This window comes from Bradyrhizobium sp. NBAIM01, from assembly GCF_020194115.1.
GTDB lineage: Bacteria > Pseudomonadota > Alphaproteobacteria > Rhizobiales > Xanthobacteraceae > Bradyrhizobium > Bradyrhizobium yuanmingense.
In genome coordinates, this window is the sequence record NZ_JADYVU010000007.1 from 1 (window position 1) to 112,593 (window position 112,593).

A 112,593-nucleotide genomic window follows, 5' to 3' on the forward strand; every position below is an offset into this window, starting at 1 on the left:
GGGCACGACACGGGGTGGATGAGGCGCCCGTGTCGGACGCGGGATCCACGTGGAGATCGGCCTCAGATAGTCAGATCAGTAGCAGGTGCGAACGCGGCCGACGTACTGGCCGAAGGCGTTGTACTGGGCGACCCAGCCGCAGCGGTGATAGCCGTGGTAATAGGGATCGTTGCTGGCGGCGATCGCGGAGCCGACGACGGCGGCGGTGGCGATGCCGGCACCGACGCCCCAGACCCAGCCGGGCTGCTTGGCTTCGGCCGAGGTGGTGGTGGATGCGATGCTGCCGGCAACAGTGAGAGCAGCGAAAGCTGCGGCGGCAATCTTGGTCTTGATCGACATGTGAAACTCCATCCGGGGTTGAGGCGGTCCGTTGTGGCCCGCGTGCCCAGTTGGACGGAGGCTGCTCGCGTCCGGTTCGAAGACTGCAAATGCGCTCGCGAAGAATAGATCTTTCTTGAATGAATCCAGGAAGATGCCCCCTAGCCGAGGGGACCCTTGGCAAGCCTGTTCACGTCGAAGTTATCGACCTCACCCAGCAGCTCGCAGAACGCCGTCGCGCCCTGATCGAGCAGCTGCTCGCCCTTCTCTGGCTGCGCCAGCGTCGCGTTGCCGACAGCACCGCTGGTGTTGAGATCCTGCGCCTGCCAGGCGAACGGCGCCGGCCGCTGCGTCGACAGCCAGCGATATTGCTGCTCGATGGCGATGCTGCTCGCGGGAAAATCGGCGATCGCATCCTTGCGCACCTGATCCGGATAGCGCGCCAGCATGATCGAGGTCTCGACCGCGCCGCCGTGAATGCCGTGCCGCACTTCATCGGCCGGGAACAATTTGTCCGCGCCCGAGAGCCGCGACCACGACGTCGTCACCACGAACAGCTTGTGATGCGCGCGCAGGTCCTGCGCAACCAGCATCATGGCTGCGCTATTGCCACCATGGCTGGTGACGATGACGAGCTTCCTCACGCCGCGGCGTGCAACGTCCGCGCCGATCGCTGCCCATTTCCTCAGCGCGATTTCAGTCGGCAGCGTCTGCGTGCCCGGATAGTCGATATGTTCGGTCGAAATCCCGACCCGTTCGACCGGGAGGAAGCTCGCCGGAATGCTGGTGGGTAACAGCTGGCGCACACGTGCGAGGTAGGCGTCCGCGATCAGCACGTCCGTCGTCAGCGGCAGATGCGGGCCGTGCTGCTCGGTTGCCGCCAGCGGCAGCACCGCGATCCAGCGCGACGCCTCGTCCGGGCTCGCATCAGCCCAGTCGATGTCGATCCAGTCGCGGGAGGGCGTCATCGAGGTTTCCTTGCCCGAATTTGTCACGTAATTTGCGGTATGAGGGGATGCGGGCCCGGGCGGCTCGCATCCCCTGATGTCATGCGGTTCTATCGCGTTGCCTTCACCCGGACCAGTCGCGATTGGGCCAGCCACGATCGACGGAGTGCCAATATGACCCCCTTTCATCTGCGGCGAGCGTTAGTTGCGGGCTTGTTGGCCGCTCTTGCCTCCTTTGCGCCGGCGCGCGCCCAAACGCTCGACAAGGTCACCTTCGGCACCAACTGGGTCGCCGAGGCCGAGCATGGCGGCTTCTTCCAGGCGGTCGCCGACGGCACCTACAAGAAATACGGCCTCGACGTCACCATCGTCCCTGGCGGCCCGAACGAGAACAACCGGATGCTGCTGATCGCCGGCAAGATCGATTTCTTCATGGCCGCGAACACGCTGATGTCGTTCGATGCCGTCGCCAACAACGTTCCCGTCATCACCATCGCCGCGATTTTCCAGAAGGATCCGCAGGTGATGCTGACGCAGCCCGACGCCAAGGTCGCCAAGATCGAGGACCTCAAGCCGCTGACGCTGTTCGTCTCCAAGGAAGGCATGACCAGCTACTTCCAGTGGCTGAAATCCGAATACGGCTTCAGCGACAAGAACGTCCGCCCCTATAATTTCAATCCGCAGCCCTTCATCGCCAACCCGAAGAGCGCGATGCAGGGTTACGTCACCTCCGAGCCGTTTGCGGTGGAGAAGGCCGCCGGCTTCAAGCCCAATGTGCTGCTGCTCGCTGATTACGGCTTCAACACCTATTCGACGCTGATCGAAACCCGCCGCGAGATCGTCGAGAAGAAGCCTGACCTCGTGCAGCGCTTCGTCGATGCCTCCATGATCGGCTGGTACAATTACCTCTACCGGGACAATTCCGCCGGCAACGCCCTGATCAAGCAGCTCAACCCGGAGATGACCGACGATCTCCTGGCCTATTCCGTCGTCAAGATGAAGGAGCACGGCATCGTCGATTCCGGCGACAGCTTGAAGAACGGCATCGGCGCAATGAGCGACGAGCGCTATGCCTCCTTCTTCAACAAGATGGTCAAGGCTGGGGTCGTGAAGGCGGATCTCGACTACCGCAAATCCTACACGCTGCGCTTCGTCAACAAGGGCGTCGGCGTCGAGCTGCGCCCGAACAAGCCGTAAATGTTGAGATCAGGCACGCCGGTGAGGCTGGCGCCCACCTCTCCCGACGGGAGAGGTCGCATCGCATCGCCAGATGCCGTGCGGGTGAGGGGTAACGCTCCCTCGTTGGACCTGAGGCCCCTCACCCGGCGCTGCGCGCCGACCTCTCCCCGCTGGGGGGAGGTGACGTGCCCCGCCATGTTCAGCGCGTGATGACAGAGAGCAGAACCGCGCCCGCGGTCGAGGCCAGCCTGACGCATCTCGCCGTCAGCCTGCGCGGCGTGACGAAGGTTTACGACAACGGCGTGATGGCGCTCGGTCCGTTCGACCTTGCCGTCCGCAAGGGCGAGTTCATCTCGCTGCTGGGACCCTCCGGCTGCGGCAAGTCGACGGTGTTGCGGCTGATCGCCGAGCTCAGCGCGCCGTCGTCGGGCACGGTGCGAGTGGCACGGCACGAGGGCGTGCCACAGCCAGGTCACGGCATCGGCTTCGTGTTTCAGGAGCCGACCCTGATGCCCTGGGCCAATGTCCGCGAGAACGTGCGCCTGCCGCTGAAGCTCGGCGGCGTGCCGAAGGCGGAGGGGCGCGCGCGTGCCGACGCGGCGCTGGCCAGCGTCGGCCTTGCTGATTTCGCCGATGCCTTTCCGCGCGAGCTCTCCGGCGGCATGAAGATGCGGGTGTCGCTGGCGCGTGCGCTTGTCACCGATCCCGAGATCCTCCTGATGGACGAGCCGTTCGCCGCGCTCGACGAGATCACGCGCTTCCGCCTCAACAACGATCTGCTGGCGCTGTGGCGAGGCTTACGCAAGACCGTCATCTTCGTCACCCATTCGGTGTTCGAATCCGTCTATCTGTCGCAGCGTGTCGTCGTCATGACGGCGCGCCCCGGCAGCATCCAGGCCGACATCCGCATCGAGACGGTCGAGCCGCGGGGCGAGGAGTTTCGCACCTCGACGGCCTATTCCGATTATTGCCGACGCGTGTCGGCCGCGCTGGCGCCGTCCTATTCGGGGCAGTCGACGCTATGAACGCTCAAGCTCCCGTGCCCGCAAAATCGTCCGGCGCGCAACGCGCGATGCGCTTCGTGCTGCCCGTCATCGTATTCGCAGCCGGCCTCTTTGCCTGGGAACTCGTGGTCCGCATCAGGGAGATCCCGCCTTACGTGCTGCCGGCGCCCTCCGTCATCGTGCTGACACTGATCAAGGACTGGGCGGTGCTGTCACAATCGCTGGCGACCACGCTTGTCACCACGCTCGAAGGTTTTGTCGCCGCCAGCATCGGCGGCATCGCACTGGCGCTGCTGTTCAACCAGTCGAAATGGGTGGAATATTCGCTGTTCCCCTATGCCATCGTGCTCCAGGTGACGCCTGTCATCGCGATCGCGCCGCTCTTGCTGATCTATCTGGAGCAGCAGACCGCGGTGGTCGTCTGCGCCTTCATCGTCGCCTTCTTCCCGGTGCTGTCGAACACCACGCTCGGGCTGAACTCGGTGGACCGCAACCTCGCCGGCCTGTTCCAGCTCTATGGCGCATCGAAGCCGCAAACCCTGCGCTTCCTCAAGCTGCCGGCGGCGCTGCCCTACATTCTCGGGGGCCTGCGCATCGCCGGCGGCCTGTCGCTGATCGGCGCGGTCGTGGCCGAGATCGCGGCCGGAACGGCCGGCGCCGGCTCCGGGCTCGCCTACAGGATCGCCGAGTCAGGCTATCGCTTGAACATACCCCGCATGTTTGCCGCGCTGCTTCTGTTGTCGCTGGCCGGGATTGTCATCTATGGGGTGCTGGCGCTAGTTTCCCACCTCGTTTTACGGCGCTGGCATGAGAGCGCGCTTGGAAAGGAAAACTGATGGCTGCCGGTTCGATTTCGTCCGAAAAGATCGACCTTCTGATCTATGGGCCGGTGCGGCCGATCCTCGAGAACGGGTTTTCCGATCATTTCGTCGTGCACAAGGCAGAGACGCGCGGCGATCTCGAGCGGCTGACGCCGGCGGTCCGCGACAAGATCCGCGGCGTCGCGGTGACCTACCACACCGTGCGCGCGGACAAGGACTCGCTGTCGCAGCTGCCGAAGCTGGAGATGGTGGCGAGCTTCGGCGTCGGCTACGACCACATCGATGCCAAATATGCGGCCGAGCACGGCATTATCGTGACCAACACGCCCGACGTCTTGACCGAGGAGGTCGCCGACGTCGCGATGGGCCTTCTGATCTCCACCTTGCGCGAGTTCATCAAGGCCGACCGCTATGTCCGCTCCGGGCTCTGGCAGACCCAGAACTATCCGCTCAGCGTCGGCTCGCTGCGCGACCGCAAGGTCGGCATCGTCGGCATGGGCCGGATCGGCCAGGCCATCGCGCGCCGGTTAGATGCCTCGCTGGTGCCGGTGGTCTACCACTCCCGCAATCCCTCCAAGGACGTCTCGTACAAGCACTATCCTGACCTGATCGAGATGGCGAAAGCGGTCGACACGCTTGTTGTGATCGTGCCCGGCGGTGCCAGCACCAACAAGATGATCAATGAAGAGGTGCTCAAGGCGCTCGGCCCGCGCGGCGTGCTGGTCAACGTCGCCCGCGGCTCGGTGATCGACGAGCCGGCGCTGATCCAGGCGCTGAAATCCGGCACCATTCTCGCCGCCGGGCTCGACGTGTTTGCGGCCGAGCCGAACGTGCCCGACGAGCTCAAGACCATGCAGAACGTCGTGCTGCTGCCGCATATCGGCTCGGCCTCGGTGGTGACGCGCAACGCCATGGACCAGCTCGTGGTCGACAATCTCAAGGCCTGGTTCGCCGGCAAGGCGCCGCTGACGCCGGTTGCGGAAACGCCGGTCAAGGGACGCTGATGATCGCTCGTCGCCTTCTCGCATATGTCGTTGCGGCCTGCCTGAGCGCGATCGGCATCGCGCATGCGCAGGATGCGGCGAGCCTGAAGAAGCAGATGCCCGGACAATGGGAGCTCTCGACCACCGAGCGCAGCAAGACCTGCGTCGTCACGCTGAAGGCTGACGCCGCAGGCCAGGGTTTCAAGCTGGAGCTGGAGCCGTCCTGCAAGACCGCGCTGCCCTTCACCAAGGACATCGTGGCCTGGAGCGTGAGGGGCCTCGACATCGTGCGCCTGCAGGATGCGACCGGCGAAGCCGTGATCGACTTCACCGAGGTCGAGGCCGGCATCTTCGAGGGCCTGCGCCAGGGCGAGGGCGTCTACATCCTGCAGGATCTCGCCGCCGCGCGCTCGATGGCGAAGTCAATGGACCAGATGATCGGCGATTGGTCGATGGTGCGCCGCAACGGCCAGCCGGTGTGCGGGCTGACGCTGACCAACACCGAGGCTGATGCGGACAATTTCCAGGTTTTCCTCAAGCCGAGATGCGACGCCACGATCGCGCAGTTCAACCCGACGCAATGGCGCCTCGAGCGCGGCCAGATCATCCTGATGTCGAAATCCGGCGAAGCCTGGCAGTTCGAGGCCGACGACAACGCGCAGTGGCGCCGCGTCCCCGACACCGCCGATCCCCTGATCATGCTGAGGCAGTAGGGCGTCGGCCGAGACCGCTAAGGCGGTGCGGCGTTTGGTCGTGCCCTGACGGGACGAACTCGGATGGGCCAAAAATCGCCTTGACCCCGGAATATTGCCGGCTCGAACTTTTCTCGCATCTGGAGAGACCAAGACAGGAATCGTTCAAACTCGATCGGGCTTTGACATGAAATTCGTTGCCCTGGCCTTTTCGTGCCTTCTGCTTGTCGCGGCGCCCGCCAGCGCGAATGACACCCGCACCTTCAATGCGATGGTTGCGTTGGCCAATCGCGGAGATGCGGAGGCGCAATATCATGTCGGCATGATGCACAATAACGGCATCGGCACACAGCAGGACCGCAGCCAGGCATTCGAGTGGTTTCAAAAATCGGCTGCGGCCAACGATCCGCTCGGAGCCTACAAGCTCGGCTGTTATTATGACGGGCAAGGCGTGGGCGTCGTCGCAACAAATCCGGATCAGGCATTGAAGTACAAGCTTGTGTCCGCCAAGGCCGGTTACGCGCGTGCCCAGCACGACGTCGCTCTCATGTATGACCGACAAGGGAATTCGGAAGAAGCGCTGAAATGGTGGAAGATGGCGGGCGACCAGGGTCTCCCCAGCGCCCTCTTCAGCCTGTCCCGCGCATATTCCGCAGGAAAGGGCACGCCGAGGGACCTGTCCCTGTCGTATGCCTATTTCAAGCTCTCGAAGGTGGCGCCGGCCAAGAATGTCAACGAGATGGCTTCGATGTTATCGAAGCCTGAGCTCGAGAAGGCCGAGAAACTGGTTGCGGAATGGAAGCCGCAACCGACCGCTCTGACGCTGAAGGCATTCGCCGGCATCACAGCCGCGGAAAACCACTTGAAAGCCGCCAAGAACCAGGCGTTCTGATCGTCTAGATCAACCGCAACCCCCTCAAGCTCGCATGCCCGTTCTTGCCGACGATGATGTGGTCGTGCACGGCAATCCCGAGCGGTTTTGCGATGTCGATGATCGCCCTGGTCATCTGGATGTCGGCCTGCGAGGGCGAGGGATCGCCGCTGGGGTGGTTGTGCACCAGGATCAGCGCGGTCGCGGACAGCTCGAGCGCGCGCTTGATCACCTCGCGCGGGTAGACCGGGGTGTGGTCGACCGTGCCGGTCTGCTGCACCTCGTCGGAGATCAGCTGGTTGCGCTTGTCGAGGAAGAGCAGGCGGAATTGCTCCTTGTCGGCAAACGCCATGCTTGTGCGGCAATAGGCGATCACCTCGTTCCAGGATGACAGCGCGTTGCGGCTGTTGACCTCGCCCTTGGCAACGCGATGCGCGGCCGCGGCGATCAGCTTGAGCTGGTTGATCGCGGACTCGCCGACCCCCTCGACCTCCCGCAAGCGCGCCACTGGCGCATGCACGACCTCGGCGAACGAGCCGAAGGTCTTGATCAGCGTCTTCGCCAGCGGCTTGGTGTCGCGCCGCGGCAGCGCGGCAAACAGCGCCATCTCGAGCAGCTCGTAATCGCTGAGCGCATCCGCGCCCGCGCTATAGAAGCGCTCGCGCAGCCGCTCGCGATGGCCGTGATAGTGCGGCGTGTCGTCAGGTCTGCTCTTGTCGTGGTCCGGCTTGGCGGGCATCGGCCGCCAGCATTGCCGGGGATGGTGGTTTTTGCAACCGTCAATTGCGCGCGCCTTGCATAGGTGCGCTTCCGGCATGAAGCGGATGATGATCAGCCGACCGTTTTTCCCGCCCTTCGTCTCAGCTGGCGATCATGGGCCCTGGTGACGCCAGAAGCTATCGTTGGGCACGACGCCTGCGGGATCGGCAGCCAGGTCCGGCCTGATACGATCGAGGAAGTACATCGGGGTGGGCCCCTTGCCCTTCACCTCGATGCTGCCGCGCGGTTCGCAGGTGAAGCGCGCTTTGACCACGTTCCAGGTCGCCTCGGCAATGTTGATCCGTCCGGGATCGGCGGCCGCCTGCAGACGCGCGGCGACGTTCACCGCGTTGCCCCAGATATCGTAGCTGAACTTGCGCGTTCCGACGACGCCAGCGATGACCGGGCCGGTGTTGATGCCGATTCGCGCCATCCAGAGCGGCAGCCTCAGCCGTTCGCGCTGACGGTTCGCCTTGGCGAGCAGGTCCTGAATCTCGAGCGCCGCCAGCGCGGCATCGACAGCGTGCGTCCGGTTGATCTCGGGCAGGCCGCCGGCACAGAGATAGGCATCGCCGATGGTCTTTATCTTTTCGAGCCGATGGCGCGCAATGATCTCGTCGAACGTGCTGTAGTACTCGTCGAGCTGGTGCACGACCTGCGCCGGCTCGATCGCCTCGACGTGCCGGGTGAAGTCGGCGAAATCGACGAAGAGGATGCTGACCGACTGGTAGAAGCGCGGCCGCACCTTCGCGTTGGCCTTGAGCTCCTCGGCGATCGCAGGGGGGAGGATGTTGAGCAGGAGCGCATCTGATTTGCTCCGCTCCGCCTCCGCCATTGCGCGCGCCTTGTCGAGCTCGGCCAGCATCTCGTCGCGCTCGCGGAGTCTACGTCTGAGCTCGAGCTGAGCCACGGCCTGACGCGAGATCCGCCGCACTGCTTCTTGCTGCTCGAAGCTGAGCTCGCGCGGCTCGAAATCGATGACGCACAGCGTTCCGAGCGCGTATCCCTCCTCGCTGATCAGCGGCATGCCGCAATAGAAGCGCAGCCCGAACTCGCCGGCGACCAACGGCGAATCGCTGAACCTCGGATCCTTCGTGAGGTCAGGCACATACATGAGATCGTCATGGCAGATCGTCGCCTGGCAGATCGAGATCTCCTTGGGCACGTGCGTAAGGTCAGGCGGCAGGCCGCACTTGGCCTTGAGCCATTGTCGCTTGTCGTCGAGGAAGGTCAGCAGCCCGGCGCTGCAGCCGCAGATCTGCGCCGCCAAGTCCGCCAGTTCATCATAGGCGATCTCCGGCGGCGTATCGAGAATGCGATAGGTTTCGAGGGCTTGCTGCCGCGCCTGCTCGTTGTCCGGCAGGTAGATCTTCATGTCGTCCGCCACCGCTCGACAGAACCCGCCATGACCATATCTCCATGCCCAGTCAAGACGCCTGCATTAGAACACCGGAGGCGGATCATGGAAAGGTGCGACTCCCTGCGCAGTCAGCGAAACCGACGTGATTGTGGTCATGCTTTTCCTATCATGCACGTGCTTTCACCTCGACGTCGGCCGGCTGTTGCCCGTCGCGTGCGTCTCAGCGCTGTTGTGGGGGGCCTTCTGGCGAAGGCAAGATCTGGGACGATCAACCGAGACCCGGACTCGGGCCCAGGTCAGTAAGCGCGTCCTCGACGCGTTGGTGCGCAAAGGCAGAATCGCCACCCGCCAAAGGGGGCCGCCGATAGCAATAGCCGACGCACCGGGCTCACCCGATCTGCTTCTCGCCGTGCCGCGCCGATAGCGTGAAGATCTCGACGCCGGTCGCCGTTACGCCGACGGAGTGCTCGAACTGCGCCGACAGCGAGCGGTCGCGGGTCACCGCGGTCCAGCCGTCGGACAGGATCTTCACGTGCGGCTTGCCGAGATTGATCATCGGCTCGATGGTGAAGAACATGCCGGGCTTGAGCTGCACGCCCTCACCGGGCCGGCCGATATGGATGATGTTCGGCTCGTCGTGGAACATGCGCCCCAAACCATGGCCGCAGAAATCGCGCACCACGCTCATGCCCTGCGGCTCGACGAAGCTCTGGATGGCGTGGCCGATGTCGCCGGTGGTGGCGCCGGGCTTCACCGCGGCGATGCCGCGCATCATGGCTTCATAGGTCACCTCGATCAGCCGCTCGGCCTTGCGGGCGATTGGGCCGATCGCATACATCCGGCTGGAATCGCCATACCAGCCGTCGACGATGAAGGTGACGTCGATGTTGACGATGTCACCCTCCTTCAGCGGACGGTCGCCGGGCATGCCGTGGCAGACAACATGGTTGAGCGAGGTGCAGGTCGAGTAGCGGTAGCCGCGATACATCAGCGTCGCCGGATAGGCACCATGGCTGAAGGCGAAGTCGCGGACGAATTCGTCGATTCTGGAGGTCGGCACGCCCGGCCCGACGATGTCGGTGAGCTCGTCCAGGCACCTGGCCACCAGCGCGCCCGCCTTGCGCATGCCGGCAAAGGCGGCCGGCCCGTGCAGCTTGATCTGTCCGGTCTTGCGCAGGGAGGTCTCGGTGGCGTCGACGTAGCTCATGCGTGTCAGGTCTTCTCGGGCTGATCTCGATATCGGCGGAAAGGCTTGATTTCACGCCCCAATTTAATGATTGGCGGCCTTCATGCAAGCCGAGCCAAGCGTTTTCGAGCGAAGTGGCTACCGGTTCGCGTGAAGAAAACGCGTCAAAACAAGAGCCCTACCAGCCTTGGCTTACGAAAACGTCTTAATTCGGGACTTCCACGGCGGTTTCCACCGGCAGGGCGCCGCCGCGGATGCGGATTTCGCGGACGGGATAGGGAACCCGGATGCCCTCGCGCTTGAAGGCGTCCCACAGCTCCAGCATCACGTCGCTCTTGACCTTGTCCATGCCGTCGGGGTCGGCGATCCAGAAGGTCAGCGAGAACTTCATCCCGGCTTCCGCGAACTCGGTCAGGAGACAGGTCGGCGGCTTGCCCTTCTGCGCGCGCGGATGAGCGGCGGCGGTCTCGGCGGCGAGCGTACAAACCAGCTTCGGGTCGGCGTCGTAATTGGTGCCGAAGGCGATCTTCACCAGCGTGTTCTTGTCGGTATAGGTCCAGTTGACGACCTTCTGCGTCACCAGATCCTCGTTCGGGACCAGGAATTCGCGCCCGTCTCCGGCAGCGACGGAAATATAGCGCGTCTTCATCGCGCTGATGCGGCCGGTATTGTCGCCGATGGTGACGAGATCGCCGGGCTTCACCGACTTGTCGGCGAGCAGGATGATGCCCGAGATGAAATTGGCGACGATCTTCTGCAGGCCGATACCGATGCCGACGCCGACCGCGCCCGAGAACACCGCGAGCGCCGACAGGTCGATTCCGACCGCGCCGAGCGCGATCACGATGGCGACCGTGAGCAGCCCGATGCGGATGATCTTGACCAGCAGCACCTGCACCGACGGCGTCAGGTCGGTGGTCGAATTGATCCGGCTCTCGGCGAAATTGCTGGCGATGTTGGTGAGCCAGAGCGCGATCAGCAGCAGCGCGCCGGCCTTCAGCGCCAGGAGGGGGGTCAGCCTGAGGCCGCCGAGCACGATCGCGAAGGAATCCAATAGGTCGACCGTCGCATCGAGCTGGCCGACGATGGAGAGCGCGGCGATGAACCATGCCGTGATCGACACCAGCTTGACGATGAAGGCGTTGCGCAGCACCGAGGTCACGAGCCGGATCACCAGCCAGGCGAAACCCAGCTTGGCTGCGACCATCAGCAGATAGGAACGGCTCGGCCAGGTCGCGTGATACATCACCACGCGCGAGACGATCACGAGCAGCGTGAACACCGCCGTCGAGGCGCTGGCGACCATGACCCGGACGAAATGCCGGAGCGGCAGCGGCCAGCGCATCGCCAGCGAGGTCAGGTCGGCACGGCTGCGAATGGCGGCCTCCGCGGCATAGGCGATGCCGGCGGCGGCCAGGATGAGGCCGAATTGCAGGTAGAACCAGGGTGAGGAGAATTCTGCCCCGACGCTGCGTGCGGTGGTCTGCACGAACTCCATGAAGTCTTTGAGGTCCATGTCCATCGGGTCTCGTCGGCAAGCGGGGAGGAATTGATTCGAGGGCGCCGGACAATCCCACAAAGGACGCGGCCGGGCCATCGATACACCGTGAAGTGAAGCGCGTTAAGGCCGTAAAATGCGGGCAGATTGCCGCGAAGAGCGAAAATGGGTTGGCGCGCGAGTCCACCGACGATAAGGATGAAATTCCAGCGATTTCTTACCCGGAAGGTGGATGGCTTCCCTCGACTCCGTCAGTCTCGCCATATTGCTCGGCGCCGTCCTCGTCATGGCCGGCATCCTCTCCAGCCTGCTTGCGCTGCGCTTCGGCGCGCCCTTGCTGCTCGTCTTCCTCATCATCGGCATGCTCGCCGGCGATTCCGGCCCAGGTCAGCTCCAGTTCGATGACGTCCGCACCACCTATCTGGTCGGCTCCGTCGCGCTCGCTTTGATCCTGTTCGACGGCGGCCTGCGCACGCGCTTTGCCAGCATCCGCACTGTGCTTGCGCCGTCCGTGGTGCTCGCGACCGCAGGCGTGCTGCTGACCGCGCTGGTCACGGCGCCGTTCGCCAAATACGCGCTCGACCTCAACTGGTCGGAGTCGCTGCTGGTAGGCGCGGTGGTGGCCTCGACCGACGCGGCCGCTGTATTCCTCTTGGTGCACACCCAGGGCCTGCGTCTGCGCCCGCGCGTCGGCGCGACGCTGGAGGCCGAATCCGGCACCAACGATCCCTTCGCGATCTTCCTCACCTTGATGCTGGTCGAATACATCTCGGTCGGTACCAGCTCGCCCGGCCATGTGCTGATGGAGTTCATCCAGGAGGCGGTGCTGGGCGCCGTCGTCGGCGTCATCGGCGGCCGCCTCGTCGTCATCGCGCTCAACAAGGTCGCCCTACCGCAGGGCCTGCATGCGCCCTTCGTGACCACGGCCGCGCTCGTCATCTTCGGCGGCTCGCAGATCATGCACGCCTCCGGCTTCCTCGCCGTTTATCTCGCCGGCATCATCATCGGCAACCGGCCGACCCGCGCGCATAATTCGGTGGTGACGTTCCTCGACGCCGCGACCTGGCTGGCGCAGATCGTGATGTTCGTGCTGCTCGGCCTTCTGGTCTCGCCGAGCCGGTTGGGTTCCAGCGTGCTGCCAGCGGTCGCCGTCGCGCTGGTCTTGATGCTGGTGGCGCGCCCGCTCGCGGTGTTCGTGTGCCTGTCGCCGTTCCGCTTCAACTGGCGTGAGAAGATCTTCATCGCCTGGACCGGCCTGCGCGGTGCGGTCGCGATCTTCCTGGCCTCGATCCCGATGCTGGTCGGGCTGCCCAAGGCCTATCTCTATTTCGACGTGGCCTTTGTCGTCGTCATCATCTCGCTTCTGCTGCAAGGCTGGACCTTGGCGCCGGCCGCGCGCAAGCTGCACGTGGCGCTGCCCCGCGCCGACCGCGGCCCCCGCCGCGTCGAGCTCGATCTGCCCGGCCAGCTCGAGCAGCAGCTGGTCGGCTATCCGGTGCGGCCCAAGAGCCTGTATTTCCGTCGCGGCCTGATCCCGTCCTGGTCCAAGCCGACGCTGGTGATCCGCAACGAGCACATCCTGACGCCGGCGGAGGCCGATCCGATCGCACCGGGCGACTACATCTATCTGCTGGCGCCGCCGGAAAAGGCCGAAGCGCTCGACCGTTTCTTCGTCGACATGCAGCCGAGCACCGCGCCCGATCCGCATCTGCTCGGCGACTTCATTGTCTCCGGCGAGCACACGCTCGCCGAGCTCGCCGCGATCTACGGTGTGAAGGTCGGCGAGGACGACGGCAAGCTGACCCTGGCAGATTATTTCGACGTCCATCTCGACCACGCGCCGAAAGAGGGCGCCGAGCTGCCGCTGGACGAGATCGTGCTGGTCGCACGATCAATCTCCGGCGGCCGCGTCAACGTCGTCGGCCTGCGTCTGCCGGAAGAAGACGAAACGCCGCCGCCGCTGACCCGCGCGCAGGCCGTGAGAAAGAAGCTCGCCGATGTCTGGACTTCGGTCGCCGGAGTTTGACTTGCGAAGAGGAACTGCCACCAAATCGCCGCAACCGCCGAAGTTTTGCGCGGCTTCGTGACATCCGGATCCGGAACGCTCCGCATTGCCTCTCGTTCTAAGCTGTATAGAAGTTTGGACTGACAGGAGTACGCCAATGCGAAAGTTCGTCCTTCCGATCGCGACTGTCCTCGTGCTGGGCGCAGCGGCGCCGGCTATGGCCTACGACACCGGCGATCAGATCTCGATGCAGGTTGCGCTTGACGTCGCGACCGATCTTGGCGTTGCGACGGTGTCGCACACGAACTTCCTCGGCGACGAATGGCAGATTGAGGGCCGCGACCGCGCCGGCCGCTGGATCGAGGTCGATGTGGATGCCCGGACCGGCGAAGTGCGAAACGTCGACCGCGGCTGGTAGCGGGGGTTGGCCCGATCACGTCAGCACCTTCACCCCGCCGAACGACGTCACCCGCCCCTGCTTCAGCATCACGATCTGCGTCGCGAGCTGGCGCAGCTCGGCGACGTCGTGGCTGACATAGACCATCGGCACATTGGCCTCGTCGCGCAGCCGCACCAGGTAGGGCAGGATCTCGAGCTTGCGGCCCTCGTCGAGCGCGCCGAGCGGCTCGTCGAGCAGCAGGAGGCGCGGCTTCGACAGCAGCGCGCGGCCGAGCGCGACGCGCTGGCGCTCGCCGCCGGACAGCTTCCCGGGACGGCGATCCCTGAGCGCGCCGATGTCGAGCAGGTCGATGATGCGCTTGTGCTGCGCCGGATCGGGCGCAAGCCCGTTCATTCGCCGTCCGTAATCGAGGTTCTGCGCCACGCTCAGATGCGGAAATAGCCGCGCATCCTGGAACACGTAGCCGATGCGGCGGCGGTAAGTGGGCACGTGAATGCCGGCCGCGGTGTCGTCGACGATCTCGCCGTCGATCGCGATGGTGCCGCGATCAGGCCGCAGCAGGCCGGCGATCATGTTGACCAGCGAGCTCTTGCCGGCGCCCGAGGCGCCGAACAGCCCGATGACGCGCCCCTCGCTGCTGAAGGAAGCGGACAGCGAGAATTCACCGAGCTGTTTTTCGACGTCGACGCGCAGCATGGTCAATTCCCGTGCAGGCGCTGCGTGGCGCGGCGGGCGAACCATTCGGCCGCGATCAGCGCGCCGATCGCGAGCACGATCGAGACGATCACGAGCCGGCCCGCCGCGGCATCGCCGTCCGGCGTCTGGATCAGCGAATAGATCGCGGACGAAATCGTCTGGGTCTCTCCTGGAATGTTGGAGACGAAGGTGATGGTGGCGCCGAACTCGCCGATCGCCTTGGCAAAGCCCAGCACCATGCCAGCGAGCACGCCCGGCAGCGCCAGCGGCAGCGTCACCGTGAAGAACACTTTCCACGGCGCTGCGCCGAGCGTCTCCGCAGCCTGCTCGAGCCGGCGGTCGATCGCCTCGATCGACAGCCGCATCGGCCGCACCAGCAGCGGAAACGCCATCACGCCGCAAGCGAGCGCAGCACCGGTCCAGCGGAACGCGAAGACGATGCCGAGATGGTCGGCGAGAAAGCTGCCAATGAGGCCTTTGCGACCGAAGCTGAGCAGCAGCAGATAACCGGTGACGACGGGCGGTAGCACCAGGGGCAGATGCACGAGTGCGTCGAGCACCGACTTGCCCCAGAAATCACGCCGCGCGAGCAGCCACGCCAGCGCAATGCCGAACGGCGTCGCGACCAGCGTGGCAATGACGGCGACCCTGAGCGAAAGCAGGATCGCCGTCCATTCGGCGGGAGAGATGTCGAACATCAAGCCGTCATATCAGGTCGCAGAAACAGGTTGCAAAATCAGGTTTGCAGGAATCAGGTCGCAACAATCAGGTTGTGGGGCTGATCAGGAACTTGAAGCCGTATTTTTCCAAGATGGCCTTGGCCGCCGCCGAGCGCAGGAAGGCGAGATAGCCGTTCGCCTCCGGCTTGGCGGTGCTGGTCGCCGCGACCGGATAGATGATCGCAGGATGCGAATCCGCCGGGAAGGTGCCGACGATCTTCACGCCCGGCTCGACCTTGGCGTCGGTCGAATACACAATGCCGAGCCCGGCCTCGCCGCGGGCGACCAGTGTCAGCGCCGCGCGCACGCTCTCGGCCATGGCGAATTTCGGCTCCGCGGCCTGCCAGGCCTTGAGCTTTTCCAGCGCTGCCTTGGCGTATTTGCCTGCAGGGACCGACTTGACGTCACCGGTCGCGATCCTGCCGTCGCCGGCGAGCTTGGCGAGGTCGAAACCTGGCGCGATCGTCACGCTGTCAATCTTGGAATCCTTCGGCGCGATCAGCACGATGCTGTTGCCGAGCAGATTCACTCTGGAAGGCTCGTTGATGGTCTTCTTGGCGATCGCGTAGTCCATCCAGTCGGTGTCGGCCGAGACGAACACGTCGGCCGGCGCACCCTGCTCGATCTGCTTGGCCAGCACCGAGCTAGCGGCGTAGCTGACGCTGAACTTGACGCCGGTCCTGGCGGTGTAGGCGGCGTCGATCTCGTCCAGCGCGTTTTTCATCGAAGCCGCGGCGAACACGGTGATGGTCCTGTCCTGTGCAGTGGCCGACGAAAGGCTGGCGCTCGCGAGGATGACGAAGGCGGTGAATAGTCCAGCAATACGAATCATGAACAGCGCTCCGTGCGAGCTTGCGCGGACGATGCACGCGCAAATCTGGCGTTGGTGGTCTGATGCGACGGGCGGACGCGCTGTTCCACGGCGCCACGGTGGCTTACGGCCAGCGTGGGATATCGCAGCTGCGAAGATAGCAGGCCAGGTCGGAAGGTCAAACCTGATGCGTCATCCCGGGGCGCGCAGCGCGAGCCCGGGATCCATAGCCACAGGATTGTGTTTGGTGAAGGCTCGCAGTGGGCACCTCGCGCCATAACCACGTCTTGTGGTTATGGGTCTCGGGCTCGCTTCGCGCCCCGGGACGACGTCCGTGGGCGAGCCCTTACGGCTTCACATCCCCTGCATGCAGCACCGCCTTGCAGGCTGCCGGCATCTGCGCAAGCGTCATCGGCGGCTTCGGCTTGGGCGGCTCGGGCGGCGGCTTGGGGTGCAGCACCGCATCGGAGAACCAGTAGGCGAGATCGGCGGGCTTGCAGCCTTCGTCCTCGGCCTGTGACGGCTGGCCCTCGCATTCGCCGGCCCCGGCCGGGCAGTGCATGCGGATGTGGAAGTGGTAGTCGTGGCCCCACCAGGGGCGGATCTTCGACAGCCAGGCGCGGTCGCCCTTGGCCTCGCGGCACAGCGCCTTCTTGATCGCGGCGTTGACGAAGATGCGCTGCACGGCGGGCTCTCGCGCCGCGGCGCGCAGCACCAGGAGGTGGCCTGGCGTGAACACCTTGGGGTCGATGTCGAGCCGGTCCTGGCGCACCATCATCACCGCCGACATTTCCTCGCGCTCCTCGCGCGAGAGCCGGCGGTCCGGCATCGGCGTCAGCCAGATGTCGGCGTCGAGACCGATCTGGTGGCTGGCATGGCCTGACAGCGCCGGCCCGCCGCGCGGCTGGGCGATGTCGCCGACCAGGATGCCGGGCCAGCCTGCGTCCTTGTGCGCCTTCGCGGCAAGCCGCCTGATCAGCGCGATCATGTCGGGATGACCGTAGCTGCGATTGCGCGACAGCCGCATCACCTGCCAATTGTCGCCGTTGACCGGCATCTGCGCGGCGCCGCCGATGCAGCCCCTGGTGTAGGAGCCGATGACGTGGGCCGGCCCCTTCGATGGCAGCAGCTTGCGCGCGAACAATTCCTTGGCGGCGAGATCGGGGTCGTTGGGATTGGCGAGCGGCGGCAGCGGCTTCGGGTTGATGCTGCCACGGTCCTGGGCCAGCGCGCCACCGGCGCCCAGGCAGACGAACGAGAGCAGGAGGAGGGTGATGCCGCGGCGACTCATGCTGACGCTCTTATAACCCAATGCTGCACCAGGGTTAAGAACGAGGCGACGACGCCGGCTCATCGCAGCGCGCCCCGAATCGCGTCTCGACCCGCCGCTTCTTAAGGGTGTAATAACCGTATCCTGCATTGACCAAAATTCGTGCGCAGCGCGCAGAAAATTTTGCGGTTCGCATGCAATCGCGCGCAATTTCGGAACCGATTCAGGCGCGCGCGCAATTTTGCGCCAGATCGCTCATTGATTGCGGCGCCGCACTCAGTCTGATGGCGCCTGCCGCCGCTCGCCACGCCGCGCAAACAGGCAGTAAGCGCGCCGCGCGCGGCTGGCTAAGATTACTTTTTTTTCAGACACTTGCCTCAAAACTTGCGGCCGCTGGACGCGACTGGGACGAGTGAAGTTGAGTTTGGGGTCTCGAAGAACAAGAAAGCGAAAGCAAAGCATGCTTGCCCGCGCCGGCCAAAAGGCGCGCAAGCCGCGCTTCGCGCGCGCGCACCGTGCCCTTTCCGAACACGACGAAATCCTGCGCAGCCGTGCCGAGGCGGAAGCCGCGATCGCGGAGGCGCGCAAGTCGCATGAGCGCCTGCGCCAGGCCATCGACATCCTGCCGCAGGGCATCGTGTTTCTCGACGCCGAAGGCCGCTACGTCCTCTGGAACAGGAAATACGCCGAGATCTACAGCAAGACCGCCGATCTGTTCGAGGAGGGCGCGCGGCTCGAGGACACGCTGCGCATCGGCGTCGCCCGCGGCGACTATCCCGAGGCCATCGGCAATGAAGAAGCCTGGATCGCAGAGCGCCTGCAAAAACTCTACAAGCCCGGCGCGCGCCACGAGCAGAAGCTGTCGGACGGCCGCGTCATCCTGATCGACGAGCGCTTGACCGATGACGGCGGCGTCGTCGGCCTGCGCGTCGACATCACCGAGCTCAAGCAGCGCGAGGCCTCGTTCCGCCTGCTGTTCGACGGCAATCCCGTGCCCATGATCGTCTGCGCGCTGGACGACGAGCGCATCCTCGGCGTCAACGATGCCGCGGTCGCGCATTATGGCTACAGCCGGGCCGAGTTCGAGCGATTGAAGATCCGGTCCTTGCAGGCATTCGAAAGCGTGCCGCCCTGGACCGTCGATGGGACCGGCGAGGATCAGGCCGGCCGCACCTGGAAGCACGTCAAGGCCGACGGCGCGCTGATCGACCTTGCGATCTATTCCCGCGAATTGACTTATGCCGAGCGGCCCGCGGTGCTGCTCGCGCTGATGGACATCACCGAGCGCAAGCGCGCGGAGGCGCGACTCGCCTTCATGGCCCAGCATGACGGGCTGACCGGTCTGCCCAATCGCAACCTGCTGCGGCAGCAGATGGACGAGATGCTGCTGCACACGCGCCGCGGCTCCGAGAAGGTCGCGCTGCTGATACTAGGGCTCGACAATTTCAAGGCGGTCAACGACACGCTGGGGCATGCGGTCGGCGACAAGCTGCTGCGCGGCGTCGCCAAGCGACTACGCTCCACCTTGCGTGACGAGGATGGGCTGGCCCGCCTCAACTCCGACGAGTTCGCGGTTCTGCAGAGCGGATTGGCTCGGCCGGAAGATGCGGTGGGTCTCGCAAAACGCCTCCTTGCGGCCATTGCCGATCCCTATCTGCTCGACGGTCACTCCGTGGTGATCGGCGCCTCGATCGGCATTGCGATGGCGCCGGGCGACGGCGAGGATTCCGAAAAGCTGCTCAAGAGCGCCGACATGGCGCTGTCGCGCGCCAAGCTGGACGCGCGCGGCAGCTTCGCCTTCTTCGAGGCCGCGCTCGATGCGAAGGCGCAGAGCCGCCGCAAGATCGAGGTCGAGCTGCGCGATGCGATCCAGAATGACGTGCTGCGGCCGTACTACCAGCCGCTGATCGACCTCGCGAGCGGCCGCATCACCGGCTTCGAGGCGCTGGTGCGCTGGCCGCATGCCGAGCGCGGCATGGTGTCGCCGGCCGAGTTCATTCCGGTCGCCGAAGACACCGGCCTGATCAATCCGCTCGGCGGGCTGATGCTGCGCCGGGCCTGCCTCGACGCCGCGGCCTGGCCCGACGACGTCCGCGTCGCCGTCAACCTGTCGCCGCTCCAGTTCCGCAGTGGCAATCTGCTCTCGATGGTCACTGACGCGCTGAAACATTCCGGCCTGCCGCCGCGCCGGCTCGAGCTCGAGATCACCGAGACGCTGCTGCTGGAGAAGAGCGCGCAGGTGCTGGCGACGTTGCATGCGCTGCGCGCGCTCGGCGTGCGCATCTCCATGGACGATTTCGGCACCGGCTATTCCAGCCTCAGCTACCTACGCAGCTTCCCGTTCGACAAGATCAAGATCGATCAGTCCTTCGTGCGCGATCTCGCGGCCAACCGCGAGGCCCAGGCGATCATCCGCTCCATCGTCAGCCTCGGCAAGGGCCTTGGCGTCACCATCACCGCCGAAGGCGTCGAGACCGAAGCCGAGCTCAGCTGCCTCCGCGCCGAAGGCTGCCATGAGGGCCAGGGCTTCCTGTTCAGCAAGGCCCGGCCGAATGCGGAGATCGTCAGCCTGCTGGCCGCACAGCGCGGCATCGACCGCAACGAGGACGCCGCGCTGGTGGCGTGACCGCTCGCCCCCACGATATCTAAGAACGTACCGCTTCGCCCATCGGCCTCTCCCGCCTTGCCCGGCGCCAGCAGCCTTGATCTGCCTCAACAACGAGGCCAAAGGCCGGGGCGCATGACAGCGCGGCGTCGGTCAATTTCCGTTTGGAGGTTCGGACGGATAACGGCCCGGGCGCGCCACCCGTAAATTTCCCAAGTGCGGACCGTCAGCTGCCGTCGTTAAGTCGTGCGGTCGTGGGGTCGCACCATGAAGACACCGAAGCCGAAGCAATGGGCCGAGCAGGAGGTTCGACGGCTGGTCACGCTGGCCCGGCAGGGCATTGGGGTATCGAAGATTGCCGCCGAACTGGGCCGCCACGCCGGATCGGTCAGGCGAATGGCGCGAGCGAAAGGAATATTGTTGAAGAAATAGTCGCCGGTAGGGCAGGCGCTGCCTGATCGACGAGGCGCGTGGACGGCGCCCTACAGCCCGAAGCCTCGGCCGATGTCCCGCACAAGGCTGGGCGCAGCCTCAGTATTGCGACCATGGGAGAGCGCTCGATCGAGCCGAGACAAGATGCCTTTTCCGAAGAGCGCTATAGCGATGCTTCTGAGCATGGTTGTGGATCGGGTTTGAACGATGCTGCGAAAGTTCAAAACGGCCCCAGCCGCAGGATGGGGTAACAGCCGGGGCCGGCATTCCCATTCCAATGTGCCGCATCGGCGGTGGGCGGCACTCTTCAGGTTAGGCACACAGAAGCTAACAAATTATTCTGTTTCGCTCTCACCTCGCGTCGGCCGTGGCCGATTGTATCATAGCGTGCTCACGGTGAAGCGGTGAGCGAACCGAGCAATGGTCGACATGCTCGAGCGGCGCATCATTGGCCAAGTGCTCCCAATATTCAGCTTCCGCGAGTAGTTTCCAACCTCGATCCGGATGACGCGCGGCTGTCTGACGGCACAATAATGCCATCGCGCGCAGGCGACCCGCAGTATCCATCTGCTCCTCCCATTATATTCTTGTTGATTGCACCCTATTTTCTTTTTTTGCGTCGGAGTCATTACGATTATGTCGCAAAACTAATTTCCACTTTTCGAAGCGCGACTCGACTTTCGTTGCGGCTACAAATCGCGCATCGAACACAACTGGCGCAATTCAGCTCGTATCGGTAGATCGAGACCGGACCATCAGGCTTCGTGCTTACTAATCAGAACTGGCAAGAACGGCGAGATACTCGCGCCCGTCCGTCGGCGATGGGTTCCGCAAGAGCTCGAACTACCACCACGCGTCGGGCTTTCCGCGGCGATTGCCATGGTGTGGACCAGGTCTAGGTCCGCTGGATGAGCACCCGCTCCATGATGATCGTGCGTTCGTCCCCATAATAGCTGTCGCGCACGGCATTGAACCCCAGTCGCGCATAGAAGGTCTCTGCAGTGACCGATGAAGGGACCGTCAAGGACGGAATGTTCCGCTCGCGCGCTGTGCGCTCGATCTCGGCCATCAGCAGCTTGCCGATCCCGCGGGCCTGAACGTCCGGAGCAACGAAGACTGTGCGGACGACGCTTCCGTCGAGGCTTGCCGTTCCGACCAGGCGGCCGCCGATCGTGGCGACGAAAACGGTACGCTGCCCGATCAGCCGGCGCACGGCATCCGGGCCGAAGCTGGGCTCGATCCGCGCGATGATCTCCGCCGTATAGTCCTTCGCATTCGTTTCGCGCAGCGCACGCAAGATGACCGCGCTGATGGCCGCGGCGTCATCGTCGAGCGCGGGCCGGATGCTGCATTCCATGAACTGCTCCGCCGAAGCTTCGCGAATGACTGGATTTGAGCCCGCCTCACGGCGCGGCAATCGGCGGATTTTCAACGACCCGTCACTCGATCACGTCGTCCGTCAGCACGAGGATGGTGGGCGGGATCGTCACGCCAAGCGCACGCGCAGTCTTGAGATTGACGGCCAGCTCGAATTTGGTTGGCAGCTGGATTGGCATATTTGCCGGCTTTTGTCCCTTCAGGATCAGATCAACATAGCCCGCGGCGCGACGAAACAGGTCGCCGATGTCGGCGCCATAGCTGATCAGAGCGCCGGCATGGGCGAACTCCTTCTGCTGGCCGATGACGGCGATCTTCATGTCGATGCCGATACGGCAAATTGCGTCCTGCATCGCGGCGGTCATGTAGTCGCGAATGACGATCACGGCGTTGCCGCCAGCGGCCGCGAGCACGTTGAATTGCTCGGCAACCGCCGCCGGCGACGCGCTCGTCAGTCCGAGGCGCACCGGCTCCAGCCCGGCGCGTCGTGCTTCCTCGATGGTTTGCGCGCCCCAGGCGCTGAAGGTCGGGTCCGTCGCATTGTTCAAGACGCCGATCCGCTTCAGCGAGGGCAGGATCTCCCGGATCATCTCGATGCGCTTGGCCGACATCTCCTCGCCGAACGCGGCGAAGCCGGTGAGGCTGCCGCCCGGCCGCGCGAGGCTCTGAAACAATTCAGGGTCGCTTTGCACCGCAGGCAGCGCCACGGCGACGACGGGAATATTGGTTTTCCTGATCATCGCGCGTGCTGCGGCCGGGCCGGGCGAAAGCAGGACGTCCACCTGTCTGGCCACGAGGTCGTCGATCAATGCAAGGCCCCGCGACACATCGCCGGCGGTCGAGTGGGCCTCGATGACGATGGTGCGGCCTTCCACGTAACCCAGCTCGGCCAGCGCCTTCCGGAACGGAACGAGCGCCGCATTGTCGATTTCCGGCGTGGCAAATCCGACGAATCCCACGACCGGAACGCGCTTTTGGGCCAAGGCTTCGCGCGCTGATATCGCCGTCATTCCCAAGAAGCTCAGAAACGTCCGTCGCCTCATTTGGCCTCTCGCGATGCCAGAACGATCTGATCACAAGGGAATGCTACACCAAGATACTCGGTGCCAGAAGGCAGGAAGTAGGATGACAGAGGGAGGCGAAATCCATCAAACTTACATTTATGCAAATTCAGATCCGGCAATCGCCACTATCCGGTGTCACGCCGTCGCGCGGCTAAGATCGAGCGATGGCCTGCGCCGCGTCGGAAAACTCAGCGCCACCGCGACCGCCGCAAGCCCGATCGCGAAGGAGCCGGCGTGCAGCCAGGTGTATTGCTGGAAAGTATCGAACACGATCCCGCCGGCCCAGGGCCCGAGCGCCATGCCGAGGCTGGCGAAGGCCGACACGGCACCGAACACCGTGCCCATAATGCGCGCGCCGAAGAACTCGCGGACCAGCACCGCATAGAGCGGCATCACCCCACCATAGGCGAGGCCGAACACGACCGAGAGCGCGTAGAACTCGCCGAGCTGCGCCACCGCCAGATAGGTCGCAATGCACATCGCCTGCACGAACAGCCCGCCGACAAGGACCGGTTTCGCGCCGATGCGATCGGCCAGCGCGCCCAGCAGCAGGCGTCCGCCGAGGCCTGAGACGCCGGCGACGCTATAGACCGTCACTGCCGTGAGCGGAGCGATGCCGCAGACCATCGCATAGGACACCATGTGGAAGATCGGGCCGGAATGCGCCGCGCAGCAGGCGAAATGCGCCGCTGCGAGCGCGATGAATTGCGGCGTGCGCAGCGCCTGCGCCGCGCCCATCTCGACCTCTGGCGCCGCGTCCGTCGTTGCGGAGCCCGCGGCTGGCGGCGCCGGACGTACCAGGAAGCAGGCGGGGATCAACAGCGCCCACGAAGCGATGCCGATCGTCAGCATCGCGGTGCGCCAATCATAGGCCGTGATCAGCCAGCTCGCGGCCGGCGCGACCGTCACCGGGGACACGCCCATGCCGGCCGAGACCAGCGCCACCGCGAGGCTGCGGTTCTTTTCGATCCAGGCGCTCGCGAGCGCCATCATCGGTGCGTAGAAGCTGCCCACGGCGATCCCGATCAGCACGCCGAAGCAAAGCTGGAATTGCCACAGGCTTGCTGCCTGGCTCGCTGTGACGAGACCTAGTCCCAGCAGAACGCTTCCCGAGAGCACCACGATGCGGGTGCCGAACCGGTCCGACAGCGTGCCCCATAGGAATGCGGCGAATCCCATAAAGAGGAAATCCAGCGTCGCGGCAGCCGACACCCCGGCGCGCGACCAGCCCATCGCCTCCGAGATCGGCTGCAGGAACACCGCCAGCGACAGCATCGTGCCGAACCCGATGCAGGTCATCAGCGCCCCCGCGGCGACAACGACCCAGCCATAGTCGAAACGTGACGGCTTGCTCATGCGTTTCCTTGGCGCTTTTGCTCTTGTTGATGGTGCGCGGCAGGGATGGTGACTGATCCGCGGGGCGAGAGCAAGGCGGGTTGCCACCGCAGGCTGACACGGCCCGCCCGCAATGATAGCATGCCGCGCGTCACCAGCCTGCGATGTTGTTCTCGTGAAGCGCACACCCACCAACGTGCGGGGAGGCAAGTGCAATGAACTGGGGAGCGTCGTTTAGGCCGCGCGGGTGCCGCCGGCTTTTCCTGCCCGTCATTTTTGTTTCCGCGATCTGGTCGCCCCTGGCGTGCGCGCAGGACGTCCGAAGCGCGCCCGCCGCGCCGGGGCCGGTCTTTTCGGATAGCGGTCCCGATGCCGAGCTCTACGGCGCGGCTGAAGGCTATCCGGTCGGCACGCGCGGCGCCGCTCCCCCGCTCGACAAGCTCGTCGGCAGCTACAGCCATTTCGGCGAGATCTATCCCTCGCGCCGGGTCGCTCGCGCGACGACGCTCTGGCAATTCAAGCGCGCGCCGGAGCCACAGGTCACCTACAGTCTTGGCACCGAAAAGCTCGGCATTGCGGACTACCTCAAGCGCAACCCGGCGACGGGCCTCCTGATCGCCAGGGACGACACCATCCTGTACGAGCACTATCAATATGCACGGACCGACCACCACCGCTTTGTTTCGATGTCCATGGCCAAGACTCTGGTAGCCATGCTGGTCGGGATCGCGGTCTCGGAGGGACGGATCAAGTCGATCGACGACCTCGTCGCGACCTATGTCGACGGCCTTGCAGGCACGGAATATGGCAACACGTCCATCCGCGCCTTGTTGAACATGTCGTCGGGCGTCGAATTCTCGGAAGTCTATGACGGGAACGACGACATCGCCCGGCTTGGGCGGGCCTTGTTCGCCGGCCCGCCGAAAGATCCCGCCGCCATCGTCGCGCAGTTCAACACGCGGACCGCGCCGCCAGGCACCAAATTCCACTATGCCAGCGTTGAAACGGAGATACTCGGCTTGGTCCTGCGCGCCGCCACGGGCACGCCGGTCGCCGACTATCTCCGCGACCGGATCTGGGACCCCATCGGCACCGAGGCGGACGCCTCCTGGGTGATCGACGGCAGCGGGCAGGAGATCGCCTATTGCTGCTTCAACGCGACCTTGCGCGATTATGCGCGCTTGGCCCGGTTGCTCGCCCATGACGGCGCCTGGGAAGGCCGGCAGCTGATCCCCCGGCAGTGGCTGCTGGATGCCACGACCGTCAGGCCAGAGGAGGGTCATCTCGCTCCGCGCGTGGCCACGCGCTATTTCGGCTACGGCTATCAGGTGTGGCTCCTCCCCGGCGAGCAGCGCCGATTTGCCCTCATCGGCATTCGCGGTCAGCTCATCCTGGTCGATCCCGCCTCCAAGCTCGTCATGGTGCACACGGCCGTTCGCCAGAAGCCGAACGAACCCGGAGCCTTCAGGGAGCCGCTCGCGTTGTGGTCTGCTGTGCTGCAGCAGCTCGGGCAATGATCAATTGCTGATGCCTGCCAATGGCATACAGCCGCGCTGGCGCGGTCGGTCGCGTCGGAAAGCCGCGGTTGCATTGAACCTGTCCGGCTTCCGGGAGCACCAATGGCGCGTAAGTCCCAATAGCCGCGACGAGGGAAGGCGCGATGAGGACCTTGACAGCATCGATTTGCGTCGCAGTCACAGCGCTCGCCTTGAGCCTGTCGTTCGGCGTGCCGTCCCATGCCGAAGAGGACGAGGCGGGCACGCTGGCCCGGCAGATGAAGCAGCTTTATCGGGCCGGGAAGTACATGGAAGCACTGCCTCTGGCCCAGAAGTCGCTGGCCCTTCGCGAGAAGGAGTTCGGCCCCGATGATGCGCACGTCGCGATGCCGCTGAACGACCTCGGCACGATCCATTACAATCTCGGCCAATACGCCGTTGCCGAACCGTTGTACAAGCGCGCGCTGGCGATCCGGGAGAAGACACTCGGTCCGAATCATGCCGAAGTCGCGATGGTGCTGAACAATCTGGGCGATCTCTATCGCGCCGAAGAGCGTTACGCGGAAGCGGAGCCGCTCCTCAAGCGCTCGATCGCCATCAGCGAGAAGACGGTCGGCCCCAATGATGCGTCGATCGTGATGGCGTTGAGCAATCTCGGCGCCGTTTACAGCCATCAGGGCCGGTACGATCAGGCCATACCGCTGTTCAAGCGAGGCCTCGCCGTGCTGCAGAAGGCGCTCGGTCCCGACGATCCCGAAGCCACGGTGCTGATGAACAATTTGGCCGACGCCTATATCAATCGCAATCGCTATGCCGATGCCGAGCGGCTGCTGAAGCGGTCGATGGCGGTGACCCAGAAGGCGTTCGGCCCCGATCATCCCGACATCGCGCAGGCACAGAACAATCTGGCTGCGCTCTATGTGCGTCAGGGCCGTAACGCGGAGGCCGAGCGGCTGTTCAAGCGGTCGGCGGCCACTTTCGAGAAAACCCTCGGCCCCAACCATCCGGATCTCGCCGGCGTTCTGGAAAACCTCGCCGGTCTCTACAAGTATCAAGGCCGCTATGCCGATGCCCAGCAGGTCCTGAAGCGGTCGATGGCCATCCGAGGGAAGACAAGCCCGATCTGAAGAGCAGCGCAGGATGGTAGTGCGACTTGTCCGCCGCAGCCCGAAGAGCGAAGCTGGCGGGCAGGGCTATCGCATTAGAGAGTTTTTCCCTGCGGCCATCCTTCGAGACGCCCGCTTGAGCAGTCTCCTCACAGGATGAGGGCGGAGTCCGCGGCAGCAGTTTCAACAGGCACCGACGCCCAATGAGCCTCATCCTGAGGAGACGCGTCAGCGTCGTCTCGAAGGACGAGGCGTGCGCGCAGGCACACTTCGCTTGCCCACACCACAACTTCTCCAACTTTTTTGGCACATTGACGCCGGACCATGTCGGCATGGGCCGGTCTCGATCGTCCTCGGGTCGACACGTCCCGGACGTGCCCGGCACACGTGGCGAGATTCCGTCAATTCGAGCGTCAAAGTCGCAACTGGAGCAATGCCCATGAGGATCACCGTCGAAACCAGCGTAGCCGCCCCGATCGATCAGGTCTGGCGTGCCTATACGACGCCAGCCGACATCGTGAAGTGGAATGCCGCGTCCGACGACTGGCATACGACCAAGGCGACGGTCGACCTGCGGGAAGGCGGCGCCTTCTCGTCGCGGATGGAGGCCAAGGACGGCAGCATCGGCTTCGACTTCGCCGGCACCTACACCAAGATCGTCGAGCACAAGCGGATCGAATACGCGTTCGGCGATCGAAAGGCCGAGGTCGAGTTCGTGCCCGGCCCGAAGAGTGTTGTCGTCCGTGTCGTCTTCGACGCCGAAACCACGCACTCGGTCGAACAGCAGCAGGGCGGCTGGCAGGCGATCCTCGACAATTTTGCGCGATACGTCGAGGCAAAGAGGAAATCGTGATCGATTAGCAGCGAACGTGGATGCCTGCATCGCACACGCTGCGATGCAGGTGCCATGCTTCAGCGCGGCCATGAAGCTTCCTGCGGCATGTCGACCTTGCCGAATTGCCGCATCTTCTTCTTGCCTTCGCGTGCCGCTAAGATCGAACTATTTCTTGTTGCCCATGTGATGAGGCGACGACGTGCCGGGGCCGCCCGTGTAGTGATGACCGCCTGATTGAGCGTTGGCAGAGGTGCCGGTCTTTTCTTTCTTGCCCATGTGGTGCGGAACTTCTGTCTTGGGTCCGCCGCTGTAGTGATGGCCGTTCTTTTCCTTGTCGGTGGATTGAGCCGTGGCGGGTACGGCCAGCAGGGAAACAATGCCGATTGTGGCGAGAAGCGTCTTGGTGATCATGTTCGGTCCTCCAGGTTGCGAAGGTCCACGATACGCATCGGCGCAACGTCGGTCTTGACGAATCTCAAGGTACGATCGGTTGCTAATTGTCTCGCGCGCTCAGCTCCCGCGAGCCTTTGATCTGCGTCAAAAGCGATGGCGGCGGTGCTCCTATGCTGCGGGGATCGAGAGGAGCGCGCCCATGCCGGTGCAGGATCATTCCGCTTATCGACAGCGGCATGCCGCGGGCATGTCCATGAGAGCCAAGGCTGGCCTGGTCCTGATCGGATTCCTGGCCATCGCCGGCGTGCTGCTGTTCAGCGAGCACAGGGCTCACGTGCTGGGGCTCCTGGTCTGGCTGCCGCTCCTTGCCTGTCCGCTGATGCATTTCTTCATGCATGGCGACCATGGTCACCGTCACGGTGGCGGCCGGCCAAACGATTCGAGGAGCGCGTGATGCACGACATTCCGCCTGCTTACGGCCTCTGGAGCCTCGTCACCGTCAACTCGGCGGTGTTCATCCTGTTTTCCTACAGCTTCTTCAAGCCGCAGACCTCGCGCGACTGGCGCTCCTTCGGCGCCTTCAGCGCGTTCCTGGTGGCGCTGTTCGCGGAGATGTACGGTTTTCCGCTCACCATCTATTTCCTGTCGGGTTGGCTGCAGTCGCGCTACCCGAACGTCGACTGGTTCTCGCACGACGCCGGTCATCTGCTCGAGATGATGTTCGGCTGGAAGACCAATCCCCACACGGGGCCGTTCCATGTCGTCAGCTTCATCTTCATCGGCGCCGGGTTCATCCTGATCTCCCTCGCCTGGAGGACGCTGTACGAGGCGCAGCAGACCCGGAGCCTCGCCACCACCGGTCCTTACAGCTACGTCCGGCATCCGCAATATGTCGGCTTCGTGCTGGTGATGTTCGGCTTCCTGTTGCAATGGCCGACGATTCTGACCTTGGCGATGTTTCCGGTGTTGACCGTCATGTACGTGAAGCTCGCCAGGGACGAGGAGCGTGAGGCCCGGAGCGAGTTCGGCGAGGCCTATGCCCGGTATGCCGCGCAGGTGCCGGCCTTCATTCCCCATCTCAACCGGCGATCCGGTCATAGCTCTTCTGGCGGCTATCGTCACGGCTGACCTTCGCGAGGAGATGCCTGCAAACGGCGCTAGCTTTAAAGGACGTCAATGAGCGTTCCCGTCTTCACCGCAAAGGCGCTGACTAAGATCTATGTCTCCGGCGAGGTGATGGTGCATGCCCTCAACGAGGTCGACCTCGACATTCCCGAGAAGGAAGTGGTCGTGCTGCTCGGCCCCTCCGGCAGCGGCAAGACGACGTTGCTCAACATCATGGGCGGCCTCGACCGTCCGACCAGCGGCCGGCTGTTCTTCCGCGATCTGGACCTAACGGACCTGGAGGACCGCGAACTCACGAAGTACCGCCGCGATCACGTCGGCTTCGTCTTCCAGTTCTACAATCTGGTGCCCAGCCTCACGGCCTACGAAAACGTCGCGCTGGTCACCGAAGTCGCCAAGAATCCGATGCGGCCGGCCGACGCCCTCGCGCTGGTCGGACTCGAAGCGAGGATGCATCACTTTCCCGCCCAGCTCTCCGGCGGCGAGCAGCAGCGCGTCGCCATCGCCCGCGCGATCGCGAAGCGGCCGGCGGTGCTGCTCTGCGACGAGCCGACCGGGGCGTTGGATTCGAAGACCGGCATCCGCGTCATCGAGGCGCTGCTTGGCGTCAACCGGCAGCTCGGGACCACTACAGTCATCATCACCCACAACGCCAGCATCCAGGAGGTCGCCGACCGAGTGCTGTTCTTCGCCGACGGTCGCATCTCCCGCATCCGGACCAACGAGGCCCGGCGGGAGGCCGCCGAGCTCACCTGGTGACGACATGAAGGTGCTAGACATCAAGCTGCTTCGTGACGTCAGACGGCTCTGGGCGCAGGTGCTCGCGGTCGCGCTGGTCGTCGGCGGCGGGGTTGCGACGCTGGTGCTCGCGGTGGGCTCGCACCGATCGCTGGAGGAGACCCGGATCGCTTATTACGAGCGTTACGGCTTTGCCGATGTGTTCGCGCAGGCGAAGCGGGCACCGAAGGCGCTCACCGACAGGATCGGCGAGATCCCAGGAGTCGCCGCCATCGACACCCGTATCGCCAAGCCGGCGCTACTCGACATTCCCGGTTTCTCCGCGCCGGCCAGCGCGCAGTTCGTTTCGCTGGCCGACACGGGTGAGCAGCATCTCAACCGGCTCTACATGCGCTCCGGGCGGTTCCCGGCGCCGGGACGGACCGAAGAGGTCGTCGTCAACGAGCCGTTCGCTCGGGCGCACGGTTTCGTCGAGGGGGCGCGGTTCTCCGCCATCCTCAACGGCAGGAAGCGCGAGCTCGTCATCGTCGGCATCGCGCTGTCGCCCGAGTTCGTTTACACGGTCGGACCGGGCGACCTGATGCCGGACGATCGCCGCTATGCCATCGTCTGGATGTCGGAGAAGGTGCTTAGCGCTGCCTACGATCTCGACGGCGCCTTCTCGGCGGTCGCGGTCAAGCTGCAGCCCGGCGCCTCCGAGCGCGATGTGGTCCGGCGACTGGACGCCCTGCTCGATCCTTATGGCGGGCAGGCGGCGCATGGCCGCAAGGACCAGACCTCGCACGCCTGGCTCGATCATGAACTCGACATGCTCAACAACATGAGCCGCACGCTGCCGCCGATCTTCCTGCTGGTCGCGGCCTTCCTCGTCAATCTCACCTTGACCCGGCTGGTCGCGCTCGAGCGCGAGCAGATCGGCCTGCTGAAGGCGCTGGGTTATTCAGACGGCAGCATCGTGCTGCACTATTTCAAGTTCGTTGCCTTCATCGTCGTGGTCGGCATCGTGTTGGGCGGCATCGTGGGCACCTGGCTCGGTTTGCACGTCACCGCGCTGTTCGGCGACTTCTTCCACTTTCCGTTCCTGGTGTTCGCGAAGGCACCGGACGTTTATCTCACGGCAGGTGCGCTTAGCGCGGCGGCTGCGGCGATCGGCGCATTCCGTGCGTTGCGCGAGGTGGTGAAGCTGCCCCCGGCCGTCGCCATGCAGGCGCCGGCCCCGCCGGTCTATCGCCGGCTGCTTTCGGCGCGCATCCAGCTCGACCGGATCGTGTCGCAGCCGACGCTGATGATGATCCGCAACATCGCCCGGCATCCGGTACGGGCCTTCTTCACGGCGCTCGGCATGGCGCTGGCCACCGCGATCCTAGTCGTCTCGCTGTTCACGCGGGACAGCATGGAGCATCTGATCGATGTGACCTACTTCCTCGCCGACCGGCAGGACGCAACCATCGGCTTTGCCGAGAAGCGGATCGCAAATGTCGTGGAGCAGGTGAGCCGGCTTCCGGGCGTTCTCGCCGCCGAGCCGTACCGCGAGGTGCCGGTCCGGATCCGCCACGGCAACGTCGAACGGCGCATCGTCATCAGCGGCCGACCGGCTGCTGCCCACCTCAGGCGCATCATCGACGTCGAGCTTCGGCCGGTCATCCTGCCGGAGACGGGCCTCGCCATCTCCGGCATGCTCGCGCATATCCTCGGCGTCGGACCAGGCGATAGCGTCGAGGTCGATCTGTTGGAGGGCGCCAGGCGATCCGTGACGGTGCCGGTCGTCGCGACCGTCGAGGACTACTTCGGGATTAGGGGCATGATGGAGATCGAGGCGTTGCACAAGCTGATGCGCGAGGCGCCCGTCGTCACTAGCGTCAATCTCAGCCTCGACGAGAACCGGACGGAGGACTTCTACACGGCGGTGAAGTCCATACCGACGGTCGGCGGCGTGGCGCTGCAGCGCGTTTCGCTGGCGAACTTCCGCAAGACCGTCGCACTGCTCGTCACCACGATGGCGAGTATCTATACGGGCCTTGCCGGCGTGATCGCGTTCGGCGTCGTCTACAACAATGCGCGCATTTCGCTGTCCGAATGGGCGCGCGAACTGGCCAGCCTGCGCGTGCTCGGCTTCACGCGCGGCGAGGTGCTGCGCATCCTGCTGCTTGAGCTCGCCATCCTCACCCTGATCGCCCAACCGCCCGGTTGGCTGATGGGCTACGGCCTCGCCTGGGTAATGAAAACGAACCTTGCCGGCGAGTTGATGCGCGTCCGCCTCGTCGTCGAGCACTCGACTTACGTGATCGCCACGTCCGTCGTGGTGCTGGCCGCCATCGTTTCCGCCGCCGTGATCCGAGAACGCATCGACAGATTGGACCTTGTTGCGGTCCTCAAGACGCGAGATTAGCCATGCCCGCCAACTGGATCAAACGCATCATCGGCGCCGCGCTCGCTGCTGCGATCCTCGCAGGGCTCGCTTGGTTCGCCTGGCCCCGACCGGTTCTGGTCGATCTCGCGGCCGTCGCGAAGGGGCCGATCGAGGTCACGGCGGACGACGACGGCAAGACCCGCGTGCGCCACGTCTACACGGTGTCGGCGCCGATCGCGGGCAAGGTCTTGAGAATCTCGCATCCGCTCGGCGAGCAGGGGCCTTCGCTCCATGTCGGCGACGACGTCGTCGCTAACCAGACCGTCGCCCTGATGCAACCGACGCTGCCCGGCTTCATCGATGCGCGATCGCGCGATCAGCTGCAGGCGGAGGTCCTGGCCGCAGACGCCGCGATCCAGCAGCAGGAAGCTGAAGTGCAGCGGATCGAAGCCGCGCTGGATTTTTCGCGGACCGAGTTCCAGCGGGTGCAGACGCTGTTGCGGACGCAATCCACCTCGGCCCAGGCCTACGACAAGGCGAAATTCGAGGTCGCCACCAACGAGGCCGCCCTGAGAGGTGCCAAGGCCCAGGTCGAGATGCGCCGCGCAGTGCGGACCAGCCTGGCGGCCCGGCTGATGGACCCGGCAAGCGCTATCCCTCCCGCGGAGCCGACCTGCTGCATCCGTGTGCTGGCGCCGACAAGCGGACGGGTATTGAAGATCATCCAGGACAGCGAGACGACGGTTCTGCCCGGGACGCCGCTGGTTGATATCGGCGACCCGTTCGATCTCGAGGTCGTGGCCGACCTGCTCTCGACTGACGCGGTCCAGATCAAGGTCGGCGCGCCGGTCCGGATCGATGGCTGGGGCGGTCAGCCCATCGCGGGAAAGGTGGTCCGGGTCGACCCGGCCGGTTTCCTGAAAGTCTCCGCACTCGGCACCGAGGAGCAGCGGGTCCGCGTGACCATCGATTTCACCGACCCGCCCGAGAAGTGGGGCACGCTCGGGCACGACTATCGTGTTATCGTTCACGTGACGACATGGAGCGCGACCGAGTCGCTGACCGTGCCGGTGAGCGCTTTGTTCCGAAAAGGCGACCAATGGGCGGTTTTCGCCGACGAGAACGGCCGTGCAAGAACCGTCCCGGTCCGCATCGGCCACCGGAATAACCGCGTGGCCGAAGTTCTCTCCGGACTAGCTGCAGGTGATCGCGTCGTGTTGCACCCGAGCGACCGGATCATCGAGGGCATCAGGATCGCGAAGAGGGGCGAGGAATAGATACACGGCTGAGAGGCAAGCGTTCGATGATGCCACCATACCCCTGTTTTGCCCGACGGGTCAAACCGACTTCGTAAAATCGAAAAAGCACAATGCCGCCAAGAGGGCGGCTACTGTGCATGGGGTTGTTTTCGCACTTTTTTGTTTGCCGTCGGGAGAGCGCCTGTTTGCCGGCCCCGGCGACCCGGCTGGCCCGTCCTGAGCCTCGCCTCAGCTGTCGACCTTCAGCGCGGCAATAAAAGCTTCCTGCGGGATGTCGACCTTGCCGAACTGCCGCATCTTCTTCTTGCCCTCCTTCTGCTTCTCCAGAAGTTTTCGTTTACGCGTGATGTCGCCGCCGTAGCATTTCGCGGTGACGTCCTTGCGCAGCGCGCGCACCGTCTCGCGCGCGATCACCTTGCCGCCGATCGCCGCCTGGATCGGGATCTGGAACATATGCGGCGGGATCAGCTCCTTCATCTTCTCGACCATGGCACGGCCGCGCCCCTCCGCGCGGGTGCGGTGGACCAGCATCGAGAGCGCATCGACCGGCTCGGCATTGACCAGGATCTGCATCTTGACGAGATCGGCCGGCTTGTAGTCAGTGAGATGATAGTCGAACGAGGCGTAGCCCTTGGAGACCGATTTGAGGCGGTCGTAGAAGTCGAACACGACCTCGTTGAGCGGCAGGTCGTACTTCACCATGGCGCGGGAGCCGACGTAAGTGAGCTCCTTCTGCGCGCCGCGGCGGTCCTGGCACAGCTTCAAGACGCTGCCGAGATATTCGTCGGGCGTTAGGATCGTCGCCTCGATCCAGGGCTCGTCGATCTCGGCGATCTTGACCACGTCGGGCATGTCGACGGGATTGTGGATCTCGATCTCCTGGCCGTCGGTGAGCTTCATCTTGTAGATCACGCTCGGCGCGGTCGCGATCAGGTTGAGATCGAATTCGCGCGACAGCCGCTCCTGGATGATCTCGAGGTGCAGCAGCCCGAGGAAGCCGCAGCGGAATCCGAAGCCGAGCGCGGCCGACGTCTCCATCTCGAACGAGAAGCTGGCGTCGTTGAGGCGCAGCTTGCCCATCGCCGCGCGCAGCGTCTCGAAATCGTCGGCGTCGACCGGGAACAGGCCGCAGAACACCACCGGGATCGCCGGCTTGAAGCCCGGCAGCATCTCGGCGACCGGCTTCCTGTCGTCGGTGATGGTGTCGCCGACGCGGGTGTCGGCGACCTCCTTGATCGCGGCGGTGATGAAGCCGATCTCGCCGGGGCCGAGCTCCTCGACCTGCTGCATCTTCGGCGTGAAGAAGCCGACGCGCTCGACGTCATAGGCCGCGCCCGTGCCCATCATGCGCACGCGCTGGCCCTTCTTCATCGTGCCGTCGACGATGCGCACCAGCACGACGACGCCGAGATAGACGTCGTACCAGCTGTCGACCAAGAGCGCCTTCAGCGTGGCGTCGCGATCGCCCCTCGGCGGCGGCAGGCGGTTGACGATGGCTTCCAGCACGTCGGGGATGCCGAGGCCGGTCTTGGCCGAGATCATCACCGCATCCGAGGCATCGATGCCGATGACGTCCTCGATCTGCTGCTTGACCTTCTCGGGCTCGGCCGCGGGCAGGTCGACCTTGTTCAGGACCGGGACAATCTCGTGATTGTTGTCGAGCGCCTGGTAGACGTTGGCGAGCGTCTGCGCCTCGACGCCCTGGCTGGCGTCGACCACGAGCAGGGAACCCTCGCACGCCGCCAGCGACCGCGAGACCTCGTAGGCGAAGTCGACATGGCCGGGCGTGTCCATCAGGTTGAAGATGTAGTCCTTGCCGTCCTTGGCGCGGTAGGCGAGGCGCACCGTCTGCGCCTTGATCGTGATGCCGCGCTCGCGCTCGATGTCCATGGAATCGAGCACCTGTTCCTTGCCCGCCATCTCGCGGTCGGAGAGGCCGCCGGTCATCTGGATCAGGCGGTCGGCCAGCGTCGATTTGCCATGGTCGATATGGGCGACGATGGAGAAATTGCGGATGTTGGAAATAGGGACGGTCGTCATGGGCGCGGGATACCACTCACATCCCCGTGCGGCAACCATATTGCTGTATTTTCAGGGCCTTTGTTCACGCCAAGCTGATTCCATGACGGGCCAAAACGCGCTACGCACGGCCATGTCCACGACCTCTCTTCCCACTGCCGGAGCGCGGGCAAAGACCCGCTTGAGTTACAACCGCTTCCGGGCCTTCCTGGTTGCCTGTGCGGTCCGCCCCGAGGCGCGCCTGTGGCTGGTGATCCAATTCGCCATCCTGCATGTGGTGCTCTGGACCTTCATCCTGATCAATCTGAAGGCGGCGCAGGACGTTCACATGGACGTCGCAGAAGCCTGGGGCTGGGGACAGAAATTCCTCTGGGGCTATGGCAAGCACCCGCCGTTGTCGGGCTGGGTGGCCGGCCTTTGGTTCAAGGCGCTCCCGGCGGCGGACTGGGCGACCTATGCGCTGGCGATGACGACGGTGAGCGTCGGCATGGTGATCTGCTGGCTGATCGCCTTGCGCGTGGTGGATGCGCGCCGCGCGTTCCTGGTCGTGGTGATGATCGCGCTCTACCCGATCTTCAATTTCAAGGGCTTCAAGTACAACCCGGACCTCTTGCAGCTCGTCACGCTGCCGCTCCTGGTGCTCGCTTATCTCAACGCCTTCGAGAAGCGGAGCTGGCAATCCGGAATCCTGCTCGGGCTTGCCGGCGCGCTGGCGCTGATGACCAAATATTGGGTGCTGACCATGATCGGCGCGATCGGCCTCGCCGCGCTGATCCATCCCGACCGGTTGCGCTTCCTGTCGTCGCCCGCGCCGTGGGTCGCGATTGCCACGATGGTCGCGGCGATGATCCCGCACCTCGTCTGGCTGGCGGATGCGCATTTCGTGCCGCTGACCTATGCCGGCGACACCTACAGCCTTCAGGACAAGGCCCAGGTGCATCAGCTGGTCGCGGGCTATGTGCTGCATAACTTCGCGCTGCTGGCCTTGCCGGTGGCGCTCGCGGCGCTGGCCATGGCGCTGGTGCCGCCATGGGGCAAATTGCTGCTGCGTGCGCCGTTGCGCATCGTCACGCGCGCCTGGGCGCGCGGCGCCAATGCAGGGGTCAATGTCTCGCAGGCGCTGAATGTCTGGATCGTCCAGGTCATCGTCGCAGTCGGCCCGCCGCTCGGCGCGCTCGCCTTCAGCATCTACATGAAGACGGATTGGGGCATCTCGCTGTTCTTCCTGGTGCCGCTCGCTCTGGTCGCGATCCCGACGCTGCGCGTGCAGAGCGCCGCGCTGTTCAACATCGCCGCGATCTGGCTCGTGCTCAGCGCCGCGACGCTCGCCGCTTCGCCCTGGATCGCCGCGCGCGAGATGGCGGCCAATGCCGGCAATGCCCAGATCTATGGCGCGCGCTCGGAGCTCGCGCGCGAATTGACCCAGGCCTGGCACACCCGCTTCGGCTCGCGCTGGGCCGTCGTTGCCGGCACGATGGAGCAGATCCAGCCGCTGGTGTTCTACAGCCCGGATCATCCGTCCGCGCTGCTGCCGTTGGAGGCTTGGGATTCCGGACTGACCTCGCGCGACGACGCCAGGAAGTACGGCTTCATTGGCGTGTTCGATCCGACCGACGGCCGCCTGCCCGCGTTCGAGAAATGGGTGTCGGACGTCGCGCCCAACGCCGAGCGCATCGTGATGACAACGCGCCGCTTCACCAACGGCAAGGCCGGACCGTCGATGAGCTGGAACATCTACTTCGCGCCGCCGGGGAAATGATTTCGTCACCTCTCCCGCAAGTACGGGGCGAGGGAGCGCACCTGGCCGCGTGGTGAGAGAAGGGCCTAAACCCCTTCCTCGTTGAACTTGCTTTCAACGAGCTCCGTGATCGCCGCGAGCGCGGCTTCGGCGTCGGTCCCTGCCGCCGCCACCGTGATCGTCGTGCCGGGACCCGCGGCGAGCATCATCAAGCCCATGATCGAGGTGCCGCCGACGGTCTCGCCGCCGCGCGTCACCCACACCTGCGCATCGAAGCGCTCGACGGCCTGGACGAATTTCGCCGAGGCGCGGGCGTGCAGGCCGCGCTTGTTGATGATCAGGAGATCCTTGGAGATCGCGCCCGCGGGCACGCCGGTCGCGGCTTGTGGCGCCTCCTCGCTCATTTGCCGGCGAGCACCCGGCTGGCGATGGTGACGTATTTGCGGCCAGCTTCCTGCGCCATCGCGATCGCGTCGGGCAGCGGTCGCTCCTCGCGCACCTTGGCAAGCTTGACCAGCATGGGCAGGTTGATGCCCGCGAGCACTTCGACCTTGGGCCGGCTCATGCAGGATATTGCCAGGTTCGACGGCGTGCCGCCGAACATGTCGGTGAGGATCGCAACGCCGTCGCCGGAATCGACGCGGTTGACCGCCTCGATGATGTCGCTTCGGCAGAGATCGGAATCATCTTCGGCGCCGATCGTGATCGCTTCGATTTGCTTTTGTGGGCCCATGACATGCTCAAGCGCTGCCTTGAATTCGTCGGCAAGGCGCCCGTGGGTCACAAGTACTAGACCAATCATCGGAAAACTCCTCGCGGGCGCTTTTGGTGCACCGCACGAACGCGCCACTTTGACCATCCAGAGCCCCCGCGCAAGAGGGGATGTTGCGTATCTCCCTGAATCTAGACGGATGGATGAGGGGAGCTGCGCCGGTCTATTCGGTCGCGATAGTGGGGTTCATATGGTTACCATTTCCCTTCAAACAATCGCCTGATGGGTTAACCGAAGATGAACTCTTGGTAGTGGTCAAGGCCGCAACAACCAGGGGAAGGGGCGAATAGTCGCGGGGCACAGGGATTCGCGGTATTTCGACACCAAAAATGCTGGTTTTCAGGGCTTCGGCCCGCGGCAGGCGCTCCGCGTCGGCTGCGGCCAGATCGACCACGAGACCGACGGTCGCATGCTCCACGAAGTCGCAGCGGCGGATTCCGAGGCCCCGGATCTCGATCAGGCCCGCCAGGCGAGGCGCGGGGCGGACCTCAATTTCGTGGCCGAGTGTCGCCAGATGGACACGGTCGTCACCGACCAGAACGGCCCTTTCCACGACGCCCGAGCGCCCCGCCATGATCAGATCGAAGGCAAGCCGCGATTTGCCGGACCCCGAGGGCCCGCGGATCAGCACGGCGTAAGGCCCGACCTTGACGGCAGAGGCGTGAACGCTGGGCCCGCCTTCGTTCATAGCGCCGGCAGCCTGACCACGAAGCGCGCACCGGCAATTGTCGGAGTGCCGTCGGCGTCCGGCGGGCCAGGGCGGTTCTCCGCCCAGATCCGTCCGCCATGGGCGTCGACGATCTGCTTGGAGATCGACAGGCCGAGGCCGGAGTTCTGGCCAAAGCCCTGATGCGGGCGGTCGGTGTAGAAGCGCTCGAAGATGCGCTCCAGCGCGTCCTCGCGAATGCCGGGGCCGTCGTCGTCGACCACGATCTCGATCTCGGAGCGAACGCGGCGGCAGGTGAGGCGCACCTTGCTGCCGCGATCGGAGAAGGATTGCGCGTTGGAGAGCAGGTTGGAGACGACCTGTCCGAGCCGGGAATCGTGGCCGCTCACGGCGAAGGTGTCGGTCGGGCTGCGGCCCTCGAAGCGCGTTTCGACCGCGACGTCGTGGCCGAGCTTGGTTTCGTTGGCGACGGACACCAGCGTCGTCAGCAGCCGGCGCAAATCGACCGGGATCGCATCCTGGCGCTGCAGCTCGGCATCGAGGCGGCTGGCGTCGGAGATGTCGGAGATCAGCCGGTCGAGCCGCTTGACGTCGTGCTCGATCACCTCGAGCAGGCGGGCGCGGCTGTTCTCGTTGCGCGCCAGCGGCAGCGTCTCGACCGCCGAGCGCAGCGAGGTCAGCGGGTTCTTCAATTCATGGGCAACGTCGGCAGCGAACATCTCGATCGCCTCGATGCGGCTGTAGAGCGCGCTGGTCATGTCGCGCAGCGCGCCGGAGAGGTGGCCGATCTCGTCGCGGCGGCGGGTGAAATCGGGAATCTCGATGCGGGCCTTGATGCGGCGGCGGACGCGTTCGGCGCTGTCGGCGAGCCGGCGCACCGGACCTGCGATCGTGCTCGCCAGCAGCAGTGACAGCATGATCATGACGGCGGCGGCGACGCCGCCGACCTTCAGGATGGCGAGGCGCTCGGCGGTGACCATCTGGTCGATGTCGTCGCCTTGCGTCGACAGCATCAAGGCGCCGTGGATCGCGCGCGAGCGCAGCACGGGGACCGCGACCGAGACGATCACCTCGCCGCGTGCGTTGACCCGCACCATCGAGCGTTTCTGGCCCTGCAGAGCGTCGCCCACTTCGGCATAGCCGTTGCCGTTCTCGGGCCCGAGCTCGCGATAGAGCGGCAGGTCGCCGCGGTTCAGCCAGGTCCGCACCGCGACCTTGCCGCGCTCGATGATGCCGGGTTGCTCGGCCGGCGGCGGCAGCGGAAAGCGCAGCACGTTTTCCAGGTTGCGGCTGTCGAGCAGCAGGCTGCCGTTCGGATCGTAGATGCGGGCGCGCGTCTTGGTCGGCGAGATCAAGGTGCGCAGCACCGGCGCGACGCGCTCCGGATTGATCGGGAAGTCCAGCGGCGAATACTCATCCGAGCCGCCATAGGTCTCGCCCGGCTTGAGGTCGAGCAGCCTGTCGGGGTCGATGGTAATGGCGTTGGTCTGCACCGTCGCGGAGGCCGCGATCGCCCCGGCGATGATCTCGGCCTGCACCAGCAGGCTCTGCGCGCGCGCATCGATCAGGCCGGCACGGAATTGCGACAGGTACAGGATGCTCGCCACCAGTGCGACGAGGCCGGCGAGGTTGAGCGAGACGATGCGGCGGGTCAGGCTCGAGAAGGACAGCGCGAAGAAGAACTGCCCGGCGCGTTTCAACCAGTTCAGCGGCCGGAAGCCCTGCGGCTTGTTGTCGGCAACGTGCTCCTGAACGCCGTCGGATGCGATATCCCCGGCGCTCTGGTTAGGGTCAGGCTGCGTTCGGTCAAGCAATGCTTACGCCCGCGTTAGGACGGCCCGTGCGAAGGTCCCCGCATCCTAGAGCGATCCTCGTCCCGATGGAACGAGAACCGGAGATGCTCTCGATCGCCGTGGAGGAGGCGCCCTCAGGCTTCCTTGAAACGGTAGCCGACGCCGTAGAGCGTCTCGATCATCTCGAACTCGTTGTCGACCACCTTGAACTTCTTGCGCAGCCGCTTGATGTGGCTGTCGATGGTGCGGTCGTCGACATAGACCTGGTCGTCATAGGCGGCGTCCATCAGCGCGTTGCGGCTCTTCACCACGCCGGGCCGGGTCGCGAGCGCCTGCAGGATGAGGAATTCGGTCACGGTGAGCGTCACCGGCTCGTTCTTCCAGGTGCAGGTATGGCGCTCGGGGTCCATGCGCAGCAGACCGCGGTCGAGCGCCTTGGCGTCGTTCTCCTTCGGCGCGACGGTCGGATCCTTCGGCGCCGAGCGCCGCAGCACCGCCTTGACGCGCTCGACCAGCAGACGCTGCGAGAACGGTTTGCGGATGAAGTCGTCGGCGCCCATCTTGAGGCCGAACAGCTCGTCGATCTCCTCGTCCTTGGAGGTGAGGAAGATCACCGGCAGGTCGGACTTTTGCCTGAGACGGCGCAGCGTCTCCATGCCGTCCATGCGCGGCATCTTGATGTCGAGGATGGCGAGATCGGGCTGGGTGGTACGGAAACCGTCGAGCGCGGAAGCGCCGTCGGTGTAGGTCATGATACGGTAGCCTTCGGCTTCCAGCGCGATCGAGACGGATGTGAGAATGTTGCGGTCGTCGTCGACCAAAGCGATTGTGGGCATGAGCCTCTCTGCTTTCTGCTTTCCGTTTGGGTCGTGGCTTGAAACGGCGAGCAATCAGTGATGCGCCGCATACATGGGTGCCGAAGTGGCGTTCGAACCTTGTCACCGAGCAATGCAAGCTGGGCTGAAGTGTGACCAAGTTCCACGAAACACGGCAGATTCGCCGCATCTCGACCCATAACCGGGCCCCCGTTTACCCGAAAAAAGACCCTCCTTGCAACCACCTGAGCCGAGAAAGCCGATGCAACCGACCCCCGATTTCGACCCCGCAAAGCTCGCCAAATCGCTGCTGAGGCGGTCCCGGCAGGGGGCTCTGGCGACGCTGATGGCCGGCAGCGGCGATCCCTATTGTTCCCTGGTCAATCTGGCCAGCCATCCCGACGGCTCGCCGATCCTGTTGATCTCGCGCCTCGCCGTGCACACCAAGAACGTCCTCGCGGACTCCAGGGTCTCGCTGATGCTGGACGAGCGCGCGGCCGGCGATCCCCTGGAAGGCGCCCGGATCATGCTGTCCGGCCGGGCCGAGGAGGCCGATTCCAACAAGGATCTGCTCCAGCGACGGTATCTGAGTGCTCACCCCTCGGCAGAAGGCTTTGTTTCTTTTAAGGATTTCTCCTTCTTCCGGATCCGGCCCACGGGAACACATCTGGTCGCCGGCTTTGGCCGGATCGTCGACCTCAAGCCGGAGCAATTCCTGACGGACCTCACCGGCGCCGAGGACCTGCTGGCGGCGGAGGAGGGCGCCGTCGAGCACATGAACGCCGACCATCGCGACGCCCTCAATCTTTATGCCACGAAGCTGCTCGGCGCCACCGAGGGCGACTGGCGCTGTACCGGCTGTGATCCTGAAGGCCTCGACATGCAGGTCGGCCAGGCAACGCTGCGGCTGGACTTCCCGGAGCGGGTGACGGATGGCACGGCGCTTCGCAAGATGCTGGTCCGTCTCGCTGGCGAAGCGCGCACGAAGGTGGACCAGGGCGCAACCGCTTGAACGCGGCTACCGATCGCCGCGACCCATGACCGTGATGGTTTTCGGGCTCGCAGCGAGAGGGGTCATGACGCGTCAACGTTTGGCATGGACGGCGGCTCTCGCGCTCGCCATCACCACCTTGCTCGCCACGCCAGCCCTTGCGCAGAAAGGTCTCGCCGCCGAGAGCGCGCGGCTCACCGCGCTCATCGGTGCCGGAAAATATTCGGAAGCGCTGCCGTTGGCGCAGGCGATGGTCGCCAGCCTGGAGAAGGACAACGGCCGCGATCTCTCGGGCGCGTTGAACAATCTCGGCCAGGTCCATGCCGGTCAGGGACGGGACGATCTGGCTGAGCCGCTCTACAAGCGCGCGATCGCACTCATGGAAAAATCGCTCGGCTCCGACAACGCCCTGGTTGCGGCCGAGCTGACCAATCTTGCCGCGCTCTATCAGCGGCAGGGTCGCTTCGCAGAGGCCGAGCCGCTGTTCAAGCGTGCACTTGCCGTGCGCGAGAAGGCGCTGCCGCGCGAGCATCCCGACGTCGGTCAATCCCTCAACAATATCGCCACGCTCTACGCCAAGCAGCAGCGTCCGGCCGATGCCGAGCCACTGTTCCGCCGTGCGCTCGCGATCTATCAGAAGGCTGCCGGTCCCGAGCATCCCGCGGTCGCCACGGTCCTGAACAACATCGGACAGGTCGAGCGCGACCTCAATCGCGACGCCGGTGCCGAAGCGCCGATCAAGCGCTCGCTCGCGATCCGCGAAAAGGTGCTGGGGCCTGAACACCCCGACGTCGCGCGCTCGCTCAATAATCTCGCCGGGCTCTACCAGCACCAGCAGCGTTTTGCCGATGCCGAGCCGCTGTATCGTCGCGCGCTGGCGATCCGCGAACGCGCGCTCGGGCCGGATCACCCTGATGTTGCGACTTCGACGAGCAATCTTGCCGACTTTCTGCAGGCGACGGGGCGGACGGCGGATGCCTTGCCGTTGGCGCAGAAGACGCTTGCGGCCAATCGTGCGCAGCTGCGCGTCGTGCTGCCGATCCTGTTCGCGGCACGGCAGCAATCGCTGCTGGCGAGCGAGAAGGCGCTCGACGATGCGCTTGCTGCGATCCAGCGCGGCACGCAATCCTCTGCCGCTTCTGCCGTGAACAAGCTCGCGGTGCGGCTCGCCGCCGGCAGCGACCGGCTCGCCGAGCTCGTGCGCAAGGATCAGGATCTCGCGGCCGAGTCGGAAGCGCTCGACAAGGCGATCATCGCTGCGGTGTCGAAGCCGTCGGCGCAGCGCGACGTCGCGGCCGAGCAGCGCAGCCGCGTGCGGATTGCGGCGATCGCGGGCGCGCGCAATGGATTGCAGAAGACGCTCGCCGTCGAGTTTCCCGACTATTCCTCGCTATCCAACCCGCTGCCGCTGACCGTCAAGGACATCCAGCCGCTGCTGGCGTCCGACGAGGCGATGGTGGTCTATTCCGTCGTCGACAGGCGGAGCTATGTCGTCGCGATCACGCGCGAGAGCGTCGACTGGAAGGAGATTCCGCTCGGAGCGGACGCGGTCGCACAGAAGGTCACGGCCTTCCGCAGGGGGCTCGATGTCGGCAAGGCGCGCGATGCATCCGGCAAATCGGGATTGTTCGACCTCGGTCTTGCCAACGAGCTCTATGTCGCGCTGCTCGGCCCGGTTGAGGCGCTGACCAAGGACAAGCGCAACCTGCTGGTCGTGCCGTCGGCGGCATTGACCGCATTGCCGTTTCATCTGCTGGTCACGGAGAAGCCACAGGCTGCGATCCCGGACCGGCTCGAGGGCTATCGCAGTGCTGCCTGGCTGCTGCGGCGTCAGGCCGTTTCGGTCCTGCCGTCGGTGATCAGCCTGAAATCGCTGCGCGCTTTTGCCCGCAGGGATCAAAGCGTCAAGCCGATGACCGGTTTCGGCGATCCCGTGTTCAACCCTGCAGCCGAAGGGCCTGCCGACCGGCGTGCCGCGAACGGCAAGGTCGCCGCACGCAGCATCGCGACGATCGCCTATGCCGACTTCTGGCGCGGCGCAGGCGTGGATCGTGCGCGGCTGGCCCAGGCGCTGCCGCAGCTGCCCGATACCGCCGACGAATTGAACGCGGTGGCGAGGGACGTCGGCGCTGCCGAGGCTGACATCCATCTCGGCCGCGACGCCAGCGAAACGACGCTCAAGCGTGCAGCGCTTGCCCAATACGGCATCATCTACTTTGCCACCCACGGCCTCGTCGCCGGCGATGTCAAGGGATTGGGGGAGCCCTCGCTGGCGCTCTCCATCCCCGACCAGCCGACGGAGCTCGACGATGGTCTTCTCACCGCGAGCGAAGTGGCCCAGCTCAAGCTCAATGCCGATTGGGTTGTGCTGTCCGCCTGCAACACCATCGCGGGCGACAAGCCCGGTGCCGAGGCGTTGTCAGGATTGGCGCGCTCGTTCTTCTACGCAGGTGCTCGCGCGCTCCTGGTGTCGCATTGGGCCGTGGATTCGGAGGCTGCGACCCGCTTGACCACGTCGACGTTCGAGCTGCTGAAGAACGAGCCAAAGCTCGGCCGCGCCGAAGCCTTGCGCCGCGCGATGTTAACCTATCTCGACGACGCCTCGTCGCCGCGCAACGCTTATCCCGCGATGTGGGGACCGTTCGCGTTGATCGGAGAGGGCGAGGTAAAATAGGGGTGTTGACGCACTGATTGTGCGTCGCAATAACCGGACATAACGCGCAGATGTGCATTTGGTTGCGCGATCATCCGCACTTTCTCGATGCGGCCTTTCAGAGCTGACATGCGCGGCGTTTGGCGCGGTCCTTGAATAAACCAAATCCTGCGGGATCAGCTTGGCAACGCCGGCGTTCATCATTATTAGGTCGTTCAGCCGAGGCCGAACGGCCCATATTCACGGTGATCGCGACGGCGCCAAACTTGGCCGCGCTTGATGTCGCGGGTTCTAGGAGGGATTTTTCGTGCAAGAGACGGGCGTGCGCAACGGTGCCTTCGGCGCCGACAAATTCGGCTTAAAGAATCTCAAGCAGGTTCACTGGAATCTGGGTGCGCCACAACTCTATCAATACTCGCTGGCAGCGGGTGAGGCGGTGCTCTCCGCCGACGGCGCGCTCTGCGCCGACACCGGCGAGTTCACCGGGCGCAGCCCGAAGGACAAGTTCACGGTGCGCGACGCCACCACCGACAAGAAGATGTGGTGGGCCGGCAACCAGTCGATCACCGCAGAGCAATTCGAGACGCTCTACCAGGACTTCCTCAAGCACGCCGAAGGCAAGCGCCTGTTCGCGCAGGACCTCTATGGCGGCGCCGACCCGGCCTACCGGATCAAGACGCGCGTCTTCACCGAGCTTGCCTGGCACTCGCTGTTCATCCGCACGCTGCTGATCCGCCCCGAGGCGATCGAGCTGCCGACCTTCGTGCCGGAGCTCACCATCATCGACATGCCGAGCTTCCGCGCCGATCCTAAACGCCATGGCTGCCGCTCGGAGAACGTGGTCGCGATCGATTTCGCCCGCAAGATCGTCCTGATCGGCGGGTCTTATTATGCCGGCGAGATGAAGAAGTCGGTCTTCACGACGCTGAATTATTATCTGCCCGAGCGCGGTGTGATGCCGATGCACTGCTCGGCGAATGTCGGCGCCAAGGGCGACACCGCGATCTTCTTCGGCCTGTCGGGCACCGGCAAGACGACGCTGTCGGCCGATCCCAACCGCACGCTGATCGGCGACGACGAGCACGGCTGGGGCCCGAACGGCGTCTTCAATTTCGAAGGCGGCTGCTACGCCAAGTGCATCAAGCTGTCGAAGGAAGCCGAACCGGAGATCTATGCCGCCTCGACCCGCTTCGGCGCGGTGCTCGAGAACTGCGTGCTCGATGAGGACACCCGCGTCGTCGATTTCGACGACGGCTCCAAGACCGAGAACACGCGTTCGGCCTATCCGCTCGACTTCATCCCGAACGCCTCGCGCACCGGCCGCGCGCCGCAGCCGAAGAACGTGGTGATGCTGGCCGCCGACGCCTTCGGCGTGCTGCCGCCGATCGCCAAGCTCTCGCCGGCGCAGGCGATGTATCACTTCCTGTCCGGCTACACCGCCAAGGTCGCCGGCACCGAGCGCGGCCTCGGCAACGAGCCGCAGCCGGAATTCTCGACCTGCTTCGGCTCGCCCTTCCTGCCGCTCGATCCATCCGTCTACGGCAACATGCTGCGCGACCTCATCGCCCAGCACAATGTCGATTGCTGGCTGGTCAACACCGGGTGGACCGGCGGCAAGTATGGTGTCGGCTCGCGCATGCCGATCAAGGTGACGCGCGCGCTGCTCACCGCCGCGCTCGACGGCTCGCTTCGCAACGTCGAATTCCGCACCGACAAGTATTTCGGCTTTGCGGTCCCGACCGCGCTGCCGGGCGTGCCGGCCGAGATCCTCAACCCGGTCAACACCTGGAAGGACAAGGACGAGTTCGACAAGACCGCCCGCGCGCTGGTCGGCATGTTCCAGAAGAATTTTGCCAAGTTCGAAGCACAGGTGGACGCCGAGGTGCGCGCGGCTGCCCCGGACGTGAAGCTGGCCGCGGAGTAAGGTCGCATTGTTTGAATTGCGAAAGGGCGGCCGAAAGGCCGCCCTTTTTCTTTCCTTCTCCCCTTGCGGGAGAAGGTGGCGCGAAGCGCCGGATGAGGGGTTCTGTCCGCAAACTCAAGTGCGAGGGAAGTGCCCGCGGAGAGAACCCCTCGCCCGTCTCGCCGCTACGCGGCGATCCACCCTCTCCCACAAGGGGAGAGGGAGGAGAAAGCTACGCCTTGAAATACGCGATCTGCGTCGTGGTCGCGAGCAGCCGGCCGTTCGGCGACCACAGCTCGGCGTTCTGGTCGGCGTAGCTCTTGTGCATGATCTTGGAATCCGCCGTCGCGAGCACGCGCGTGATGTCTTCAGCCGCAAGCTCCTCGGCGTCGGTGTGGAAGTAGGTCGTCAGCGACACCGTGCCGAACGGCACCAGCTCCCGCCGGGCGTGGAAGATGCGGCCGAAGAAGGCGTCCGACATCGACATCAGCGACAGCATGTCGAGCTTGCGCGGCGTGCGGTCGCTGATCCAGATCTTCGAGTAGGTGCTGGCGGGCTCGGCTTGCGGCGGGCCGATCCGCATCTCGCCCTCGACGAAGCGGAATTCGTACTGGTTGGCCCAGGATGCCGAGATTTTTGGGAACGGCAGCGTCTCCTCGAACGGCTTGGCATCCGGATATTGCGCTACCCTGTGCTCCCAGGACGGACGGCGTTCGGCTAGCACGGCGGTGGCGAGCGTTGCGACCTCGCCGCCGCCCTGACTGAGCTCGACGCTCCAGTGCTGGCTGGAGCGGTTGGCCTTGACGAGGCGCACGTCGAGATCGAACGGACCCTTGGCGATCGGCGCGCAATAATTGACGGTGAGGGCGAGCGGATCGCCGGCGGCTTGCGGGTGCTCGATCAGCGCCCGCAAAATGGTCGCGGCGGTGGCGCCGCCGAACGGGCCGACAAAGGCCCAGTAATCGTCGTTGGTGTGTCCCTGCCAGCTAAAGTCACCGGCGGTGACGCGCGTGGCCTCGTCGAACGGGTGCGGGAGCTTGGCGTGCATTGTTGGTCCTCGATGCCCTCCGCAGCCGTCATTGAGCGTAGCGAAGCAATCCAGACTGTCTCCGCGGAAAGATTCTGGATTGCTTCGCTGCGCTCGCAATGACGGCGGTTGAGGTTGCGGCGTCGTGTCACAACGCCGCTTAGGGGATGATGACGATCATATCATCATCCCTCGCGAAGGATGCAATAACCTCGCAGGTAACGCCGCTTCCACGCCGCGGAAAATCAGCCCGCGGCGTCGCGCAGGTTCGGCAGCAGCGGCGTGGTCGGATTGACCGGCACGTTCCAGATCTCCTCGGCATATTCGCGGATGGTGCGGTCCGAGGAGAACCAGGCCATGCGCGCGACATTGAGGATCGAGGCGCGGGTCCAGGCCGGCGCCACCTGCCAGCGCGCATCGACCGCGCGCTGCGCCTCGTAGTAGGAATCGAAATCGGCGCTCACCATGTAATGGTCGAGGTAACGCAGCGCGTGCGCGATGGATTCGAAACGGCCGGGGTCGCCGGGCGAGAACTCGCCGGCGCCGATCGCGTTGATGGCACGCTGCAGCTTCGGCGACCGGCGGATCACGTCGGAAGCATCCAGCCCCTGCTTGCGCCGGATCATCACGTCGCCGGCTTCCATGCCGAAGATCGCGATATTCTCCGCGCCGACATGGTCGCGGATCTCGATATTGGCGCCGTCGAGCGTGCCGATGGTGATGGCCCCGTTCAGCGCCAGCTTCATGTTGCCGGTGCCGGAGGCTTCCATGCCCGCGGTGGAGATCTGCTCGGACAGATCGGCGGCGGGAATGATCACCTCGGCGAGGCTGACATTGTAGTCGGGCAGGAACACGACCTTGAGCTTGCCGCCGATCGCCGGATCGTTGTTGACGATCTCGGCGACGTCGTTGATCAGCTTGATGATCAGCTTGGCGTAGCGATAGCTCGCGGCCGCCTTGCCGGCGAAGATCTTCACCCGCGGCACCCAATTGCCGTTGGGCTCATCCTTGATGGCCTGGTACAGCGCGACCGTTTCGATGACGTTGAGCAGCTGGCGCTTGTATTCGTGGATGCGCTTGATCTGCACGTCGAACAATGCGCCCGGGTCGACCCTGATGCCGAGCCGTTCGCCGATCAGGCGGGCGAGCTGGGCCTTGTTGTGGTGCTTGACGCTGCGGAACTTCTTCTGGAACTCGACGTCGCTGGCGCGCGCCTCGATCAGCGAGAGCTGGGTCGGATCGTCGAGCACGGCATCGCCGCAGCTCTCGCGCAACAAATCGGTCAGCTTCGGGTTCGCCAGCATCAGCCAGCGTCGGAAGGTGATGCCGTTGGTCTTGTTGGTGATCCGTCCGGGATAGAGATGGTTGAGGTCGTGGAACACGGTCTCGCGCATCAGGTCCGAATGCATCGCCGAGACCCCGTTGATGCGATGCGAGCCGACGAAGGCGAGTTGGCCCATGCGCACGCGGCGGCCGCTCTTCTCGTCGATCAGCGACACCGAGGCGCGGAAGTCGATGTCGCCGGGGCAGCGCGCCTCGGCGAGCGCCAGATGCTGCACGTTGATGCGGTAGATGATCTCCAGATGCCGCGGCAGCAGCCGCTCGAACAGCTCGACCGGCCAGGTCTCCAGCGCCTCCGGCAGCAGCGTGTGGTTGGTGTAGGAGAGGGTGGCGACCGTGATCTTCCAGGCCTCGTCCCAGCGGAAATTGTGGAGGTCGACGAGGATGCGCATCAGCTCGGTGACGGCAAGGCTCGGATGGGTGTCGTTGAGCTGCACCGCGACCTTGCCGGCGAGGTTGCGCAGCTGGCCGTCGGAGGCGAGATGCCGCTTCACCAGGTCCTGGAGCGAGGCGGAGACGAAGAAATATTCCTGGCGCAGCCGCAGCTCGCGGCCCGCCGGGCTCTCGTCGTTCGGATAGAGGAACTTGCAGATCGCCTCCGCGCGCGCCTGCTCGGCGCTGGCGCTGACGTAATCGCCTTTGTTGAAGGCATCTAACTTGAGCGGATCGGGCGAGCGCGCCGACCACAGCCGCAGCGCATTGACGTGCTGGCCGCGCCAGCCGACGATCGGCGTGTCATAGGCGATCGCCTGCACGGTTTCAGCAGGATGCCAGATCGAGCGGTCGCGGCCCTTGTCGTCGACATGCTCGACGCCGCCGCCGAAATTGACGTCGTAGATCACCTCGGGTCGCTGCAATTCCCAGGGGTTGCCGAAGCTCAGCCATTCGTCAGGATATTCCTGCTGCCAGCCCTGATTGATGATCTGGCGGAACAGGCCGTAATCGTAGCGGATGCCGTAGCCGATCGCGGGGATCGACAGCGTCGCCATGCTCTCCATGAAGCAGGCGGCGAGCCGGCCGAGGCCGCCATTGCCGAGCGCCGCATCCGGCTCGCATTTGTGCAGCTCCGGCAGCGAGACGCCGAGATCGCCGAGCGCGACCTCGAAGATCTTGAGCAGGCCCATGTTGTTGAGCGCGTCGGTGAAGAGCCGGCCGATCAGGAATTCGAGCGAGAGATAGTAAACCCGCTTGCGGCCCGCGTCGTAGCTGTGCTTCTCGGCCGTGAGCCAGCGATGCACGATGCGGTCGCGCAGCGCGAGCGCCGCGGCCTGGTACCAATCGTGCCTGGTCGCCATGCCAGCGTCCTTGCCGATGGCAAGGCGCAGCTTCGCCAGGATTGCGCCCTTGATCTCGGCCAGCGCGAGTTCGTCGATGGGCTGCCCGGGGGCCGGATAACTGGGCTGGAACGATGAATCCTGCAAAGCCGTTACTTCCTAGGTCGAAACAACTCTTAACTCTACGCGTCCTGCCCTTGCACCGGAACTGTCGCCCGCGAGGTCGTGCACTGCGCTGGCGCAAATTTATGCAAGGAATGGGCCGAATTGGGAACCCGGAGGAGCACGGAGAAACCCAGATTCGGTGCTAGATTACGAAAGATTCAGCCATCAGTGTGGAGAAGCGGACCGTGAGACTGCTGATCGAAATCGCCACTGCGGCCCTGCTCGTCGTCTGCATCAGCGCCACCAGTGCGGCGTTTGCCGCCGGCACGACCGGTCGCAGCGCCGATGGCCTCAGCTGCGGCTTCACAGCGCCGCAGAAGGCGTCGCCCGCAGCCCGCTGCGCTGCGATCAAGCGCCAATGCGGCGGCAAGTTTTACGCAAGCGCGTGCGGCGACAAGCTGATATCCGCAGCGAATTGAGAGCCGTAGGAGGTTTGGTGAGCTCAAGCCGCCTTGCTCTGCACCGTATCGCAAAACTCCGCGAGACGGTCCGCAAGCCGCAGCGTCGCCGGGCTCGCATCCGGCGAAGCCATCAGTGCAACCTCGGTCTTGTTGATCGGCGCAAAGCCGTCCTTCGCCGTCAGCACGCGGTGGTCGGTCTGGATCGCCATCTCCGACAGGATGCTGAGGCCCATGCCGGCGGCGACCGCGGCCTGAATGCCGGCGAGGCTCGATGAGGTGTAGGCGGTGTGCCAAGCGCGGCCGGCCGTTTCCAGCGCGTGGATGGCGCCGGCGCGGTAGATGCAGCCGAGCGGAAAGCCGATCAGCGGCACCGACGGCACGTTGACGTCGACCGGGTGGCTCTTGCTGGTGACCCAGTGCACCCGCTCCGGCCACACCGCGATCGCGTCCTTCGCGCCAGCCTCGCGCTTGTAGAGCGCAAGGTCGAGCTCGCCGCGTTGGAGATCGCGGGCGAGATGCTTGCTCTGGTCGGCGCGCACGTCCAGCCGCAATCCCGGATGCGAGCGCGAGAACGCGCCCAGCAGTTTTGCCAGCCGGTACGCGGCAAAGTCCTCGGGGATGCCGAGCCGGATCGCGCCATCGCTATCAGGCTGGCGCAGCACGTCGCGCGCCTCCTCGGCCAGCGAGAGCAATCGCCGCGCATAGGACAGCAGCCGCTCGCCGGCCTCGGTCGGGCGCACGTCCTTGCCGTCGCGGTGCAGCAGCACCTGACCGACATCCTCCTCCAGCCGCTTGATCTGCTGACTCACGGTCGATTGCGTGCGGTGGACGCGCTCGCCGGCGCGGGTGAAGCCGCCGGCCTCGACCACCGAGACGAAGCTGCGCAGCAGCTCGAGATCGAGCACGGCCGCCTCCATTAAGAAATCCACTGGGCGCGAGTTAATCATTTAATTTCCAAATGGCAAGCGGCCTCCCTAGATCGAGGGCAGAAAAAAACATCCGAGAATGCCCCTCATGTCGCTCGCCAGCTCGCTTCCCGCCCCCCGCAGCCGCTTCAACACATTGCCGCTCGCGATCGGCCTGTTCTGCCTGCTCTGGAGCTACGCCTTCATCGCTGGCAAGATCGGCGTCACCCATTGCCCGCCGCTGATCCTGCTCGCCGCGCGCTTCTCGCTCGCGGGTATCTTGATCCTGGGCGCCACGTTGATCCGCGGCGAAGCCTGGTCGTTGTCGTGGCGCGATGCCGCGATCTTCGCGTTGCTCGGCATCGCCAACAATGCGCTCTATCTCGGCCTCGGCTACACCGGCCTGCAATCGGTCTCCGCCGGCCTCGGCGGCCTGATCGTGTCAGCCAATCCGGTGTTCACCGCGGGCCTTGCCGCGCTGCTGCTCGGCGAAGGCATGACCTGGCGCAAGGCGAGCGGCCTCTTGCTCGGCATCATCGGCGTGACCGCAATCGTCTGGCACCGCCTGTCGGTCGGCACCGATTCGCTGCACGGCATCGTTTTCACGCTGGCCTCGCTCGCTTCGATCGTGGCCGGCACCATCCTGTTCAAGCTGCTGGCGCCGAAGGGATCCCTGTGGATCGGCAATGGCGTGCAGAACCTCGCGGCCGGCATCGTACTGACACCGGTCGCGCTCACCTTCGCCGATGTCGACGCGATCGACTATACGCCGAGCCTGATCGGCGCCTTCGCCTTTCTCGTGCTCGGCGGCTCGATCATCGCTTCTTGGCTCTGGTTTCGTCTCTTGAAGACGTGTGGCGCCACCGCCGCCAGCGCCTATCATTTCCTGATGCCGCCGCTCGGCATGCTGTTCGCATTCCTCGTCCTCGGCGAGCACATCGAGGCGCGCGACCTGCTTGGCATCATTCCGGTCGCGCTCGGCATCTATCTGGTGACGCGGCCGGCGAAGGCGGTGGTGTAGGTGGAGGCCCCGCTGTTCACTATCGTCATTGCGAGGAGCTCTTGCGACGAAGCAATCCAGACTGCCGCAGCGGAGGCAGTCTGGATTGCTTCGCTGCGCTCGCAATGACGGGGGGCTAGTCCTTCCTGAACACGATCGAGGCCATCCACCCCGTCATCAGCGCCATCGCCACGGTGGCGAGGCCGTAGATCAGGCCGTTCTGGCGGGCGGTGGTGGCGACGAACTGCTCGAAGCCGACCTTGACGATCTCGAACGCGGTCTCGGTCTTGCCGATGAACGCGCCGTTGGCGAACAGCTTGATCTCGATCTCATAGGTGCCGATCGGCACCTCCGCGGGCAGCGGAATGCCGGTGCGGAACAGCGTCGGCGTCAGGAACGTGACCGCGCTTCCGTCTTCGCGGTAGAGCCCGCGCTGGGTGCGCAGGCGAATGAAGGCCGAGCGGAACGCATCGTTGGGCACCACGTCGGCAAAGTCGCCGCTGACCCGCTGCGTCAGCAGCACGTTGTTGAGCCCGATCTGCTGCCGCCGCGCGATCTCGGGCGAGGTGATGGCGTCGAGCGGGCGGTTGGCGAACAGCGCGAGATAGCTCGGCACCTGCAGGAATTGGCGGTAGTCGGTGTTGATCCAGATGCCGAAGGTGCGCTCCTTCCGCCGCGTCACCATGTCGGCGCGCGGGCCCATCACGGTGACGACGAGGTCGTAGGCCGTGCGGTCCGCGGGCGTCGTCGTATCCTTCTCGACCGAGCCGAACAGCACCAGCTCCTCGCCGGAATAGTTCGGCGTCACCGTGACCCGGTGATTCGAGACCGACACAATCAGCCGCTCGGCCCGCGCAGCGCCGCCGAGCAGCAGGACGAGGACGATCGCGAGAAGCATGCGCCTCATCGGCTCGCTCCGAGCTCACGGATGGTGAAGAGATCGGAGGGCTGGATCACCAGCTCGATCGCGAAGCGGATTCCGACCGAGAGGATGAGCAAGCCCAGCAGCAGCCGCAGCTGCTCGCCGCGGATCTTCTGGCCGGCACGGGCGCCGAACTGCGCGCCGGTGACGCCGCCGACCATCAGGATCAGCGCCAGCACGGCATCGACGAGGTGATTGGTCGCCGCGTGCAGCATGGTCGCGAACAGCATGGTGACGACGGTGAGAACCATCGAGGTCCCGATCACCGTCGAGGTCGGCACCCTCAGGAGATAGATCATGATCGGCACCAGGATGAAGCCGCCGCCTATACCCATGATGGCGCCGATGAAACCGATCACGATGCCGACGCTCACCACGGGGATGACCGAGAGATAGATCTTCGAGCGCTTGAACCGCATCTTCAGCGGCAGGCCGTGGATCCAGTTGTGGGTGCGGCGCGGCGGCAGCGCCCCGCGCCGGGTCCGCATCAAGGCGCGCAATCCTTCCGAGAACATCAGGCTGCCGACCGTGGTGAGCAGCACGACGTAGGAGAGCGCGATCATCAGGTCGAGCTGGCCGAGCGCCCGCAGCTGGGTGAAGGTCCAGACGCCGAGCGTCGTGCCGGTCACGCCGCCGCATAACAACACGCTCGCCAGCGCCGGATCGATCGCGCGCCGCCGCCAATAGGAGAGGGCGCCGGAAAAGGAGGAGGCCGCGATGTGGCTCGCCACGGAGGCCACCGCGACCGCCGGCGTGATGCCGATGAAGATCAAAAGCGGCGTCATCAGGAAGCCGCCGCCGATGCCGAACATGCCGGAGACGAAGCCGACCGCCGCGCCCATGGCGAGCACCAGGAAGACGTTGACCGGAAGATCGGCGATCGGGAGGTAAAGCTGCATTGAACCTGCGCACCGGCGAGACGGATCGACGAACGCGGAATGCTCGCGGAGAGGACGGAACGATTGCCGCGTCCTTCAATAGCGGAATTCGCGGGCGGGCGGGACCGGGAATTTCAGGCGTGGTGAATGGGTATGACGCGCGCGTGATGATCTCTGCGATCGTCCGCACTCCCGCTGCAGGCGGAGAGGCGAAAGGTCAGAACGGACTGACCGAGAAATACCGTAGCCAGAGATCGGTGTAGCGGCCTTTTTCCCAGATCCGGAACATCGCCCAGTTCAGGGCCTGGCGCAGCACGTCGTTGCCCTTGCGCACGGCGATGCCGATGCCCTCGCCGAAAAAGCGGCTCTCGACGAACGGACCGCCGGAGAAGGCGCAGCAATCGGCCGAATCCGTGCCGTTGATCCAGAACGCCAGCGAGATGGCGTCGCCGAAGATGAAGTCGACCTCGCCCCTGCGCAGAGCTGCGCGCATCGCATCGTCATTGGGGTAGGCGTGCAGCTCGGCGTCGGTGAACATCGCCTTGAGATACGCCTCGTGCGCCGAGCCGGCGATGGCGCCGACCTTCTTGCCCTCGAGATATTCGGGGCGGATCTCCGGCATCACCGCGTCCTTGCGCGAGACGAAGCGCGCCGGCACGCGGTAATAGGGATCGGTGAAGTCGACGCGGGCGCGCAGCTGCGGGCTCACCGCCATGGAGGCGATGATGGCATCGCCCCGGTTGGAGGTGAGCGCATCGACCAGCGTCTCGAAACGCCGCATCTGCACCGTGCAGGTGACCTTGATCTCCTCGCACAGGGCGCGGGCGAAATCGACGTTGAAGCCGGCCGGATTGCCGTCCGCACCGGTGTAGTTGAACGGCGGATAGTCGGTCTCGGTCAGGAAGCGGATCACGGTCAGGCGGGACAGGTCCGGCCGTTCGGGGCGCCGGCGCGGGTCCCAGAACCCGGGCACCGCCTGCGGGGCGGCCTGGGGCGCCGCCTCAGGGGTGGTCTGAGGTGCCGTCGGCGCCCGCTGGACGGGGGCTTGCGCGTTCGCCTGGGTGAGGCCGCCGAGCAGGCAGAGGCCGGCAGCCAGCCCTGCCAGCAAGCCACGGACAGATTTGAGCGATTTCGCCTGTTGCGATGGAGCCATCGGCCGAAGGAATGAATTTCGTCGGGATCGGAGGGCCTTATAGACCATCCCGCCGGGAACGCGAGCGCCGATTGTGGCCGGGGTGAAGCTCAGAGATAGCGCTTCAAATCAACCGCTGCCTCTTCCGGCGTCCGCTTCAAATTGAACGGCGAGACGAACCTGCCCTCGCGGTCCATCAGGTAGATCAGCGCGGTGTGGTCCATCGTGTAATCGCCGTCCTTGGTCGGGACCTTCTTGGCATAGACCCGGTAGGAGGAGATCACCTTGGCGGTCTCGGCGGGGTCGCCGGACAGGCCCTGGAGGTGCGGATCGAAGCTCGACAGGTAATCCTTCATCGCGGCCTGCGTGTCGCGCTCGGGATCGACCGAGATGAAGATGGCATTGACCTTGTCGGCGTCCTTGCCCAGCGCGCGCAGCACTTCCGAGATCTCGAACAGCGAGGTCGGGCAGACGTCGGGGCAATGGGTGTAGCCGAAGAAGATCAGGGTCGGCTTGCCCTTCAGGCTCTTGTCGGTGACGGCCTTGCCGTTCTGGTCGGTCAGCTGGAACGGGCCGCCGATCGCGGCCGGCTGTGCCACCTTGCCGACCCCGCCCATCGCCCAGAACATGATCAGGAGGCCGACGACGAGGCTTGTAGCGAAGGCGGTCGCGATCACCAGCGGACGGGTGGCGGAGTTCATGGGCGGAAAACTTCCTGTCGCAGGTCAGAAGCAGGCGGCAAAGCCGGTCCTGATCATTTCGAAGAACACCTGGCTGCCATAGTGGAACCAGAGCGCCAGCGCGCCGATCACGGCGAGACCGCCGATTGCAGCGCCCGCCCACAGCAGCACGGATGGCATCCGCCCGGCAGTGGGCGAATTGTCCGATAGCCGATGTGCCGGGTGCAGCGGTTGAGCCATGACAACGATCGGGACGAAGGCCCCGGTTCCCTGGCTTTCAGATAGGCTTTGCGCCGGCTGCGGGCAAGGCGCCGCCAGCAGGCAAGACGCCGCGGCGGCGCCAGAGGACGCCGCCAGCCCGTGGATGTCAGTGGAGGAGCTGGCCCCGGGCGGATTCGAGCGGCTCCGCTTGCGGGAGCGACCGGCGCGACGGCCTGGTCGTCGAGGCCTGCGCGTCCAGGTAGCACGGCTTGTACATGGCCTGGAGCTGCTTGCCCCTCAGGAAGAGCATCCGCGGGGTGAGGCCGCCCCGCTGGCCGATCCAGCGCCTGATCTGCGAGGGATACATCGCATAGAGCATCTGGGTCGCTTCGGGATTGGTGATGGCGCGGCCGTTCGCGCCGAAATCCCAGGCGGCATGGAAGCCCAGCGTCGCATGCGAGGTCACGCAGATCCGGTCGTGCGGGATAGCACCGAGAACGATGGTACAGGCCGAGGCGCAGAGGCCATCGATGATGACCGTCTCGCCCGATTGCCTGAGGTCCTGGTACTTGTCGACGTAGGTTCCGATCCGGCCGCCGCGGTCATCCGCGATCCGAACCACCGCGTGAGAAGCCCCCATGCCTGCGATCAAGAGAACCGCCGCAAGCAACCCCGTCAGAAAATTCATTTTCCCCCGCCCCAGTCGAATTCGAATCTGTGTGTCAGGTGATGATGCACGGCTAGCGTCGGTCGTAACCGAGGCTTTGTCTAGGCAGGCCTGCTGGCTCAAAACAAATTAAATCCAGTGTTGCGTCCGCGCTGCACCCGGCCGGTCTCCATCCCAAAGTGGAACAAGTTAACGAGGTCTTGCGCGCCATACCCTTGATCTCAGTTGCAACCGCTGGCTTCAATCCGGGCAACTACAGGGGGGAACCCTTGGGGAGGAGAAGAACTTGGAGGGGGAAACGCATGGTTGAAGAAACGGATGTCATCGTCGTCGGCGCGGGACTGTCGGGCCTCGTTGCCGCCACCGAGATTGCCGATGCGGGCAAGCGCGTGATGGTTGTCGACCAGGAAGGCGAGCAGTCGCTGGGGGGCCAGGCGTTCTGGTCGTTCGGCGGATTGTTCCTGGTCGATTCGCCGGAGCAGCGCCGGCTCGGCATCAAGGACTCCTACGAGCTTGCCATGCAGGACTGGCTCGGCACCGCCGGCTTCGACCGCGACGAGGATTTCTGGCCGCGCCAATGGGCCGAAGCCTATGTGGCCTTCGCGGCCGGCGAGAAGCGCGGCTGGCTGCGCGCGATGGGCCATCGCTTCTTTCCCGTGGTCGGCTGGGCCGAGCGCGGCGGATATGATGCGATGGGCCACGGCAATTCGGTGCCGCGCTTCCACGTCACCTGGGGCACCGGCCCGGGCATCGTCGAGCCGTTCGAGCGCCGCGCGCGCGAGGCGATGAAGACCGGCCGATTGATCTTCCGATTCCGCCATCGCGTCGATGCGCTCTCGGTCACCAATGGCACGGTGGATGGCGTCAGCGGCGTCGTTCTTGCGCCTGATGATGCAGAGCGCGGCAAGAGCTCCTCGCGCAACGTGGTCGGTGACTTCGCGTTGAAGGCGCAGGCCGTGATCGTCGCCTCCGGCGGCATCGGCGGCAACCACGAGCTGGTGCGGCAGAACTGGCCGGAGCGGCTCGGTGAGCCCCCGAAGTTCATGATCTCCGGCGTGCCCGAGCATGTCGACGGGCGCATGATAGGCATCACGGAAAAGACCGGCGCACGGCTGATCAATCGCGACCGCATGTGGCACTACGTCGAGGGCATCCAGAACTGGAACCCGATCTGGCCGCGCCACGGCATCCGCATCCTGCCGGGTCCTTCCTCGATGTGGTTCGACGCCACAGGCACGCGGCTGCCGGCGCCGCTATTCCCGGGCTCGGACACGCTCGGCCAGCTCAAATACATCATGTCGACCGGCTACGACTATTCCTGGTTCATCCTGACCCAGAGCATCATCAAGAAAGAGTTTGCGCTGTCGGGCTCGGAGCAGAACCCGGACCTGACCGGCAAGAGCTGGCGCATGACGCTTCGCCGCGCCACCAACAAGGGCGCGCCGGCGCCGGTGGAGGCGTTCAAGAGCCATGGTGTCGACTTCATTGTCCGCGACAAGCTCGATGAGCTCGTTGCGGCCATGAACAAGCTCGCCGGCAGCGATCTCCTCAAGCTCGAGCACATCAGGATGCAGATCGAGGCGCGCGACCGCGAGATCGCCAATCCCTACGTCAAGGATGCGCAGGTCATGAACATCCACAATGCGCGCCGCTATATCGGCGACAAGTTGATCCGCACCGCTTCTCCGCACCGCATCCTCGATCCCGCGCATGGGCCGCTGATCGCGGTGAAGCTCAACATCCTCACCCGCAAGACGCTGGGCGGCTTCGAGACCGATCTCGACTCCCGCGTGTTCGGGGAGGAGGGCCGCGTCATTCCCGGCCTTTACGCCGTGGGCGAGGCCGCCGGCTTCGGTGGCGGCGGCGTGCATGGCTATCGCTCGCTGGAAGGCACCTTTCTGGGCGGCTGCCTGTTCTCGGGCCGCAATGCGGGCCGTGCCGCCGCCAAGGCAGTGGGCTAGACCATGCGGCGGCGGATGCGCATCGCCACGCTGATCGCTGCTTTGACGGCAGCTTCGGCTGCGTCCGCCGATACGGTCGATGTCAACGGGGTGAAGCGCTCCTACACCGCGCAACTGCCAGCCAAGCGGCCCGCACCGCTCGTAATCGTGCTGCATGGCAAGACCCAGCGCGGCGCCGACATGGTCACACGGACGGCCTGGCCGCAGGTCGCCAAGCGCGAGGGCCTCGCCGTGGTGTTTCCGGACGGGCTCAACAACGCATGGGCGGACGCGCGCACCAAGGCGGGGCCGGCCCTGCGCGGACCACCGGTCGGCACCGATGACGTCGCCTTCATCGCAAGGCTGGTCGAGAAGCTGGTGGCCGACGGCACGGCCGATGCGAAGCGCGTCTACGTCGCCGGCGTCTCCAATGGCGGTGCCATGGCGATGACCATGGCCTGCGCGCGGGCCGATCTGTTTGCGGCGGCTGCGAGTGTGATCATGAACCTCAACGATGAAGCCGCCGTCACCTGTCATCCGTCGCGGCCGCTGCCGATGCTGCTCATGAACGGGACCGAAGATCCGCTGGTCCCTTATGAGGGCGGGCGCGGATCGAGCTATTTTGCCGCAGAGGGATTCTGGTCGACGGACGAGACGCTGGCGTTCTGGCGCAGGCTCAATGGCTGCGAGACCGACGACGCCGGGATCACCGACATGCCCGACGCGACGCCGGCGGACCAGTCCACGGTGACGCGGATCAGCTCGCGCTGTCCGGCTGGGCACGACGTCGTGCTCTATCGTATCAACCACGGCGGCCACCGCATGCCAGGCTTTGCTCCGGATGCCCGATTCCCGAAGGTCGCCAGGAACCTGCTCGGACCGCAGAACGGCGACATCGACGGCGCCGAAACGATCTGGACGTTCTTCAGCCGGTTTCCGTGAACGGCGTTGCTGCCCCACGCATGCGTGCCGGGCAACGCATGCGTGGCAGGCAACGCACGCGTGCCAAGGGGTGGCACAGTGCAAACCGCTGGGCTAGACAGGGCCGCCATTCCAGCCAGGAGATCCAGATGAGCATTCAGCGTTTTGAAACCGGCCCGCGCATGAGCCAGGTCGTCGTGCACGGCAACACCGTCTATCTCGCCGGTGTCGTCGCCAACAAGGCGGCCGGCGAAAGCGTGACGAAGCAGACCCAGGACATCCTGGCGACCATCGACGGTCACCTCGCCAAGGCCGGCACCGACAAGTCGAAGCTGCTCTCGGCCACGATCTACATCACCGACATGAAGACCTTCGCAGAGATGAACGCTGTGTGGGACGCCTGGGTCTCGCCCGGCAATACGCCTGCGCGCGCCACCGTCGAAGCCAAGCTGGCCGCCCCGCAATACACCGTCGAGATCATGGTGACGGCGGCAAAGTAATTTTTGCGAACACCTCACGCGCGTTGATGACCTCCGAGGTAATCGATCAACGCGCGTGAACCTTCGATAGTCACGGTCAGCCGGACAGCACGGCGCCATCGAAGGAGAGAACCATGACCGACCCCGTCACCATCGCCCGCCGCTACATCGAGCTCTGGAACGAGCGCAGTGCCGGCCGCCGCCGCGAGCTGCTGAGCGAAAGCTGGACGACGGATGCGAGCTACGTCGACCCCGTGATGAAGGGCGACGGCCAGGACGGCATCGAGGCGCTGATCGCAGGTGTGCAGCAGCGCTTTCCCGATTTCACATTCAAGCTGATCGGCGAGCCCAACGGCTACGGCGATCACATCCGCTTCTCGTGGGGACTTGGCCCTGACGGCGCCGACAGCCCGATCAAGGGCACCGATTTCGCCGTGCTGAAGGACGGCCGGATCAGAAGCGTGACCGGATTTCTCGATCAGGTCCCGGCCGGGGCGTGAGAGCGCTGGCCCTCGTCGCGCAGGCGAGGAGAGGACCGAAATTTGGACCTCACAAGCGGTCGTCATGCCCGGGCTTGTCCCGGGCATCCACGTTCTTCGTGCCGCGGGTAAGACGTGGATGGCCGGGACAAGCCCGGCCATGACGATGTCGAGTCTATCGTGCCTCAAATGGACAGCGCGTGTGCGATCGCCCTGTCGCAGGCCATAGCCCCCCCTCGACGAAGCCATCCCTACGGCTTACCTGTCATGCCGTGCCGCCCCGTCTCCTCCAGACATCGACCGAGCCGGCCGCCCTGCTGCCGGGTCGCTTTCGGGCCTGGTTCGCAGCCCGCGGCTGGTCGCCGCGCGCGCATCAATTGGCGCTGCTGGAGAAGGCGCGCGAGGACCGGTCCGCTCTCCTGATTGCGCCGACCGGCGCCGGCAAGACGCTGGCCGGATTTCTGCCCACGCTGGTCGAGCTGTCGGCGCAGCCGCTGACACGCGACGCGGGTGCGAAGAAGAACCTCGTCTCCACCGGCCGCAGCGTGCAGCGCAGCGGCGGCCTGCACACCCTCTACATCTCGCCGCTCAAGGCGCTCGCCGTCGACATCGCGCGCAACCTTGAGCGTCCGATCGCCGAGATGGACTTGCCCATCAAGGTCGAGACCCGCACCGGCGATACGCCGGTGTCGCGCCGTCAGCGGCAGCGGCGCTATCCGCCCGACGTGTTGCTGACGACGCCCGAGCAGCTCGCGCTGCTGCTCTCCTCCGACGACGCACCGTTCCTGTTTTCCTCTCTCAAGCGCATCGTGCTCGACGAGCTGCACGCGCTGGTCACGTCCAAGCGGGGCGATCTGCTCTCCCTCGGGCTGGCGCGATTGTGGCGCCTCGCGCCGCAGATGCGCGCGATCGGCTTGTCCGCGACCGTAGCCGAGCCAGAGCAGCTCGCGCGCTTCCTGGTGCCGCAGCCCGACGGCAAGGAGCGGGCAGCCGACATCGTCGTCGCCGGCGGCGCCGCGCCGCCCGTGGTCGAGATGCTCGATACGCGCGAGCGGCTGCCCTGGGCCGGTCACAGCGCGCGTCACGCGCTCCCTGAAATCTACGAGCTGATCAAGGCCAACAAGACCACGCTGGTCTTCGTCAACACCCGCAGCCAGGCCGAGATGCTGTTCCAGAATCTCTGGAGCATGAACGACGATGGCCTTGCCATCGCGCTGCATCACGGCTCGCTCGACGTCGCCCAGCGCCGCAAGGTCGAAGACGCCATGTCGGCGGGCCGGCTGCGCGGCGTGGTCTGCACCTCCTCGCTCGACCTCGGCGTCGACTGGGGTGACGTCGATCTCGTCGTCAATATCGGCGCGCCAAAAGGCTCCTCGCGTCTGATGCAGCGCATCGGCCGCGCCAATCACCGCCTCGACGAGGCCTCCCGCGCGGTGCTGGTGCCCGCCAACCGTTTTGAAGTGCTGGAGTGCCGCGTCGCCATCGACGCCATCGCCGAGAATGCGCAGGATACGCCGCCCTTGCGCACTGGCGCGCTCGACGTGCTGGCTCAGCATGTTCTGGGCTGTGCCTGTGGCGAGCCGTTCTTCAGCGACGAGCTCTATGGCGAGGTTCGCACCGCCGCGCCCTACGCAAGCCTGTCGCCGCAGGATTTCGACGACGTCGTCGATTTCGTCGCCTCCGGCGGCTATGCGCTGAAGACCTATGAGCGCTTTGCTCGCATCAAGCAGGACAAGGAGGGACGCTGGCGCGTCGCCAATCCCAAGGTGCGGCAGAGCTACCGCATGAATGTCGGCACCATCGTCGAGGACGACATGCTGAAGGTGCGGCTGGTGCGTTCGCGCGGCAGCGGTGCAGGATCCACAGGCGTGATCGCACGCGGCGGCCGACTGCTCGGCGAGATCGAGGAAGCCTTCATCGAGGGCCTCTCCCCCGGCGACACATTCGTGTTCTCGGGCGAAGTGGTGCGCTACGAGACCCTGGTCGAGGACCAGGTCTATGTCTCGCGCGCGCATGACAAGGACCCGAAGGTGCCGTCCTACATGGGCGGCAAGTTTCCGCTTTCGACCTATCTCGCCGAGCGCGTGCGCCGCCTGCTCGATGATGGCCGCGCCTGGGGCGGCTTGCCGGAGCAGGTGCGCGACTGGCTGTCGCTGCAGAAGGATGTCAGCAGAGTGCCGGCGGTCCGCGAGCTGCTGGTCGAGAGCTTTCCGCGGGCCAACAAGCATTATCTCGTTTGCTACCCCTTCGAGGGCCGTCTCGCGCATCAGACCTTGGGCATGCTGCTGACGCGCCGGCTGGAGCGCGCTCGCGCGCGTCCGCTCGGCTTCGTCGCCAATGAATATGCCGTGGCGATCTGGGGGCTCGGTGATCTCTCCTTCATGATCCGCGATGGGCGGATCGACCTCAACGCGCTGTTCGATCCTGACATGCTCGGCGATGATCTCGAAGCCTGGCTCGCCGAATCCGCGCTGATGAAGCGAACCTTCCGCAACTGCGCCATCATCTCCGGCCTGATCGCGCGCCGCCACACCGGGGAGGAGAAGAGCCGCCGTCAGGTGCTGTTCTCGACCGATCTCGTCTACGACGTGTTGCGCAAGCACCAGGCCGATCACGTCCTGCTCCGCGCTGCGCGCGCCGATGCCGCCACCGGCCTGCTCGATTTGCGCCGCCTCGGCGACATGCTGATGCGCATCCACGGCCGCATCACGCACCGGGAACTCGACCGCGTCTCCCCGCTCGCCGTGCCCGTGATGCTGGAAATCGGCCGCGAGTCAGTTTATGGCGAAGCTGCAGACGAGCTTTTGGCGGAAGCCGCCGACGAGCTCGTCAAAGAGGCGATGGATAGAAGCGGGTAAGACGTGACGGCAGGCGCGCTGATTTCGGGAGATGTCGAGGACATGCGCGTTTCCAGAGTCACGATCAGCGATGTGACCTTTGCGGCCGATCTCTCCGGCGCGCTGTTCTGGGACGAGCAGCGCCTGCTCGTCGTCTCCGACCTGCATCTCGAGAAAGGCTCGAGCTTCGCCACGCGCGGCGTCCTGCTGCCGCCTTACGATACCATTGCGACGCTCGGCCGGCTCGCTGCTGTCATCTCCCGCCATGATCCGCGAGTGGTCATCGCGCTCGGCGACAGTTTTCACGACCGCAGCGCGCATGAGCGCCTGTCCGCCGAGGACCGCGACGCCTTGGCCGCACTCCAGACCGGCCGCGACTGGATCTGGATTTCCGGCAATCACGATCCCATGCTGCCGCGCGATCTCGGCGGCACCATCGCGGACGAAGTCGCGATCGGCCCGATCACCTTCCGCCACGAGCCGACCGGCGCCCACGGCGAGATCGCCGGCCATCTGCATCCGAAGGCGCGCGTCTCGGCGCGTGGCCGCTCGATGGAGCGCCGCTGCTTCGCCAGCGACGGGATGCGGGCGGTGATGCCGGCATTCGGTGCTTACGCGGGGGGCCTCAGCATCCGCGATCCAGCCTTCGCAAAGATCTTTCCGGCGAATGGCTTTGTCGCCCATCTCCTCGGCGACCGCCGCGTCCACGCCATTGCGGCCTCGCGCTGCCATTGAGGCGCCGGCTGCATTAGGACAGCACTACGACCGGTATTTTTCCGGAATCGCGCAAAGCCCGCTGTCGGTATTAACGTCCGCGCTTGCCGGGGCTGGATTTCATCCCGAACAAGATTGCAACCGGCAAAGGGGTCGCCTCGGGCGGCCCCTTTCGATTCCACGCGCGCCCAGAACAAATTAAGAACACTTTAGCAAGTCTTTGATATAGCATTGTGATTCGGCGTCTCGCCGATACAATATCTAGCGTCTGTCCGACTTTGCGAGGACTACATGTCCACCATTGCCTTCGACCAGTTTGCCCTCACCCGGATCGCCGATTTCGCGCGCTCGCTGTCACGGCTGCATCAGGCCGCGCGGCGCCAGAGGGTCGATGACGACCAGTTCGACCGCGAGTTCAACGCGGTGTGCCAGTCGATCTGGGGCTACACAATCGACGATGTCAGCGACGATCTGTTCTCGTCCGAGGATCATCTGTTTCTCGACACGCTGGACGAAGCGCATGCGCGCATCTTCGCGGCGGAGCAGGGCTATGACCTCCTCGGCGATCAGGGCATGCTGACCGATTGGTGGGGCTTCTGCTGGATGATCCTGGCCGAGAAGCGCGGCCTCCTGACGCCGGAGAACCGCGCCTCCGCGCGCGCCGCGATCGAGGAGAAATATCTGGCGGCGCCGAATGTGATCGGCGTGATCATCGGGAGGTAGTGCCGCAAATTCCGTCATTGCTTCGCTACGCTCGCAATGACGGTGTGGTTACAGGTGAGGCTTAATCCAACCCCGCCCGCTTCGCCGGCTTCGCGGCGGTCTTCGGCACTGTCACGTCCGGCAGCGGCTCGCGCACGATCTCGTTTGACGCTGGCGCATCTGCCGACACCGTCTCGGCGCGCACCGGCGCCACCTTCATCTCGCCGAGCCGCGCTCGAACCTGCGCGGTGAGGCCGGGATAGGAGGCAACCGGGGTGAAATCCGCAGCCTGGTCGTTGCCGACGCGGACGCCGGTATAGGCGACGAGGCCGTCGCTGGTGGCGATCACGTCGCCGGCCTTCAGGGAGGAATCCAGCGCAAGGTCGACCGGGGCAAGACCGACGGGTTCACGGCCGTTGCAGGTGCAGTCGGCGCGCAGCGCCTTGCGGTAGGCGAACGCGTTCTCGCTGTCGACGTAGCGCTCGCCGGTCTGTGAATAGGCACCGTCGATCGACGAGCCGAAATAGACCTTGGTCGCGCTGGCAGGACAGAACGCCTGACACATCTGCGCGGGTGAGACGAGACCGCGCATCAGCGGAAAGTATTTCCCGTCGCAACTGCGTACGCAGAAGGCCGGTCCCGAGCCACCGGCCGCGGCCGAGCGGGTCGGCGGCACATATTGCGGCGTGGCGCCATTCTGCTGGCTGCTGAAGGGATCGACGTGGGAGTTCGCCGGCGGCACCTCGCGCTGCGGCCGCTGCTGCATTCCGCCGAAGAGGAAATCGAACAGGCCTTCGGCTGCAACCGAGGTCGGCGCCGCCAGCAGCGGCGCTGCCAGCATGGCGGCCACAAGCGAAGCGCGACGCCGCCGGCGCGCATGGGACATGACTGTACGCAATGCTTACTCCACCCGACGCTACTGAATCGGCTGGGACCGAGCGATCTCAGCACACGATTCACCATAAAGCGGGATGGTAAATGAGCAGTTGAGCGTAGGCGGTTTCAAGACGAGGCGGTGGCCTCTTTAAGGCCGGGCGCAGCTTTGGACGGGTGGTTGCTACCGGGACACATTGAGGCACGACGGCGGAGAAATTTCCGCCACTTCACCCCTTCAAGAATTCCGACGCCTTGTACAGCGAGCGGAACGGCAGGCCAGCCGCACCGAACGTGTCGGTGGCGCCTTCCTCGCGATCGACCATGGTCAGCACCAGCACGACATTGGCCCCGGCCTCGCGCACCGATTCCACCGCCTTCATCGCCGAGCCGCCCGTGGTGGTGACGTCCTCGACGATCACGACGCGCTTGCCCGCCAGCGTCTCGCCCTTGGGCAGGCCCTCGATCGCGAGCTTCGCGCCGTGCTCCTTCGGCTTCTTGCGCACGAAGAAGGCCGCGATCGGATGACCCTTGATCCAGGAGATCTGCGCCAGCGCGCCGGCGAGCGGCACCGCGCCCATCTCGAGACCGCCGATGAAATCGAGCTGGTCGTCCTTGAGCGCCTCGTAAGTCAGCTCGGCGAGCAGCGTTGCGCCCTCGGGGTCGAGCATGGTCGGCTTGAGGTTGAAGTAGAAATCGCTCTTGCGGCCCGACGCGAGCGTCACCTCGCCGCGGCCGAATGAGCGCCGGCGGATGATCTCGAACAGGCGGGCGCGGGAGGCGGATTTCGACACGGCGGTCCCTCAAACAGCGTTTTTGGTGGGGGCGGAATTTATCCGCGACCGACGCGACATTCCAGAGGGGGCGTCTCCCGTCAACAGGGATCGGCCATCCCGGTCCGCCGGTTGTGAGGGCGCAACCTTCTGGAGTAGGTGAGGGGGCAAGCCTTCGGGCAAGCCTCTTGGGGAAGGACACGGAATGACCATCGAGCTCTATACCTGGAACACGCCGAACGGCCGCAAGATCTCGGTCGCGCTGGAGGAGATGGGGCTGCCCTATAAGGTGATCCCGGTGAACATCACCAAGGGCGAGCAGATGGCGCCCGAGTTCCTCAACCTCTCGCCCAACAACAAGATCCCCGCGATCGTCGACCCCGAGGGGCCTGAGGGCAAGCCCGTCAGCATCTTCGAATCCGGCGCGATCCTGCTCTATCTCGGCGAAAAGACCGGCAAATTCCTGCCGAAATCGCTTATCCAGCGCATTCCGGTCTACGAATGGCTGATGTGGCAGATGGGCGGCTTCGGCCCGATGCCCGGCCAGGTACACCATTTCATCGCACTCGAGAACGAGCAGGACCGGGCCTACGGCCTGAAGCGCTTCATGGCCGAGACCCGCCGGCTCTACGGCGTGCTCGACCGCCGCCTGGAGGGGCGCGACTTCGTCGCCGGCGAGCTCTCGGTTGCCGATTTTGCCATCCTGGGCTGGGCCTGGCGCCATCCTCGCCACAAGGTTGATCTGGCCGACTTCCCCAACGTCAAGCGCTGGTACGAGGCCCTGATGGCGCGCCCGGCCGTGAAGCGGGGGATGGAGGCGAAGCTGGATTAAGCTCTCTTCTCCCTCTCCCCGTTCTTACGGGGAGAGGGTTGGGGTGAGGGGCCTCTCTCCCCATGCGAGATGGTCGAGAGACCTGTACCCCCTCACCCGAATTCGATCTGCGATCGAATTCGACCTCTCCCCGCAGGCGGGGAGAGGTGAAGACCATCCTCACACCCTCTTCGCTTCCACCGCCATCCGCACCGCGAGTCCCGCCAGCACGGTGCCCATCAGCCAGCGTTGCACCAGCATCCAGCTCGGCCGGTTCGCCAGGAACAGCGCGATCGATCCGGCCGCGAGCGCGATCATCGCGTTGACGCTGACGCTGATTGCGATCTGGATCGCGCCCAGCACCACCGACTGCGTCAGCACGCTGCCTGCTGTGGGATCGATGAACTGCGGCAGCAGCGCCAGATACAGCATCGCGATCTTCGGGTTGAGCAGGTTGGTGATGAAGCCCATCACGAACAATTTGCGCGGGCTGTCGACCGCGAGCTTCCTCACCTGGAACGGCGAGCGTCCGCCCGGCTTCACCGCCTGCCAGGCGAGCCACAGCAAATAGCCGGCGCCGGCAAAGCGCAGCGCGTCATAGGCGAAAGGAATGGCGAGCAACAGCGCCGTGATACCAAACGCCGCGCACAGCATGTAGAACACGAAGCCGAGCGCCACGCCGCCGAGCGAGACGATGCCGGCCGCGCCGCCTTGCGTGATCGAGCGCGAGATCAGGTAGATCATGTTCGGTCCCGGCGTGAGCACGAGGCCGAGGCTGACGAGGGCGAAGCCGAGCAAGGCGGAGGTGTGGGGCATGGTTGAACCGGTGCGGGAGATGCAAAGGTTCTAATACGCGCGGGATCGCGCGGCCATCGCGCAATTGCTCGGAGGACAATCGAGGTCTTGCGCCGGTGTGCTCCCTCGCCCCGGTTCTTACGGGGCCGGGACGAGCTTCGCTCGCCCTGAGAGGGTTGGGGTGAGGGGCTTTCTCCACACGGGCGGTCGTCGAAGGACCTGTACCCCCTCACCCGGACCGCAAGAGCGATCCGACCTCTCCCCGCAAGCGGGGAGAGGTAAGAGAGAGCGTTAATGCGCCTCGTCCCAATTGTTCGCGGCGCGGGCGTCGACATGCAGCGGCACCGAGAGCAGCACGGCCGGGAACGGCGCGTCCTGCATCACTTTCTGCACGACGGGCAGCGTTGCCTCGACCTCGTCGTCCGGCACCTCGAAGATCAACTCGTCATGCACCTGGAGCAGCATTTGCGCCGAGAGCTTCTTCTCGGTGAGCGCATCCTCCACGCGCGTCATGGCGCGGCGGATGATGTCGGCGGCGGTGCCCTGCAGCCGCGCGTTGATCGCGGCGCGCTCGTTGAAGGCGCGCACCGAGGCATTCGAAGCCTTGATGTCGGGGTAGTGGCACTTGCGGCCGAACAGCGTGGTGACGTAGCCGTGGTTGCGGCAGAAATCGCGCGTCTCGTCCATATAGGCGCGGATGCCGGGGAAGCGCTCGAAATACTTCTTGATGTAGGCGGAGGCTTCCTCGCGCGCGATGCCGAGCTGGTTGGCGAGACCGAACGCGGAGATGCCGTAGATGATGCCGAAATTGATCGCTTTCGCGCGGCGGCGGATCTCGCTCGGCATGCCCTTGATCGGCACACCGAACATTTCTGATGCGGTCATGGCGTGAATGTCGAGCCCGTCGCGGAACGCCTGCTTCAGCACGGGAATGTCGGCGATCTCGGCCAGCAGCCGCAGCTCGATCTGCGAATAGTCGGCGGAGACCAGCTTGTGCCCGGGCGTGGCGATGAAGGCTCGGCGGATCTTGCGGCCGTCCTCGGTGCGCACCGGAATGTTCTGCAGGTTCGGCTCGTTCGACGACAAGCGCCCCGTCGTGGTCGCAGCCAGCGCGTAGGTGGTGTGCACGCGGTGGGTCTGCGGGTTGACGTAGGCCGGCAGCGCGTCGGTGTAGGTCGATTTCAGCTTGGAGACCTGGCGCCATTCCAGAATCTTCTTCGGGAAGTCGTGGCCCTGCTCGGCGAGCTCGTCGAGCACCTGTGCGGTGGTCGACCACGCGCCGGTCTTGGTCTTGGTGCCGCCAGGCAATCCCATCTTACCGAACAGGATGTCGCCGATCTGCTTGGGGCTGCCGACATTGACCGGCTCGCCCGCGATCTCCTGGATCTCGGCCTCGACGCGCGCTGCGGTCTGGGCGAAGTCGCCGGACAGACGCGACAGCACCTGGCGATCGATCGAGATGCCGCGCCGCTCCATACGCGCAAGCACGGAGACCAGCGGCCGCTCCAGCGTCTCGTAGACCGCACTCATGTGCTCGGAAACCAGGCGCGGCTTCAGCACGCGCCACACCCGCAACGCGATGTCGACGCCTTCGGCTGACAGCGGTGCGGCCTTGTCGATCGGCACCTGGTCGAAGGTGATCTTGCCCTTGCCGCTGCCGAGCAGCTCGCTGTCCTTCAGCATGGCATGGCCGAACCAGCGCTCCGACAACGATTCCAGCGCATGCGAGCCGCGGCCGGCATCGAGCACGTAGGAGATCAGCAGCGCATCGTCGATGTTGCGCAGGGTGATGCCGTGCTGCGCCAGCATCACGGCCGTGAACTTGACGTCGAAGCCGATCTTGAGGATGCCCGTCGATTCCAGCACCGGCCGCAGCGCTTGCAGCGCGTCGTCATGCTTGACCTGGTCCGGCGCGAGGCCGGCATCGAACAGGCCGGCGCCGCCGCCGGATTGCTTGTGCGCCAGCGGCACGTAGCAGGCCTCGTTCGGCGCCAGCGCCAGCGCGATGCCGCAGAGATCGGCCTGCATCGGATCGATCGAGCTCGCTCTTGTCTCGATCGCGACATGGCCGGCGTCATGGATGCGCGCAATGAAGGCGTCGAGCTCCTTCAGCGTCTTGATGGTCTGGTATTTGCCGCGATCGACAGGAAGCTTGCGCAGCGCCTCTTCGCGCGCGACGGCGAGCGAGATCGGCGCACCCTTCGGGCTCGCAGCCTTGTCCTCCTTGCCTGCCGATTTGTTGGGCTGGTTCGGCCGGGCTGGCGCCGGAGTTCCCGTGCCTGGTGTGGGCACGACGTCCGAAGGCGGCAGCGTCGTGAACACGCTGGCGCCGCTGGCGTAGCCGGGATCGGCATCGACATTGGCAGGATCGATCTGCGCATATTCGGCGACGCGCCGCGTCAGCGTCGTGAATTCCATCGCCTTGAGGAAGGCGATCAGCTTGCGCGCGTCGGGCTCGTGGACGGCGAGGTCGTCCAGCGGCACCTCCAACTCGACCTTGTCGTCGAGCAGCACGAGTTGCCGCGAGATGCGCGCCTTCTCCGCATTCTCGAGCAGCGCCTCGCGCCGCTTGGGCTGCTTGATCTCGCCGGCGCGGAACAGCAATTGGTCGAGATCGCCATATTCGGTGATCAGCTGCGCCGCGGTCTTGATGCCGATGCCGGGTACGCCCGGCACGTTGTCGGTGGAATCGCCCGCGAGCGCCTGCACCTCGACCACCTTGTTCGGCGGCACGCCGAACTTCTCGATCACCTCTGATATGCCGATGCGGCGGTCCTTCATGGTGTCGTACATCGTGACGCAATCGGTGACGAGCTGCATCAGGTCCTTATCGGACGACACGATGGTGGCGCTGGCGCCGCGCTCGCAGGCTTGGCGCACATAGGTCGCGATGAGATCGTCGGCCTCGAAGCCGATCTGTTCCAGGCAGGGCAGGTCGAAGGCGCGCACGGCTTCGCGGATCAGCGCGAATTGCGGAATGAGATCGTCGGGGGCCGGCGGCCGGTGCGCCTTGTAGTCCGGATAGATCTTGTTGCGGAAGGTGATCTCCGACTTATCGAAGATGATGGCCAGATGCGTCGGCCGATTGTCCTCGGGCATCTCGCGGAGCAGCTTCCACAGCATGTTGCAGAAGCCGAGCACGGCGTTGACCTGGAGCCCGTCGGACTTGCGATTCAGCGGCGGCAGTGCGTGATAGGCGCGGAAGATGTAGGAGGAACCGTCGACCAGGAAGACATGGTCGCCCTTGCCGGCCGCCTTCGCCGCGACCGGTTTGGCAGCAGCCTTGGCAACAGCGGGCTTGGTCTCTGCGGCAGCTTTCGGCGCGGCCTTGGTGTCAGCTTTGGCGGTGGTCTTCGGAGATGTCTTGGGCATGGCCGCAATGTATGAATTTTTGCGGACTTTGACAGCCTTGGGAGGCGGATTTTTGGGCCGGTAGCGCGACTATCCCCGCTGTCATTCCCCGCGACCCGGCTACGCCAAGGCTTCGCCGAGGTCTCGGTCTTGGGCACGCCGAAGCTCTAGCGTAGGCGGCAAGCGGGGAATCCAGTACGCTGCGGCTTCTCGGTTCAATCGCTGGCGCCTCCGCGTACTGGGTCGCCCGGTCAAGCCGGGCGACGACACCGAGAGGGCAGCTACTCCGCTGCCTGTAACCGCACGCCCGCCTTCCTCGGCGCGATCCAGAACGCATCGGGCCGCTCGAACAGGAAGCGCGCATTGAGGCGGAGCGCGACCTGCCAGATCGCCAGCGCACCGAGCACGCCGGCGATAGTGACGAGCAGCGACACCGTGCCGATATCAGGAATGATGCCGGTGCGCAGCAGCAGCGTGCGGGTCGCCGCCATCGGCAGGAAGAAGGCGAGATAGATCACGATCGAATGCTCGCCGCAGAAGCGGAGGAAGTTGAGCCAGTGCGCCCGCGCGAGCAGCGTGCCCGCCGCGATGATGGCGCAGGCGCCGGCGAAGCCGAGCGCGAGCGAGACGATCGCCCACTCGCTGGCGCCCGCTGCGACGAGGCCGGCATTGATCAGCGCCCAGGCAGCGAGCGCTGCAAGCGCCAGCGCCGGATGCTTCCGCGCCCGGTCCGACAGGGCGAACACGTAGGGCGCGAACAAATAGCCCGAATAGAAATAGACGAAGCGTGCGCAGAACTCGTCGATGGCGGTCCAGCCGGTCGTGATGTGCGCGGTCTCCAGCGCGGCGGCGACGAGCCAGACCGCGAGCGATGGGACCTTGCGTGTCAGTTTCGTGACGACGAAGAAGACCGGCAACAGATAGATGAACCACAGCGTGCCGAACGGCTCGATGAAGGATTCGAGATACAGCAGGCCGACGTGCTGCCAGCTGGTCTCGGCCGCAAAGGCCGGGGCCTTGAAGCCGAATTGGATTGTCACCCAGACGACATAAAAATAGGCGAAATGCACCACCTTGCGGTCGAGATAGGTTCGCCAGTCCCGATCGATCACCAGAGACAGGAACAAGCCCGAAATCAGAAAGAAATCCGGCATCCGGAACGGCTTTGCGAAGGCTACGAGCACGTGCATGAACCCGGTCTGCCCGGCGGCAAGCTCCACCCCCAGCACCGAATGCATCATCACCACCATGACGATGCAGATACCCTTGGCGTAGTCGACCCAGTCGATACGCGCGCCCGAAGCGGCCGTGGAGGGGCTGGCCGCCGCGATTGTGCCTGATCGTGCCATGGTGTCCCTTTTCGAGGCGCGTTCCGCCCGTGCCTGTGCGGGCCTGGGGCAGTTTGGAGCCCAGTAGTTTCCGACTTCTTTACCGGTTCAAATCGCGGGCCGGTTTTTGCATGCGGACTGTTCCATGGCCTCGGGAAAATGCTAAACCGCCCCGGATTGGGCTGAGTTGGACGTCCGTTAACCAAGCTGGAACAGGATTTTTCATGCGAATTGCGATGATCGGCACGGGCTATGTGGGATTGGTGTCCGGCGCCTGCTTTGCGGATTTCGGCCACGACGTTACCTGCGTCGACAAGGACGAGAGGAAGATCGCGGCACTCCATCGCGGCGAGATCCCGATCTACGAGCCTGGCCTCGACGAGCTGGTCGCGAACAACGTGAAAGCCAAGCGGCTCGACTTCACCACCGACCTGAAGCAGCCGGTCGCCGATGCCGATGCCGTGTTCATCGCGGTCGGCACGCCCTCGCGCCGCGGCGACGGACACGCCGACCTGTCTTACGTCTACGCCGCCGCGAAAGAGATCGCGCAGTCGCTGCAGGGCTTCACCGTGGTGGTGACGAAATCGACCGTGCCGGTCGGCACCGGCGACGAGGTCGAGCGCATCATCCGCGAAGCCAATCCGTCGGCCGATGTGGTGGTCGCCTCGAACCCTGAGTTCCTGCGCGAGGGCGCGGCGATCCGCGATTTCAAATTCCCGGACCGCATCGTGGTCGGCACCTCCGAGGAGCGCGGCCGCAAGGTGATGGGCGACATCTACCGTCCGCTGTCGCTGAACCAGGCGCCGCTGATGTTCACCGCGCGCCGCACCGCCGAGATGATCAAATACGCCGCCAACGCGTTCCTCGCGACCAAGATCACCTTCATCAACGAGATCGCCGATCTGTCCGAGAAGGCCGGCGCCAACGTTCAGGAGGTCGCGCGCGGCATCGGGCTCGACAACCGCATCGGCACGAAATTCCTGCATGCCGGTCCCGGCTTCGGCGGCTCGTGCTTCCCGAAGGACACGAAGGCTCTGATCAAGATCGCGCAGGACTACGACGTCTCCTTGCGCATCGTCGAATCGGTGCTGGCGGTCAACGAGAACCGCAAGCGCGCGATGGCGCGCAAGGTGAGCCAGGCGCTCGGCGGCAATCTGCGCGGCAAGACCGTTGCGGTGCTGGGCCTCACCTTCAAGCCCGACACCGACGACATGCGCGATGCGCCGTCGATCCCGCTGGTAACGGGCCTGATCGACATGGGCGCGAAGGTGAAGGCGTTCGATCCCGTCGGCATGGAGCAGGCCAAGGGCGAATTGCCCGATATCACCTATTGCGAGGACGCCTATGCCTGCGCGCAAGGCGCCGACGCTCTCGTCATCGTCACCGAATGGGTCCAGTTCCGCGCGCTCGATCTCGACCGGTTGAAGGCGACCATGGCGCAGCCGGTCGTCGTCGACCTCCGCAACATCTACCGCCCCGAAGACATGGAAGCCGCCGGCTTTGTGTACGAGAGCGTCGGTCGTCCGCCAGTGCAGGGCTGATCGTTCCCAGCTCCACATAAATTCGTCATGGCCGGGCTTGTCCCGGCCATCCACGTCTGTTTTCTGGTCGAGGACGTGGATGCCCCGGACAAGCCCGGGCATGACGAGTGGATGGATCTTGCCCCGCAGCTTCGACACGCCCCTCCCGATCGATGCCGTGCTCGACGATTTGTCGCGTACGCTGGAGGCTAGCAACGCCGCAGTGCTGGTGGCCCCTCCCGGCGCCGGCAAGACCACGCGCGTGCCGCTGGCCTTGCTCGATGCGCCGTGGGCCAAGGACAAGAAGATCATCGTGCTGGAGCCGCGCCGCATCGCCGCGCGCGCCAGTGCCGACCGCATGGCCAAATCGCTCGGCGAGCGCGCCGGCGAAACCGTGGGCTATCGTGTCCGCTTCGGCTCGAAGATCTCGCGCGCGACGCGCATCGAGGTGGTGACCGAGGGCATCTTCACCCGCCAGATCCTCGACGATCCCGAACTAACAGGCGTTGCCGCGATCCTGTTCGACGAATTCCATGAACGCTCGCTCGACGCCGACATGGGCCTCGCGCTGGCGCGTGATGCGCAAACCGGCTTGCGCGAGGATTTGCGCATCCTGGTGATGTCGGCGACGCTCGACGGTGCGCGGGTGGCAAGGCTGCTCGGCGATGCCCCCGTCGTCGAGAGCGAGGGCCGTGCGTTTCCGGTCGAGACACGCTATCTCGGCCGCAAGGCGGATGCACCGATCGAGCGGCAGATGGCGGATGCGATCGCATCTGCGCTGCGCGCCGATAGCGGCTCGGTGCTGGCCTTCCTGCCAGGCGCCGCCGAGATCCGCCGCACGCAGAATTTCCTCTCCGAGCGCGTGCAGGACGCCTCCGTCGAGATCGTGCCGCTGTTCGGCGCGCTCGATGCCGCCGTGCAGGATCGCGCCATCGCGCCGGCACCCAAGGGCACGCGCAAGGTGGTGCTGGCAACCTCGATCGCGGAGACCTCGCTCACCATCGAGGGCGTGCGTATCGTCGTCGATAGCGGTCTTGCCCGCGTGCCGCGCTATGAGCCCGATATCGGCCTGACCCGGCTCGAGACCGTGCGCGCCTCGCGCGCGGCGGTGGACCAGCGCCGCGGCCGTGCCGGCCGCACCGAGCCCGGCGTCTGCTACCGGCTCTGGGACGAGCCGCAGACCGCATCGCTCGCGCCGTACACCCAGCCGGAAATCCTCAGCGCCGACCTGTCCTCGCTGGTGCTCGATCTCGCGCAATGGGGCGTCAGCGATCCCGCGGCTCTATCGTTCCTCGATCCGCCGCCGCAGCCGGCCTGGAAGGAAGCCAAGAGCCTGCTGAGCGAGCTAAACGCGCTCGACGGCGACGGCCGCATCACCGCCGAAGGCAAGAGCTTGCGTGCGCTGGCGCTGCCGCCTCGGCTGGCGCGCATGATCGTGGATTCGCATCGCGCCGGCGAGGGCCAGGCCGCCGCCGAGATCGCGGCCATCATCACCGAGCGCGGCCTTGGCGGCGACAGCGTCGATCTCGAGCACCGCCGCGACCAGTTCCGCCGCGACCGCTCACCACGCGCGGCAAGCGCGCGCGATCTCGCGCACCGCTGGGCTTCGCAGGTCGCGGCGTCGGAGAAGGTGGCGCAGCAGGAGGATCTCTCGACCGGCCTGATGCTCGCCTATGCGTTCCCGGACCGCGTCGCGCGCAATCGCGGCAATGGCAGCTTCGTGCTGGCCAACGGCCGCGGCGCCTCTGTCGAGCAGACCTCCTCGCTCGCCCGTGCGCCCTACATCGCGATCGGTGAGATGACGGGGACGGCGGCGAGCGGTCGCATCTTGCTCGCCGCGCAAATCACCGAGGACGAGATCGAGCGGCATTTCGCCGAGCATATCGAGACCGCCGACGAGATCTCGTTCGATCGCGGCGCGATGGCGCTGCGGGCGCGGCGCAAGCGCGTGCTGCACGCGATCACGCTGTCCGAGGCGACGCTTTCAGTATCGCCCTCGGAGGACACCGCGCGCATCTTCGCAGATGGCCTGATCGCCGCGGGCCTCGACCGGCTGCCCTGGTCGAAAGCCGCCAAGCAATGGCGTGATCGCGTGATGTTCCTGCGCAAGGCCGAGGGCGACAGCTGGCCCGATTTGTCCGACGACGGTCTGATCGCGCGGCGCGACGACTGGCTGGTGCCGGCGCTCTCCGACAAGATCGCGCTCAAGGACATCTCCGCGGGCGATCTCTCCGACGCCCTGATGGCGCTCTTGCCCTGGGAGATGCGCACGCGGCTCGACCGCGAGGCGCCGACGCATTTCGAGGCGCCGACCGGCACTATGCTCGCGATCGACTACGAGGCCGAGCAGGGGCCGACCATCGCGGTCCGGCTACAGGAATTGTTCGGCCTCAACACCCATCCCTCGATCGCCGCCGGCAAGGTGCCGCTGGTGCTGGAATTGCTGTCGCCGGCCCAGCGTCCGGTGCAGGTGACGCGCGATCTGCCCGGCTTCTGGCGCGGCAGCTACGCCGCCGTCCGCTCCGACCTGCGCGGCCGCTACCCGCGTCACCCCTGGCCCGACGATCCCGCGAGCGCCGTGCCGACAAGGCGGGCGAAGCCGCGCGGGACGTGAGAACTCGCAACCGGCATTAACCCTCCGCTCATCCTTTTCGTCAAAATGACAGGAGCCCCGGCGTGCCTGCGCTCGCCGCCGGCCTCGTCGCGTGATGAAATCGAGCTTTCGGCTCGGAAGTGGTGTGATGCGTAACATTATGATCATCGCGGCCGTTATGATCGGCCTCGGCACCTTCATGGCGCAGATGGCGGACAAGATGAGCTCGGCTTCCGCCACGTCAGTGCCGCGCACGACGGTCGCAGTCGCGGCCACAGCGCCGGCCAGCGGCCGCAGCCTGGCCATTGGACGTGACGGCCGCGGTCATTTCCAGACCGAGGGCCGGATCGACGGCCAGCGCATCGGCTTCATGATCGATACCGGCGCCTCCGTCGTGGCGCTGAACGAGACCTCGGCCGCCCGCTTTGGTCTCCGTCCCTCGCGTGGCGAGTACAACGCCACCGTTTCCACCGCCAACGGCACCATCAAGGCCGCGCGCACCCGAATCGCCATGCTCGACGTCGGCGGCCTCATCGTGCGCGATGTCGATGCCATGGTGCTGCCGGACGAGGCGCTGTCGGAAAACCTGCTCGGCCTCTCCTTCCTGTCCCGCCTGAAGCGTTTTGAGTACGCCAACGGGCAGATGGTGTTGGAGCAGTAGAGGCGAGCCGCGCGACCGCGCGGTCGTCAATTTCAAGAAGATATTCTTGCTCCGGCCGCCCTTCCGGTAACGTTTCTTCGTTACCAAACTGCCGCAATTATCGGCCATAAGCCTTCATTCCCGCCTTTCGCTGCGGTTTGGCATTCGCTAAGCCTGCAGCAACTCCCGCCCCCCCTTTCACGAGACCGACTCAATGTTCCCGAAGCCGAAATCCGTATTGTTGCCCAACACCTACGCCTTCGAATCCGAGCCGATGGTGAAGCCGACAGGCTTTCGCGAATACGACGCGCGCTGGTTGTTCCAGAAGGAAATCAACCTGATGGGTGTGCAGGCGCTCGGCATGGGGCTCGGCGCGCTGATTGCCGAGCTCGGCGTCAAACAGGAGATCATCACCGGCCACGATTTCCGCGGCTACTCGGCCTCGATCAAATACGCGCTGATCTCCGGCCTGATGGCGGCGGGCTGCAAGGTGCACGATATCGGTCTTGCGGTGACGCCGATGGCCTATTTCGCGCAGTTCGATCTCGACGTGCCCGCCGTTGCGATGGTTACGGCCTCCCACAACGACAATGGCTGGACCGGCGTGAAGATGGGCGCCAACCGCCCGCTGACCTTCGGCCCTGACGAGATGACGCGGCTGAAGGAGATCGTCCTGAACGCGGAATTCAAGAACAAGGCCGGGGGCTCCTACCAGTTCCACGAGAACTATCCGGCGCGCTACATCGCCGACCTCACCTCTCGTCCGAAGCTCAAGCGCAAGCTCAAGGTGGTCGCGGCCTGCGGCAACGGCACCGCCGGTGCGTTCGCGCCGCAGGTGCTGGAAGCGATCGGCTGCGAGGTGATCCCGCTCGACACCGAGCTCGACCACACCTTCCCGAAATACAATCCGAATCCGGAAGACATGGAGATGCTGCACGCGATCCGCGACGCGGTGTTGCAGCACAAGGCCGATGTCGGCCTTGGTTTCGACGGTGACGGCGACCGCTGCGGCGTGGTCGACAACACCGGTGAGGAGATCTTTGCCGACAAGGTCGGCGTGATGCTGGCGCGCGACATGTCGGCGATCCACAAGGACGCGCAGTTCATCGTCGACGTGAAGTCCACCGGCCTGTTCATCACCGATCCCGTGCTGCAGAAGCAGGGCGCAAAGACCGCCTATTGGAAGACCGGTCATTCCTACATGAAGCGCCGCACCAACGAGACCGGCGCGCTCGCGGGCTTCGAGAAGTCCGGCCACTTCTTCTTCAACAAGCCCTATGGCCGCGGCTATGACGACGGCCTGGTCTCGGCGCTCGCGATCTGCGACATGCTCGACCGCGCGCCCGGCAAGTCGATGGCCGATCTGAAGAACGCGCTGCCGAAGACCTGGTCGTCGCCGACCATGTCGCCGCATTGCGCCGACGAGACCAAATACGGCGTCATCGACAAGGTGGTGAAGCACTTCGAAGGCCTGCAAGCAAAGGGTGCGAAGATCGGGGGGCAGGCGATCCGCGATCTCGTCACCGTCAACGGCGTGCGCGTCACGGTCGAGGACGGCAGCTGGGGCCTGGTGCGCGCCTCGTCCAACAAGCCCGAGCTCGTCGTCGTGGTCGAAAGCCCGGTCTCGGAGCAGCGCATGCACGACATGTTCGAGATGGTGAACAGCGTGCTGCGCACGCATCCCGAAGTCGGCGAGTACAATCAGAAGATTTGAGGAGCACCTGAGAGAGGCGATCCGTCCCTCTCGCTCCGCTGTCATGCCCCGGCTTGACCGGGGCATCCAGTACCCCGCGGCTTCTCGATTCTATCACCGGCGTCTCTGGAATACTGGATCGCCCGATTAAATCGGGCGATGACACTTTCCGTGTGGCGTAAATTAAGCCGCCACCACCGCCGGGATCGGTAGCGCCGTCACCGACTTGATCTTCTCCATCGCGAAGCGCGAGGTGACGTTCTTCAGCGGCACGGCGCTGATCAGCTTCTTGTAGAACACGTCATAGGCCTGCATGTCGGCGACCACGACGCGCAGCATGTAATCGACGTCGCCAGCCATGCGATAGAACTCCATCACCTCCGGCATGGCGCTGACGGCCTCGGCGAACCGTTTCAGCCAGGCATCCGAATGATCGGAGCTCTCGACCGACACGAACACGGAGATGCCGAGCCCGATCTTGTTCTGGTCGACGAGCGCGACGCGCTTGATGATCACGCCGTCGGCCTCCAGGCGCTGGATGCGCTTCCAGCAGGGGGTCGAGGACAGGCCGACCCGGTCGCCGATCTCGGCGACGGAAAGGGAGGCGTCTTCCTGGAGCACCATCAGGATCTTGCGGTCGATGGCGTCGAGGCGGCGGCTGGTCTCGGGAATTTGGACGGCGACATCAGTCATTTGAAGAACTTTGTTTCATTTCAGGGGCAGATTTCCCTGATATAGAGAAAATCTTTCCACGGCAAGCCCATAATCTCGGCGCGTCAGTGGAATCGCTCTAGAGCTTGCCTTGTAAAAGCTCTTCAACTTCAGCGCGTTGCGGGGCGGCCAGCCCGCCGCCATGGCGGGTGCATTTCAGCGCCGCGGCGGCTGCGGCGAATCGCATCGCTTCCCGCAACCCCTTGCCCTCGGCGAGGCCGAGCGCGAACGCGCCATGGAAGACGTCGCCGGCGCCGAGCGTATCGACCGCCTGGACCGGGAAGGCTGGTGTTTCCTCCAGCGTGCCCGCCTGGTTCAGCCAGATCGCGCCGTGCGGGCCGCGGGTGGCCGCGAGGAAGGCGGGCGTCAGCTCCGCCAGGCGCTTCAAGGCCGCACCGTCGTCAGCGATGCCGGCCGTCTCCTGCAGCTGGGCGCTGGCGAACAGCAGATGCGAGGCGGCCGTGAGCAGGCCGTCCTGCAGCGCCATCGCGCGGTCGACGCCGACGATGACGGGAATGCCGCGCCGGCGTGCCTCGGCGCAAAACGAGGTCGCGAACGCCGCGCAGCGGCTTTCGACGAGCACCGCCTGACAATCGGCAAGCAGCGCATCGGCCTCGGGCAGCCTCACGGTCCACAGCGCAGGATCGCGATAGATGGTGAGCGTCCGCTCGCCGGAGGGCTCGATCATGATCGCCGAGACCGGCGTGCTCAGGCCCGGCATGCGCACGATGTGCGTGCTATCGACGCCCTCCTGCGCCATCTGCGCGAGGATGAAAGCGGTCGACGTCTCCCGCGCATCGCCCATCGGCCCCCCGAACGCGACGCGGCCGCCGAGCCGCGCCATCGCGATGGCAGCGTTGAGCGCGTTGCCCCCGCACACTTCGGCGAGATGGCTGGCGTTCGCCTTGCTGCCGCGTTCGGGCAAGGCCTCGACGCGCAGGATGAGGTCGCGCACCGGCATGCCGATGCAGAGGATGCGCGGCGCGGTCCCGGCCATCGTCGTTCGGCTCAGCTGCTCTTGTCGTGTACCCAGCGGCCGAGCAGATGATGGGCGATCGCGAACGGATGCGGGCCGGCAAGCCCGTCGGGATGCGTCCGCGTCAGCATCTTCGCCGCCTCCTCGCGCGTGAACCAGCGCGCGTCTTCCAGCTCCATCCGATCGACGACGATGTCCTCGTTCAGCGCCTGCGCGCTGCAGCCGATCATCAGCGACGACGGATAGGGCCAGGGCTGGGTCATGTAATATTGCACGTCGGTGCAGCGGATCCCGGACTCCTCAAAGATCTCGCGGCGCACCGCGTCCTCGATGGTCTCGGCAGCCTCGACGAAGCCGGCGAGGCAGGAATACATCCCTGCCGGAAACTGCTTCTGCCGGCCGAGCAGGCACTTGTCGCCGGACGCCACCAGCATGATCACGACCGGATCGGTGCGCGGAAAATGCTCGGCCTTGCAACTCGGGCAGTCGCGCTTCCAGCCGCCTTCCTTCATGCTGGTGCGTACGCCGCAATTGGCGCAATAGCCGTGGCGCTGATGCCATCCCACCATCGACTTCGCCATCGCGACGGCCGAGAGCTCCTCGGGCGGGATCGCGCCCTGCATCGCCATGCCGCGCAGCTCGGTCACGGTATAATCCTCGCGGCCGACCAGCTTCTCGGCGGCGGCCTGCGACAGGCCCATGCCGAACACGGCCGCACCGTCGCGAAGCCCGAGGAACACCGTGCCGGGATTGGCGCCGCATTTCAGCGCCTCGTCGATTCCGAGCCGCGCCCGCACCTTGTCGCCCTCGCGCTTCACCAGCAGCGAGTCGCGATAGACCACGTAGGCGCGCGAGGACGGCTTCTGCTCCAGCGCGAACAGCTTTTCGTCGTCGCGGCGCAGATGCGCGGCGCGGTCGAGGACGTTGGTGACGAAGGCCGGCTGCCCCAGCGGAAACGCGTTGAATGCTGACATTATCGTTCTTTCAACCCAACCAGATCTTGCGGCGAAGCGCGCTGATGAAATTCTGAACCTCCGCGGCGTCATGCGCCAGCGGCGGCATCACGCCCCACACCGGCCGCGGCCAGGCCGCGTCACTGGTGCGGCGCGCGATGATGTGGACGTGCAGCTGCGGCACGAGGTTGCCGAGCGCGGCGATGTTGAGCTTGTCGCATTTGGTGATCTCCTTCAGCGCGCGCGAGACGCGGGAGATCTCGGTCATCAACTGCGCCTGCTGCACCTCGTCGAGATCGATGATCTCGACCGTATCGGCGCGCCGCGGCACCAGCAGCAGCCAGGGATAATGCGCGTCCTTGATGACCAGCACCTTCGACAGCGGCAGATCGCCGATATCGATGGTGTCCTCTTTCAAGCGGGAGTGCAGCGACCAGGCGGGTTCGGGCATGAAGGCTCTCTGGATTGATTCTTACCGTCGCAGAGACCACGCCCCCAGACAACATGCGTATGCGCCGTGGTCCTTATGCGCCGGACCCGGGGGGCAGGCCGAATGAGGGCGAATTCGGCGCCGGAAGTCCCCAAGCGCCGTCGGAACAGCCCCAGACCCCGCTTGCTTTCCACTCCCTTTGGCCCCAAATAGGGACCGGGAGATTGGCGGTGGACGAGCCACTCGCCAACCGGGTCAGGTCCGGAAGGAAGCAGCCCTAACGAGGTCCGGATCGGGTCGCTCGTCAGTCTCCTACCTGTTTTTCGAGCGAACCAGCGCCGGCGGCACCAGCCGCCAGCGCGCTCCTTTCCGCAAAAGCCGGCCAAGAGACATTTCATTGCGGATCGACCGATGACCGACGCTGGCGCCCCTCCCGATCCCGATAGCGCCGGCCAGGCCGGCAATGCGCCCTACCGGGTGCTGGCGCGCAAATACCGCCCATCCTCGTTCGACGACCTGATCGGCCAGGAGGCCGTGGTCCGTACCGTCTCCAATGCGTTCGAGACCGGCCGCATTCCGCAGGCCTGGATTCTCACCGGCGTCCGCGGGGTCGGTAAGACCACCACCGCGCGCATTCTCGCCCGCGCACTCAACTACGAGGTGCCGGATGGATCGGTGAAGGGGCCGACCATCCACATGCCGTCCTTGGGCGTGCATTGCCAGGCGATCATGGAAAGCCGGCACATGGACGTGCTGGAGATGGACGCGGCCTCGCATACCGGCGTCGACGACGTCCGCCAGATCAATGACAGCGTGCGCTATGCCCCGGCCAGCGCCCGCTACAAGGTCTACATCATCGACGAAGTCCACATGCTGTCGACGGCGGCGTTCAACGCCTTCCTGAAGACGCTGGAGGAGCCGCCGGAGCACGCCAAGTTCGTGTTCGCGACGACGGAGATCCGCAAGGTTCCGGTCACCGTGCTGTCGCGTTGCCAGCGCTTCGACCTGCGCCGCGTCGAGGCCGACGTGCTGATGAAGCACCTCGCCAGCATTGCGGCGAAGGAAAACGTCGAGATCGAGCCGGAAGCGCTCGGCATCATTGCGCGCGCCGCGGAGGGCTCGGTGCGCGATTCGCTGTCGCTGCTCGACCAGGCGATCGCGCATGCGGCGGGGCAGGTGAAGGCCGATGCCGTCAGGCAGATGCTGGGCCTTGCCGACCGCACCCGGGTCATCGACCTGTTCGAGTCGCTGGCGCGCGGCGACATCGCGTCCGCCTTCAAGGAGTTCCGCGACCAATACGATGTCGGCGCCGATCCCATCGTCGTGCTCTCGGACCTCGCCGAGTTCGTCAATTTCGTCACCCGTGTGAAGGTCATCCCGGCGACCGCCGACAACGTCGCCTATGGCGAGACCGAGCGGGTGCGCGCCAAGGAGTTCGCCTCCAAGATCTCGATGCGCGTGCTGTCGCGGATGTGGCAGATGCTGCTTAAGGGCATCGCCGAGGTGCAGGCCGCAACGCGTCCCGCAGCCGCGGCCGAAATGGTTCTGGTGCGCATCGCCTATGTCGCCGACCTGCCGACGCCCGACGAAGCGATCAGAATGCTCGAGCAGAACGGCGGCGGCTCGCCGGTCGTGAACGGCGGAAGTAGCGCGCGCAACGGCGCGCCGGCCGCGCCGGTTGCCTCCGCAGCGCCGATGTCAGCTGCGCCCGTGCGCATGCCGACAGCCTCGGCTCCAGCGTTTGGCGGTGGCGCCCGGCCGCAGATGGCGGCCCCCGCGCCGGATACGCAAGGGGCGGCGCCCCAGCTGCGCATCGCGAGCTTCACCCAGCTGGTTGCGCTCGCAGGGCAGAAGCGCGACATCATGACCAAGAGCGCGCTCGAAGGCGACATGCGCCTCGTCCGTTTCGAGGAGGGGCGGCTGGAAGTCGCGCTCGAGCCCAACGCTTCCAAGACCATGATCTCGGAACTTGCGAAGAAGTTCGAGCTGTGGACCGGCCGCCGCTGGACCGTGATCGTCTCCAACGAGCAGGGCCAGCCGACTTTGCGCTCGGTGAACCAGGCGGCTAAGCAGGAGCATGCCCGTACCGCGGAAGCCGATCCGCGCGTGCAGGAGGTGCTGTCGCGTTTCCCCGGCGCCAAGGTCGTCGAGGTCCGCAGGCTTGCTCCCGAGACGCCGGAAACCGATATTAACGCCGACTATGGCAGCGACGATCCGCCCGACGGTTCCGACGGCGACGATCTCTGAACCATTCTTTCCAAGGACACGCACCCATGGCTGATTTTCTCGGCATGATGAAACAGGCGGCGCAGCTGCAATCCAAGATGCAGGAGATGCAGGACCAGCTCGCCAACGTCGAGGTCGAAGGCATTTCCGGCGGCGGTCTCGTCGCCGTGCACATGACCGCGAAGATGGACGTCAAGGGCATCAAGATCGATCCTTCGCTGATGAAGGCCGAGGAGCGCGAGGTGCTGGAAGACCTGCTCGTCACCGCCCTCGCTGATGCGCGCCGCAAGGCCGAGACCGCCATGCAGGAGAAGATGCAGGCCCTCACCGGCGGGCTCGGCCTGCCGCCGGGGCTGTTCGGCCAATAAAATGGGCGCTGTTGCAGGTCCCGAGATCGAGCGGCTGGTCCAGCTGCTCGCGCGGCTGCCGGGCCTCGGTCCGCGCTCGGCGCGGCGCGCGGCGCTGCATCTGATCAAGAAGCGCGAAGCACTGATGATGCCGTTGTCGAGCGCCTTGCAGGTGGCGCTGGACAAGGTCCAGGTCTGCAAGACCTGCGGCAACATCGACACGCAAAATCCCTGCACCGTCTGCACCGATCCGAAGCGCGATCCTGCGATCATCGTCGTCGTCGCCGATGTCGCCGACCTCTGGGCGCTGGAGCGGGCCAATGCGACCCAGGGGCGCTATCATGTGCTCGGCGCGACATTGTCGCCGCTCGACGGCGTCGGCCCGCAGGATCTGACCATCGACGCGCTGGTGGCGCGCGCCCATGATTCGCAGGTGCACGAAATCATCCTGGCGCTGAATGCGACGGTGGACGGCCAGACCACGGCGCATTACATCACCGACCTGCTTCAGGACGCCAATGTGAAGGTGACGCGGCTCGCCCACGGGGTTCCCGTCGGCGGCGAGCTTGATTATCTCGACGAAGGTACGCTATCGGCTGCGATGCGGCAGCGCACCCTGTTCTAGAGCGTTTTCGAGCGAAGTGGATACCGGTTCGCGTGAAGAAAACGCGTCAAAACAGGAATCTCCATCCAGACTTTACGGAACGGACGACATGACGAAACTTTTCGCCACGCGATGGGCTTTGGTCGCGACGATGCTGATGCTGGTGACCCCGGCCATCTCCGCGCAGCAGGGCGACGCGGCGCTGCCGCCGTCCAAGCCCGGCAAGCCGATCAACACTGGCGACGTGCTCTCCGGCGAGCTCAACGCGATGAAGGTGCGCGACGCCAAGAACGGCAAGCGCGTCGCGACCTACCAGATCACGTCCGAGCCGCGCCGCCTGCCGCCGCCGAACGGGCTGTGCAATCTCGAAACCGGCCCTGAGACGTTCCAGCTCGTCACCTCCAGCGAGGCGCAGGCCGCCCAGCTGAAATCCTTCGTCGGCAAGGAGATCTCCGTGAAGGTGGACGAGGTCGCCTGCGCCAGCGATCCCGGCCAGATGAGCGAGGCCGTGATCACGAAGTGGAGCCTGATCAAGAAGCAGTAGGGGTGGAGTCGTCTCCCCGATTCCGGTGTCATCGCCCGCGAAGGCGGGCGATCCAGTACGCCGCAGCTTCTCGGTCGATCACGACTGTCTCGGAGTACTGGATGCCGAGCCTTCGCGGGGCATGACAGGGGTGCCTACACCCGCACCGGCCCCAGTGCCTCGAAATGCCCGCGCTTCTGCAAGTACGCCAGCAGCATCAGGCTCGGGATGGCGACGAGGACGGAGATCGCGAAGAACATCGGCCAGCCCGTCGCTTTTGCCAGATAGCCTGCGCCCGACGACAAATAGGTCCGTCCTACCGCGGCGAGCGCCGTCAGCAGCGCATATTGTGTCGCGGTGTGCAGCGGGTTCTGGCACAGCGCCGAGAGATAGGCGACGAAGATCACGGTGCCGATGGCGTTGCAGAAATTGTCGGAGGTGATCGCGAGGGTCAGCGCCCATTCGTTGACGCCGACAATCGCAAGCCACGAGAACGACAAATTGGACATCGCCTGCACGATGCCGCCGATCCACAGGCTGGTCGCGAGCGAATAGCGTCGGGCCACGAAGCCGCCGGCAAAGCCGCCGGCCAGGGTCGCGATGATGCCGACGCCCTTGACGATCACGGCATAGTCGTTCCGCGTGAAGCCGATGTCGATGACGAACGGCACGGTCATGTTGCCGGAGAACGCGTCGGTGAACTTGAACAGCACGACGAAGGCGAGCACGACCCATGCTTCCTTGCGGCTCAGAAATTCCGAGAACGCGCCCAGCGCGGCATGGAACACGCGCGTGAGCGCGCCGTCGTCCTGCGTGGCGGCCTCGGCGCGCGCGGATTGTGCGGGCTCGGTAGCGGCGAGCGCAGTCACCGTGCCGATCAGCACCAGAGCCGCCATCACCACATAGCCCCACATCCAGGCGGCGCCACGCGGGACGATCGCCTCGAAGCCGGTGACGATGAACAGGGCGCCTGCAGTCGAGACCAACATGCCGATGCGATAGGCCGCGACATAGGCGGCCATGCCGGCGGCCTGCTCGCTTTCGGGCAGGCTCTCGACGCGGAACGCGTCGACCACGATGTCCTGCGTCGAGGACATCGTCGCGACCAGCAGCGCGCCGAGTGCGACCAGCAGCGGCGAACGTGCCGGATCGGTCAGCGCCAACAGCAGAATCGCGCCGATCAGCAGCAGCTGCGCAAACACCAGCCACCCGCGGCGACGTCCGAAGGCCTGCGTGAACAACGGCACATGCAGCGCATCGACCAGCGGCGCCCACAGGAACTTGAACGTGTATGGCGTTCCAACCAGCGCAAACAGCCCGATCGTTCCAAGATCGACCCCGGCTTCGGCCATCCACACCAGCAGCGTCGAGCCCGACAGCGCCAGCGGCAGCCCCGAGGAGAAGCCGAGAAACAGCACGATCAGCACGCGCGGCTGCAGGTAAACAGCAAGGCTGTCGCGCCAGGAGGGCGAGGCGGTGGAAGTCGCGGCGGGGGAGGTCGCGTCGGGTGCGGTCATGGGGGCGTGTTAGCAGATTCTGGGGGAAAAGACTCTCGCGGTAGCTGGTGAGACGGGAGAGCTTCCAACACGCTCGGTGTCATCGTCCGCGAAGGCGGACGATCCAGTACTCCGCGGCGTCTCGGTTCAACCACACGGGCTGCGGAATACTGGATGCCCCGCCTTCGCGGGGCATGACATTGAGCATGACGCCATCATGATGGTCCGGCTATCCCAGGATAGAGGTCATCCCAGTTTGGGTTATGCTGCTCGATCAAGCGGACCTTCCAGGCCCTATTCCACTTCTTCAACCGCTTCTCCCGCTTGATCGCATTCTCGGGATGGTCGAACTGCTCGAAATAGACAAGTCGGGCGACGTCGTACTTCTCCGTGAAGCTTTCGATGACCTTCAACCTGTGCTGCGCCACCGGCGGATGAGATCGTTCGTCACGCCGATATAGAGCGTACCGCCAATTCGGCTGGCGAGAATGTACACGTAGTACTGGCGTGGATCCATCTTCGCCTTCCATTCCGCCGTCATCGTCCGCGAAGGCGGGCGATCCAGTAAACACCGGCACGTCGGCTTAACAACGATCGTCACGGCGTACTGGGTGCCCCGCCTTCGCGGGGCACGACAGTGTGCCCTAGTCTCACTCCCCCGCCTGGAGCTTGCGCGGAAACAGCTCTGCCGCTCCCGTCGCCACCAGCCGCGGTGTCTCCGGCGCATCGCTCTTGCTGAAATCGAGCTCCTCGATGCGGCCTGCGCGCTTTTCGATCTTGTCGGCGGAGATCAGCACTTGGCGGACGTCCTCGTTCACGTCGGCAAAATGCTTTTGCAGCTTGAGCACGCGGTCGCGCAGGCGCCCCAAATCGTCGCCGAGCTTGATCACCTCGGTGCGGATCTGGTCGGCGGCGTCGCGCATGCGCGCGTCTTTCATGATCTGCTGCATCACCTGGATCGCGAGCATCAGCAGCGACGGCGACACCAGCACGACGCGGGCGCGATAGGCCTTCTGGATCACGTCGTCGAAGCCGTCATGGATCTCGGCATAGACCGATTCCGACGGCACGAACATCAGCGCCATCTCCTGGGTCTCGCCGGTGACGAGGTATTTTTCCGCGATGTCGCTGACATGCTTCATCACGTCGCCGCGCAGCCGCTGCGTGGCAACGCGCCGCTCCTCGTCGGTGCGGGCGTCGTGCAGCGCCGTCATCGCCTCCAGCGGAAACTTCGCGTCGATGCAGAGCGGGCGCTGATCGGGCAGGAACACGACGCAGTCCGGCCGCTTGCCGGTCGAGAGCGTGAACTGGAACTCGTAGGAGCCCTTGGGCAGACCGTCCTGAACGATCGCCTCCATCCGCGCCTGGCCGAAGGCGCCGCGCGACTGCTTGTTGGCGAGCACGTCGCGCAGGGTGGTCACCTGCGTGGTGAGGTCGGTGAGGTTCTTGTGCGCGTTGTCGATGATGCCGAGCCGTTCATGCAGCGCGCGCAGGCTCTCCATGGTGTTGCGGGTCGAATGTTCCATGGACTGGCCGACCCGATGCGTCACCGAATCAAGTCGCTCGTTGACGGCGCGCGCCATCTCGGCCTGGCGGCCGGCGAGCGCCTGGGTCATGGCGTCGACCCGCCCCGAGGCCTCGCTCTGGGCGTGCAGCACCTGGGCGAGCCGCTCCTCGAGCTCGTCGGCACGGATTGCGTTCGCCATGGCGAGTTCCGCGCCACGCCGCCCCGAGCGCGCGATCACAACCGCAATCACAACCAGCAGGATGAGGACGAGCGCACCGAAGCCGATCAGCGCATCGACGATGCGCACCGGCCAGTCGCCCAGCATGACAATGATCTCGTTCATGCCGCCTTGTAGCCGATTCGCTGCGCTCTCGCGAACGAAGAGGGAACATTCTGGGTTAACCGGGCCCTAATTTTCATGGTTAATGAAAGGTGAAGTTTTATGGTTAGCGAGGGGTTAACGGGTTCCGGGCCGCATTGACCGCATCCGGCGCGCGGCTTAAATCGCGGCCATGGCCCTCAGAGAAATCATCATCCTGCCCGACAAGCAGCTGCGCCTGGTCTCCAAGCCGATCGAGAAGGTCACGGCGGAGATCCGCAAGCTTGCCGACGACATGTTCGAGACCATGTACGACGCGCCCGGCATCGGGCTGGCGGCGATCCAGGTCGCGCAGCCGCTGCGCCTGATCACCATGGACCTCGCCAAGCGCGATGAGAACGGCGAGACCAAGCCGCTGCCGCGCGTCTTCATCAATCCAGAGATCATCGCCTCGTCCGAGGAACTGTCGGTCTACGAGGAAGGCTGCCTCTCGATCCCGGAATATTACGAGGAGGTCGAGCGGCCCGCGAAGGTGCGCGTGCGCTTCACCGATCTCGACGGCAAGGTGCACGAGGAAGATGCCGAAGGGCTCTACGCCACCTGCATCCAGCACGAGATCGACCATCTCAACGGCGTGCTGTTCGTCGACTATCTGTCCAAGCTCAAGCGCGACCGCGTCATGAAGAAGTTCGAGAAAGCCGCCAAGCGCGCGGCGGAGTGATAATTCCTCCGCCGTCATGCCCGGGCTTGTCCCGGGCATCCACGTTCTTTGCCGCCGCGAGCAGGACGAACGTGGATGGCCGGGACAAGCCCGGCCATGACGAGTACCTTGCTCGTTTCAAGGATTGTCTCGTCAAATGCCCCTCCGCCTCATCTTCATGGGCACGCCCGATTTCTCCGTGCCGACGCTGCTCGAGCTGGTCGCGCACGGCCACGAGATCGCGGCCGTCTACACCCGCGCGCCGAAGCCGGGCGGCCGGCGGGGCCTGCAATTGCAGCCGACCCCGGTCGAGGAGGCCGCGCGAAAGCTTGGCATTCCCGTGCTGACGCCGAAGACTCTGAAGACCGAGCAGGCGCTGGCCGAGTTCCGCGCCTTCGATGCGGACGCGGCCGTCGTCGTCGCCTATGGCATGATCCTGCCGCAGGCGATCCTCGATGCGCCAAAACTCGGCTGCTACAATCTGCACGCATCGCTGTTGCCGCGCTGGCGCGGCGCCGCGCCGATCAACCGCGCCATCATGGCTGATGATGCCGAGAGCGGCGTGATGGTGATGAAGATGGATGTCGGCTTAGATACCGGCGACGTCGCCATGGCCGAGCGCATCACGATCACCGACAGCATGACCGCGCTCGACCTGCACGATCGCCTGTCCCGGTTGGGGGCCGACCTGATGGTGCGCGCGATGGCCGCGCTCGAACGCGGCGGGCTCCAGCTCAAGGCGCAGAGCGCGGACGGCGTCACCTACGCCGCCAAGATCGAGAAGGCCGAGGCGCGGATCGACTGGACCAGGCCCGCGCGCGCGGTGCTGCGCCACGTCCATGGCCTCTCGCCCTTCCCCGGCGCCTGGAGCGAGCTTGACGATGCCCGCGTCAAAATCCTGCGTTGCGAGTTGGCGCAAGGCGCCGGCGCGCCTGGCGACGTGCTCGACGATCAGCTTATCGTCGCCTGCGGCGACGGCGCCATCCGCATCATCGAGCTGCAGCGCGAGGGCAAGGCCCGCATGCAGGCCGCGGACTTCCTGCGCGGCGTGCCGTTAAAGGCGGGATCCAAATTCACCTGACACTGTCATACCCCGCGAAGGCGGGGTATCCAGTACGCCGAGGCTTCTCGGTCAATCGGATAAGCTGCGGAGTACTGGATTGTCCGCCCCAGTGCGCAACAGCGCACAAGGCGGGCAATGACGACGAAACTGGACACGATGCCCCGCTACAAGCTCACCATCGAATATGACGGCGCGCCGTTCTTCGGCTGGCAGGTGCAGGACACGCTGCCGTCGGTGCAGGGCGCGCTCGAGGCGGCCGTGAAGGCGATGACCGGGGCGGATCTGCGCGTGCACGGTGCCGGCCGCACCGATGCCGGCGTGCATGCGCGCGGCCAGGTCGCCCATGTCGACGTCGACAAGCAGTTTCCGCCGGGCCGTTTTCGCGACGGGCTCAACGCGCATCTGCGCCCGCATCCGATCGCGGTGCTCGAGGCCGAGATCGTGCCCGACGATTTCGAGGCGCGCTTCTCGGCGGTCAAGCGCCACTACCGCTATCGCATCGTCAACACTCGCGCCAATCTCGCGCTCGATGTCGGCCACGCCTGGCGCGTGCCGCGCAAGCTCGATGCCGACGCAATGCACGCGGCGGCGCAGCGCCTGCTCGGCAAGCACGATTTCACCACCTTTCGCGACACCGAGTGCCAGGCCAAATCGCCGGAGAAGACGCTCGACCAGCTGGACGTGATCCGCGATGGCCGCGAGATCAACGTCATCACCTCGGCGCGCTCGTTCCTGCACAGCCAGGTGCGCTCGATGGTGGGATCCCTGGTCTGGGTCGGCGAGGGCCGCTGGACCGCCGACGATCTCTCCGCCGCACTCAAAGCCCGCAACCGCACCGCCTGCGGCATTGTCGCCCCGCCCGAGGGGCTGTATTTGATGAAGGTGGATTATTAGGCGAGCGGCGCAGAGAGCGGGCATGCTCTCGCCAAACCTCGGTGTCATGCCCCGGCTTGACCGGGGCATCCAGTACGCCGCGGCCTCTCGGCTCAATCACTGCCGTCTCTGGAATACTGGATCGCCCGGTCAAGCCGGGCGATGACGGTCGTGTTTGTGGAGGCAACACTGCCTCAAGCAAAATACCGCGCCAAAATCCCGCGATACACTTTCGTCAGCCTCTCCAGATCCGCCACCGGCACGCGCTCGTCGATCTGGTGCATGGTCTGCCCGACCAGGCCGAACTCGATCACGGGGCAATAGCTTGAAATAAACCGCGCATCCGACGTGCCGCCTGACGTCGACAGCTCGGGCTTGCGTCCCGTCACCTCCTCGATCGCGGAGACCGCGAGATCGGTGAACGGACCCGGCTTGGTCACGAACACGTTCGAGTTGGAGGGCTCCCACACGATGCGGGCCTTGATGCGGTTGCCGCAGGCTTTGGCGAGACGCGTCTCCACCAATTCACGCAAGCTCGCCTGGGTGTGGTTGTCGTTGTAGCGGATGTTGAATCTTGCGCGGGCCTCGCCGGGGATGACGTTGAAGGCCTTGTTGCCGACGTCGACCGAGACGAATTCGAGATTGGACGCCTGGAATTGCGCGCTGCCATGGTCGAGCGGCTCGTCGGAGATCGCGACGATCAGCCGCGAGATATCAGGCACCGGATTGGAGGCGCGGTGCGGATAGGCGACGTGGCCCTGCACGCCGTCGACGACGAGCGTGCCGGATTGCGAGCCGCGCCGGCCGATCTTGATGGTGTCGCCGAGCGCCTCGACGTTGGAGGGCTCGCCGAGCACGCAATGGTCGAATTTCTCGCCGCGCTCGGCGACCCATTTCAGCAGCTTGATGGTGCCGTTGATCGAGACGTCTTCCTCGTCGCCGGTGATCAGGAACGAGATCGAGCCCTTTCCGTCGCTGCGCGGCTTGCCGCCGTTGGCGGCGAGATGCTCCAGCACCGCGGCGACCGAGCAGGCGATGCCGCCTTTCATGTCGACCGCGCCGCGGCCATGCAGCACGCCGTCCTTCACCTCTCCGGAGAACGCGCCGACGCTCCAGGCGCTCTCGTCGCCGGGCGGCACCACATCGGTGTGGCCTGCGAAGGTGATGTGCGGACCGTCGGTGCCGATCCGAGCGTAGAGATTGTCGACGTCGGCGGTGCCTTCCTCGCTGAAGGTCACGCGGTGACAGGTGAAACCGGCAGCGCCCAGGATTTTTTCGAGCACCCCGAGCGCGCCGGCATCGGCCGGAGTGACTGAGGGGCAACGGATGAGGTCGCGGGCGATCGAGAGGGCATCGGTCATGCGCCCCGCTTAACATGCATGCCGCCGGGTGGGCTAGCGCTGGGCGGAACAATTTCGATCTCGCGGCCCTGGTCCCAGCTCTTCGCAGGCGGCGAGGCGGGCGTGGACTCATACGCGATCCCGGCCAGCGGATCAGGCCCGAACCGGTTATCGCCGACAGTGCCGGGCACGCAGAGCATCTCGACGAGACCCCACAGCCACAGCATCGAAGCGGCGAGGTTGAAAAGAAGCATCACGCTGGTGTCGGGGAGCAGGTCCGAGAACTGGTTGAACAGGCCGGGCACGAGGAAAAACGGAACGAGCCACCAGCCGCTCCTGTCACGGTCGTGCAGCCGCTTGATCGCCGTTGCCAGATAGACCCACAGGAACAGCGACATGCCGAATGCCCTCAGGATCAGGGGCGCGCGGTCGGTAGACGCGAGTGAAGGGTGTTCCCGGGGATCGGCCAGCTTGAACAGATCGCCAAGGCCGAAATCGAGCTTGAGCGAGAGCTTCAACGATCCGTCGGCATTGGGCAGATGAATGATCTGACCGATCACCTCCAGCAAGCCTGCCAGCAGCGCAACGATCAGCAGCGCCTGCCACAGCAGGGCGCGATTGATGCGGCCGTCGAAGCGGAATAGGTACCAGATCCAGTCCATGCGAGTGGCTCCGGGCGGAATGGCCGCCCGGAAATTGGTCGCGATGGAGGGAGGGTGGGTTCGATCCTAGCAGCGAATGGTGAATGGTGAATGGCAAGTAGGATTGGCGCCCTATTCGCCACTGGCCATTCGCTACTCGCCTTGCATCAATCCCGCAGCAGCTCGTTGATGCTGGTCTTCGACCGCGTGCGCTCGTCGACGCGCTTGACGATCACGGCGCAAGCGGTGCTCGGGCCGATCTGGCCGTTCTTCATCGGCTTGCCGGGCAGCGCGCCGGGCACCACGACGGAATATTCGGGCACTTCGCCCATGAAGACCTCGCCGGTCTCGCGGTCGACGATCTTGGTCGAGGCTCCCAGGAACACGCCCATCGCCAGCACCGCGCCCTTGCGCACGATCACGCCTTCGGCGACTTCCGAGCGCGCGCCGATGAAGCAATCGTCCTCGATGATGACCGGCTCGGCCTGCAGCGGCTCGAGCACGCCGCCGATGCCGGCGCCGCCCGAGATGTGCACGCGCTTGCCGATCTGCGCGCAGGAGCCGACGGTGGCCCAGGTGTCGACCATCGTGCTCTCATCGACATAGGCGCCGAGATTGACGAAGGACGGCATCAAGACGACGTTCTTGGCGATGAAGGCCGAGCGGCGGACGATCGCGCCGGGCACCGCGCGAAAACCGGCATCGCGGAAGCGGTTCGGGCCCCAGCCTTCGAACTTCGAGGGCACCTTGTCCCACCAGCTTGCCTTGCCGGGGCCGCCGCCAATGACGTCCATGTCGTTGAGGCGGAACGACAGCAGCACGGCCTTCTTCAGCCATTGATTGACCTTCCACTTGCCGTCGCTGCCGCGCTCGGCAACGCGCGCCTCGCCCTTGTCAAGGATCTCCAGCGACTGGTCGACGGCCTCGCGCACCTCGCCCTTGGTCGTGGTCGAGATGCCTTCACGCGCCTCGAAGGCGCTGTTGATGGTGGATTCGAGGGCTGCAAGGGACATCGTGATTTCCTCTGGGAAGCGCGTGGTTTCGCGAGAATTGGAGCGCTTTTTCGGGATTTGGCGGAGCGGAGTCAAGGCTGCGTTCTGGATCACCACCCGGGAAGACCCGTAGCCCGGATGGAGCGAAGCGCAATGGGACAGTCTCTCCGCAGCTACGCCAGCCCCGGATTACGCTGCGCTCCATCCAGGCTACGAAATCACCCCGACAACTTTGCCAAAAACCCCGCCAGATCATCCGTGACGTGGTCGACATGGGCGGCGTCGCGGCCTTCCAGCTCCCAGTCCTCGCGCACCACCTCCTTGGTGCCGTCGGGCACCACCAACACGGTGGTCATGCCGAGCCGGTAGGGGACGGTGAGGTTGCGGGCGAGGTCCTCGAACATGGCGGCGCGGGTCGGATCGACCGCATGCTGGCCGAGGAACTTGCGGTAGGTCTGCTCCGCCGGCTTCGGTTCGAACTCGGCGGCGATGATGTCGAACACGCCGTCGAAATGGTCGGCGAAGCCGAGCCGCGCCAGCACGGCATCGACATGGTCGACCGAGCCGTTGGTGAGGATCAGCTTGCGGCCCGGCAGCTTTGCGATGGCCGCGCCAAGCGCCGGATTCGGCTCCAGCGGAGAGTGGTCGATCTTGTGGACATAGGCGAGGTAGTCGTCGGCGGAGACGCCGTGGAGGGTCATCATGCCGCGCATCGTGGTGCCGAAGCGGCGATAATAGTCTTTCTGGATCGCCCGCGCTTCCTCCGGGCCGACATTCAGCCAGTTGCAGACGAACTCCCCGATCCGCGCATCGACCTGCTGCCACAGATTGACGTGATGCGGATAGAGCGTGTTGTCGAGGTCGAACACCCAGGTGTCGACATGGTTGAAGCTGCGGGGGAAGGTCATATCGGCATTCTCAACTTGTCGTCCCGGGGCGCGCGAAGCGCGAGCCCGGGACCCATAACCCCAGGGAGGAGTTTTGCGAAGACTCGGGGTGACCAGCTTCCCTCCGCAACCACTCCCTGGGGTTATGGGTCCCCGCCTTCGCGGGGACGACGGCGGAGCTTGTGGATGCTTGCGTGCTGATCATTGCGCCAATCTCACGGCACGGCAAAGCGCAGCGTCTTGCCGCCGCTCGAGATGTCTACCGCGCCGAAGCCCGTTGGCGCAAAGCCGCGCGCGCCGCAATCGGTCTGCTCGCTGGTCTCGAACTTGGTCTCGCGTGTGCAGAGCTGCCTGTCGCCGCCCCAATTCAGCGGCTTGTCCTTAAGCTTGACGATTCGGTTGTCGGCGTCGACCGCTTCCGCGAAGCTGAAGATCTGCTTCGGCTGGCCTGATACATCGGGGTGCAGGCAGGTCTTGGGATCGATGCGATACCAGCCGCGGCTGGTCACCGCCTTGCCGTCGTCGGTCGCGATCGCCGCCATCACCTTGTGCGGCGTGTCGTTGCACCAGGTGAGGCCGGTCGCGGACGGCGTCTGCACGGCATCGACCATGGTCTTGAAGAAGTTCTGCGAGCCCACGATGTCGGACGACAAGCCCCGGCTCTTCAGGAATGCGGCCAGCGCGCTCTGCGTCTTCGGCCCGTCGACGCCATCGATCGGCGCGGCGTCGTAGCCTGCGATCACCAGGAGCCGCTGGATGCCGGCGAGGCGCGCCTGCTCGTCGTCATATTCGGAATCCTCGGCGAGATAAGCGACGAGGTTGCCGTCCGGGCTTTGCGTCGGCGTCACCTGTGTGAAGGGAACCTGCGTCTGGCCGCTGCGGCACTGCCTGGCCGCCGCGATGACGAAATTGTCCTGCGCGACGCACAGCATGTCGTTGCCGCTTTGCGGGATCGGCGACGCGCCGTAGACGCCGAGCGCGCGCGCGTTGAGCAGGATGCGGTCGGCGGTCAGCGTGCCCTGCACCACCACGCGGCAGGCGGCGGGATCGATCCTGAACCAGCCGCGCGTCGCGGTGGCCGCCTTGTCGTCGATGCCGATCGCGGCCTCGACCACATAGGACATGCGGTTGCAGATCTTGAGGTCGGCGATCGCCGGCGCCGAGGAGAAGAAGAAGGAGACAGTTGCGGCAGGCAGCGTCATCAGGAAGCGGGTGAGGGGGGAGCGGCGTAGATGACGCTCTCTCAAATCGTCATGGCCGGGCTTGACCCGGCCATCCACGTCTTTGCCGCGAGAAGAAAGGTCGTGGATGCCCGGGACAAGCCCGGGCATGACGACCTTCTTCCGCTGCTCGCGTTCCCGCATCACTTGTGGATCAGCGTGCCCGTGCCCTGGTTGGTGAAGAGCTCGAGCAGCACCGCGTGCTGCATCTTGCCGTCGATGATGACGACGCCCTCGACGCCCTGTTCCAGCGCGTAGATGCAGGTCTCGACCTTCGGGATCATGCCGCCGGAGATGGTGCCGTCGGCGATCAGTTTTCGCGCGTCCTTCACCGACAATTGTGGGATCAGCTTCTTCGACTTGTCGAGCACGCCGGGCACGTCGGTGAGCAGCAGCAGGCGCTTGGCCTTCAGCGCGCCGGCGACGGCCCCTGCAAAGGTGTCGGCGTTGATGTTCAGCGTCTGGCCCTCTTTCGAGGTTGCGAGCGGCGCCAGCACCGGGATCAGCTCGTAGCCGATCAGCTGGTTGAGCAAAGTGAGGTCGACCTTCTCGGGGTCGCCGACGAAGCCGAGATCGATCGCCTTCTCGATGTTCGAGTCGGGATCGACGATGGTGCGCGTCGTCTTGGTCGCCTTCACCATGTTGCCGTCCTTGCCCGACAGGCCCACCGCCTTGCCGCCGGCCTCGTTGATGTAGCCGACGATCTGCTTGTTGACGGAGCCGGCGAGCACCATCTCGACGATCTCGATGGTCGCGGCATCGGTGATGCGCAGGCCCGCGGCGAATTCCGAGACGATCCCAAGACGCTTGAGCATGGTCGCGATCTGCGGCCCGCCGCCATGCACCACCACCGGATTGATCGCGGTCTGCTCCAAGAGCACGATGTCGCGGGCAAAGTTCTTCGCGGTCTCCTCGTCGCCCATGGCATGGCCGCCATATTTGATGACGATGGTTTCCTCGTCATATTGCTGCATGTGCGGCAGCGCTTCGGACAGGATGCGGGCCTGGTCGAGCGGAGAGATGTCGGTCATGTCGCGGTCTCGCTGGCGGGTCGAATGGTGCGCGTTCTATCCGATTGGCGGGGACAGCGCAAAGGTGTGGCAGCTATGTAGCCCGGATGGAGCGCAGCGTAATCCGGGATTCGTCGCCGCAGACACCGGCCCCGGATTGCGCTTCGCTCCATCCGGGCTACGGATTCAGCGCTTCGCCGCCACCGACGCCACGCTTACCGCCAGCCAGCTCGCAATCATCACCATCCCGCCCGTCGGCGCCGCCATCGGAAACAGCGCGTGCCCGGCATACTGCCGCAAGGTGAGGTCGCCTGCGAACAGCGCGGCACCGATCGCGAAGCCGAACGTCGCCACGATTCCAATTCCGCCGTGCAGAAGGCCGCGCGTGAGCAAGGCGATGGTCGCAAGTATGGCACTTGCATGAAACAGCAGCATGGCGCTGGCGGAGGCAAGACGGCTCGCGTCGGCACCATGGGCGGACGCGGCGGCCAGCGCGACGCCGGCGGCGCCCATCAAGCCGGCAAGCCCGATCAGCAGGCGGTGCGCTGCCATCACGAGGCCCGCTCTTCCAGGAGCTTCGCCATCGCGGCGCGAAGCTCGGCCATGCCGGTCGCGCTGCGCGACGAGGTCGCGAGCACGGTCGGGAAAGCGGCCGGATGCTTGGCGAGCACGGCCTCGGTCTCGGCGATGCGTGCTTGCAGCTCGGCAACTTTCACCTGGTCGGCCTTGGTCAGCACGATCTGGTAGCTGACGGCGGAGCGGTCGAGCGTCTTCAGAACCTCGAGATCGACATCCTTGATCCCGTGCCGCGCATCGATCAGCACGTAGACGCGCGCGAGACTGGCGCGCCCCAGCAGGAATTTGTGGATCAGCTCGGTCCAGGACGCGACCTGGCTCTTCGGCGCCTTGGCATAGCCGTAGCCGGGCATGTCGACGAGGCGCAGGTCGTTCTTGCCGGGGACCTCGAAGAAGATCAGCTCCTGGGTGCGGCCCGGCGTATGCGAGGTGCGCGCCAGCGCGTTGCGGCCCGTGAGCGCGTTGATCAGGCTCGACTTGCCGACATTGGAGCGCCCGGCAAAGGCGATCTCCAGCCCCGCCATCGGCGGCAGCGTTTCGATCGAAGGGGAGGCCCAGATGAACTGCCAGTCGCGGGCGAACAGTTTTCGCCCGGCCTCGATCAGCTTGCCGTCTTTTTTCTCGTCCATGAGAAGGATCTATCCCCTCGTCATGGCCGGGCTCGTCCCGGCCGTCCACGTCTGTCGCCGCGGTACCTCCAAAACGTGGATGCCCGGGACAAGCCCGGGCATGACGTTGTGGAGGCAGCTCGGTTCCGCAACGACGGCTACGTTGCCTCAGTCGTCACTTTTTTTTTGAACGAGTTCCGAATGTTGTCGAACAGCTCCACCTTCACGCCGTTGCGGCGCATGATGTAGCCCTGCTGGACCACCGAGAGCAGGTTGTTCCAGGCCCAGTAGATCACGAGGCCCGCCGGGAATCCCGCCAGCATGAAGGTGAAGATCAGCGGCATCCAATTGAAGATGATCTGCTGGGTCGGATCCGGCGGCGTCGGATTCAGCTTCATCTGGATCCACATCGTGATGCCCATGATGATCGGCCAGATGCCGAGCGCGAGGTAATAGCCGAACACCGGAATCGTGGTCGGATCGAACGGGAGCAGCCCGAACAGGTTGAAGAGGTTGGTCGGGTCAGGCGCGGAGAGGTCCTTGATCCAGCCGAAGAACGGCGCGTGCCGCATCTCGATGGTGACGAACAGCACCTTGTAAAGCGCGAAGAACACCGGAATCTGGATCAGCACGGGCAGACAGCCGGCGACCGGATTGATCTTCTCCTTGCGGTAGATCTCCATCATCTCCTGCTGCTGCTTCACCTTGTCGTCGGGATAGCGCTCCTTCAGTGCCAGCAGCTGCGGCTGGATCGACTTCATCTTCGCCATCGAGGCGTAGGACTTGTTCGCCAGCGGGAAGAACAACAGCTTCACGATCACCGTGACGAGCAGGATCGAGACGCCGAAATTGCCGAAGAAGCGGAAGAAGAAGTCGAGGCCGAGGAACATCGGCTTGGTGAGGAAATAGAACCAGCCCCAGTCGATCAGCAGGTCGAACTGGTTGAGGCCGAGCGCCTTGTTGTAGCCGCCGAGGCCCGCGAGCGGGAAGTTGATGCCGACCACGCCGGCTTCCTTGGCGCCTGCGAACAGCCGCGCGTTGGCCGTCGCGGTGCCGCCGATCGCGACTGTGACGGGGTCGAGCAGATAGTCGGTCTGGTAGGTATGGACCTTGCCGACCGGGTTGGACGAGAAGCGCGCCTGGAGCTGGGCGTTGGTATCCGGCAGCAGCGCGGAGGCCCAGTATTTGTCGGTGATGCCGAGCCAGCCATTGGTGGCCTTGAAGTTCACCTGCTTGGCTTCGTCGATCTTGCTGTAGGCATATTCCTGCAGCCTGTGTTCGCCGAGATAGCCGATCAAGCCCTCATGCAGGATATAGTAGCCGGAGACATGCGGCGCGCCGTGGCGCGAGATCAGCGCGAACGGATAGAGCGTGACGGGCGCGTTGCCGACATTGCTCACCTCGTCCTTGATGGTGAAGAGATAATGGTCGTCGACGGCGATGGTGCGGCGGAAAGTCAGGCCGTCGCCATTGTCCCATTTCAGCACCACGGGCGTCGACGGCGTCAGGCTGCCGCTGCCCTCCTGCTGCCAGACGGTCTGGGCATCCGGCATCTTTGCCGTCACGCCCGTCGCTGCAACCCAGCCGAACTCGGCGTAATAGGGCTCCGCCGTGCCCGACGGCGAATAGAGGACGATCGGCGGCGATTTCGGATCGACCGTCTCGCGATATTGCACCAGCGCGATGTCGTCGATGCGGCCGCCCTTCAGCGAGATGCTGCCGGCGATCCGCGGCGTCTCGATCTTGACGCGCGGGCTCGCTGCAATGGCAGTCTCGCGCGAAACGACCGCTTGGGGCGGGCTCGCGGCCGGCGTCGACGGCTGGGCCGCGCCGGGCTGCGGCGCGCTGCCCGGCGTCGGGGACGCGCCCGGCTGCGGCGTGCTGCCCTTCTGGAGCTCGGACTGCGCCTGCTGCTGGGCGCGCTGCTTCTCCATCTGCGGCACGTTGTAGAAGTACTGCCAGGCGATCAGCACCAGGCCGGACAGAATGACGGCGAGGATGGTATTGCGATTGTCGGTCATCTCGATTGTCTCGTCATCAATCCGGTTTGCGGCTGGTCGCTGCGGCGTGACCCGGCCTGTGGCCGCGCGCTTTGGCCGTATGCCGCGCGGGCTTCGTGAACGCTATGCGCAGATCGTCGAGCATGGTGGCGAAGTCGCGCGAGAGCGCGTCCTTTCGTCCGACCAGGACATAATCATGGTGGGGCTGCATCGATGTCGGATCGAGCCGCTTCACCAGTTCGCGCAACCGGCGCCGGATGCGATTGCGCTCGGGGGCGTTGCCGTTCTTCTTGGTGACGGTGAAGCCGATCCTGACAGGGCCGGAATCATCGCGGCGGCGGCTTTGCAGGACGAACGCGGGACTATTCACCCGCGCGCCATTGGCAACGGCGAGGAAATCCGCCCGCTGCCTCAGCCGATCCATGATGAAATCCCAAAAAGGGGGTCCGGCTCAGGCGCTCAGACGCTTGCGGCCGCGGGCGCGGCGGGCGGCGAGAACCTTGCGGCCGCCGGCAGTGGCGAGACGGGCGCGGAAGCCGTGACGGCGCTTGCGCACCAGTTTGCTGGGTTGATAAGTCCGCTTCACGGGTTTTTCTCCGCTGACCGGGCAATTTGCCTGTAGAATTGATGGTAAAGTCCGGAAGATACGGCCCAAAACGGGCCCTTTTTCGGCCCCAAGAGAGCCGCTCCCGGTGTCGCACCGGGTCATCGCGGACAATTCGCGCGGCTTATAAGGGAGCGCCTTGTCTTCGTCAACGCCGCACAAGCGCGCGATTGTGGTGAATATCGCTGTTTGCGCGGCGTTTTTAACCCTTGAGGTGGCGACTCGCGCTATCAGCGCTTACATCACACCTCGGCAGATTAGCGATCCGTAATTTGACCGGACATCGGTCGGGTCGCATCCTCCATCAGCCAAGGCCAACAGGGGCGAGTTTCGTGCCAGCCACAGATCGCCAGCCGATCCAGGATCTGGATCAGCCAGACCAGCCGGCGACGCGGCCCCGCGGCTCGCGCGGGCTCGGGTTGTCCGGCAAGCTGCTGCTGCTCACCATTCCCTTGGTGATGATCGCCGCGGTGCTGCTCTACGTGCCAGCCATCGCGAATTTTTGGGTCAACCGGCTGAATGATCGCGTCGCGGCGGCCAACACCGCGGCGCTGGTGCTGGATGCGGCGCCGCTCGGCATGGTCCCCGATTCGCTGTCGCGGCAGATCCTGAAGAGCATCAACGCCCGTGCTGTTGCCATCAAGATGGGCCAGCAGCGCCGGCTGCTCGCCAGCGACAACATTCCGGCCGCCATCGAGCACGACATCGACCTGCGCGACATGACGGCCTGGGAGGCCATCACCGGCTCGTTCCGGATGATGCTGGAGACCGGCAACCAGGCCATCCGCATCGTCGGCCCCGGGGTCGGCAATGCCCAGTTCATCGAGATCGTCACCGACGAGCTGCCGCTGCGGAAGCAGATGTACCGCTTCTCCCGCAACCTCGTCGTGGTCGCGTTGATCATCGCGGTGCTGACCGCGGGCCTCGTCTATCTCGCGCTTCATTATCTCTTCGTGCGCCCGATGCGGCGGCTGACCGCGAGCCTGGTCGGCTTCCACGAGAATCCCGAGAGCTCGGCCGGCATCATCGTGCCGAGCCAGCGCAGCGACGAGATCGGGGTCGCCGAGCGCGAATTGTCCGACATGCAGCGCGACCTGATGTCGATGCTGAATCAGAAGAGCCGGCTCGCTGCCCTCGGCCTCGCGGTCTCCAAGATCAACCACGATCTGCGCAATCTGCTCGCCTCGGCCCAGCTGCTGTCGGATCAGCTCGCCAGCGTGCCGGATCCGCGCGTGCAGCGCTTTGCGCCCAAGCTCGTGCGCTCGCTCGAGCGCGCCATCGCCTTCTGCCAGTCGACATTGTCCTACGGCCGCGCCCAGGAGGCCGCACCCGACCGCCGCATGATCCTGATCGAGCCTGTTGTGATGGAGGTGCGGGAGACCGCGGGGCTCGCCAACGACGCCTCGATCGCCTGGGTCGCCGCGATCGAGCGCGGGCTCGCGGTCGACGCCGATCCCGACCAGCTGTTCCGGGTCTTGCTCAACCTCGTCCGCAACGCCGCCCAGGCGCTCGAAAGCCATGCGGCGGGTGAGGGGCGCGTGCAGCAGATCCGGATCACCGGAAAGCGCGAAGGCGCCGTCGCCATTCTCGAGGTCTCCGACACCGGCCCCGGCGTTCCCCCGAAGACCCGGGAGCGCCTGTTCGAGGCCTTCCAGACCTCGGGCCGCCCCGGCGGCAGCGGCCTTGGCCTCGCCATCGCCGCCGAGCTGGTCCGCGCCCATGGCGGCGAGATCCACCTGGTCGAGGGCACCATCGGCGCCACGTTCCGCATCGTCATCCCCGACCGTCCCGTGGAACTGCTCTCCATCCGCAACGAGCGCCAGAGGGCTTAAGGCTAGGCCAGCGGCCGACTGAAACGAGCTGGGCCATCGCCATTCCTTCCGTCATTCCGGGACGACCCGAAGGGTCGGGCCCGGAATCCATAACCCCGGCTGGTGGTTATGGATTCCGGGCTCGCGACTTCGTCGCGCCCCGGAATGACGAAGAGAAGTGCGGAAATGCCCCAAAATACCGGCGAGCCGGACCTTGCCAATCGGGACAAGAGCGGTTAGTCAGAGCGCTCTTTCGCACCCCCTCCGGCTCTGCCGGGGGCTGCTTGCGGGCCCCGCCCGCGCTGTTTGCGAAACACGCGCCCGTAGCTCAGCTGGATAGAGCATCAGACTACGAATCTGAGGGTCGGACGTTCGAATCGTTCCGGGCGCGCCATTCTTTGCCGAAAGGTCAGGACAGGACAGCATCTGGTCGCCAGACCGGCCCGAGACCGGATGGCCATGCCGTGTGGGGAGCTGGATGAGGATATCGCAGGCGTTCAAGTTCGAGGCGGCGCATCGGCTGCCAAACGTGCCCGAGACTCACCGGTGCAGCCGGCTGCATGGTCATTCCTATCGGGTCGAGGTCCAGCTGGATGGGCCGGTCGACCCGCACACCGGCTTCGTCGCTGATTTCTTCGATATCGAGAAAAGCTTCGCCGGCATCATGGCGGCGCTGGACCACCAGTGCCTGAACGAGGTCGACGGCCTCGCGAACCCGACCGCCGAGAATATCGCGGTCTGGATCTGGGGCCGCTTGAAGCCCAGCCTGCCGCAGCTGTGGGCGGTCCGCGTTTATGAAACGACGGATTGCTGGGCCGAATATCAGGGGCGGTGACGACGGCCCGCTGACCCAGCGCCGGCCTCACCGTCGCCATATGGGAACCCGCAGGGAAACTCAGGATCAGCCGTATAAGCGGAGTGGTGCTGCTTGCGCGCCGCCGGACGGGTCTCATTGCTCACGAATATATGAGCTGTGTTGATAACCGCATGCGGGTTGGAAGGTTTAATTTCAAGCTGGCGTAGAATGTCCGCAATGCCAGTTGTGCTTGGCCCCTGTACAGGGAAACCGTTGATGGAACGCAAGCTCGCCGCGATCATGGCCGCCGACATCGTCAGCTACAGCCTGATGATGGCCGAAAACGAGGCCTCCACCTATAAAGAGCTGCGCACGGTCTTCGACAATCTGATCGAGCCCACAGTCGCGCAGCATGGTGGACGCATCTTCAAGAAGACCGGCGACGGGTTTCTGGCGATGTTTCCCAGCGTCAACGAAGCCGTTGATGCGGGCTCTGCCATCCAGCAAGGGTTCGACAACGCCCCGTTTGAGCTGCGCATAGGCATCAACCTCGGTGATGTCATCGAGGATAATGGCGATATGTACGGCGACGGCGTTAATGTCGCCACACGGCTCGAGACGATGGCCGATCCCGGCAGCATCTTTGTTAGCGGCGCTGTCGTCATGGCCGCAGACCGCAATCGCGGCGACGTGTTCGCGCGTGTGGGCCGCAGGCGCGCCAAAAACATTCCCGACCGTCTTAACGTCTACCGGGTCCGACGCGCGCAATCATCATGGTCTCGCTGGCGAAAAGTCCCGCGCGTTCTACGCGGTACCGCTGCGCGCTGGTCGTATGGCGTCGCCGCCGTAGCCCTTGTCCTCATCGGCACCCAAATCCAACCGCTTTCCCTGGCGGCGATGGTCAGCCGGCTCCCGGCCGCGCTATCTTTCGACCAGACCCGCGCCGACCCGCGCCCGTCAGTTGCGGTCATGCCCTTTGCGACCATGGGCGGCGACCAGTCGTACTTTGCAGACGGGCTGACCGAGGATGTGACCACGGCGCTCGCAAGGAATTCCGAGCTTCAGATCATCGCGCGCGACTCCACCTATGCCGTGCGCGGGCAAGACAGCGATATGCGCAAGCTCGGGGCAAAGCTGGGCGTTTCCTACGTGGTGGAAGGCAGCGCGCGCCGCGAGGGGGACCGGCTTCGCGTCTCGGCGCAGCTGATCGACGTGAAATCGGGCGCGCACCTTTGGTCGCGCAGCTTCGACAGGCAGGTTGCCGACGTCTTCACCGTACAAAGCGAGCTGACCACGGAAATCGTCGCCCAGCTCGCGCCGTATATCGGCCGAAGTGAAGCCATCGCTGCCGCGCAACGGCCGACCGACAACCTCCAGGCTTACGATCTTCTGCTGCGGGCCCGTCATCGATACCGGCATGGCGTCCAGGATGCGGAAGCACTTATGGAGGCACGCGGCCTATATCAGCGCGCGCTGGAAATGGACCCGGCCTATGCCGCCGCCCGTGCGGGCTTGGCCCTCACTTACATCGCGGATGTGGCCAAGAGGTCGAGTGGTCGGGCGACAGCGCATGAGCTGGAACTAGGTCTTAGCGAAGCGCGCCAGGCCGTGCGCCTCGATCCCAATCTCTCGCTCGGCTATCAGGTGATCAGCTTCGGGCTGGCGGTGCAGGGCGATTATGCGGGCGGCTTGCAGGCCGCCAAGCGCGCCGTCGAACTGAATCCCAATGACCCGGATAGCATGATGGCATTGGCAAAAGCACAAGTCCGTTTCGGGGACTACGCGGACGCTGTTGCCAATGCCGAGCGGGCGCGTCGCCTTCATCCCATGGCACCGGAATATTACGCCTATGTGCATGGCCAGGCTCTTTACGCCGCTGATCGTCGCGATGAGTCGGCTACCGTGATCTCCGAATGCCTTGTAAGGGCGCCGCGCGATGCCAACTGCCTGCTCATACAGGCTGCGCTGCAAGGGCGGCGCGGTGATATAGAAGCGGCGCAGCTGACGATGGCAAGCTTGGTAGGGGCCCAACCGACATTTTCGTTGGAGGCAGAGCGCTCTTATCGCCGGTTTGGCAACAAGCCGCTCATGGAGCAGTTCCTGAAGGACCTGACGGTGGCGAAGGCACCGGGGGCTGCGTAATAGGATTCTGTGTAGCTGAAATTCAATGAGATAGCAGTTCTCAGTTTCATCTCGTCGCGCGCGCCGTTTCGATGGTAAGTTCGTCCGATGCGCACGATCGATCATCTATTCTCCTGCTTCGTTTTATTCCTTGCCATCGCAGCCGCCTCGGTGCTTCCCGCGCGCGCGGCCGAAACCTGCCCGTTCATCAGCGCCCAGGAGCTCGCCCGGGCGATGCCGGCGCTGAAATGGTCGCTGATTTCGAACCAGGACGGCCGCGGCTGCATCTACCAGGCCGGGCGCGGCGACACGATGATGCTCTCGGTGTTCCGCAATCCCGACAAGGACCGCGCCAGGGAATTGTACGCGACCTTCGTCAAGACGCTCGGTGAGCGCATGCCGCTGAGCGCAGTGTCCGGAATCGGCGACGAAGGCCAGGGCGGAACGAGCGCGGCGGGCGCGGAGCGCCAGGAGGCCTCGGTCGTCGCCCTGTCCGGCGATTACATTCTGCAGATCAGCGTCTATCCGATCGGCCGGCGCGCCGATGATGCGCTGCTCGCGCCGATCACTGAGGCCGCGCGCGTTGCCGTCGGCAATGTGAGCAAGAGCAGCGAGCGGTTCGGCAATTGCGAGTGGCTCACGGCCGCCGATGCCGACGGCTTTCTCGACAACGGCACGCTGACGGTGCAGCGGACCGGGGCAGGCAGCTGCATGATGTTCGATCGCGAGGCCAACACCATGACCGTCGCGGTGATCACGACCTCGCGCGATACCGCCGCCAGCATGATGAAGCGTGCAGGGCCATGCACGCACGTGGCGATCCCCGAGCTCGGCCGCGAAGCCTTCGGCGAGCATTCCTGCACCAAGGGCAACGGCAACGCCGTCCACATCCATGTCTGGAAGAACGGCCGCCAGGCTTCGATCCTGTTCGCCCCGGTCAAGCCGCATCCGCAGTCCGGCTCGGTCGAGCGCCTGAAGGCGGTTGCCGCGCGGGTGTATGGGAAACTGTGACGACGGTGGTCGGGGTCACACTTGCGTCGCGCAATTCTGGATTGCGTTTGCCGCGGGCGCAGCTATCGTCCCACACCCCACGGTCTGCTGGAAAGCCCTTGATGTCTAAGCGTCACATGGTCCGCAGCCAGTGACTTGATCTGTGTCGCTGCCGCGCTGCTGCTATCGGCCCTCACCGCGGATGCCCAGGAGGCACAGTGGTCTCCGTTGTGGGATGCCTTGACGAAGCGGTCCGACGCAAAGGTGGTCGACGGCGTCAATGACAAGGGCAAGGCGACGCGACGTATAGATCTCTCCTCGGGGGTGTCCTTCTTTTTGGAGCGCGATGGCGACCGGATAATGAGTACCGGGGTCGACAACAGCGGACGCGGGGCCGTGCAATGCAGTTGGGAGATTTATGTCGGGGTCCGAGCCTACACCGAAGCTTGCCAGCCGGGCGAAGATCAAGCCTTTGAAGCCGATCTGGACGATGCGATAGCTCGCATGAACGAGTTCATCGTTGAGAACAGCATCGTTCCCGTGACCAAATCGGAGCTTCAGGATGCCATTCGGCAACGTAAGCAGCACGTCGGGGACGTGGTGCGCGGGCAATCCGACGACGATCGCCGCAAGCTGTGCGAAGCCAACCCTATTCGTCCCATGAGCATTGCATTGCGGTCCGCTTCGCACGACTTGCGAGTTTCAACTTTGAACACGCTCTTGTCCGTCAAGCGACCACCGGTGAAGAATCCGTGCCTTTGAGCGTGCCGCTGCCGGCGTGATGCGGTTTCGCAAAACGATGCAAGACGACAGCAACCGCCGGGACCCTCGGAGGTCCCGGATGTCATCGGCCTAGACCGTCAGCCCGCAAGCCCGCCGGATCGCGATCTGAATCGGCGAAGGTGGCAGCGCCGGATCGAATTCGCGCTTCGGCAGCAGCGGAGGCTGTGCCATGAAGCGTGGCTCTTTCCCGCGGTGGGGTTGCGCGGCATGAACCAGGAACGGGTGGCACAGATAGACGGTGCCTGGCTTGCCGGTCGCAAGTTCAACCTCGCAATCCCTGCTCGACGCCCAGTCGCCGGCAGCAAGTTGCCGGAGCGTTGTGCCCGCCTCGCCATGGCGCAGTAGCTCCCGCGCGATGGCCGCATGCGAGCCTTTCCGGATTCGCGTGGGCGCATCATCGTTTCCGACGTCCGAGAACAGGAAGAGCATCAGCAGCGCACGGCCGCTGCTCTTCACATTGGCACGCCATTCCATGAAGTCGGCATGGGCTGTGCCAAAGCTCATGTCCACATGCCAGCCATCGTCGCCTGGCGATTGCGATGACGGGAAGCGGATCGGAAAGGTTCCGAGGCCCCTGGGCGCAAGCCAGCGCCCTTCGCCGGCGAGCTGATCATAGGCCTTGTGCAGACGCGGCGTGTTCGCGGCTTCAATGAAGGGGGGCGTCGCTTTGGCGCCGACCCGGACAACGGGCTGGGTCCAATGTTCGGGCTCGTCCGGCGACAGGCCGATATCCGCCCACAGCTCGTCCCTGCATTGCTTGGCAAGGTCGGTGCTGAAGGCATTCTCGAGTTTGACGAAACCGTCGTCGATGAAGGTCTGGACCTGACGGGGCGTCAGGCCAACCTGTTCGGTCTTGGGCATTGCACATCTCTCCGTTCGGCTACCGCAGCGCGCGTAGCCGTTTGATCTGAGTGGCGCGGGAGCGCCGGAACGACGTTCGGCCGTTCAGATCAGCGGGAAGAATGTGGAGATGAACATCATGGCGGGAACGTATAGCGCGGCGGAGCGGGGAATCAAGACACGGACAAGCGGATGAGCGAGGCCTTCACCGCAGGCCCTGCTCGTCGATCAGGATGCGGTGGATCTCGATGCGCTCCGGCAGCTCGATCAGAAACTCCGCGTCGCGCGCGAGATGATGGACCTTGGTCGGCTCGCCCTTGGTGAAAGCCGTCATGGCTGCGATGTCCGCCCAATAGGAAATGGTGGTGAACCACGTCTCCTCGTCGCGGTCCTCGCGCAATTGCTGCACGCCGAGCGCGGTCTTTCGCAGTGGCGGGATGCCCTCGGCCTGCAGATAGGCCTGGTAGGCGTCGGCGAGGTCGCGGCGGGTACGGCCGCGCCAGACGCGGGCGATGGTCGGCTTGGTCGGCATGGCAGGATTCTCCTCGCTGCCGAACGCCGTGCGGCGCATCTCGTTCCAGCGTCGCCATGTCACGGCCGCCGGCAGCCGCGGCTGGAACCTGGCGCTTGGTCGGCACTGGCGAATCATGGGCCGGATCTTGACCGGCGCCGCGGCAGCATTTCCACATCATTGATCTGAAACAATGATGGTCTTCGCCACAAATGCTAGGGCCAGTCGCAGGTCACGTGCGAGGCTCCCCAGGCCGGCCAAGACAATCTCCGCGCGTGATGAAATCCGAGGGCTCAATGGGACGACTGCTGAATATCGTAACGCCGCTGCACACTGCGACCAAGCGCGACTACATGGGCCGCATGAACGACGACAAGATCGGCTGCTCGCTGAAGGCGCGGGAGTACGAGGCCGATTACTGGGACGGCGATCGCCGTTTCGGTTATGGCGGCTACCGCTTCATCGAGGGGCGCTGGGCCCCGGTCGCCAAGGCGCTGATCGAGACCTATGGCCTGAAGGACGGGTCGAGCGTGCTCGACGTCGGCTGCGGCAAGGGTTTTCTGTTGTACGAGATGCAGAAGATCCTGCCGGGTCTGAAGGTCACCGGCTTCGACATTTCCAAGCATGGTCTTGCCAATGCACACGAGCAGGTGAAGCCGTATCTGTTCAACTATCGCGCCCAGGACGTCTATCCCTATGGCGACGACAGCTTCGACCTCGTCATCTCGCTCGGCACCCTGCACAATCTCAGGCTCTACGAGCTCGAGGCCGCGCTCAAGGAGATCGAGCGGGTCGGCAAGAACAAATACGTCATGGTCGAGGGCTACCGGAACGTCACCGAGCTGCACAACCTCGAATGCTGGGCGCTAACGGCAGAATCCATCCTGCACACCTCGGAATGGATCTGGCTCTACGGCAAGCTCGGCTACACCGGCGACTACGAATTCATCTATTTCGAGTGAACGGGCGCGCGATCCATGGACATCAAGACCGCGAAGGCCGCGATACTCGTCGAATCCGGCAAGCCGCTGATCGTCGACGAGTTCAATCTGCCCGACAGGCTCGAGCACGGTCAGGTGCTCGCCCATGTGCACACGTCGAGCATTTGCGGCGCACAGATCAACGAGATCGACGCCGTCAAGGGCGTCGACAAGTTCCTGCCGCACCTCTTGGGGCACGAGGCGCTGGCGACCATCGTCGAAACCGGACCCGGCGTCGTCTCCTGCAAGCAGGGCGATACCGTCGTCATGCATTGGCGGCCGGGCAAGGGCATCCAGTCCAACACGCCGGTTTATTCCTGGCGCGGCAAGCGCCTCAATGCGGGCTGGGTCACCACCTTCAACGAATATGCCGTGGTGTCGGAGAATCGCGTCACGCCCGTTCCTGATACGATCGACCGCACCAGTGCGCCGCTGCTCGGCTGCGCGGTGACGACCGCGCTCGGCGTCGTCAACAACGATGCGCAGATCGCCATCGGCGAATCCGTCGTCGTATTCGGTGTCGGCGGCGTCGGATTGAACATCGTGCAATTCGCCGCGATGGTCGGCGCCTGGCCGGTCATTGCGATCGACCGCCTCGACAACAAGCTGGCCATGGCGAAGGATTTCGGTGCCACCCACATCATCAATTCCGAGACTGTGAAGGATGTGGCCGCCGAGGTCCGGTCCATCACGGGGGCCGACGGCCCCGACAAGGTCGTCGAGACCACCGGCGTCAAGAACCTGATCGAGCTCGCCTACGAGATCACCGCCAAGAAAGGCCGCTGCATCCTCGTCGGCGTGCCCCGCGAGAAGGCCGAGATCTATACCCTTCCGTTGCACTTCGAGAAGGTGCTGAAGGGCTCGGAAGGCGGGCAATGCCAGCCCGCGCGCGATATCCCGCGCCTGGTGCGACTCAGCGACGCCGGCAAGGTGAGCTACCGCGGCATCGTCACCCACGAGTTCGCGCTCGACGACATCAACGACGCCTTGGATCTGATGCGCAGCGGCACATCGGGACGGATCCTCCTGAACATCAGCTGAGCGCTGCGCTCGCCGCGCACGCGCCGGTCACTAATCGATCTCCGCCTTGGTCTTCAGTCCGGGCAACACGGTGCGGACGTGCTCGGC

At 65.0% G+C, this 112,593-nt stretch carries 105 protein-coding genes, 1 tRNA gene, 1 other RNA gene and 1 pseudogene (1 of these 108 only partly in view); 53 read left to right on the plus strand and 55 right to left on the minus strand.

The window, feature by feature from the left end; all coding sequences use genetic code 11:
* Positions 1–75: 75 nt before the first annotated feature.
* Complete coding sequence (locus tag I6F31_RS22230; protein WP_225186110.1) at positions 76–339, minus strand: hypothetical protein; 264 nt, start codon at positions 337–339, stop codon at positions 76–78.
* 140 nt (positions 340–479) lie between these two features.
* Positions 480–1,286, minus strand: coding sequence for a creatininase family protein (locus I6F31_RS22235; protein ID WP_225127055.1), 807 nt, complete (start codon positions 1,284–1,286; stop codon positions 480–482).
* Between the two features lie 153 nt (positions 1,287–1,439).
* Here I6F31_RS22235 and I6F31_RS22240 point away from each other — a divergent pair, with 153 nt between their 5' ends.
* From I6F31_RS22240 to I6F31_RS22265, 6 genes are all read left to right on the plus strand, one after another.
* The gene (locus I6F31_RS22240; RefSeq protein WP_036014224.1) at positions 1,440–2,462 is read left to right on the plus strand and encodes an ABC transporter substrate-binding protein; all 1,023 of its coding nucleotides are present in this window, start codon (positions 1,440–1,442) and stop codon (positions 2,460–2,462) included.
* A gap of 191 nt (positions 2,463–2,653) precedes the next feature.
* Positions 2,654–3,469, plus strand: a complete 816-nt coding sequence (locus I6F31_RS22245; protein WP_225186111.1) for an ABC transporter ATP-binding protein — start codon at positions 2,654–2,656, stop codon at positions 3,467–3,469.
* Positions 3,466–4,284 carry an ABC transporter permease gene (locus tag I6F31_RS22250; protein WP_057027478.1) on the plus strand — a complete coding sequence of 273 codons (819 nt, stop codon included), beginning with the start codon at positions 3,466–3,468 and terminating at the stop codon, positions 4,282–4,284. The genes I6F31_RS22245 and I6F31_RS22250 overlap by 4 nt, the downstream gene beginning before the upstream one ends.
* Positions 4,284–5,273 carry a 2-hydroxyacid dehydrogenase gene (locus I6F31_RS22255; protein WP_057027479.1) on the plus strand — a complete coding sequence of 330 codons (990 nt, stop codon included), beginning with the start codon at positions 4,284–4,286 and terminating at the stop codon, positions 5,271–5,273. Before I6F31_RS22250 ends, I6F31_RS22255 begins: the two co-directional genes overlap by 1 nt.
* Positions 5,273–5,965, plus strand: coding sequence for an AprI/Inh family metalloprotease inhibitor (locus I6F31_RS22260; RefSeq protein ID WP_225186112.1), 693 nt, complete (start codon positions 5,273–5,275; stop codon positions 5,963–5,965). The genes I6F31_RS22255 and I6F31_RS22260 overlap by 1 nt, the downstream gene beginning before the upstream one ends.
* A gap of 166 nt (positions 5,966–6,131) precedes the next feature.
* Positions 6,132–6,836 carry a tetratricopeptide repeat protein gene (locus I6F31_RS22265; RefSeq protein WP_225186113.1) on the plus strand — a complete coding sequence of 235 codons (705 nt, stop codon included), beginning with the start codon at positions 6,132–6,134 and terminating at the stop codon, positions 6,834–6,836.
* Positions 6,837–6,840: 4 nt separating this feature from the next.
* On the opposite strand, the gene radC is transcribed toward I6F31_RS22265, so the two are convergent.
* The 4 genes from radC to I6F31_RS22285 form a co-directional block, all read right to left on the minus strand.
* Positions 6,841–7,554, minus strand: coding sequence for a DNA repair protein RadC (gene radC, locus I6F31_RS22270; RefSeq protein ID WP_225186114.1), 714 nt, complete (start codon positions 7,552–7,554; stop codon positions 6,841–6,843).
* Positions 7,555–7,686: 132 nt separating this feature from the next.
* Entirely contained in the window at positions 7,687–8,949 is a 1,263-nt protein-coding gene (locus I6F31_RS22275) for an adenylate/guanylate cyclase domain-containing protein (protein ID WP_225141005.1), read from the minus strand.
* Positions 8,950–9,322: 373 nt separating this feature from the next.
* Complete coding sequence (map, locus tag I6F31_RS22280; RefSeq protein WP_036014218.1) at positions 9,323–10,141, minus strand: type I methionyl aminopeptidase; 819 nt, start codon at positions 10,139–10,141, stop codon at positions 9,323–9,325.
* A 184-nt stretch (positions 10,142–10,325) separates the two neighbouring features.
* A complete protein-coding gene (locus I6F31_RS22285; RefSeq protein WP_225172568.1) occupies positions 10,326–11,642 on the minus strand; it encodes a mechanosensitive ion channel domain-containing protein in 1,317 nt (438 codons plus the stop codon).
* 208 nt (positions 11,643–11,850) lie between these two features.
* Here I6F31_RS22285 and I6F31_RS22290 point away from each other — a divergent pair, with 208 nt between their 5' ends.
* On the plus strand, positions 11,851–13,644 hold the full coding sequence (locus I6F31_RS22290; protein WP_225186115.1) for a potassium/proton antiporter: 1,794 nt from the start codon (positions 11,851–11,853) through the stop codon (positions 13,642–13,644).
* A gap of 136 nt (positions 13,645–13,780) precedes the next feature.
* On the plus strand, positions 13,781–14,041 hold the full coding sequence (locus tag I6F31_RS22295; RefSeq protein ID WP_036026416.1) for a PepSY domain-containing protein: 261 nt from the start codon (positions 13,781–13,783) through the stop codon (positions 14,039–14,041).
* Positions 14,042–14,056: 15 nt separating this feature from the next.
* On the opposite strand, the gene modC is transcribed toward I6F31_RS22295, so the two are convergent.
* The 4 genes from modC to mepA all read right to left on the minus strand — a co-directional run bounded on the left by modC (position 14,057) and on the right by mepA (position 17,540).
* The gene (gene modC, locus I6F31_RS22300; RefSeq protein ID WP_036014214.1) at positions 14,057–14,719 is read right to left on the minus strand and encodes a molybdenum ABC transporter ATP-binding protein; all 663 of its coding nucleotides are present in this window, start codon (positions 14,717–14,719) and stop codon (positions 14,057–14,059) included.
* Between the two features lie 2 nt (positions 14,720–14,721).
* Positions 14,722–15,417, minus strand: coding sequence for a molybdate ABC transporter permease subunit (gene modB, locus I6F31_RS22305; protein ID WP_225114603.1), 696 nt, complete (start codon positions 15,415–15,417; stop codon positions 14,722–14,724).
* Between the two features lie 67 nt (positions 15,418–15,484).
* A complete protein-coding gene (gene modA / locus I6F31_RS22310) occupies positions 15,485–16,270 on the minus strand; it encodes a molybdate ABC transporter substrate-binding protein (protein WP_225186116.1) in 786 nt (261 codons plus the stop codon).
* A 325-nt stretch (positions 16,271–16,595) separates the two neighbouring features.
* Positions 16,596–17,540 carry a penicillin-insensitive murein endopeptidase gene (gene mepA / locus I6F31_RS22315; RefSeq protein WP_225186117.1) on the minus strand — a complete coding sequence of 315 codons (945 nt, stop codon included), beginning with the start codon at positions 17,538–17,540 and terminating at the stop codon, positions 16,596–16,598.
* A 128-nt stretch (positions 17,541–17,668) separates the two neighbouring features.
* Here mepA and I6F31_RS22320 point away from each other — a divergent pair, with 128 nt between their 5' ends.
* From I6F31_RS22320 to I6F31_RS22330, 3 genes are all read left to right on the plus strand, one after another.
* On the plus strand, positions 17,669–17,935 hold the full coding sequence (locus I6F31_RS22320) for a hypothetical protein (RefSeq protein ID WP_225186118.1): 267 nt from the start codon (positions 17,669–17,671) through the stop codon (positions 17,933–17,935).
* A 44-nt stretch (positions 17,936–17,979) separates the two neighbouring features.
* Positions 17,980–20,145, plus strand: coding sequence for an EAL domain-containing protein (locus I6F31_RS22325; RefSeq protein ID WP_225186119.1), 2,166 nt, complete (start codon positions 17,980–17,982; stop codon positions 20,143–20,145).
* 246 nt (positions 20,146–20,391) lie between these two features.
* A complete protein-coding gene (locus I6F31_RS22330) occupies positions 20,392–20,556 on the plus strand; it encodes a helix-turn-helix domain-containing protein (protein ID WP_162130849.1) in 165 nt (54 codons plus the stop codon).
* 895 nt (positions 20,557–21,451) lie between these two features.
* Here the strand turns inward: I6F31_RS22330 and I6F31_RS22335 are convergent.
* The 3 genes from I6F31_RS22335 to I6F31_RS22345 form a co-directional block, all read right to left on the minus strand.
* On the minus strand, positions 21,452–21,913 hold the full coding sequence (locus I6F31_RS22335; RefSeq protein WP_225186120.1) for a GNAT family N-acetyltransferase: 462 nt from the start codon (positions 21,911–21,913) through the stop codon (positions 21,452–21,454).
* Positions 21,914–21,995: 82 nt separating this feature from the next.
* Positions 21,996–22,943, minus strand: coding sequence for an ABC transporter substrate-binding protein (locus I6F31_RS22340; RefSeq protein ID WP_225186121.1), 948 nt, complete (start codon positions 22,941–22,943; stop codon positions 21,996–21,998).
* A gap of 189 nt (positions 22,944–23,132) precedes the next feature.
* The gene (locus I6F31_RS22345; RefSeq protein ID WP_036026423.1) at positions 23,133–24,353 is read right to left on the minus strand and encodes an MFS transporter; all 1,221 of its coding nucleotides are present in this window, start codon (positions 24,351–24,353) and stop codon (positions 23,133–23,135) included.
* 194 nt (positions 24,354–24,547) lie between these two features.
* Here I6F31_RS22345 and I6F31_RS22350 point away from each other — a divergent pair, with 194 nt between their 5' ends.
* The 3 genes from I6F31_RS22350 (at position 24,548) to I6F31_RS22360 (ending at position 27,787) form a co-directional block, all read left to right on the plus strand.
* Positions 24,548–25,849 carry a serine hydrolase gene (locus tag I6F31_RS22350; RefSeq protein ID WP_225186122.1) on the plus strand — a complete coding sequence of 434 codons (1,302 nt, stop codon included), beginning with the start codon at positions 24,548–24,550 and terminating at the stop codon, positions 25,847–25,849.
* 143 nt (positions 25,850–25,992) lie between these two features.
* Positions 25,993–26,955: a tetratricopeptide repeat protein gene (locus I6F31_RS22355; RefSeq protein WP_225186123.1), complete on the plus strand. Its 963-nt coding sequence runs from the start codon at positions 25,993–25,995 to the stop codon at positions 26,953–26,955.
* A gap of 418 nt (positions 26,956–27,373) precedes the next feature.
* The gene (locus I6F31_RS22360) at positions 27,374–27,787 is read left to right on the plus strand and encodes an SRPBCC family protein (protein WP_225186124.1); all 414 of its coding nucleotides are present in this window, start codon (positions 27,374–27,376) and stop codon (positions 27,785–27,787) included.
* A 147-nt stretch (positions 27,788–27,934) separates the two neighbouring features.
* Here the strand turns inward: I6F31_RS22360 and I6F31_RS22365 are convergent, their stop codons facing one another.
* Positions 27,935–28,180: a hypothetical protein gene (locus tag I6F31_RS22365; RefSeq protein ID WP_036014203.1), complete on the minus strand. Its 246-nt coding sequence runs from the start codon at positions 28,178–28,180 to the stop codon at positions 27,935–27,937.
* 181 nt (positions 28,181–28,361) lie between these two features.
* Here I6F31_RS22365 and I6F31_RS22370 point away from each other — a divergent pair, with 181 nt between their 5' ends.
* From I6F31_RS22370 to I6F31_RS22390, 5 genes are read left to right on the plus strand one after another with little or no spacing between them, the layout of a single operon-like run.
* On the plus strand, positions 28,362–28,616 hold the full coding sequence (locus I6F31_RS22370; protein WP_036014201.1) for a DUF2933 domain-containing protein: 255 nt from the start codon (positions 28,362–28,364) through the stop codon (positions 28,614–28,616).
* Positions 28,616–29,290 carry an isoprenylcysteine carboxylmethyltransferase family protein gene (locus I6F31_RS22375; RefSeq protein WP_036014198.1) on the plus strand — a complete coding sequence of 225 codons (675 nt, stop codon included), beginning with the start codon at positions 28,616–28,618 and terminating at the stop codon, positions 29,288–29,290. Before I6F31_RS22370 ends, I6F31_RS22375 begins: the two co-directional genes overlap by 1 nt.
* Positions 29,291–29,338: 48 nt before the next feature.
* Positions 29,339–30,046, plus strand: a complete 708-nt coding sequence (locus I6F31_RS22380) for an ABC transporter ATP-binding protein (protein WP_036026433.1) — start codon at positions 29,339–29,341, stop codon at positions 30,044–30,046.
* A 4-nt stretch (positions 30,047–30,050) separates the two neighbouring features.
* Complete coding sequence (locus I6F31_RS22385) at positions 30,051–32,414, plus strand: FtsX-like permease family protein (RefSeq protein WP_225186125.1); 2,364 nt, start codon at positions 30,051–30,053, stop codon at positions 32,412–32,414.
* Between the two features lie 2 nt (positions 32,415–32,416).
* Positions 32,417–33,652, plus strand: a complete 1,236-nt coding sequence (locus tag I6F31_RS22390; protein ID WP_225186126.1) for an HlyD family efflux transporter periplasmic adaptor subunit — start codon at positions 32,417–32,419, stop codon at positions 33,650–33,652.
* A 210-nt stretch (positions 33,653–33,862) separates the two neighbouring features.
* On the opposite strand, the gene lepA is transcribed toward I6F31_RS22390, so the two are convergent.
* A complete protein-coding gene (gene lepA / locus I6F31_RS22395) occupies positions 33,863–35,674 on the minus strand; it encodes a translation elongation factor 4 (protein ID WP_225147229.1) in 1,812 nt (603 codons plus the stop codon).
* 112 nt (positions 35,675–35,786) lie between these two features.
* Here lepA and I6F31_RS22400 point away from each other — a divergent pair, with 112 nt between their 5' ends.
* A complete protein-coding gene (locus I6F31_RS22400; protein WP_225186127.1) occupies positions 35,787–37,412 on the plus strand; it encodes a glycosyltransferase family 39 protein in 1,626 nt (541 codons plus the stop codon).
* 65 nt (positions 37,413–37,477) lie between these two features.
* Here I6F31_RS22400 and I6F31_RS22405 read toward each other — a convergent pair whose 3' ends face one another.
* The 5 genes from I6F31_RS22405 to I6F31_RS22425 form a co-directional block, all read right to left on the minus strand.
* Positions 37,478–37,795: an HPr family phosphocarrier protein gene (locus tag I6F31_RS22405; RefSeq protein WP_036014186.1), complete on the minus strand. Its 318-nt coding sequence runs from the start codon at positions 37,793–37,795 to the stop codon at positions 37,478–37,480.
* Positions 37,792–38,193 (minus strand): PTS sugar transporter subunit IIA, encoded by a 402-nt coding sequence (locus I6F31_RS22410; RefSeq protein ID WP_007597752.1) that lies wholly within the window; start codon positions 38,191–38,193, stop codon positions 37,792–37,794. Before I6F31_RS22410 ends, I6F31_RS22405 begins: the two co-directional genes overlap by 4 nt.
* 133 nt (positions 38,194–38,326) lie before the next feature.
* On the minus strand, positions 38,327–38,851 hold the full coding sequence (locus I6F31_RS22415) for an HPr kinase/phosphatase C-terminal domain-containing protein (protein ID WP_225184088.1): 525 nt from the start codon (positions 38,849–38,851) through the stop codon (positions 38,327–38,329).
* Positions 38,848–40,644 (minus strand): sensor histidine kinase, encoded by a 1,797-nt coding sequence (locus I6F31_RS22420; protein WP_225150823.1) that lies wholly within the window; start codon positions 40,642–40,644, stop codon positions 38,848–38,850. The genes I6F31_RS22415 and I6F31_RS22420 overlap by 4 nt, the downstream gene beginning before the upstream one ends.
* A gap of 113 nt (positions 40,645–40,757) precedes the next feature.
* Positions 40,758–41,459, minus strand: coding sequence for a response regulator transcription factor (locus I6F31_RS22425; protein ID WP_008542552.1), 702 nt, complete (start codon positions 41,457–41,459; stop codon positions 40,758–40,760).
* A 241-nt stretch (positions 41,460–41,700) separates the two neighbouring features.
* Between I6F31_RS22425 and I6F31_RS22430 the strand changes: the two genes are divergently transcribed.
* The 3 genes from I6F31_RS22430 (at position 41,701) to I6F31_RS22440 (ending at position 47,006) form a co-directional block, all read left to right on the plus strand.
* Positions 41,701–42,450, plus strand: a complete 750-nt coding sequence (locus I6F31_RS22430) for a DUF2470 domain-containing protein (RefSeq protein WP_225134029.1) — start codon at positions 41,701–41,703, stop codon at positions 42,448–42,450.
* 64 nt (positions 42,451–42,514) lie between these two features.
* Positions 42,515–45,103: a CHAT domain-containing tetratricopeptide repeat protein gene (locus tag I6F31_RS22435; RefSeq protein WP_225186128.1), complete on the plus strand. Its 2,589-nt coding sequence runs from the start codon at positions 42,515–42,517 to the stop codon at positions 45,101–45,103.
* A gap of 286 nt (positions 45,104–45,389) precedes the next feature.
* Complete coding sequence (locus I6F31_RS22440; protein WP_225114585.1) at positions 45,390–47,006, plus strand: phosphoenolpyruvate carboxykinase; 1,617 nt, start codon at positions 45,390–45,392, stop codon at positions 47,004–47,006.
* Between the two features lie 211 nt (positions 47,007–47,217).
* Here I6F31_RS22440 and I6F31_RS22445 read toward each other — a convergent pair whose 3' ends face one another.
* Positions 47,218–48,033, minus strand: a complete 816-nt coding sequence (locus I6F31_RS22445; protein ID WP_225147233.1) for a thioesterase family protein — start codon at positions 48,031–48,033, stop codon at positions 47,218–47,220.
* A 224-nt stretch (positions 48,034–48,257) separates the two neighbouring features.
* The gene (locus I6F31_RS22450) at positions 48,258–50,774 is read right to left on the minus strand and encodes a glycogen/starch/alpha-glucan phosphorylase (protein WP_225186129.1); all 2,517 of its coding nucleotides are present in this window, start codon (positions 50,772–50,774) and stop codon (positions 48,258–48,260) included.
* A 203-nt stretch (positions 50,775–50,977) separates the two neighbouring features.
* Between I6F31_RS22450 and I6F31_RS22455 the strand changes: the two genes are divergently transcribed.
* Positions 50,978–51,211: a hypothetical protein gene (locus I6F31_RS22455; protein ID WP_057027807.1), complete on the plus strand. Its 234-nt coding sequence runs from the start codon at positions 50,978–50,980 to the stop codon at positions 51,209–51,211.
* A gap of 23 nt (positions 51,212–51,234) precedes the next feature.
* Here I6F31_RS22455 and I6F31_RS22460 read toward each other — a convergent pair whose 3' ends face one another.
* Positions 51,235–52,098, minus strand: a complete 864-nt coding sequence (locus tag I6F31_RS22460) for a LysR substrate-binding domain-containing protein (RefSeq protein WP_225127163.1) — start codon at positions 52,096–52,098, stop codon at positions 51,235–51,237.
* Positions 52,099–52,207: 109 nt separating this feature from the next.
* Here I6F31_RS22460 and I6F31_RS22465 point away from each other — a divergent pair, with 109 nt between their 5' ends.
* Positions 52,208–53,119 carry a DMT family transporter gene (locus I6F31_RS22465; RefSeq protein ID WP_036014164.1) on the plus strand — a complete coding sequence of 304 codons (912 nt, stop codon included), beginning with the start codon at positions 52,208–52,210 and terminating at the stop codon, positions 53,117–53,119.
* A gap of 115 nt (positions 53,120–53,234) precedes the next feature.
* Here the strand turns inward: I6F31_RS22465 and I6F31_RS22470 are convergent, their stop codons facing one another.
* The 6 genes from I6F31_RS22470 to I6F31_RS22495 all read right to left on the minus strand — a co-directional run bounded on the left by I6F31_RS22470 (position 53,235) and on the right by I6F31_RS22495 (position 57,599).
* On the minus strand, positions 53,235–54,005 hold the full coding sequence (locus tag I6F31_RS22470) for a TIGR02186 family protein (RefSeq protein WP_036014162.1): 771 nt from the start codon (positions 54,003–54,005) through the stop codon (positions 53,235–53,237).
* The gene (locus tag I6F31_RS22475; RefSeq protein ID WP_225134024.1) at positions 54,002–54,919 is read right to left on the minus strand and encodes a sulfite exporter TauE/SafE family protein; all 918 of its coding nucleotides are present in this window, start codon (positions 54,917–54,919) and stop codon (positions 54,002–54,004) included. The genes I6F31_RS22470 and I6F31_RS22475 overlap by 4 nt, the downstream gene beginning before the upstream one ends.
* A gap of 196 nt (positions 54,920–55,115) precedes the next feature.
* Complete coding sequence (locus tag I6F31_RS22480) at positions 55,116–56,051, minus strand: transporter substrate-binding domain-containing protein (RefSeq protein ID WP_225186130.1); 936 nt, start codon at positions 56,049–56,051, stop codon at positions 55,116–55,118.
* An 89-nt stretch (positions 56,052–56,140) separates the two neighbouring features.
* Positions 56,141–56,731, minus strand: a complete 591-nt coding sequence (locus I6F31_RS22485; protein WP_225186131.1) for an SCO family protein — start codon at positions 56,729–56,731, stop codon at positions 56,141–56,143.
* A 24-nt stretch (positions 56,732–56,755) separates the two neighbouring features.
* The gene (locus tag I6F31_RS22490; RefSeq protein ID WP_036014155.1) at positions 56,756–56,950 is read right to left on the minus strand and encodes a hypothetical protein; all 195 of its coding nucleotides are present in this window, start codon (positions 56,948–56,950) and stop codon (positions 56,756–56,758) included.
* A 127-nt stretch (positions 56,951–57,077) separates the two neighbouring features.
* Positions 57,078–57,599: a hypothetical protein gene (locus tag I6F31_RS22495; protein ID WP_036014153.1), complete on the minus strand. Its 522-nt coding sequence runs from the start codon at positions 57,597–57,599 to the stop codon at positions 57,078–57,080.
* Positions 57,600–57,880: 281 nt separating this feature from the next.
* On the opposite strand from I6F31_RS22495, the gene I6F31_RS22500 reads away from it, so the two are divergent.
* The 7 genes from I6F31_RS22500 to I6F31_RS22530 all read left to right on the plus strand — a co-directional run bounded on the left by I6F31_RS22500 (position 57,881) and on the right by I6F31_RS22530 (position 65,671).
* Entirely contained in the window at positions 57,881–59,539 is a 1,659-nt protein-coding gene (locus I6F31_RS22500) for an FAD-binding dehydrogenase (protein WP_225186132.1), read from the plus strand.
* 3 nt (positions 59,540–59,542) lie between these two features.
* Positions 59,543–60,460, plus strand: a complete 918-nt coding sequence (locus I6F31_RS22505; RefSeq protein ID WP_109145470.1) for a PHB depolymerase family esterase — start codon at positions 59,543–59,545, stop codon at positions 60,458–60,460.
* A gap of 128 nt (positions 60,461–60,588) precedes the next feature.
* Positions 60,589–60,939, plus strand: a complete 351-nt coding sequence (locus I6F31_RS22510) for a RidA family protein (RefSeq protein ID WP_025032572.1) — start codon at positions 60,589–60,591, stop codon at positions 60,937–60,939.
* A 113-nt stretch (positions 60,940–61,052) separates the two neighbouring features.
* The gene (locus I6F31_RS22515; RefSeq protein ID WP_036014140.1) at positions 61,053–61,418 is read left to right on the plus strand and encodes a nuclear transport factor 2 family protein; all 366 of its coding nucleotides are present in this window, start codon (positions 61,053–61,055) and stop codon (positions 61,416–61,418) included.
* 251 nt (positions 61,419–61,669) lie between these two features.
* On the plus strand, positions 61,670–64,255 hold the full coding sequence (locus I6F31_RS22520; protein ID WP_225186133.1) for a ligase-associated DNA damage response DEXH box helicase: 2,586 nt from the start codon (positions 61,670–61,672) through the stop codon (positions 64,253–64,255).
* 42 nt (positions 64,256–64,297) lie between these two features.
* A complete protein-coding gene (gene pdeM, locus I6F31_RS22525; protein WP_225186134.1) occupies positions 64,298–64,969 on the plus strand; it encodes a ligase-associated DNA damage response endonuclease PdeM in 672 nt (223 codons plus the stop codon).
* 270 nt (positions 64,970–65,239) lie between these two features.
* Positions 65,240–65,671, plus strand: coding sequence for a hypothetical protein (locus tag I6F31_RS22530; RefSeq protein WP_225186135.1), 432 nt, complete (start codon positions 65,240–65,242; stop codon positions 65,669–65,671).
* Between the two features lie 61 nt (positions 65,672–65,732).
* Here the strand turns inward: I6F31_RS22530 and I6F31_RS22535 are convergent, their stop codons facing one another.
* Both I6F31_RS22535 and pyrE read right to left on the minus strand, forming a co-directional pair.
* Positions 65,733–66,536, minus strand: coding sequence for a DUF2865 domain-containing protein (locus I6F31_RS22535; protein WP_225186208.1), 804 nt, complete (start codon positions 66,534–66,536; stop codon positions 65,733–65,735).
* 217 nt (positions 66,537–66,753) lie between these two features.
* Complete coding sequence (gene pyrE / locus I6F31_RS22540; protein ID WP_036014130.1) at positions 66,754–67,317, minus strand: orotate phosphoribosyltransferase; 564 nt, start codon at positions 67,315–67,317, stop codon at positions 66,754–66,756.
* Between the two features lie 184 nt (positions 67,318–67,501).
* On the opposite strand from pyrE, the gene I6F31_RS22545 reads away from it, so the two are divergent.
* The gene (locus tag I6F31_RS22545) at positions 67,502–68,128 is read left to right on the plus strand and encodes a glutathione S-transferase family protein (RefSeq protein ID WP_036026473.1); all 627 of its coding nucleotides are present in this window, start codon (positions 67,502–67,504) and stop codon (positions 68,126–68,128) included.
* A gap of 159 nt (positions 68,129–68,287) precedes the next feature.
* On the opposite strand, the gene I6F31_RS22550 is transcribed toward I6F31_RS22545, so the two are convergent.
* From I6F31_RS22550 to I6F31_RS22560, 3 genes are all read right to left on the minus strand, one after another.
* Positions 68,288–68,923 (minus strand): LysE family translocator, encoded by a 636-nt coding sequence (locus I6F31_RS22550; protein ID WP_057027515.1) that lies wholly within the window; start codon positions 68,921–68,923, stop codon positions 68,288–68,290.
* A 270-nt stretch (positions 68,924–69,193) separates the two neighbouring features.
* Entirely contained in the window at positions 69,194–72,274 is a 3,081-nt protein-coding gene (polA, locus tag I6F31_RS22555; protein WP_225186136.1) for a DNA polymerase I, read from the minus strand.
* A gap of 260 nt (positions 72,275–72,534) precedes the next feature.
* Complete coding sequence (locus I6F31_RS22560; RefSeq protein ID WP_225186137.1) at positions 72,535–73,602, minus strand: acyltransferase family protein; 1,068 nt, start codon at positions 73,600–73,602, stop codon at positions 72,535–72,537.
* A gap of 203 nt (positions 73,603–73,805) precedes the next feature.
* On the opposite strand from I6F31_RS22560, the gene I6F31_RS22565 reads away from it, so the two are divergent.
* The 4 genes from I6F31_RS22565 to I6F31_RS22580 all read left to right on the plus strand — a co-directional run bounded on the left by I6F31_RS22565 (position 73,806) and on the right by I6F31_RS22580 (position 80,048).
* Complete coding sequence (locus I6F31_RS22565) at positions 73,806–75,122, plus strand: UDP-glucose/GDP-mannose dehydrogenase family protein (protein WP_225186138.1); 1,317 nt, start codon at positions 73,806–73,808, stop codon at positions 75,120–75,122.
* Between the two features lie 118 nt (positions 75,123–75,240).
* Complete coding sequence (gene hrpB, locus I6F31_RS22570) at positions 75,241–77,715, plus strand: ATP-dependent helicase HrpB (RefSeq protein WP_225147242.1); 2,475 nt, start codon at positions 75,241–75,243, stop codon at positions 77,713–77,715.
* A 127-nt stretch (positions 77,716–77,842) separates the two neighbouring features.
* A complete protein-coding gene (locus tag I6F31_RS22575; protein ID WP_225145576.1) occupies positions 77,843–78,355 on the plus strand; it encodes a TIGR02281 family clan AA aspartic protease in 513 nt (170 codons plus the stop codon).
* 193 nt (positions 78,356–78,548) lie between these two features.
* Complete coding sequence (locus I6F31_RS22580; protein ID WP_036026482.1) at positions 78,549–80,048, plus strand: phosphomannomutase/phosphoglucomutase; 1,500 nt, start codon at positions 78,549–78,551, stop codon at positions 80,046–80,048.
* Positions 80,049–80,210: 162 nt separating this feature from the next.
* Here I6F31_RS22580 and I6F31_RS22585 read toward each other — a convergent pair whose 3' ends face one another.
* From I6F31_RS22585 to I6F31_RS22600, 4 genes are all read right to left on the minus strand, one after another.
* On the minus strand, positions 80,211–80,720 hold the full coding sequence (locus I6F31_RS22585; RefSeq protein ID WP_025032510.1) for an Lrp/AsnC family transcriptional regulator: 510 nt from the start codon (positions 80,718–80,720) through the stop codon (positions 80,211–80,213).
* 97 nt (positions 80,721–80,817) lie between these two features.
* Positions 80,818–81,735, minus strand: coding sequence for a sugar kinase (locus tag I6F31_RS22590; RefSeq protein ID WP_225147243.1), 918 nt, complete (start codon positions 81,733–81,735; stop codon positions 80,818–80,820).
* 11 nt (positions 81,736–81,746) lie between these two features.
* On the minus strand, positions 81,747–82,688 hold the full coding sequence (gene nudC, locus I6F31_RS22595; RefSeq protein WP_225186139.1) for an NAD(+) diphosphatase: 942 nt from the start codon (positions 82,686–82,688) through the stop codon (positions 81,747–81,749).
* A gap of 10 nt (positions 82,689–82,698) precedes the next feature.
* Positions 82,699–83,118, minus strand: coding sequence for an HIT family protein (locus tag I6F31_RS22600; RefSeq protein ID WP_036041788.1), 420 nt, complete (start codon positions 83,116–83,118; stop codon positions 82,699–82,701).
* 198 nt (positions 83,119–83,316) lie between these two features.
* Between I6F31_RS22600 and ffs the strand changes: the two genes are divergently transcribed.
* From ffs to I6F31_RS22625, 5 genes are all read left to right on the plus strand, one after another.
* Positions 83,317–83,413, plus strand: an RNA gene (ffs, locus tag I6F31_RS22605) — signal recognition particle sRNA small type.
* A gap of 95 nt (positions 83,414–83,508) precedes the next feature.
* Positions 83,509–85,344 carry a DNA polymerase III subunit gamma/tau gene (locus I6F31_RS22610; protein WP_225147244.1) on the plus strand — a complete coding sequence of 612 codons (1,836 nt, stop codon included), beginning with the start codon at positions 83,509–83,511 and terminating at the stop codon, positions 85,342–85,344.
* 26 nt (positions 85,345–85,370) lie between these two features.
* Positions 85,371–85,691, plus strand: coding sequence for a YbaB/EbfC family nucleoid-associated protein (locus I6F31_RS22615; RefSeq protein WP_225186140.1), 321 nt, complete (start codon positions 85,371–85,373; stop codon positions 85,689–85,691).
* A 1-nt stretch (position 85,692) separates the two neighbouring features.
* Positions 85,693–86,295: a recombination mediator RecR gene (gene recR / locus I6F31_RS22620; RefSeq protein ID WP_036026497.1), complete on the plus strand. Its 603-nt coding sequence runs from the start codon at positions 85,693–85,695 to the stop codon at positions 86,293–86,295.
* 88 nt (positions 86,296–86,383) lie between these two features.
* Positions 86,384–86,818, plus strand: coding sequence for a hypothetical protein (locus I6F31_RS22625; protein ID WP_036014102.1), 435 nt, complete (start codon positions 86,384–86,386; stop codon positions 86,816–86,818).
* Positions 86,819–86,952: 134 nt separating this feature from the next.
* Here the strand turns inward: I6F31_RS22625 and I6F31_RS22630 are convergent, their stop codons facing one another.
* From I6F31_RS22630 to rmuC, 3 genes and pseudogenes are all read right to left on the minus strand, one after another.
* Positions 86,953–88,314 carry an MFS transporter gene (locus I6F31_RS22630; protein WP_225186141.1) on the minus strand — a complete coding sequence of 454 codons (1,362 nt, stop codon included), beginning with the start codon at positions 88,312–88,314 and terminating at the stop codon, positions 86,953–86,955.
* Positions 88,315–88,508: 194 nt separating this feature from the next.
* Positions 88,509–88,810, minus strand: a pseudogene (locus I6F31_RS22635) (GIY-YIG nuclease family protein).
* Positions 88,811–88,943: 133 nt separating this feature from the next.
* The gene (gene rmuC, locus I6F31_RS22640; RefSeq protein WP_057027526.1) at positions 88,944–90,143 is read right to left on the minus strand and encodes a DNA recombination protein RmuC; all 1,200 of its coding nucleotides are present in this window, start codon (positions 90,141–90,143) and stop codon (positions 88,944–88,946) included.
* A 169-nt stretch (positions 90,144–90,312) separates the two neighbouring features.
* Between rmuC and def the strand changes: the two genes are divergently transcribed.
* The 3 genes from def to truA all read left to right on the plus strand — a co-directional run bounded on the left by def (position 90,313) and on the right by truA (position 92,776).
* Positions 90,313–90,840, plus strand: coding sequence for a peptide deformylase (def, locus tag I6F31_RS22645; protein WP_036041776.1), 528 nt, complete (start codon positions 90,313–90,315; stop codon positions 90,838–90,840).
* A gap of 136 nt (positions 90,841–90,976) precedes the next feature.
* Positions 90,977–91,900, plus strand: a complete 924-nt coding sequence (fmt, locus tag I6F31_RS22650) for a methionyl-tRNA formyltransferase (RefSeq protein ID WP_225186142.1) — start codon at positions 90,977–90,979, stop codon at positions 91,898–91,900.
* 138 nt (positions 91,901–92,038) lie between these two features.
* The gene (gene truA, locus I6F31_RS22655; protein ID WP_036014097.1) at positions 92,039–92,776 is read left to right on the plus strand and encodes a tRNA pseudouridine(38-40) synthase TruA; all 738 of its coding nucleotides are present in this window, start codon (positions 92,039–92,041) and stop codon (positions 92,774–92,776) included.
* Positions 92,777–92,949: 173 nt separating this feature from the next.
* On the opposite strand, the gene dapE is transcribed toward truA, so the two are convergent.
* The 11 genes from dapE to rpmH form a co-directional block, all read right to left on the minus strand.
* On the minus strand, positions 92,950–94,116 hold the full coding sequence (gene dapE, locus I6F31_RS22660; RefSeq protein WP_225186143.1) for a succinyl-diaminopimelate desuccinylase: 1,167 nt from the start codon (positions 94,114–94,116) through the stop codon (positions 92,950–92,952).
* Entirely contained in the window at positions 94,113–94,757 is a 645-nt protein-coding gene (locus I6F31_RS22665; protein ID WP_036014086.1) for a DUF805 domain-containing protein, read from the minus strand. The genes dapE and I6F31_RS22665 overlap by 4 nt, the downstream gene beginning before the upstream one ends.
* Before the next feature lie 146 nt (positions 94,758–94,903).
* Positions 94,904–95,749 (minus strand): 2,3,4,5-tetrahydropyridine-2,6-dicarboxylate N-succinyltransferase, encoded by an 846-nt coding sequence (dapD, locus tag I6F31_RS22670; protein ID WP_074448081.1) that lies wholly within the window; start codon positions 95,747–95,749, stop codon positions 94,904–94,906.
* A 197-nt stretch (positions 95,750–95,946) separates the two neighbouring features.
* A complete protein-coding gene (locus I6F31_RS22675; RefSeq protein WP_036014081.1) occupies positions 95,947–96,636 on the minus strand; it encodes a pyrimidine 5'-nucleotidase in 690 nt (229 codons plus the stop codon).
* A 194-nt stretch (positions 96,637–96,830) separates the two neighbouring features.
* Positions 96,831–97,817: a DUF1036 domain-containing protein gene (locus tag I6F31_RS22680; protein ID WP_225186209.1), complete on the minus strand. Its 987-nt coding sequence runs from the start codon at positions 97,815–97,817 to the stop codon at positions 96,831–96,833.
* 161 nt (positions 97,818–97,978) lie between these two features.
* On the minus strand, positions 97,979–98,866 hold the full coding sequence (gene argB, locus I6F31_RS22685) for an acetylglutamate kinase (RefSeq protein ID WP_036014067.1): 888 nt from the start codon (positions 98,864–98,866) through the stop codon (positions 97,979–97,981).
* A gap of 165 nt (positions 98,867–99,031) precedes the next feature.
* The gene (locus I6F31_RS22690; RefSeq protein ID WP_225186210.1) at positions 99,032–99,397 is read right to left on the minus strand and encodes a DUF423 domain-containing protein; all 366 of its coding nucleotides are present in this window, start codon (positions 99,395–99,397) and stop codon (positions 99,032–99,034) included.
* On the minus strand, positions 99,397–100,050 hold the full coding sequence (gene yihA, locus I6F31_RS22695) for a ribosome biogenesis GTP-binding protein YihA/YsxC (protein WP_225150858.1): 654 nt from the start codon (positions 100,048–100,050) through the stop codon (positions 99,397–99,399). The genes I6F31_RS22690 and yihA overlap by 1 nt, the downstream gene beginning before the upstream one ends.
* Positions 100,051–100,187: 137 nt before the next feature.
* Positions 100,188–102,050, minus strand: a complete 1,863-nt coding sequence (yidC, locus tag I6F31_RS22700) for a membrane protein insertase YidC (RefSeq protein ID WP_225150860.1) — start codon at positions 102,048–102,050, stop codon at positions 100,188–100,190.
* 16 nt (positions 102,051–102,066) lie between these two features.
* Positions 102,067–102,453 (minus strand): ribonuclease P protein component, encoded by a 387-nt coding sequence (gene rnpA, locus I6F31_RS22705; protein WP_109145452.1) that lies wholly within the window; start codon positions 102,451–102,453, stop codon positions 102,067–102,069.
* 27 nt (positions 102,454–102,480) lie between these two features.
* The gene (gene rpmH, locus I6F31_RS22710; protein WP_008542748.1) at positions 102,481–102,615 is read right to left on the minus strand and encodes a 50S ribosomal protein L34; all 135 of its coding nucleotides are present in this window, start codon (positions 102,613–102,615) and stop codon (positions 102,481–102,483) included.
* Positions 102,616–102,965: 350 nt separating this feature from the next.
* Here rpmH and I6F31_RS22715 point away from each other — a divergent pair, with 350 nt between their 5' ends.
* From I6F31_RS22715 to I6F31_RS22740, 6 genes are all read left to right on the plus strand, one after another.
* Positions 102,966–104,465 carry a HAMP domain-containing sensor histidine kinase gene (locus I6F31_RS22715; protein ID WP_036014057.1) on the plus strand — a complete coding sequence of 500 codons (1,500 nt, stop codon included), beginning with the start codon at positions 102,966–102,968 and terminating at the stop codon, positions 104,463–104,465.
* 296 nt (positions 104,466–104,761) lie between these two features.
* Positions 104,762–104,838, plus strand: a tRNA-Arg gene (locus I6F31_RS22720).
* Between the two features lie 84 nt (positions 104,839–104,922).
* Positions 104,923–105,279, plus strand: a complete 357-nt coding sequence (queD, locus tag I6F31_RS22725; protein WP_036041751.1) for a 6-carboxytetrahydropterin synthase QueD — start codon at positions 104,923–104,925, stop codon at positions 105,277–105,279.
* A 237-nt stretch (positions 105,280–105,516) separates the two neighbouring features.
* Positions 105,517–107,382 carry a tetratricopeptide repeat protein gene (locus I6F31_RS22730; RefSeq protein ID WP_225140599.1) on the plus strand — a complete coding sequence of 622 codons (1,866 nt, stop codon included), beginning with the start codon at positions 105,517–105,519 and terminating at the stop codon, positions 107,380–107,382.
* An 87-nt stretch (positions 107,383–107,469) separates the two neighbouring features.
* On the plus strand, positions 107,470–108,372 hold the full coding sequence (locus I6F31_RS22735; RefSeq protein ID WP_225186144.1) for a hypothetical protein: 903 nt from the start codon (positions 107,470–107,472) through the stop codon (positions 108,370–108,372).
* A gap of 219 nt (positions 108,373–108,591) precedes the next feature.
* Entirely contained in the window at positions 108,592–109,113 is a 522-nt protein-coding gene (locus tag I6F31_RS22740) for a hypothetical protein (protein ID WP_225186145.1), read from the plus strand.
* Positions 109,114–109,203: 90 nt separating this feature from the next.
* Here the strand turns inward: I6F31_RS22740 and I6F31_RS22745 are convergent, their stop codons facing one another.
* The gene (locus I6F31_RS22745; protein ID WP_225186146.1) at positions 109,204–109,995 is read right to left on the minus strand and encodes a phytanoyl-CoA dioxygenase family protein; all 792 of its coding nucleotides are present in this window, start codon (positions 109,993–109,995) and stop codon (positions 109,204–109,206) included.
* A 184-nt stretch (positions 109,996–110,179) separates the two neighbouring features.
* Positions 110,180–110,506 (minus strand): hypothetical protein, encoded by a 327-nt coding sequence (locus tag I6F31_RS22750; protein ID WP_036014049.1) that lies wholly within the window; start codon positions 110,504–110,506, stop codon positions 110,180–110,182.
* A 275-nt stretch (positions 110,507–110,781) separates the two neighbouring features.
* Here I6F31_RS22750 and I6F31_RS22755 point away from each other — a divergent pair, with 275 nt between their 5' ends.
* Positions 110,782–111,447 (plus strand): class I SAM-dependent methyltransferase, encoded by a 666-nt coding sequence (locus tag I6F31_RS22755; protein ID WP_036014038.1) that lies wholly within the window; start codon positions 110,782–110,784, stop codon positions 111,445–111,447.
* 15 nt (positions 111,448–111,462) lie between these two features.
* Complete coding sequence (locus I6F31_RS22760; protein WP_225147271.1) at positions 111,463–112,506, plus strand: zinc-binding dehydrogenase; 1,044 nt, start codon at positions 111,463–111,465, stop codon at positions 112,504–112,506.
* Between the two features lie 30 nt (positions 112,507–112,536).
* On the opposite strand, the gene I6F31_RS22765 is transcribed toward I6F31_RS22760, so the two are convergent.
* Positions 112,537–112,593, minus strand: the end of a protein-coding gene (locus I6F31_RS22765; RefSeq protein ID WP_085969212.1) for a LysR family transcriptional regulator. 807 nt of this gene lie beyond the right edge of the window; 57 of the gene's 864 nt are visible here — the last part of the coding sequence; the start codon falls outside the window, past its right edge; its stop codon occupies positions 112,537–112,539.

What these genes read in the sequence shown, in the direction of transcription:
- I6F31_RS22230 (WP_225186110.1), bottom strand. Translation starts at nt 339, where the DNA reads ATGTCGATCAAGACCAAGATTGCCGCCGCAGCTTTCGCTGCTCTCACT.
- I6F31_RS22235 (WP_225127055.1), bottom strand. Translation starts at nt 1,286, where the DNA reads ATGACGCCCTCCCGCGACTGGATCGACATCGACTGGGCTGATGCGAGC.
- I6F31_RS22240 (WP_036014224.1), top strand. Translation starts at nt 1,440, where the DNA reads ATGACCCCCTTTCATCTGCGGCGAGCGTTAGTTGCGGGCTTGTTGGCC.
- I6F31_RS22245 (WP_225186111.1), top strand. Translation starts at nt 2,654, where the DNA reads ATGACAGAGAGCAGAACCGCGCCCGCGGTCGAGGCCAGCCTGACGCAT.
- I6F31_RS22250 (WP_057027478.1), top strand. Translation starts at nt 3,466, where the DNA reads ATGAACGCTCAAGCTCCCGTGCCCGCAAAATCGTCCGGCGCGCAACGC.
- I6F31_RS22255 (WP_057027479.1), top strand. Translation starts at nt 4,284, where the DNA reads ATGGCTGCCGGTTCGATTTCGTCCGAAAAGATCGACCTTCTGATCTAT.
- I6F31_RS22260 (WP_225186112.1), top strand. Translation starts at nt 5,273, where the DNA reads ATGATCGCTCGTCGCCTTCTCGCATATGTCGTTGCGGCCTGCCTGAGC.
- I6F31_RS22265 (WP_225186113.1), top strand. Translation starts at nt 6,132, where the DNA reads ATGAAATTCGTTGCCCTGGCCTTTTCGTGCCTTCTGCTTGTCGCGGCG.
- radC (WP_225186114.1), bottom strand. Translation starts at nt 7,554, where the DNA reads ATGCCCGCCAAGCCGGACCACGACAAGAGCAGACCTGACGACACGCCG.
- I6F31_RS22275 (WP_225141005.1), bottom strand. Translation starts at nt 8,949, where the DNA reads ATGAAGATCTACCTGCCGGACAACGAGCAGGCGCGGCAGCAAGCCCTC.
- map (WP_036014218.1), bottom strand. Translation starts at nt 10,141, where the DNA reads ATGAGCTACGTCGACGCCACCGAGACCTCCCTGCGCAAGACCGGACAG.
- I6F31_RS22285 (WP_225172568.1), bottom strand. Translation starts at nt 11,642, where the DNA reads ATGGACATGGACCTCAAAGACTTCATGGAGTTCGTGCAGACCACCGCA.
- I6F31_RS22290 (WP_225186115.1), top strand. Translation starts at nt 11,851, where the DNA reads ATGGCTTCCCTCGACTCCGTCAGTCTCGCCATATTGCTCGGCGCCGTC.
- I6F31_RS22295 (WP_036026416.1), top strand. Translation starts at nt 13,781, where the DNA reads ATGCGAAAGTTCGTCCTTCCGATCGCGACTGTCCTCGTGCTGGGCGCA.
- modC (WP_036014214.1), bottom strand. Translation starts at nt 14,719, where the DNA reads ATGCTGCGCGTCGACGTCGAAAAACAGCTCGGTGAATTCTCGCTGTCC.
- modB (WP_225114603.1), bottom strand. Translation starts at nt 15,417, where the DNA reads ATGTTCGACATCTCTCCCGCCGAATGGACGGCGATCCTGCTTTCGCTC.
- modA (WP_225186116.1), bottom strand. Translation starts at nt 16,270, where the DNA reads ATGATTCGTATTGCTGGACTATTCACCGCCTTCGTCATCCTCGCGAGC.
- mepA (WP_225186117.1), bottom strand. Translation starts at nt 17,540, where the DNA reads ATGAGTCGCCGCGGCATCACCCTCCTCCTGCTCTCGTTCGTCTGCCTG.
- I6F31_RS22325 (WP_225186119.1), top strand. Translation starts at nt 17,980, where the DNA reads ATGCTTGCCCGCGCCGGCCAAAAGGCGCGCAAGCCGCGCTTCGCGCGC.
- I6F31_RS22330 (WP_162130849.1), top strand. Translation starts at nt 20,392, where the DNA reads ATGAAGACACCGAAGCCGAAGCAATGGGCCGAGCAGGAGGTTCGACGG.
- I6F31_RS22335 (WP_225186120.1), bottom strand. Translation starts at nt 21,913, where the DNA reads ATGGAATGCAGCATCCGGCCCGCGCTCGACGATGACGCCGCGGCCATC.
- I6F31_RS22340 (WP_225186121.1), bottom strand. Translation starts at nt 22,943, where the DNA reads ATGACGGCGATATCAGCGCGCGAAGCCTTGGCCCAAAAGCGCGTTCCG.
- I6F31_RS22345 (WP_036026423.1), bottom strand. Translation starts at nt 24,353, where the DNA reads ATGAGCAAGCCGTCACGTTTCGACTATGGCTGGGTCGTTGTCGCCGCG.
- I6F31_RS22350 (WP_225186122.1), top strand. Translation starts at nt 24,548, where the DNA reads ATGAACTGGGGAGCGTCGTTTAGGCCGCGCGGGTGCCGCCGGCTTTTC.
- I6F31_RS22355 (WP_225186123.1), top strand. Translation starts at nt 25,993, where the DNA reads ATGAGGACCTTGACAGCATCGATTTGCGTCGCAGTCACAGCGCTCGCC.
- I6F31_RS22360 (WP_225186124.1), top strand. Translation starts at nt 27,374, where the DNA reads ATGAGGATCACCGTCGAAACCAGCGTAGCCGCCCCGATCGATCAGGTC.
- I6F31_RS22365 (WP_036014203.1), bottom strand. Translation starts at nt 28,180, where the DNA reads ATGATCACCAAGACGCTTCTCGCCACAATCGGCATTGTTTCCCTGCTG.
- I6F31_RS22370 (WP_036014201.1), top strand. Translation starts at nt 28,362, where the DNA reads ATGCCGGTGCAGGATCATTCCGCTTATCGACAGCGGCATGCCGCGGGC.
- I6F31_RS22375 (WP_036014198.1), top strand. Translation starts at nt 28,616, where the DNA reads ATGCACGACATTCCGCCTGCTTACGGCCTCTGGAGCCTCGTCACCGTC.
- I6F31_RS22380 (WP_036026433.1), top strand. Translation starts at nt 29,339, where the DNA reads ATGAGCGTTCCCGTCTTCACCGCAAAGGCGCTGACTAAGATCTATGTC.
- I6F31_RS22385 (WP_225186125.1), top strand. Translation starts at nt 30,051, where the DNA reads ATGAAGGTGCTAGACATCAAGCTGCTTCGTGACGTCAGACGGCTCTGG.
- I6F31_RS22390 (WP_225186126.1), top strand. Translation starts at nt 32,417, where the DNA reads ATGCCCGCCAACTGGATCAAACGCATCATCGGCGCCGCGCTCGCTGCT.
- lepA (WP_225147229.1), bottom strand. Translation starts at nt 35,674, where the DNA reads ATGACGACCGTCCCTATTTCCAACATCCGCAATTTCTCCATCGTCGCC.
- I6F31_RS22400 (WP_225186127.1), top strand. Translation starts at nt 35,787, where the DNA reads ATGTCCACGACCTCTCTTCCCACTGCCGGAGCGCGGGCAAAGACCCGC.
- I6F31_RS22405 (WP_036014186.1), bottom strand. Translation starts at nt 37,795, where the DNA reads ATGAGCGAGGAGGCGCCACAAGCCGCGACCGGCGTGCCCGCGGGCGCG.
- I6F31_RS22410 (WP_007597752.1), bottom strand. Translation starts at nt 38,193, where the DNA reads ATGATTGGTCTAGTACTTGTGACCCACGGGCGCCTTGCCGACGAATTC.
- I6F31_RS22415 (WP_225184088.1), bottom strand. Translation starts at nt 38,851, where the DNA reads ATGAACGAAGGCGGGCCCAGCGTTCACGCCTCTGCCGTCAAGGTCGGG.
- I6F31_RS22425 (WP_008542552.1), bottom strand. Translation starts at nt 41,459, where the DNA reads ATGCCCACAATCGCTTTGGTCGACGACGACCGCAACATTCTCACATCC.
- I6F31_RS22430 (WP_225134029.1), top strand. Translation starts at nt 41,701, where the DNA reads ATGCAACCGACCCCCGATTTCGACCCCGCAAAGCTCGCCAAATCGCTG.
- I6F31_RS22435 (WP_225186128.1), top strand. Translation starts at nt 42,515, where the DNA reads ATGACGCGTCAACGTTTGGCATGGACGGCGGCTCTCGCGCTCGCCATC.
- I6F31_RS22445 (WP_225147233.1), bottom strand. Translation starts at nt 48,033, where the DNA reads ATGCACGCCAAGCTCCCGCACCCGTTCGACGAGGCCACGCGCGTCACC.
- I6F31_RS22465 (WP_036014164.1), top strand. Translation starts at nt 52,208, where the DNA reads ATGTCGCTCGCCAGCTCGCTTCCCGCCCCCCGCAGCCGCTTCAACACA.
- I6F31_RS22470 (WP_036014162.1), bottom strand. Translation starts at nt 54,005, where the DNA reads ATGAGGCGCATGCTTCTCGCGATCGTCCTCGTCCTGCTGCTCGGCGGC.
- I6F31_RS22475 (WP_225134024.1), bottom strand. Translation starts at nt 54,919, where the DNA reads ATGCAGCTTTACCTCCCGATCGCCGATCTTCCGGTCAACGTCTTCCTG.
- I6F31_RS22480 (WP_225186130.1), bottom strand. Translation starts at nt 56,051, where the DNA reads ATGGCTCCATCGCAACAGGCGAAATCGCTCAAATCTGTCCGTGGCTTG.
- I6F31_RS22485 (WP_225186131.1), bottom strand. Translation starts at nt 56,731, where the DNA reads ATGAACTCCGCCACCCGTCCGCTGGTGATCGCGACCGCCTTCGCTACA.
- I6F31_RS22490 (WP_036014155.1), bottom strand. Translation starts at nt 56,950, where the DNA reads ATGGCTCAACCGCTGCACCCGGCACATCGGCTATCGGACAATTCGCCC.
- I6F31_RS22495 (WP_036014153.1), bottom strand. Translation starts at nt 57,599, where the DNA reads ATGAATTTTCTGACGGGGTTGCTTGCGGCGGTTCTCTTGATCGCAGGC.
- I6F31_RS22500 (WP_225186132.1), top strand. Translation starts at nt 57,881, where the DNA reads ATGGTTGAAGAAACGGATGTCATCGTCGTCGGCGCGGGACTGTCGGGC.
- I6F31_RS22505 (WP_109145470.1), top strand. Translation starts at nt 59,543, where the DNA reads ATGCGGCGGCGGATGCGCATCGCCACGCTGATCGCTGCTTTGACGGCA.
- I6F31_RS22510 (WP_025032572.1), top strand. Translation starts at nt 60,589, where the DNA reads ATGAGCATTCAGCGTTTTGAAACCGGCCCGCGCATGAGCCAGGTCGTC.
- I6F31_RS22515 (WP_036014140.1), top strand. Translation starts at nt 61,053, where the DNA reads ATGACCGACCCCGTCACCATCGCCCGCCGCTACATCGAGCTCTGGAAC.
- pdeM (WP_225186134.1), top strand. Translation starts at nt 64,298, where the DNA reads ATGCGCGTTTCCAGAGTCACGATCAGCGATGTGACCTTTGCGGCCGAT.
- I6F31_RS22530 (WP_225186135.1), top strand. Translation starts at nt 65,240, where the DNA reads ATGTCCACCATTGCCTTCGACCAGTTTGCCCTCACCCGGATCGCCGAT.
- I6F31_RS22535 (WP_225186208.1), bottom strand. Translation starts at nt 66,536, where the DNA reads ATGTCCCATGCGCGCCGGCGGCGTCGCGCTTCGCTTGTGGCCGCCATG.
- I6F31_RS22545 (WP_036026473.1), top strand. Translation starts at nt 67,502, where the DNA reads ATGACCATCGAGCTCTATACCTGGAACACGCCGAACGGCCGCAAGATC.
- I6F31_RS22550 (WP_057027515.1), bottom strand. Translation starts at nt 68,923, where the DNA reads ATGCCCCACACCTCCGCCTTGCTCGGCTTCGCCCTCGTCAGCCTCGGC.
- polA (WP_225186136.1), bottom strand. Translation starts at nt 72,274, where the DNA reads ATGCCCAAGACATCTCCGAAGACCACCGCCAAAGCTGACACCAAGGCC.
- I6F31_RS22560 (WP_225186137.1), bottom strand. Translation starts at nt 73,602, where the DNA reads ATGGCACGATCAGGCACAATCGCGGCGGCCAGCCCCTCCACGGCCGCT.
- I6F31_RS22565 (WP_225186138.1), top strand. Translation starts at nt 73,806, where the DNA reads ATGCGAATTGCGATGATCGGCACGGGCTATGTGGGATTGGTGTCCGGC.
- I6F31_RS22575 (WP_225145576.1), top strand. Translation starts at nt 77,843, where the DNA reads ATGCGTAACATTATGATCATCGCGGCCGTTATGATCGGCCTCGGCACC.
- I6F31_RS22580 (WP_036026482.1), top strand. Translation starts at nt 78,549, where the DNA reads ATGTTCCCGAAGCCGAAATCCGTATTGTTGCCCAACACCTACGCCTTC.
- I6F31_RS22585 (WP_025032510.1), bottom strand. Translation starts at nt 80,720, where the DNA reads ATGACTGATGTCGCCGTCCAAATTCCCGAGACCAGCCGCCGCCTCGAC.
- I6F31_RS22590 (WP_225147243.1), bottom strand. Translation starts at nt 81,735, where the DNA reads ATGGCCGGGACCGCGCCGCGCATCCTCTGCATCGGCATGCCGGTGCGC.
- nudC (WP_225186139.1), bottom strand. Translation starts at nt 82,688, where the DNA reads ATGTCAGCATTCAACGCGTTTCCGCTGGGGCAGCCGGCCTTCGTCACC.
- I6F31_RS22600 (WP_036041788.1), bottom strand. Translation starts at nt 83,118, where the DNA reads ATGCCCGAACCCGCCTGGTCGCTGCACTCCCGCTTGAAAGAGGACACC.
- I6F31_RS22610 (WP_225147244.1), top strand. Translation starts at nt 83,509, where the DNA reads ATGACCGACGCTGGCGCCCCTCCCGATCCCGATAGCGCCGGCCAGGCC.
- I6F31_RS22615 (WP_225186140.1), top strand. Translation starts at nt 85,371, where the DNA reads ATGGCTGATTTTCTCGGCATGATGAAACAGGCGGCGCAGCTGCAATCC.
- recR (WP_036026497.1), top strand. Translation starts at nt 85,693, where the DNA reads ATGGGCGCTGTTGCAGGTCCCGAGATCGAGCGGCTGGTCCAGCTGCTC.
- I6F31_RS22625 (WP_036014102.1), top strand. Translation starts at nt 86,384, where the DNA reads ATGACGAAACTTTTCGCCACGCGATGGGCTTTGGTCGCGACGATGCTG.
- I6F31_RS22630 (WP_225186141.1), bottom strand. Translation starts at nt 88,314, where the DNA reads ATGACCGCACCCGACGCGACCTCCCCCGCCGCGACTTCCACCGCCTCG.
- rmuC (WP_057027526.1), bottom strand. Translation starts at nt 90,143, where the DNA reads ATGAACGAGATCATTGTCATGCTGGGCGACTGGCCGGTGCGCATCGTC.
- def (WP_036041776.1), top strand. Translation starts at nt 90,313, where the DNA reads ATGGCCCTCAGAGAAATCATCATCCTGCCCGACAAGCAGCTGCGCCTG.
- fmt (WP_225186142.1), top strand. Translation starts at nt 90,977, where the DNA reads ATGCCCCTCCGCCTCATCTTCATGGGCACGCCCGATTTCTCCGTGCCG.
- truA (WP_036014097.1), top strand. Translation starts at nt 92,039, where the DNA reads ATGCCCCGCTACAAGCTCACCATCGAATATGACGGCGCGCCGTTCTTC.
- dapE (WP_225186143.1), bottom strand. Translation starts at nt 94,116, where the DNA reads ATGACCGATGCCCTCTCGATCGCCCGCGACCTCATCCGTTGCCCCTCA.
- I6F31_RS22665 (WP_036014086.1), bottom strand. Translation starts at nt 94,757, where the DNA reads ATGGACTGGATCTGGTACCTATTCCGCTTCGACGGCCGCATCAATCGC.
- dapD (WP_074448081.1), bottom strand. Translation starts at nt 95,749, where the DNA reads ATGTCCCTTGCAGCCCTCGAATCCACCATCAACAGCGCCTTCGAGGCG.
- I6F31_RS22675 (WP_036014081.1), bottom strand. Translation starts at nt 96,636, where the DNA reads ATGACCTTCCCCCGCAGCTTCAACCATGTCGACACCTGGGTGTTCGAC.
- I6F31_RS22680 (WP_225186209.1), bottom strand. Translation starts at nt 97,817, where the DNA reads ATGACGCTGCCTGCCGCAACTGTCTCCTTCTTCTTCTCCTCGGCGCCG.
- argB (WP_036014067.1), bottom strand. Translation starts at nt 98,866, where the DNA reads ATGACCGACATCTCTCCGCTCGACCAGGCCCGCATCCTGTCCGAAGCG.
- I6F31_RS22690 (WP_225186210.1), bottom strand. Translation starts at nt 99,397, where the DNA reads ATGGCAGCGCACCGCCTGCTGATCGGGCTTGCCGGCTTGATGGGCGCC.
- yihA (WP_225150858.1), bottom strand. Translation starts at nt 100,050, where the DNA reads ATGGACGAGAAAAAAGACGGCAAGCTGATCGAGGCCGGGCGAAAACTG.
- yidC (WP_225150860.1), bottom strand. Translation starts at nt 102,050, where the DNA reads ATGACCGACAATCGCAATACCATCCTCGCCGTCATTCTGTCCGGCCTG.
- rnpA (WP_109145452.1), bottom strand. Translation starts at nt 102,453, where the DNA reads ATGGATCGGCTGAGGCAGCGGGCGGATTTCCTCGCCGTTGCCAATGGC.
- queD (WP_036041751.1), top strand. Translation starts at nt 104,923, where the DNA reads ATGAGGATATCGCAGGCGTTCAAGTTCGAGGCGGCGCATCGGCTGCCA.
- I6F31_RS22730 (WP_225140599.1), top strand. Translation starts at nt 105,517, where the DNA reads ATGGAACGCAAGCTCGCCGCGATCATGGCCGCCGACATCGTCAGCTAC.
- I6F31_RS22735 (WP_225186144.1), top strand. Translation starts at nt 107,470, where the DNA reads ATGCGCACGATCGATCATCTATTCTCCTGCTTCGTTTTATTCCTTGCC.
- I6F31_RS22745 (WP_225186146.1), bottom strand. Translation starts at nt 109,995, where the DNA reads ATGCCCAAGACCGAACAGGTTGGCCTGACGCCCCGTCAGGTCCAGACC.
- I6F31_RS22750 (WP_036014049.1), bottom strand. Translation starts at nt 110,506, where the DNA reads ATGCCGACCAAGCCGACCATCGCCCGCGTCTGGCGCGGCCGTACCCGC.
- I6F31_RS22755 (WP_036014038.1), top strand. Translation starts at nt 110,782, where the DNA reads ATGGGACGACTGCTGAATATCGTAACGCCGCTGCACACTGCGACCAAG.
- I6F31_RS22760 (WP_225147271.1), top strand. Translation starts at nt 111,463, where the DNA reads ATGGACATCAAGACCGCGAAGGCCGCGATACTCGTCGAATCCGGCAAG.